Origin of the sequence: Bacteroides intestinalis DSM 17393 (assembly GCF_000172175.1) — a bacterium.
GTDB lineage: Bacteria > Bacteroidota > Bacteroidia > Bacteroidales > Bacteroidaceae > Bacteroides > Bacteroides intestinalis.
In genome coordinates this window covers 3111912-3227254 of record NZ_ABJL02000008.1, presented here as the reverse complement: position 1 = coordinate 3227254, position 115343 = coordinate 3111912, and the positions used below count along the sequence as shown (strand labels likewise).

The following is a 115343-nucleotide window of genomic DNA, read 5'->3' as shown; positions in this document are numbered from 1 at the left end:
ATATTTCTGCCTCTTTTGAGGCCTTTCTATATTTTTATTACAAAAAAACCACAAAATGTGATAGATTGAATGTTTTTATTATTACTTTTGCGACACTTATCAATAATGAAAGAAACAGAGAGTATGAACAAGTACTATCAACATACAGTCACATCCATGTGCATGACCATGACCCTTAGGGGTTAATGGATAGTATTTGTGTTTCTACGTGTTACACTATTTTTCAGCAGTTTTTCTTATTTAATTCAAGTCAATACAGGCATATACGTCCTGTTTCCGACACATTGTATCAACCTTATCAATAGTAATAAAGGATATGAAAGTAATAAAATTCGGCGGAACGTCCGTAGGTTCCGCGAACAGTATTTTGAGCGTAAAGAGAATTGTAGAAGCAGTAGAAGAACCGGTAATTGTGGTGGTTTCCGCACTGGGGGGCATCACAGACAAGCTGATAAACACGTCGAAAATGGCGGCTGCCGGTGATGCTGCTTACGAAAATGAGTTCCGCGAAATTGTTTACCGCCATGTGGAAATGATTAAAGAAGTGATTCCCGCAGGTGAGGGGCAAGTGGAACTGCAACGCCAGATTGGTGAACTGCTCAATGAACTGAAAGACATTTTTCAGGGTATTTATCTGATAAAGGATCTTTCACAAAAGACTTCCGATACGATTGTCAGCTATGGCGAGCGTTTATCGTCCATTATCGTTGCAGAGTTGACAGGAGCCAAATGGTTTGATTCACGCAAGTTTATCAAAACAGAAAAGAAGCACTCCAAGTATGTATTGGATACCGAGTTGACGAATGAACTGATTCGTGAAACATTCAGCACTTTGCCGAAGCGTGCGCTGGTACCGGGTTTTATCTCTACTGATAAGGCGACAGGAGATGTTACGAATCTGGGTCGTGGTGGTTCCGATTATACGGCTTCGGTTATTGCGGCCGCATTGGATGCCGACCAATTGGAAATCTGGACGGATGTGGATGGTTTCATGACTGCCGATCCGCGTGTGATTTCTACCGCTTATACCATTAACGAACTGAGTTATGTAGAGGCAACGGAGCTTTGTAACTTCGGTGCCAAGGTAGTATATCCGCCGACTATTTATCCGGTTTGCCACAAGAATATTCCTATTTTAATAAAGAATACATTCAATCCCGAAGGAAAAGGAACGATTATCAGACAGGAAGTATCTGATCCGCGTACGAAAGCGATTAAGGGTATTTCTTCTATCAATGATACCAGTCTGATTACTGTGCAGGGTCTGGGTATGGTAGGTGTGATTGGTGTGAACTATCGCATCTTTAAGGCACTGGCAAAGAATGGCATCAGTGTGTTCCTTGTATCTCAGGCATCTTCGGAGAACTCTACGTCTATCGGTGTGCGTAATGCGGATGCCGATCTGGCATGTGAAGTACTGAATGAAGAGTTTGCCAAAGAGATTGAAATGGGAGAGATCTCTCCTATACAGGCGGAGAAGAACCTGGCTACGGTAGCTATCGTAGGTGAAAATATGAAGCATACGCCGGGTATTGCCGGAAAGCTGTTCGGTACGTTGGGACGTAACGGTATCAATGTGATAGCTTGTGCTCAGGGTGCTTCGGAAACAAATATCTCATTTGTAGTGGATTCCAAATCATTGCGTAAATCATTGAATGTTATCCACGATTCATTCTTCCTGTCGGAATATCAGGTACTGAACCTCTTTATTTGCGGTATCGGTACGGTAGGCGGTAGCCTTGTGGAACAAATCCGTTGCCAACAGCAGAAGCTGATGATGGAGAATGGATTGAAGCTACATATTGTGGGTATCGCTGATGCCGACCGGGCTATGTTTAGCCGTGAAGGCTTCGATCTGACAGATTTTCGTGCAGAACTGGCAGAGAAGGGTAAACCGAGCACGCTGGAAACTTTGCGTGACGAGATTATCGGTATGAATATCTTCAACTCAGTATTTGTAGACTGTACGGCAAGTGCGGCAGTTGCTTCCTTGTACAAAGACTTGTTGTTACACAACGTTTCTGTAGTAGCTGCCAATAAAATTGCCGCTTCCTCGGAATATGAGAACTACCGTGAATTGAAACAGATTGCCCGTCAGCGTGGTGTGAAGTATCTCTTTGAAACGAATGTGGGTGCGGGACTTCCGATTATCAATACGATCAATGACCTTATCCATAGCGGTGACAAGATATTGAAGATTGAAGCTGTACTGAGTGGTACACTGAATTATATCTTTAATAAGATCAGTGCGGATATTCCTTTCAGCAAGACCATTAAGATGGCGCAGGAAGAACGTTACTCCGAACCGGACCCGCGTATCGACCTGAGTGGCAAGGACGTTATCCGTAAACTGGTGATCTTGGCACGTGAAGCCGGTTACAGACTGGAACAGTCGGATGTAGAAAAGAATTTGTTCGTGCCCGATGATTTCTTTGAAGGTTCACTGGATGATTTCTGGAAGAAAGTGCCGAGTCTGGATGCGGACTTTGAAGCCCGTCGCAAGGTACTGGAAGCTGAGAACAAGCACTGGCGTTTTGTTGCTAAACTAGAGAATGGCAAAGCATCAGTCGGCCTGCAGGAAGTGGGTGTAAATCATCCGTTCTATGGTCTGGAAGGTAGTAACAATATTATTCTGCTGACTACAGAACGTTATAAAGAATATCCGATGATGATACAAGGATACGGTGCCGGTGCCGGAGTGACGGCGGCAGGTGTATTTGCGGATATCATGAGTATTGCAAATGTTTAATAAAATGAAACATATAATCATATTAGGCGATGGAATGGCGGATTGGCCTGTGGAGTCATTGGGCGGTAAGACGCTGATGCAATATGCCAAGACGCCTTATATGGATAAACTGGCGAGCATGGGACGTACGGGACGGTTGAAAACTGTTGCCGATGGTTTCCATCCCGGTAGTGAGGTCGCGAATATGTCCGTTCTGGGCTATGACCTGCCGAAAGTTTATGAAGGACGAGGACCTCTGGAAGCTGCCAGCATCGGTGTAGATTTGAAACCGGGCGAGATGGCAATGCGTTGTAACATCATTTGCATTGAAGGCGATCATATTAAAAACCATTCTGCCGGACACATCACAACGGAAGAAGCCGATGTATTGGTGAAGTACTTGCAGGAACATCTGGGTAATGAGCGGGTGTGTTTCTATACAGGCGTGCAATATCGTCATTTATTGGTGATCAAAGGTGGAGATAAACGTATCGATTGTACGCCACCGCACGATGTGCCGTTGAAACCTTTCCGTCCGTTACTGGTGAAACCGATGCCGGGTACGGAGAATATAACAGTTCCCGAAGGCAGTGCAGAACTGACTCCGCGACAAACCGCTGATTTGATTAATGATCTTATCCTGCGTTCGCAGGAGCTTTTGGAAAATCATCCGTTGAATCAGAAGCGGATGGCGGAAGGGAAAGACCCGGCTAACAGTATTTGGCCTTGGAGTCCCGGATATCGTCCTAAGATGGAACGTTTGTCTGATAAGTTCCCACAAGTGAAACGGGGGGCAGTGATTTCTGCTGTAGATCTGATCAATGGTATCGGATATTATGCGGACTTGCGTCGCCTGACAGTGGAAGGTGCAACGGGCCTGTATGATACCAATTATGAAAATAAAGTGGTTGCCGCACTGGAAGCCTTGAAGACGGATGATTTCGTCTATCTACATATCGAGGCCAGCGATGAGGCCGGACATGAAGGGAATGTGGATTTAAAACTTCTGACGATCGAGAATCTGGATAGCCGTGCTGTAGGTCCTATATATGAAGCCGTGAAAGATTGGGAAGAACCGGTAGCTATTGCCGTATTGCCCGATCATCCTACTCCATGTGAGCTTCGCACACATACCAATGAACCGATCCCTTTCTTCATCTGGTATCCGGGTATCGAACCGGATAGTGTACAGACCTTTGATGAAGCGTCTGTTTGCGAAGGCTGTTACGGTTTGATGAAAGAAGACGAATTTATCAATGAATTTATGAGTCCCACCGCAAAGTAATGCGGATTTCATCAGAGCCTTGCGCAGCCTTTAATTTTTAATTCTTTAATTTTTAATTTAATATGAAATATTATTCTACCAATAAACAAGCTCCCGATGCCAGCCTGGAAGAAGCCGTAGTGAAGGGACTTGCTGCCGACAAAGGACTTTTCATGCCATATAGCATTAAACCTTTGCCACAAGATTTTTATGATAGTATTGATACTCTTTCTTTTCAGGAGATTGCCTATCGCGTAGCCGATGCTTTCTTTGGGGAAGATGTACCTGCCGAAACATTGAAACAAATCGTTTACGATACATTGAATTTTGATGTTCCTTTGGTGAAGGTGACGGAAGATATTTATTCACTCGAACTTTTCCATGGCCCGACGCTTGCTTTCAAAGATGTGGGCGGACGTTTCATGGCCCGTCTTTTAGGATACTTCATCAGAAAAGAAGGTAAGAAACAAGTCAATGTGTTGGTTGCTACCTCTGGTGATACGGGAAGTGCGGTAGCTAATGGTTTCCTCGGTGTGGAGGGTATTCATGTATATGTGCTTTATCCTAAAGGGAAAGTCAGCGAAATACAGGAGAAACAATTTACGACTCTCGGACAGAATATCACAGCCCTTGAGATAGACGGTACATTCGATGATTGCCAGGCGTTGGTGAAGTCTGCTTTTATGGATAAGGAACTGAATGAGCATCTGCAACTTACCAGTGCCAATTCCATTAATGTAGCACGCTTCTTACCGCAGGCTTTCTATTACTTCTATGCTTATGCTCAACTGAAGAAGTTAGGCAAAGCGAATGATGCCGTTATCTGTGTTCCGAGCGGTAACTTTGGAAATATCACTGCCGGATTGTTTGGTAAACGTATGGGATTGCCTGTGAAGCGTTTCATTGCTGCCAACAACCGTAACGATATCTTCTATCAATATTTGCAAACCGGAGTTTATACTCCACGTCCTTCTATCGCTACCATTGCTAATGCTATGGATGTGGGCGATCCGAGTAACTTCGCGCGTGTGCTCGATCTTTATGGAGGCAGTCATGCGGCCATTTCTGCTGAAATCAGTGGTACTACTTATACTAATGAACAGATTGCTGAAACGATGCGTGAGACGTGGAAGGAATGTCATTACCTGCTTGATCCGCATGGTGCCTGTGGTTTCCGTGCTCTGAAAGAAGGATTGAAACCAGGTGAAACTGGCGTTTTCCTGGAGACGGCACATCCGGCAAAATTCCTCGATACCGTGGAAGGTATTATCGGCGAAAGCGTAGAGATGCCTGCAAAACTGAAAGCTTTTATGCAAGGTGAAAAGCAAAGTCTGTCAATGACCAAGGAATTTGCTGATTTTAAAAGTTATCTGTTGTCGCTATAAGGAGCGGAATTTCTTTAAGCAGAAAGAAATAAAGACCCGAAAGCTTGACTTTGGTGTTTCAATATAGTATATTTGTAACCGTAATTTTAACTCAGATTCAAGTTTAAATTAGTATAAGAGGAGGGGCATTGCTTCTCCTCTCTTTTTTTAATCCCATCTGAAATGCCACATTTGATCTTCCCGAATGCCACATCTTAATGACTGAAATGCCACACTCTAATGGGGTAAATGCCACACTAATTATCCGTTAGAGTGTGGCATTTGTCTTATTCAACTGTGGGAAACACACCATCTACTTATGGCAAACGCATCATTTGTTTGCATGAAATATATGATGTGTTCGAGGGATTCAGACCATCCAAAAAATCAGCAGCTACTCAAGGATAATATTATAACATGAAAAAAGGCCTCTGCTAACTATGTTGGATTGTTTTTTTATACCTTTGTACCCATATTCATTAATATTGCGAACAAGGAATAAAAATAAAAGAGTGATAAAGTGGTAGGGTGATAAAGTAGCTGCACTATATATCACAGAGCGTTATCCCGCTATCACTTTATCACCCTACCACTTTATCACACTTTATTCATAACCTGTAAGAAAGGCATTTATTCAATTTCTGGTTCGCATTAACCATAAACAAGATAAAAACATGTTTGTATCGTCAATGTCGTCCGAAGAGTTATATGCTGAAGCAATGAAAGATTTTTCAATATTGCAGACCAAAATCGATTTATTTATGGATCGTTGTGGAAAGCGCTACAGGCAAGAACACTTTATCGGAAGATTTACTAAAAGAATGGTAGTCACGACAAAGCGGAATAATTCTTGGACCATTGCCTTTCTTGCTCTCAATGAAAGTTTTTCACTTCTTATTTACGCTCCGATAACCGGTCAGGAAACTTACGGATATATTGCATTGTCGAGCTATAGACATCCTCTTGTTATTGAGTATACTTCACATTTTATGCAGAGATACAGAGAGCGTTACCTTAGATATTATAATCTGGAAACTGGTAATTATAATACATTTGAGTATTTTAGCTTGAAAAATAATAATACTCTTTATGTCAGGCAACCTGATAATTCATATTATTTTATATCAGAGCAAGGTGTCATGATTGGCAGGCTGGTGTCAGAACGCATGGTAAGTCACAGGACTTATATCGGGGATGATAATCTGTCTCTCCGTAAAAGGATTATTCTTGATGAAGAATACAAAAACCTCTGTGCTGCAAACGCACTTCTCCGTTTACCTGATAATTTGAATTTGGAGACAGTACGTAATGTTGCCAGTCAATACAACTTGGGTGATGAGTTCACACAAAAATGGTATGCATGGCATGCTATGGAATTTGTTCAATAATAATTTGCTGCTTATTTACATCTCATTCCTTTTTGGGGATTACCTTCAGTTCCCCCATCTTTAGTCGGTTGTCCCATAGTACAACAACTTCTATCTTCTTGAGGCTATGTCGATAGAAAAGTGTATATCCCGGGTGAGGAATAATGTAGCGTATGTTCTCTATTTCTGTTGTTTGTCCGATGAACGGATTCATGCTGATGCGGTGTAATATGTTCTGTAATTGTACATAGAGCACTTCACCAACCTCATTATTCCCATTCTTTAGTTTTAGTATCTGGAATGCTTCCTTCAACTGTTTCTTGGCGACGAGCGACCATATTACTTGCTTAGCCATTCTGCTACCTCCTTGTTTATTGTTAAGTTATTCTGTCCTTCGCGGTTATCCAATTGGCAGCAGGCGGTTTCAACTTCCCGGCGCAGTTGATGAGAGAATACAAGCACTTGTTCTTTGCTCTTAGGTTCATCTTGCGTTTCGGTACGCAGTGTGTCTTTTTCTTCTTTACTTTTCATAGGGCTATCCTTTTTTGTTTTTCATAGAACATCCTAAAGATACGAATAGTTTTGGAATATCCATGCACGTTGAACAATTTTCTTTTCCCTGCGTTCTCTGCCTTGAAACCAAAATTGCGATATCCGAATGAAAGATAAGAAACTGGAGGCCAATTTAAGTTTGGTAGTCTCGCGAATATTTGCGGGATTGAATATGAATGCCCTGAAATTCCTGCTGCCCGTGTGGATAGGTGCATTGACGGGTGTCACGGTGCGTTGTACTTTTGCTGCTATAGCGTTCTGGGTGACAGGCTGGTTTGTGAAAGAAGCACCTATCACACGGCGGCAGCGTATCGGGTTACTTTGTCTGGGAGCATTCGGCATGTATGGTTTTATGTTCTGCTATTTGCTGGGTATCAGTAAGACGACGCCTGTCAGTAGTGCCATATTCAATTCCCTGCAACCTATCTGGGTATTTCTTATCTCCGTTCTCTTTCTGCACGAGCGGGCTACACTGATGAAAATTATCGGTATTTCCCTCGGTTTCGGTGGTGCATTGCTGTGTATATTGACTCAAGGCAGCGATGACTTGGCACATGATGCCTTTACAGGTAATATGTTGTGCCTGCTCAGTTCGGTGTTCTTTGCCATTTATCTGATTCTGAGTAAGAAATTGCTGGAAGAGATCGGCTTGGTGACCGTAATGAAATATGTGTTTGGGGGCGCGGCGCTGTCCGGTCTGGTGATATCTACTATCTTGGGCTGGGACGCGCCGTTGTTCACCGACGCAGCACATGGAACCTGGCACTGGATGCCGTGGATGATTTTGGCGTTCATCCTTATTTTTCCTACTTACCTTAGTTATTGGTTGATGCCCATCGGATTGAAATATCTGAAGACAACCGTAGTGGCCATGTATGGCTATCTGATACTGATTGTGACGACCGTCGTTTCTTATATCGTGGGGCAAGACCGCTTTACCTGGGAACAGGGGGTGGCTATCGGAATGATATGTCTGAGTGTGTACTTTGTGGAGGTAGCGGAGAGGAAAGGTAATTCATAATTACCAAGTATTCCCCTTCTGCGTGAATGGTGAATTCTGTTTCCGTGCTTTCGTTCAGTGTACCTTGCCACCAGTTAGTGAAGTCACTGAGAGGGTATACCAAGCCTTCACCTCGCAGGTTATGGGCACCAAAGTTTATGATCGAAATCTGTTGCCCTGGTTGGCTGGGGAAAGAACAGGTGTCATGGCAGGGAATGAAAATACCATAATCGGTCAGCATGCGGACATGAGCTCCGGTACGCATATAATCAATGAGCAGGCTGATATTTCCTAAAGTATGGTCTTCCCGTTTGCCTGTGGCTCCTACGATAGCGATGTTTTTTTTACCTTGTGATAAAAGGAAGTTTACGGCTTTAGTTTGGTCGTTGGTTTCCTGGTCGGAGATGTAATGAAGAATATGACTGTATTTCCGGCGGTTTTCTTCACTCAGGGAATCTCCGTCACCGATAATAACATCAGGTACGTTGCCGCGATCTATATAAGCATTTGCACCGCCATCACAGCAAATGATATAAGGAGCGTATGCCAGTATCTGCAAAGGTATAGGATGGGTCGGATAATCACCATTGGCTAAGATTACTGCTTCCGGTTCACCACAGAGAACACAAAGTTCCACTGAATTCTTATTATTATTTTCTTTCATCATTGTTTCTTTTATCACTTTACCACCTTATTACCTTATCACTCTACCACTCTTTCCATCATCCTCTTCCATTTGAGGTAGCCAAAGATAGCGATTATTGTATAAAGAGCATATAGTCCTGCTGTGAAATTGAGGTCTTTGTAAACATAGAGTCCTGCACTGACAATGTCCACCACAATCCATGCCCACCACTGTTCTACATATTTTCGTGCCAGCATCCACATGCCTACGATACTGAGGGCAGTGGTGAAAGAATCAAGCCAGGGTACATTACTGTTGGTGAAACGAATGAGTATCCAGGCAATGCCGACAAAAGTAACGGCGAATATAATGCCGAGGGGCAGGTAATATTTCATCGGCATACGGGTAATGGGAAGTTCCTGCTGCCCTTCTTTGATACGTAGATGAAGTTTTCGTCTTACAAAACTACCGTATTTCCACATCATCCAACCGTAGACGGCCGCCCCCAGATAATAGATATTTATGCCGAAGTCAGCATACAGTCCGGCATCGTAATAGACGAAAATGTAGATAGCAGGCATGATGATGCCCGCTATCCAAAGATAGATACTCGCCCGGTATTCTAACCAGAGGTAGACAAGACCAACGATGGTTCCGATAATTTCGAGAGTTTGTTCCATGCTTTAAAAACTCAAAGAAATATGTCCCAGTACATTGGTTCCGGCTTGTGCAGCATAGGTTGCATAGCTGTAACGTTCTTTTTCTCCTGCATCATTGAGGGAATATCCGCTACCTGCGAAACCATTATTTTCGTATGTTTCATTGAACAGGTTATATATCGTACAACCCACTGTGACTGACTTCATGCGAGGCAGTTTGAAGGTATATGCCAGGTTCAGATTGCTAACGAAGTAAGCATCCAATATTTGGTCATCACGTTTAGCATTGGTCATATACTGCTTGCTGACGTATTGGGATTGCAGGGATGCTTCAAATCCTCTATACGTATAACTGAAACGATTGTTCAGAATAAAGTCCGGTGAGAAAGAGATAGGAGTATTGCCACGATCTATTTTCCAGGCTTCGGTAGTAGGGTCCTCCCATTCGTACAGTGTTTCGGAGAAGTTCTCTACACGATTACGGCTAAAGGTGGCATTGATATCCCATTGGAAACCACAGTTCAGTTTCAATCCAGCCATGAGTTCTATACCCATGCGATAACTGTCGGGTACATTGGCTGCTACAGCTTCGCCAATTTCATTCTTTTCGCCTGTCAATACCAGTTGGTTTTTATAATCCATGTAATAGAGATTAGCGCCCAGATTTAACCATGAGTTGGCAAAGGTATATCCCAGTTCATAGTCGAATAAGCGTTCTGCTTTGGGATGTTCGGTTAACTTTCCGTCGGTATAGTTATTGCGCGTAGGTTCTTTATGGGCTACACTGAATGAACCATATAGACGGTTGTTAGTATTGATCTGCCAGAACAAACCGGCTTTCGGGTTGAAGAAGTCGAACTTATCTTCAATATGCAGGGTTTGAAGTGCGTTCGTATCATCGTTCCATTTGTCATTCCGGCCATGCATCTTGTAGGTGATGTGACGGTATTGCAGATCGGCGTATGCACTGACACCACCACCTAACTCATAGTTGGCTTTCAGATAGATATTTCCATCATTTTTAGTAGCGTTGTTGCGGTAGTAATCATTATCAGGATTCAGTTGCCCCAGATAGTTCTTCACCCACAGTACTTTACCGAAATGGTCGCCATCATAACGATTCAGACCGCCACCCAGTGAAGCGTTCAGCCGGTCATTGGTATAACTTACGGAGAAGATTCCTCCACCAAACCAGTTATCCATTGCTTTTTTACGAACAAGGTCGCTTTTGGTTACGTTTTCTCCACTTACTTCATAGGGTTTCATGCCATATTCTACCAATTTACGTCCAATCTTGTATTCCTGATAATATCCATCTCCTGTGGTATAGTGCAAGCCGGCATTCAGACGCCATTGCGGAGTAAAAGTGTGGTTGACTAACAAGTGATAGTTCTTTTGTACATAGTTATCTGTCTGGTCATCATAGAAGTGGAAAGTGCCACCATTTTTGATCAGTTGATCGGCTTCTTTGACACCATAATCGTAATCAATCTCCGGTTGATGTATCCCTCCGCTTTTATCTCCAATATACATGTATCCGCAAGAATTGAAACGGCGTCCGAATACTGCCATTTGATCTTTGCTGGCATAATTCCATGCATGATAAGTACGCTCTTTTCCGCCGAAAGTGATCAGTTTCACCGATGTGTTGTCATTATAATATCCACCCTGAGCATAGTAGGAATTTAAGCCAACGGATGCCCGGTCTATATAACCATCCGAACTGATATTGGATAACCGTACGTCAAAAGACCAATGTTCGTTGATAAGTCCGGTACCTACTTTCACTGTCTCTTTGTGAGTATTGAATGAGCCGTAAGATGCGTTGATTTCGGCATACGGTTTCAATGAAAAATCTCCTGTTTGCATATTGATACTACCACCGAATGCACCTGCACCATTGGTGGAAGTACCTGCGCCTCGTTGCACTTGTAAGTCTTTTACGGAAGAGGCAAAATCAGGCAGGTTTACCCAGAATACGGTGTGGCTTTCTGCATCATTGATAGGAATACCGTTGGCGGTGACATTGATTCGCGTGCCATCTGTGCCGCGTATGCGCAAGGTGGTATAACCGATACCGGCTCCTGCATCACTTGTTGTAATGGCAGAAGGTATCATGCTTAATAAATAGGGCAGGTCTTGCCCGAAATTCTGTTTTTTAAGTTGTTCTTTACTAACATTGGTAAACGCCACAGGTGTGGTTCCCGTGGCACGGGTAGAGATAACTTCTACTTCCTGCAGGTTTATCACCCGCAAGCTGTCTTTCTCATGCGTCTGCGCACAGACACTCAGCGTTGCCATCAACAGGCAGGCCGCCATTGCATGTTTTCTCATTACAATTTTAACTATTAAAGATTAATACAGAAAAGGGGAACTTTTCTTCTTTTCCCTCCGCCGGCACTACCCGGATCAGGTCAATGGGTATGATCTCAGCCCGTCATATTAGGGCACCCCTTAGTTGAAATCGGGGGCAAAATTAAGTGTTTTCGCTGAAACACGCAAATCGAGTGAACGATAACCGGAAATATTTGTTACTTTTGTAATCTCCTGTAATTATTGGGAGATAATGATTTTATTAACTTCAAACGAACAAATATTATGTTAGTGTTATTACAAACGGCAATTCCTGCCGATGGAACTGTAGTAGAAGAAGGCTTTAGTAAATTGCAAGTCTTTCTTCAACAATTAATAGACTGGGGTGTAGCTGCCGGTGGAAATATTATTGGGGCTATCCTAATTTTTGTCATTGGACGTTTCCTTATTTCTCTCATCAAGAAGATGGTTTCCAAACTGTTGGAAAAGCGTCATGTAGATGCCGGTATTCAGAGCTTTGTAAAGAGTTTGGTAAATATCCTTCTGACCATCTTGCTGATTATTGCTGTTATCGGTAAGCTGGGTGTAGAAACGACCTCCTTTGCTGCCTTGCTGGCATCTGCCGGTGTGGCTATTGGTATGGCTTTATCCGGTAATCTACAGAACTTTGCGGGTGGTTTGATTATTCTCTTGTTCCGCCCTTACAAGGTGGGGGACTGGATAGAGAGCCAGGGTGTATCAGGTACGGTACGTGAGATACAAATCTTCCATACGATTCTGACTACGGCTGATAATAAAGTGATTTATATACCGAACGGAGCCTTGAGCAGTGGTACAGTGACCAATTATAGTCGTGAAGATACCCGCCGTGTGGATTGGGTAATTGGCGTAGAATATGGTGAGAACTATGATAAGGTGGAAGAAACTGTTCGGCGGATTATTGCTGAAGATAAGCGTATCCTTGCTGACCCGGCACCTTTTGTAGCCCTTCATGCTTTGGATGCAAGCAGTGTAAATGTTGTTATCCGTGTTTGGGTAAAGAGTGGAGATTATTGGGGAGTTTACTTCGATATGAACAAGACCATTTATTCTGTATTCAATAAGGAAGGTATCGGTTTCCCTTTCCCACAACTGACGGTACATCAGGCGAAGGACTGATAGTGGTCTGGAACTGATTACTGTAAAAAATAGGGAGCATAACAGGTTGTTGTTATGCCCCCTTATTCTTTATAGTTAATTACTCGTGATAGTTTTTATTGTAAATCACATTTCATATACTCCGAGTTCTTCCTCTATGGCTTCGCATTCATCTTTCTCTATATGCAGTAAGCGATTGATTTCCTTTCGCTTTTCGAGATCAGTGAAATAACTTTCTACTACGGTATACAGATCGAACCCTTCGGTGGAACCTGCTGCCATGTCTAATGACTCTACCATTTTTTCTACTTCCCTGTGAATGCGTTCCTTGTTGATGAAATGCAACTCATTACTATGAATCAGATACTTTTCCATGATCGTTGGTCTTTAAAGTTCTATGGATATAACGTCTGTCGTGAACGGTTAGTTCATACAAAGGATGATAATTCATTCCGATACTGTGAAATTTCCTGATACATCTTCTTTGCTTTTATCGGGGGCAATAGAATATTTTCGCTGTAAAATGGTGTAAGCAATAAGTGTTCTCTTTCATAAATTAAAAGTAGATTTTATAACTGATATTCGGAATCATACCCGATCCGTCTTCTTTCTCTATCTTATGGGTCTTTTCGTTGTACTGGTAAAAGTGCATACCTGTGCGCATACCTACATTTAGCATTTTAATGGAAAACTCATGAGATATTTTCCTTTTGTTGATTCTATAACTGAAAGAAATATCACCATTGAGAGAAGGATCAAATTTCTTGCTGTAAGCTCTGGTTTCATCAAATTTGATATCATGTTCTATCAGGCTTTTCTCTTCGTCTACAGGAGTGTAGCGGTCGCCACCTTGGAAGAAGATACGTCCGTTAAGGCTTAGTACATTTTGTTTATTGCGTCCCACCATCCATTCTTTTCCGGCAAGTACGTTTAGGAGGTAGTTTTTGTCCAACCGTGTGTTGCGCCAGATATGGTCCCCGGCTTTGTATCTCGATTTAAAAAGAGAAGCCGTTATCATATAGTAGAAACCATTTTTCATGTATTGTTCTAATGTGATGTCTATACCGTAGTTCACTCCGGAACCTCTATTCTTTAATATTCTTTCCAGGTAGAAGCTCTGATGGTTGATGATAGAAAAGGAAGAATTCTCTTCAACGGGAATACGGAATAAATATTGATAATAGGGTTCCACTTTTAAGTGCATATATGAGTTGATATTCCAGTCGTATGTAAGCCCAAAGTGATGAGCCTTTGAAAAATTCAGATATCTGTTGGATTCAGTTTTTCCATTGACCTCTTGTTCCACAAAGTAGTAGTCAAGTCTTTCTCTTCGACTGTGCAGGCCGTATGCCAATGCTAGGGCATGTTTCGGATTGAAAGTCCATTTAAGGGCTGCTCTGGGTTCTACGGTCCAGTTCTTATTTAGAGTGAAGTATTGCGCAGTGATGCCCAGACTGGTGGTAAAATGATTACTTAGGTTGATGACAGAACTGCTGTATGCCGAGAGTACACAACTTTCTCCGTTCCCTTTTGAAATCTGTTCCATAGGTATATCTAAACCAAAATTAGGACTGATTTTGTAATCCAGATCGTATTTAAGTCCTGTGATTGTGATACCTGTCCGGTTGATGTGGTTGGAGTTGAACTTCTTGTTCAGATAAGAATTGAAAACGATATCCCATTTGGAATTCCGGATATCTCCTACATGGACCAGTTTATCGTCTTCTGTCATCTGATCAGCTTCTGTGTGATCTTTTGCATAAGTAGCGGCTAATGAAGAACGGATATAAGTATCCGCATTGATAAGATACTTGTGAGTAATTCCTCCTGCTGCTTTATCAAATGTTGTATTTCCGGATTGCCGGTCACTTTGTGTTTCCCATTCATCACGGTCGAGAATCTCCGGTTTATAGCGGTCAATCAGTCCGATCCCCCAGATAGAGAAAGTTCCGGCCTTCCGGGTAGGAAAATTCAGCTTAAATGATAAGTCCTGATATTTGAGGTTCATGTCATTTCCTGTGGCTAAGGAAGTAGTATAGAAGCGGTAATTAAGGATATAGGAACTTCCATTCTTCCTGCTTATCGGGCCTTCCGATGCCAGGTCAATACCCAGAATACCCAACTGAAATGTATGTTCGTACTTCTGATTGTTACCATTTCGTATTTGCATGTCGAAGATACCTGATAATGCGTTGCTGTATTCGGCAGGGAACGCACCGTTGTAGAAATCGGAGTTACCGATCACTTGTGTACTCAGGGCCGAAAGAAAACCTCCACCCAGTCCGGTAAGGTCAGCGAAGTGAGTAGGATTAGGAATTTCTACACCTTCCAGTCTCCATTGGGTAAACTGGGGTGAATTTCCTCTGATAGCTACAGCATTGGTTCCTACATCTCCTGCCACACCTGCAAATGCAGAACTCAGGCGTGCCGGATCATCAAAACCATTGGCAAACCTGCCTGCCTCTTCCATACTGATCATATGTCCGCCGATAATGGCCATTGCATTCAGGGGCTTATCTTTCTTTATCTCAGGTTGTATGACGACTTCCGCTAACGAATGAACATTCTCGTCCAATGGGATTTCCATATATACTTCCTTGGAAGAGGTTACAGGTATTTCATTGAAAATATTGGCATTATATCCTACATAGGAGGTTTGTATATTGCATCGTCCCACAGGAACATGGTCTATCCGAAATCTTCCCAGACTATCTGTTGTACTGCCCAAAGAACCGCTATTCATAATTCTTACAGTAGCAAACTCTATGGGGGCATTGGTTTTGGAATCCAGTACGATTCCTCTGACTGTTTGGGTAGGTCTCTCTGTTTTTTCCTTGGTGGATTTCTGTTGTTCGTTGTCGGATGGAGTGATAATGATATGGTAGCCTGTTATTTTGTACGAATACCGGGTTTCTTTCAGGATTTGTGATAATGCCTCGTCAATACTCTGGTTTTCTAATGACAGTGATATTTTCTTCTTTACATCTACGGTCGACAACTCATAGGCTATGCTGTATCCGGTTTGTAGTTCTATCTCGGCAAAAGCTTCTTTCAGTGATATGTTTTTATTTTGTATGGTGATTTGCTTTTTGTCATTCTGTGCTGTGGCATTAAATGATAGAAAGGCAAAAAATAAAAAAAGGAGTATCTTATTTATTTGTTTATTAATGGTTATTCGGTTCATTATTGTATATTTTTATAAGATAAGCTGCATTTCGGCAGAACTTGTTCATGCAAGCATGAAAGTTCTGCACTCAAATTGCATTATCTTTGTATGGTTGATACTTTATTTTAGTTCACTTTCAAATAGAGCATTAGCATTTCAGAACCGGGTTGAGGGTCTCAAGCTGCAATCCGGTTCTTTTTCTTCATAGGCAGTTTCTTTTTATTGTTTTTTGATTAGTTCTACTTTGTTTCCTTGCTTTTGATAACTGAAGCCAATCATCTCACTTAATACAGACAGTATTTCTTCCAGATTTTCATTTTTAAGGAATCGGACGGTATATTGTTTGGAGGCAGGAATGTTCATTGTATGATTGATAGTCACATCGTAACGTTTTTCAAGTGTTTGCAGGATCTCGGTGAAAGGTGCATCGGTAAATATCAGTTTACCCGTGATCCAGCCATCTGTATCGGTTGGGGAGACTTCAGTAATGTTGACGGCGGATGTTTTTTTATCGTATGTCAACTGTTCATTAGGCTTTAGTATCCGTGGGTCTTGGGTGGGAGGGATAACTTCAACTTTACCACTTGTCAGGGTAGTGGTTACCAGTTTGTCATCAGCGTAAGCCTTTACGTTGAATTTAGTTCCTAATACTTTAACTGAGAGTTGGGAGGTTTCTACAATAAACGGTTTACTTGTGTTCTTCCGAATAGAAAAATAAGCTTCGCCATCAAGGTGTACAAGGCGTTGCACTTTCGAGAACTCTTTCGGATATTTGACTACAGTTCCCGCATTCAGCCATATTTCAGAACTGTCCGGTAATAAGAAGTGTTTCTTGTCACCGTATGCAACTGATATTTCAATCCATTTATTTTGTGTGGAGGTATAATATAAATAGCCTCCTGCCATCATAAATAGTGGAATCAGAACGGCTGCAATACGTGTCAATTTTTGATAGAAAGGTCGGTGAACGATTTCTTTATAGCCAATTCTTTGATTTACTCTGTCTAGTACAAGTTCAGTGTCCGGATCGGTTTTTGCTTCCAGTTCATTCCAATATTCCAGTGAGGCTTTTTCTTTTTCCTCAATATCTTTATCTTTAATAATCCATTTCTGAACCCTTTCTTCTGTATCGGAAGAGAAACGTCCGGATAAGTATTTCCTAAGAATTCGAGTGATCATATTCTTGTTCATCTGGCTGTATTTTATAATATATACAGCTAACAGATGAAAAGCTCAGTAAGAAAATCGAGTTTTTTTATTTTAAGGAAGTAGGCTTTCTCTAATAACCGAGAAAAGGAACAAATAATCTGCACCTTACTAACTCCATATCTCCTCCATACCAACTCCACTATTTTGTTCCCCGTATAGGAGTGGAGCAAGTGCGGGCTTGATATGGATATGGAGAGCTTTTGACCAAAATGAGTTATCGGATTAATTCGTTTCCTAACTCTATTGTGCAGGATGCTTATACCAATCTTTATTAGTTTTTCCCTCAGACTTTACCCAATCGTTGAATTGGGGATAAGCTAAGTCGATTCTTACACTTTCATCGGGTGTAGGGAAATCCTTAATACTTGCCAAATTCAGGGCAAAGGGAAATTTAAGCCTGTTCATTACGTAGTAGAGGCCTTCATCAGTGCGTGAAGCATCGCTTCCTGTACCGAATAGACCGAAATCAGCCTTGTCTGTCGGAGGATATTTCACTAAATGTACTTCTCTTCCTCTGCCTTTGTCCGATTCTACAAAGATAAATGGATTATATGGAGGTACGACATTTGCTTCCACAAGATCGTTCAATTCAAAGCTTATTGTGATTGTTTTTTCAAGTACACCTTTGATGTTATCGAATAATAAGAAAGTAGGATGACTTTGTCCAGGCTCCTGATTAGCTCCCTGCATATATTGGGATTGTTCGGCTCCGTCTATTGTTATATTACTTACATCGCCGGATGAGACACTACTCAATTGGAAGCCAAATCCTGATTGGAGTGTGCCACCATTATGACGTGGAATGAATTGATTTTCTATCTTATATACTCTATTGTTACTCGTGTTTTTATACACTTTGCATGAATAGTCTATCATCACATCATTCATATCATAGTCACCCATTGATGGCCATAAGTCTTCAAAGGTTAGTGTACCATAGTATGTAGTGAAGTTCTCCGTGTTACTCGGTGGATTTCCTACATCCGGTATTGTAGGTGTATTGCTTTCGTCTATTGCTCCCTTCTCTTCTATTTGCAGATAGAAAGTGGCATCATTGTAACGAAGGTCGGTATTATCTTCGAATCCGATAGCTACAAGTTGGTCGGAGTTGGGATCCCTTAATGAAACGCTCCGTTGTTTTCCATCTGAATTTAGATGCGAAAGGGAGAATCTGTTATATTTTTCATCGACTCTGGGCTTGACATTTCCTGCCTCGAATCCCATTCCCTGCAACCACCATCCGATGGTTACTCCTGCGGGAAATTCATCATGGAATTTTTCTCCGTCCCAATACTTCAATAGTACTCTGTCACCACTAACTAATGCTCCTGTTTCACCCTTGTGAGCAATAGAGGTGGCACTGGGGAATGCAATGATTCTCTGCACTTCCGATACACTTTGGGGTTCCTGTCCGGTAGGGTAACTAAAGTAGCCGACACTATTGTACCAACCAGCGGAACTATTGATGAAACATAAATAAACTTTTGTAGCTTTTATGATTTTTATCTCAGAGCTAACGCCAGGAGCGAAGAATGCTTTTCCATAATCCCTTTGCTCCATAGCAGTTCCATTGTATTTGACGAATATCTCATTTATATTATACAATGTTTTTGCATCAGGTAGTACTCTGCCGGGTGTTAGATAAGTAGGAGTTCCGAGGGTACTCCAGTCACCCAAGGTTAGCCAGTCGTCAGGATATTGATGATTGTTAGGTGTTAAGGCTCGGGTAGTTGCTTTTGCAATATACTTCTCCTGATTGTACATGATAGAGTTATCAGTAACTTCTAACTGAATAGGAGAGAGCGTTCCGGCATACTCTGAGTATAGCCAGACCTCTGACAAAGCAGATTGAATTTGTATCTCTCCGGAAAATTTACCATCCTTATCTGTGGCGGCACGATAAATGGGAGAGATGTCTTTTTTGACAAGTTCCCCGTTTTCATTTTCTATTATCGGATTTTCGTCGTAGAGGTCGAATAAGACAACATAGTCTTTTCCTTTGAATCCATAGTCCACAGACAGGTTTATCTTCTGGTTTAAGTCAAAATCGAAGAACTGGTCTGCCGGAATTTTAACATACACATCATTTTTTTCTAAACAACTTGTCGCTAGTAATAGTGTCGAAGTTATGCAAGTAGCAATAAATAAAAATCTTTTCCCCATAAGATTATGAATATAATAATCTGCAATTATACGAAGAAAAATGATTCTTTGTTATTTTAGGTGAATATATTTTTTCTTTTACTTCTTTTTTAGGGGGTTGGAGCGAAAAAAGAGTGTATTATAACAGTGATAAGAAGAAGCATGAAATTGTTTTCCGTATTTCTTTCAAGGCGAGACTTAACTGGCTTTCTACATTTCTCTTGGTAGTATTCAGTTGTGTTGCTATCTCTTCATTGCTTAAGCCTTCGTTACGACTTAAAATATATATCTTCTTCCTTTGTTCCGGCATTTTTTCTACTGTGTCGTCTATCAGTAGTCCGAGTTCTTTGGCTATCAGGTCTTCTTCCGAAGTGGAACTGCATTCTTGCTTTTGGATATTATTTAGATAGGTATCTTCTACATATTTATGTTTCAGGAAGTTGATAGCAGAGTTTCTTGCTACTGTATGTAAGAAAGAATCAAATGATTTTGAAATATCAATAGAATGACGGTTTATCCAAAGATTCACAAATAAATCTTCTGTAAGCTCCTCGGCATCTGGACCCGACTTGATGTAGCCATATATAAAAGCTTTCGTCTTACCGTAATAAGTGATAAAAACTTCTTCGAAAGCCTTGTGGCTACCTTGCTGCAAAGCTTTCAGAGTTTTGGTATCAATCTCATTGCTCATTTATAGTCCAGTTTTATTTTTTGACGGGAGCAAAAGAAGTGATTATTTGTTTTATGCAGTTATTCTTTTGGATTAATTAACCATGTCTATTTTATTTTCTATTTTTCTTTCTTGGGTACGATCATTCCTGCAATGTTTTCATATAATTCCTATTTTAAAAACTTTTTCAGTGGACAATCTGTAGTTTTTAATCCTTTTGCAATGCTTCGGGCATTCATTTGTGCTCCTTTCAAAGAAGTGTGTGTATGATCCGTATTATAATAAACTGCAGTTTTCTCAGGTCCTGCTTTTTGGAGTTTATCAGCAGATAGTTTATTCAGGTCTATAAAGTAAGCACCGGTTGCTTCTGCCGCTTCACGTGTCCACTTGCCATAACTCTCGGTATTGCGCTCTATTTGTCCGTCTTTCCATTTATTGCGGGGTGTATGGCTTAAAACAATGGGAATCGCCCCCTTTTCCTGGGCATCCATAATAAATTTGCGGAGGTACCAGCCAAAGGTATAGACTACTTGGTATTTTCCAGTCTTCTCCATTAGGAAGACTTTACTTTCGTTTCCTGAGCCATGTAACTCACCGCGGGCTTTTCCTGTGTTGATATCTCCTCCGTCATTGTGTCCGAACTGGATTAATACGAAATCTCCCGGTTTAAGTGCATTATAAACCTTGTCCCAACGTCCTTCGTCCAAGAAAGTACGGGCGCTACGTCCTGCCATAGCACAATTCTCTACCGATATTTTTTTCGGATTAAAGATCTCGGCTATTACGCTTCCCCAGCCCCACATGCCATTTTTATTATCGTCTTTGTTTTTGACTGTACTGTCGCCAATGGTGAATACTACCGGACATCCTTCTTTTCGGCTGGAACCAGTGATCGTATCTTGTTCAATTGGTTTCAGATAGTTAGCCAGTTCCAGACCTGCGTATTCCCGAATACCTTCGGCAGCAGATTCAGCATTTACTTTTGCTCCGAAAGCACTGGTGTGAATGCGGTCTAAATAGAACATATATTTAACTTTCTCCTTGCCGAATTTCTCAAATTTACGGGCAGTGATATCATTCAGATCAATGAATGGAATCTTTTGTTCTTCGGCTATTTGCTTGGCCCATAGACCAAAAGTGTGATTGACACGTGTGATAACCGTACTATCCTTGTCTTCCCAAGCATTGCGGGGAGTCAGGGAGAATAGGATAGGATGGGCGCCTTTTGCTTTTACATCCTGTACGAAACGGCGCATATATTCTCCGTAAGAGTATACAGTTTCCTGTACTCCGGTTTCCTGAATAGTGACATTCAGGCTGTCTTTACCGATACCTGGTATGGAGGCACGTGCACGACCGCTATCATAAGGGCCGTTGTCGTTATGTCCCAGTTCAATAATAACCCAATCTTCTGCCCGGACGCCTTTAATAACATCCTGCCAGAGACGGTTATAAAAGGTACGACTGCTTGTTCCCCCCAGTGCATGATTTTCTACAGTGATTTTATTTGAATCGAAATGATCGCCGGCATAATATCCCCATCCCCATTGTCCATTGTTACCATTCCCTAAGGTTCCGGTACGCATAGTAGAGTTACCCACTAAAAATAAAACGGGATTATCTCCTTTTCTACTTGATCCTGCTACAGGTCTTGCTGTGTGGGCTTTATTTAAACTATCCAGTGTGTTGTCAATAACTTGGTTGACGTCTTTCATGGGTGCAGTAACCTTGTTCTGAGCTTGTGCAGACAATCCAAAGGCAAATGTCATACCTACTATCAAATAGCTGTAAAATGTGTGTTTATCCATTTTTCTATAACCTTAAATTCTTTGTTTGTGCAAAAGTAGGCGAAATATAGGTTTCTGTAAATGGAATATTATTCAGAATTACTGTCTTTTTGTACACTCAAGTGGGATTCTTTTAAAATAGAATCTCCAGTCTTATTGAAATTGAGTTGTGACGGAGCTTTTCTTGGAATCGATTGTCGGGTTGAAGAAATATCCACCATTTACATCTTTTTCAGGAGCAAATGAATATCCCATACTACATTGCAGGTAAGGCACCCATCGTTTCGCTGCCGCGAGCTGGTACCCGATATCTGCAAAGACCGGTATCAATGCTTTTTCATAAAAAATCAAACATTAAAGTGTTTTGCAATGTTATATTAATAAACTTCAATCGGCATGCTTACTACTTTCTTAAATACATTAGCTACAATAATCAGTGTGACAAGTCTTCTAATTGTCACCTATGGAGCATTAATCGGAATAATATCTTTTCTGATCAATGAGTTCAAAAGGTTCACGGGTAAGTATTCGACTACTAACATCCGAAAACTACGGGCAACTTTCGGAACTTATTTGTTGCTCGGACTTGAATTCTTAATCGCATCAGATATTTTAAAAACAGTATTGGAGCCAACTTTGAATGAACTGGCTATTTTAGGTGGTATAGTTGTTCTGAGAACTATTTTATCCGTTTTCCTGAATAGAGAAATCAAGGATCTGGAGGCTGAAAGCGAAAAAGATCAATGATGCTGTAGAAAGTGAAATTCTTTGTGTTAATTGTTAACATAAAGAATTTAAATAGTTAACAACTTCCTTCATTCTATTAAACCATGTTATAAATGTCTCCGTTTAGTCTTAGAAATTTGGAGATATCCTGAAAGTCCGTATCTTTGCAATGTGTTTTTCATAGTATTAGATTTAAGGTTAACAAAAGATTGGCTGTCTGGGATAGATAGCCTTTTTTTATGTTTACTTTATACTATCTCTATATAGTCTCCCATCATAACTTTTATATTTAGTGTCACTGTACATGCAAACTAACATATTGCTATAATCCCAAATTGCTTTATTGGCTTCCTTAGATAAATTGGTAGCTAAAATGCCGCTCCCCAATATACCCGGGTTACAAGGAATCGTATCTTTTCTGATTGAATTCATGATTAACTCAATACAGGTATATTCTTTGATGTTTTCTTCCTCCAGTCTATTCACTATATATTGGTTAATGTGTATTTTGTTATTTCCAGTCATAAAACCGTACCACAATAGGCATTTCATACCTGCTTGGGTTGCTTGTATTAATACATCCAGATAGGTTGTTCCCGATATTCCCTTTTTATCAATTTCATAAGGATCGATATGGAGGAAGGAAGCTTGGGAAAGTGAGGGTAGTAGTTTTATAATCCCTTCGAGTGAATCCGTATGACAGGTCTGGATATGTGATTCTAATTTCACTTGTTTGGCATAGGATTCTATATTTTCTAAAGCATCTTTTTCTATATCAAAGAATAGATATTGGGATGTTCGTTCTGCCAATGTATTCATAGCTAAAGCGGGAGAACCTAAATAATTTCCTTTTGCCATTTCTGTGCTTTCCAGCTTGTAATAAGGAGATTCTCTCAAAGGTTTTTCTTCACGGGCTTTCTTCAGGAAATAGTAAATGCCGTATTGCTGTTCCGGGGTATGCGCCATTTGATAAATGGCGGATGCTGAATTCGTTTCTATGTATATCTGCGGTTTTTCGATTTGAAGAACTTCACAAAGCACCAGATGCTTGAATACATCAGCTTGTTTCCCATAATGAGTGTAAGTTGCCATACTTTTATGATTTATGTTTATGGCGGCAATATTAAGCTATATAGAGTGAAAAAGCCTTGACCAAAGTCAAGACCTTTCGTTATACAGTTGTTTTTTTCTTATTCTGCTGAGGGTTTCGGGAGTTATGCCAAGAAACTGGGCTATTTCTTTGAATGAAAGCTTTTCTTGTAAACCGGGGCATCTTTTCATTAATGCATGATAACGTTGTTCCGGAGTATCGCAATAAAATCCCAATAGTCGTTGATATATTTCTGCAAACATAGTTTCGGCTATTTGCCTTCCTAATCGTTGGGTGTCCATGTCTGTTTCCCAGAATTGATTAAGTTTGCTTAACGGGAGGAGATAAACCTCACATTCGGTAGAAGCTTGTATCGTGACTGTGGAAACTGTCTGTTTCATGAAAGAAGGATAGTCACAAACAAAGTCATTTGCAAAGCTATAGCCTACTATCCATGTATTGCCATTTGCATCTGTATGAGACAAACGGAATATACCGGATACGACAAAGCCTATCTGATTGTTTTTCTCATTTTGCTGTACCAGATATTCGTTCTTTTTAATTTTCATCAGGAGCCCTTCTTCCAAGAATAATTTTTCAAGCCTTGAGGTATCCGGAGGACTATCTTTTACATTAAATTTGTCCATGATTATTATATTAGTACATACGACAAAGGTACGAAGATTACAGAATGAATGATATAGTTCTAAACTAAAATAAGTACTGAATAATATTATATATGCGAATCAGTAGTTGAAATTCATTCATGATGGAAAAGAGAGGAATAAAAGAGTGATAGTGTGATAGGGTGATAAAGTGGCTGCGCTATATCACAGAGCGTTATCCCGTTGTCACTTTATCACACTTTGTTCATAACTCGTCCAAAATGAACATAATTCAACTACTGATTTGCATTATTAATAGAAAAGTTCTGGATTCCGGAGGATTAATGTGTTTTTAATCCAATATTAATTCTGTTTCGGCTTACTTTTTAATGTCACCCTGTTTACTTTGCAGACAGGAAAAACAAATATGTCTAATACCTAATTAATAGTATTTTTAAATGAAACGAAATGCAATTTTATTAAGCTTGTTGACGACTTTGTTCTTGCTGCCGGGAAAGGCAGTGGGACAAAACACATCAAGCGATGGTAAATTGGTGTATAACTTCCCGTTTGCACCAAGTGAGGGTCTTGTGAATAGAACAGAAAAGGAGTATAGGAAAGAAATCTGTCTGAATGGCTATTGGGATTTCCAACCTGTGGCTTTGCCGGGTAGTTACGTGCAAGGTAAAGGAGTGGCACCGGAATTATCATTGCCCAAAGAAGGTGCATGGAGTAAAACCCGTATAAAGATTCCTTCTCCATGGAATATAAACTCTTTTGCTAACAGAAATGTAGAGGGACCTGATCATCGCAACTACCCGTCTTATCCGAAAGAATGGGAACAAGTGAAAATGGCGTGGATGAAAAAAACTGTAACTATTCCTAATGACTGGAATGGTCAGCAGATAAAATTATATTTTGAAGCTGTAGCCGGCTATACTGAGGTCTATATCAATAAGGAAAAAGTAGGAGAGAATTTTGATCTTTTTCTTCCATTCAGCATAGATATTACGAATAAGGTAGCTGCAGGTGAAACCGCTGAAGTATGGGTGGGAGTTCGTAGTCAATCTTTGTTTGAAAACAACTCTACAATTGGGCGTCGTATTGTTCCTGCCGGTTCTATGTGGGGATATCACATTGCCGGTATCTGGCAGGATGTATACTTGTTGGCATTGCCTAAAGTACATGTGGAAGATGTATATGTGAAGCCGTTGGTTTCAAAGAATATGCTTGAACTGGAAGTGACTGTACAGAATAATACGGAAAAAAAGACAGATCTGCAACTTCAAGGTAAGATTAATGAATGGGTAAACCTGGCTGGGACAGATGTTAATTCTGCTCCTGTACCTGCATGGGAACTTGGACAGGAAGCTTTGAAAGTGGCCCCTGTTAAAGTTAGCATCCCTGCCAATGCTTCAACAAAAGTTGTGTTGCAGGTTCCGGTATCCGGTGAGTTGAGTTACTGGACTCCTGAACAACCGAATCTTTATGCCGTATTGCTTTCATTGCAGGCTAAGAAAGAAATTCTTGATATGAAATATGAACGTTTCGGATGGCGTGAATGGACATTGCAAGGTACCACACAGTACCTGAATGGTAAACCTTATCAGTTGAGAGGTGATTCTTGGCACTTTATGGGTATTCCGCAAATGACACGCAGATATGCGTGGGCATGGTTTACTGCCATTAAAGGTATGAATGCTAATGCAGTTCGCCCTCATGCACAGATTTATCCTCGTTTCTACATGGATGTAGCTGATGAAATGGGTATCTGCGTATTGAATGAAACTGCTAACTGGGCGAGTGATGGTGGTCCGAAACTGGATTCTGAGCTCTTCTGGGAAGCATCAAAAGAACATTTGAAACGTTTTGTACTCAGAGACCGTAATCATGCTTCTGTCTTTGGTTGGAGTATCAGTAATGAAAATAAACCTGTGATTTTGCATGTTTACAACAGACCGGAATTGATGCCTCAGCAGAAGAAAGCTTGGGAAGATTGGAGAGACATTGTTCGTGCAAACGATCCGACCCGCCCATGGATTTCTGCCGATGGAGAAGATGATGGAGATGGCATCTTGCCGGTTACAGTAGGTCATTATGGTGACATGAACTCAATGAAACATTGGGTTGGAATAGGTAAACCTTGGGGAATCGGTGAACATAGTATGGCGTACTATGGTACGCCCGAGCAGGTTGCTAAGTATAATGGTGAAAGAGCCTATGAATCGCAGTTGGGACGTATGGAAGGATTAGCTAATGAGTGCTATCATCTCCTTGCTAACCAGCGTAATATGGGAGCTTCTTACAGTACCGTTTTCAATATGGCATGGTACTCTTTGAAACCGCTGCCACTGGGAAAGAAAGATATGACTACAGAACCGGATATCAATAAAGATGGTATTTTCTTTACTGATTATAAAGAAGGTGTGCCGGGTGTACAACCGGAGCGTGTAGGTCCTTATTGTACAACATTCAATCCGGGATATGATTCGAATCTACCTTTGTATGATCCATGGCCTATGTATGATGCTATGCGTGCAGCCAATGCACCGGGACACTCTGCTTGGTCTGCTTATGCTGATATTGACAAAAAACAATATGAAGCACCGACAGCTACTCCGGCTGAGAAATATAAAGAAGTGATTTTCATAGGCGGAGATGACAGTAAATTGAAAGGTATTCTGGATGCACAAGGCGTGAAATTTGCTGTAAAGATTACTGCACCTGCACGTATGCTCTATATTGTAGATGGTACTTACACTTTGTCTGCTGCTGAAAAGAAGAGTATGTTAGCTAATATTGCTAAGGGTGCTGATGTATGGATTTGGGGATTAACACCTCAGACATTGAATGTATACGATGAGATATTACCTCTTCCGGTAGCATTAGATAACCTTAAACGTTCTTCTTTCTTGCCGGTTCAGAAGTCATGGATACGTGGCTTGAATAATTCTGATTTCTATTTCTGCGAACTTCAGAGAGCTGATGCTTCAGAATATTCATTAACAGGTGCGCTGGTAGAAGAAGGAGATGTCTTGCTGAATGCTTGTAAAACAGATTGGAGAGCTTGGAATAAACGTCCGGAGGAAATCAAAACTGCCGGTACGGTGCGGAGTGAGTACGAATGTACAGCTGCTACTCCTGTGTTTGTGAAGTATCAGAAAGATGCCTCTTGTTTCTATATCAGTACCCTGAAAGAATTCACTAACTCTGAAAAGGGATACAATACACTGGGAGTGATTTTAAAGAATGCCGGTATTGATTGTAATGAGATTGAAGTAAAATCAAATGAAGTCTTCTTCTTGCGTGATAATCAATTGGTATTTCCTGTTGCAGCGAAGGAGAAGTTAGTGAAAAAAGCGGATGGATGGGCCTTGGATATCTATGTATTTAGTCCGCGCCCTTTGGATGACTTGCTGATTGAACCGAATATGCCGAAGCTGACTTTGGTTGTGAAAGCAAAGGAATGCCAGCTTGCTATTAATGATAAAGCATATGTAGCCGCTTCGCAAAATAGGCATGAGGCTACTTATAAAGAACTGCCCTTGCTGCAAGGTTGGAATAAGGTAAGCATAAAAATAGGAGAAAGAGATAAAAATGAATTCAGTGGTAACTTTAGATGTGATAATAGAAATGAATTCCTTTCTTCGTTGAAAGTGATGTTTGTCAATCCTGAAGTGAAATAGAGAGATAGATAAATAAAGGGATTGAGGAGAAGCGTAGTTTTCAAATAGGTTCTTTTTCGATAAGTTCAGTGTTAATCCAGTGTTGTGCGAGGTAATTCGCATAACACTGGATTGGTTCTAATTCTTTTTATTGAACTTATTACTCATTTTATGTTTTTTTATACCTTTGTCTAGTGTTCTTGAAATAGAAATATGAAAAACTATTGCAGATATATTTTATTTAGTTTCCTCCTGCTAGCAGGAGTGAATTTATTTGCCTCCGTCTATAATAGCGGACTTTATTTTAAATCTCATTCCGCCCCTAGTACTGAAAGAACTTCACTCATTCTAGATGAAAATAAGCCTTTTGAAGTAGAAAATGAATTTACCATTTCTTTTCAGATGTGGGTACGTAACAATGAACCCGACTTTGGGTCAATTTTGCATTTGTACACTAATACAAATCAATTAATTCGTTTTTCGTTTGTTGCGGGAGGAGAACGTTTGCATTATCCGGCATTAGTCTTCAATGAAGGAATGGTTACCATTGACAGTCCTATTGAAAGAGAAAAGTGGATTTCAGTTTCCTTGCGAATGGACATGAAGCATAATTCTATTGCAGTGAAGTATGCGGGAAAAGATACGACAATAATGGTTCCTCTGAATGGAACTCATCGGGTAAAAGCATTATTCGGACATGCGCCTGAATATCTGGCTGATGTAGCGCCAATAAATTTAAAGGATGTAAAAATAATGCAAGATGGTAAGCAAACCCGTGAGTGGAGGTTGTGGAAACATAATGATAATGTTTGCTTTGATGAAATAGCGAAATCTATAGCTCGTGTACGGTCCCCTTATTGGCTGATAGATGACCATATCAAGTGGAAACAGATTTATAAAGGAACACTCTCTGGAAGACTGGATGTTGCTTTTAATGCGCGTGATGCTTTGTTTTATTTGGTAAGGCCAGATAAAGTGGAAATACTAGATGAAACTGGAACCATGAAGAAAGAAATTAGTGTACAAGGAGGGTATCCTGCCATGGAGTTCACAGATCATCTAATTTTTGACACCTTGACTAACAGGTTGGTATCTTATTCGTTATCTCAAAAGCGTGTTTCTTTTTTCTCTTTTGATACAGATCGATGGAATTTGGTAGAGCGTAATAAGGAAGAGCCGAATTATTATAACCATGCTCGTACTTATAATCCGGCTGATTCTTCTTTCTATTTCTTCGGTGGCTATGGTTTTTATAGATACAGGAATGATTTGTTCAGGATGAGTCCGTTTACGGGCGAAATGGAAATGATCAACTATGACCCCTTGCTTAATCCTCGTTACTCTTCGGCGGTAGCTGTCGTTGGTGATGAACTCTATATATTGGGTGGGAGGGGAAATAAGTATGGCAAACAGGAGTTGAATTCTTATTTCTATACAGAATTGTGCGCGATTGATTTGAAAACAAGGAAATCACGTGTTGTTTGGAAGAAAAAGCAGGTAGAGGCCTCAATGTTGATGGCTTCATCTATGTATTTCGAACCCTCGGATAGTTCATTCTATGCGGTTTCCTTGAAAGATGGCGGTATTTTGTGGAAAGTATCCATGAAAGATACGACTTGGACAGCAGTATCTATTCCCATTCATAACAGAGTTATTCATCAAGATTGTGATTTTAGTTTCTACTCATCTCCTTCATGCAATAAGCTGTTTTTAGTAATGGATAAAATATTGACTGATCGTACACATGATGTGTCCATATATTCCATAAATACTCCGTTGATGAGCCAAGCGGATATAATGCAAGTGGTGGAAGATACTTCTGTTGCTATCCAGATGTGGTATTGGATAGTTGCTGGATTTTTGTCGTTGTTGGGTGTTGGAAGCTTTTTATATTACCGAATAGTTGAACATAAGAAAGAAGAACCGCTTTCTGTAGTTACTACGGATAGTGTAAAAGAAGAATTGGCAGCAAATGATAACAATGTAGAGAATGAAAATTTAGAATTGAAGGTAGAAGCTGGGGATGAAAGAATTCCTGTTCTTAGACCGATAGAAAACTATTTTGATCGTAGTCGTTCAGCAATTTCTTTACTTGGTACATTTAATGTGCGGGATAAGGATGGAAATGATATCACTTCTAATTTTACTCCCCGTCTGAAAAGTTTGTTAGTTTTGTTAATTCTTTATACAGAGAAAGATGAAAAAGGCATTCTGACTCGGAAAGTAACTGATATGCTTTGGTCTGATAAGGATGAGATCTCAGCTCGAAATAATAGAAATGTGACATTGCGTAAGTTGCGTGTTTTGTTAGAAGAGGTTGGTGATGTGGAAGTAGTGAGTGATGGTGGATTTCTGAAAATGCAGTGGAAAGAAAAGGTATTCTGCGATTATCGTACAGCGCTCCATTGCATAGAGTTATTTCAACGAAATGGTTCTCTGAAAGATGATGTATTTCTGAACCAAATATTGGAATTGTTGCTGTGTGGTCCGTTACTTTCTAATACGATTGTTGATTGGTTGGATGGATTTAAGGATGCCTATTCAAGCCTTTCTATTGATTTACTTAGAAATCTGTTGGATATTGAATATAAGAAAAATAACCATGAGATGGTGCTCCGTATTACTGATATTATGTTTTTGCATGATCCGTTGAATGAAGAAGCATTGTCTGCCAAGTGTTTAGTACTGTTTTCGGAGGGGAAGAAGGGGATTGCCAAGAGTGTATATGATCGTTTCTGTAAGGAGTATCGGGAGTCTTTAGGTGAAAATTACAAGGTTCCGCTTTCTAAATTATGTGAATAACTTTATTTTATTAAAAATTAAGCGTTTAATTGAAAAAATTAAGCGCTTTTTTAATATAATATTAAGACGAATTTCGAAGAATAATTAATCTGGAGCATATACTTTTGTGGGTAGGAATTTACTTAATAAAATGAACTGCTAATCTAAATGTTTATGCTTATGAAGAATACAAGTTAACCTTTTGTAAACCTACCTATATTAACTGAGGGTTTACTATTCATAAAAACAGATTAATTATGAAACAAATGAAAAACAATTCTAATTTGAAGAATGCATGGCTTTGCATGATGGCAATGCTGTTGTTTGCTGTTTTCCCGGTGTTTTCACAAAATACTACTATTAAGGGAAAAGTAGTTGATGAAATGGGAGAACCTGTTATTGGCGTCAATGTAACCGTAGTGGGTAATAAATCATTGGGAGCTATTAGTGATTTAGATGGAAACTTTACATTGTCAGTTCCTACTAATGCCACATTGTCAGTATCCTTTATAGGATATAAGAATCAAACGATAAAATTGAATGGCAGAACTTCACTGGAAATAGTGATGAAGGAAGACGCAGAACAATTAGATGAAGTAGTTGTAGTAGGTTATGGTACACAAAAGAAAGTGAACCTAACCGGAGCAGTATCAGCTATCACTAGTGAAGGTCTGATAGCTACAAAGAACCAGAACGCACAGAATATGTTGACTGGTAAGGTACCAGGTGTACGTGTGATTCAGAAAACTTCAGAGCCGGGTGAATTCAATAACCAGTTCGATATTCGTGGTTTCGGTACCCCGTTGATTGTAGTGGATGGTGTTCCCCGTGGTGACATGCAGCGTATGGATCCTAATGAAATTGAGTCTATTTCCGTATTGAAAGATGCTTCTGCTGCAATTTATGGTGTACGTGCTGCTAATGGTGTTGTTTTGATTACCACAAAGAGAGGTGAGAAGAACAAAACTAAGATTGATTACAACATGTATTATGGTTTCCAAAAACCAAGTGAAATATTGAAGCCAGTGGATGCTGTGGGGCGTATGACATTGTTTAATGATGTGCAGATGCGTGACTTGGTCAATCCAAGCCGGAAATATCCTCAGGAGGCTATTGATGAGTTCCTGACTGGTAAGAGAGTGTCCACAGATTGGTATGATGCTGTAATGGCTAATTCTGCTCCGCAACAGTCACACAATGTTTCCATTAGTGGAGGTAGCGATAAGATGGATTATTATGTTAGCTTCGCTTATATGGATCAGGGCGGTTTCTTTAAAGGAGATGCTTTGGACTACAATCGTTACAATGTACGTTCTAATCTGAATGCCCAGTTGACGAAGAATTTAAGAGTTTCTGTAAAATTGAGCGGTATGATTGATGACCGTGAAGGTAACTCTAAGGATTCGTGGGAAATATTCAAGAATTTATGGCGTTCTGCTCCAGATGATCCTTTGTATGCAAATAATACAGCACCTTATTATCAGAAGCCTCAGAGTTCTGATGATAATCCGTTGGCTTTAATTGATACGGATTTAACCGGTTTTAAGAAGAGAGGAAATAAGTTATTCCAATCCTCTTTTGAAGGAGAATATACAATTCCCAAAGTGCAAGGATTGAAGGTGAGAGGTATGTTCAGCTATGACACGAAGGAAAATGATGAAACGACTTGGAATAAGGAATATAACCTGTATACTTATAATGCTGCAGCAGATTCATATGTGGCGGCTTCTCGTCTTGGCCCTACTCAGTTGCGTCGTACTCACAATAGTAGCTGGAGTACTTTGTGGCAAGCTGCAATTAGTTATGATAACACATTCTCAGGCCATCATGTTTCTGGTTTGATGTTGTATGAAGAGGCTCATAATGTAGGAGATAATTTGTGGGCACAACGTAACTTCTCTATACCTTTACCTTATTTGTTCGCAGGTGATTCTAAAGAGCAAGTAGGTATGGCAAATGCAAATGGTTTGTCAGAATCGGCTTCGAAAGGTCTTATTGGTAAGTTCAATTACGATTATAAAGGACGTTATCTCGCTGAATTTTCTTTCCGTTATGATGGTTCCTCCAAATTCCCTTCAGATAATCGTTGGGGATTCTTCCCTGGCGCTTCTATCGGTTGGAGAATGTCAGAAGAGTCTTTTATTAAAGACAATCTGAAGTTTGTTTCTAATTTGAAGTTGCGTGCATCTTATGGTAAGATGGGTGATGATGGTGCTGCTGATTATCAATTCCTTTCCGGTTATGATTATCCGAACACTTCCGGTGGCTCTAACAACAATTATCCCACAGGTTATGTGTTTGGTGGTGCTTATACTAATGCACTTGGTTTCCGTGCAGTAGCTAATCCTAATATTACCTGGTATACAGTAAAGACTTTGAATATTGGACTTGATGCCGATTTATGGGATGGTCTGTTGGGGCTGACATTTGAAGTATTCCAACGTGACCGTGACGGGCTGCTTGCCAATCGTCTGGTTTCTTTACCGGGTACTTTTGGTTCTACAATGCCGCAGGAGAATCTTAACAGTGACCGTACAAAGGGTATTGAATTAGAATTACGTCATAATAATAGCATTGGAGATTTTCGATATAATGTAAGTGGACAAGTTTCACTAACTCGCGGTATGCGTCGTTATTATGAAACAGATCCGGCTGGTAACTCCTATGATTATTGGAGAAACAGAAATCTGAATCGTTACAATGATATTTGGTTTGGTTATGGTGCAGCGGGACGTTTCACTAGCTATGAACAGATTGCTAATTCTATCTATTCCGGTAATGCAACATTACCCGGTGACTATATTTATGAAGACTGGAATCAGGACGGTGTAATTGATGGTAGCGATATGCATCCAATTGCAACAACAACTAATCCAGGAAGCTCTTGGCAAGATAAAAGAAATTATCCGTTGATGAACTTTGGTCTGACTCTGGGCGCAAGTTGGAAAGGTTTCGACTTAAACCTTTTATTCCAGGGTTCTGCCATGTCTTATGTTGCTTATGGTGAACAACTTTCAATGCCGTTGGCCTTTGATGGTAATGCTTTGGATATGTTCCTCGACCGTTGGCATCCAGTGGATCCTGATCAACATCCTTTCGATCCTTCTTGTGAGTGGATACCGGGGTATTACTCTTTTGGTGGTGCAAAAGCAATGCCAAAAGATGATTCTGAATTTATGATTCAGAAAGGTGACTATCTACGTTTGAAATCAGCTGAAATAGGTTATACGTTCCCGAAGCAATGGCTTTCTTCAGTAGGGGTTAAGAATTTGAGAGTTTATTTCAATGCATATAACCTGTTTACTATCACTGGAGTGAGAGGTGTCGACCCTGAAAAGCCTACTGACTTATACGGATACATGTATCCTTTGAATAAAACGTTCAATTTTGGTGCAAACATTACATTTTAAGTAAGGGAGGAATCATATTATGAAAAAATGGAAAAATATATTGATGTGCGTAGCTTTGGGTGGCGCATTGGTAAGTTGTGTGGATTTGGATATTCCGCCTAAAAACATTATGACTAATGAAGACATCTATAATGAAGGTGGTATAACGGCTTACATGGCTGGTTTGTACAATCATCTGCCGATGGAAGACTTCAATATGGGTGATGATGGTGGCCGTGGAGGTTTCTTTAATTGGCTTTCTGATAAGACCACAATGGGATCTACAGGTGAATATGCCAATAATGTTTGTGGTAATAGCTGTGTCTACGGTGACAAGGGTTACTGGAAACCTGCTTATCAAATTATACGTCAGGCAAATGTGTTAATTCAAGACTTGCCTAATTATGTCGGTAAATTGCAAGGTGCTGAAGAGTGGATTGCAGAGGCGAAGTTCATCCGTGCATATACCTATTATGCCTTGGTGAAAAGATATGGTGGTGTACCTTTAGTTAAAGAACCACAACCTATTACAGATGATGGCTCAGCTTTGAATGTTGCACGTAATAGCCATGAAGAATCTATTGACTTTATTCTGGAAGATTTGGACTATGCCATGCAGTATATGACTGATAAGAAGACAAACGGTCGTGCCAATAAATATGTAGCAGCAGCGGTAAAAGCGCGTGTGGCTCTTTATGCCGGTTCGGTGGCACGCTATGGCAGTTTGTACAATTACACAGGCAAAAGTGGTGTGGTGCTGACGGGTGTACCTGCTTCTAAAGCGAATGATTACTTCAAGCAGGCCTATGAGGCAACCTTGGAAGTAGCAAAAGGTGGCTATCAGTTGAATAATGGGGCTGACAAACGTCAAGCATTCTATGAAGTGTTTGATAAGGCTACGACTAGTCCTGAATCAATATTCATTCGTGAATATGACATTAACAACTATGTTCATAGCTGGGACAAACTGATGTCTCCCGAACGTATGGTAGGCTTTAGTTATGGTGGTCGTTACTTTGTTCCTCTGGATTGGGTGGAGTTGTTTGACGGACTTCCTCTTGATTCTGAAACGGGACATCTGAAAACGACGGATGACGACGGTAATTTCATTGTTTATGATAGCGGACACGGTATCTTTGATAATGCAGAGCCCCGTTTGAAAGCAAGTATCATGATTCCGGGTGACACTTACAAAGGATATGAACTGGATATGCGTTGGGGATTGATTGATCCTTCAGTAGATCCTTCTCAGAAAATTAAGAAAGAAATTCCAGATGATGGTAAAACAACTACAGGATGGGATAAGATTGCTGAGTCGTTTAAGGTTAATGGTCAGAAAGTGGCTATACGTACAACCAGAAGACCTAATGACGGTGAAACGTACAAAATTGGTGGTGTGGATACGAAAATTGCAATTTGTGGTTTTGACGGACCTGCAACTTCTTCATCTAACATGTGTACAACAGGTATATACGGTGTAAAATGGTTGCAACGTAATCTGGCTAGCGGTGAAACTCAATTGCATAGAAGTACACAGCCTTGGATTGATATCCGTTATGCTGAAATCTTGTTGGCACGTGCTGAAGCTGCTATTGAACTGGCTCAGAACGGAGTTGCTTCTCATAATGGTGCAGATTTGTTGGAAGATGCCATGAAGTGTATCAATGATGTACGCGAAAGAGCTGGAGCCGAACTACTAACAAGTACGGCACAGTTGGCTGATATGACAGCTCCCACCAATGTAAGAGGTACAGGTAAGAACTCTATGATTTTTGCTCCTACTAAGGGACTTCAGATTGTACGCGTAGAGCGCTACAAGGAACTAGCTGTTGAGCATAAGCTTTATTGGGACCTTCGCCGTTGGTTTACGGCTCGTGAGCAAATCTATGAATTCCGTTGGAGAATGCTTGCACCGTATCTGTTTGCCAGTACGGCAGAGGTGGATCCGGACAGTGGAATTCCTCATGGTAAATATATTTTCGATACACGTGTAGCCGATAGTTACGGTGGTCAGCACAACTTTGATCAGAAATACTATTATGAGAAGATACCTGATACAGAACGTAAGGTAAATCCGTTGCTCGAGCAGAATGATATGTATTAATCAATTAAAATTGGAATGATTATGAAAAATATAGCAAATTTATTCTTGTTGTCCCTTTGGGTTGTGTGCTTCGGTGCGTGCGAGATGGATAACTATGATGCTCCTGATGCTGCTGTGATTGGACAAGTTTATGACCATAACGGTAAGCCATTACAGACAGCACTCGGGCAGGGTAATATGAAGATTCGTATAAAGGAAATCAGTTATGCAAATGGTGACCCGAATATAGTGGTGACTGAACAGAACCTGAATATGATGATGGATGGTTCATTCAAGAATACCCGCCTCTTCAAAGGTACATATGAGATGTGGCCGTTTGAAACCTGTGGCTATCCTTGTGAAGAAGAGCAGATGAAGGTTGTGGAACTGAAGAGTGGAAAAACCGCTGAGGTGGATTTCACTATCACTCCTTATCTTACATTGGAATGGGTGGATGCGCCTTATCAGGATGCAGACGGATTCCTTTGGGCTTCTTTCAAATTTACGCGTAATGCGAAAGAAGGTTATGACATGCCCGATGTGGAAAAGGCGCAGATGATAATTGGTACTACTGTGAGCTGTGCTGCTGACGGACGCTATACAGATAATACGGTGGCCATTACTAACATTCAGGAAGGTGACGTCATTAAGTTGAAGTCTAAAGCAAAGATTGAGTTTGATCAAAAACTGTTCGTGCGTATTAGTGCCAACTGTAAAGACAAATATCAAAAGTCTTGTTATACGGATGTGAAGACTATTGACGCAAAGGGTTTCGGAAGATAATATAGGTAGGTTAGGTAAGGAGGATGTTTGCTTTGAAAGAGGCAAGGGTCCTCCTTCTTTTATTTATTGCTTGTGTTTTGCCACCTCATTGGCAAAACTTTGCCAAGCCTGTGGCAAGTCTTTGCCAATGAGGTGGCACTACTTTGACTATATACTGGCAAAACCAGCAGGATTAATTACTTTTTAATGTCTGATTAATCTTTTATTAGACTCTCTGTTAATGTAGTCCGATTACATTTGCATAACTTATTTTATTAAACAGTATCATGAAGAAACTTTATACAGCCTTTTGGATTGCAGCATGCTCGTTGGCGTCATTGCCCGGCCATACACAATCCCAATGGCAAAATGATTTCTCCAATCAAGGAGAAATATTGAAAACAGTAGGCAGGGGAGAATGTAGTATTGCCGACGGAGTGTTCCGTTCGAAAGGTTCGTATGCTTGCTTTGGAAATCCGGAATGGAAGAACTACAGCATGTCTTTCAAGGCACGCGCCCCGAAGGGGGCGGAACAAGTCCAAATATGGGCCGGATTCCGTGCATACAACCGTTTTGATCGTTATGTTGCCGGTATCAAAGGCGGATTGCAGGACGATGTATACTTAATGCGTACCGGTTACATGGGAACCGACGAATTTATGGGTGTCCGTCCACTGGGATTCCATCCGGTGCCTGGCGAATGGTATAGTATGAAAGTGGAGGTGTGTGGCAATCGCATTCGCGTCTTTGTGAACGGGGAGAAGGAACCGTATATCGACGTTGTGGACAAAAATGCCAATCTGGTTCCTTCGGGTGAAGTGACACTGGGCGGCGGATGGATTGAGACAGAATTTGATGACTTGATTGTAACTCTCTTGCCCGATAACTATCTGAAGAATGTGAAAGCCGCGGAATATCGTATGGCGGCAACTTCACAGCAGAAGGAAGCTAAGCGTCGCCGGGAGAGAGCAAACTATAAGGCTGTCATGGTGAACGATATAAAGCCGGATCGTACCGAGATTTCACTGGATGGAGATTGGCTCTTCATGCCAGAGTACCAGTTGGACGACAAAGCCAAAGCGGTATCTGCAACAACCGATGATGAGGACTGGCACGTCATGCAGGTTCCCAACTTCTGGAATCCCATTCGCATCTGGCTGCACGGCGAAACGATGCCTACTCCAAACGGACCGAATCCCAAAGGCGTTTCCGATACCTACTATCAGCAAGAAACCGATCGTTGCGAAGGATATACATTCGACTACCGTAAAACCGGTACGGCTTGGTATCGCCAATGGCTGGAATTGCCGACCGACATCAAGGGAAAACAGCTGACCCTATCGTTTGATGCCGTTTCCAAAATGGCGGAAGTCTATGTCAACGGGCAGTTGGCAGGATCCAACGTGGGGATGTTCGGTGATTTCCAAGTGGATGCTACCGACTTCCTGCATCCGGGACGCAATGTCGTGGTGGTGAAGGTGACGCGCGACATCAGCGGAGCGGCAGCACAGACCAGTGATGCCATGGAGAACTACTACTCGTCCGTACGCAAAGACGGCTTCCTCTATCTGAACGGTCGTAAGTTCTGGATGCGCGGAGGAAACCATATTCCCTTTGCCATTTGTCCCAACGACTCCATCCTGGCAGATAAATTCATGCAGTTGATGAAGGCCGGCAACGTGCAGTCTACTCGTACACATACCACTCCCTGGAATGAATTGTGGGTTTCGGCGGCAGACCGTAACGGCATTGCCATTAGTTTCGAGGGCACTTGGTCGTGGCTGATGATTCACTCCACCCCGATACCGGACAAGAACGTACTGGACCTTTGGAGCAGTGAATGGCTACGCGTGATGAAGAAATACTGGAACCATCCTTCCGTATTTTTCTGGACTGTGAATAACGAAATGAAGTTCTACGACCTAGACGCCGACATGGAGCGTTCGAAAGAGAAGTTCCGCATCGTATCAGATGTTGTGAAGGGCATGCGGGAGCTCGACCCCACACGTCCGGTATGCTTTGACTCCAACTATCTGCACAGCAAAGCACTGAGACGTTTTGGACAGGACTTCCTAAATACGGTGGATGATGGAGATATTGATGACAACCATGCTTACTATAACTGGTATGATTTCTCGCTGTTCCGCTTCTTTAACGGTGAATTCCAGAAGCAATTCAAGTCTCCGGGACGTCCTTTAATCAGCCAGGAAATGAGTACGGGGTATCCCAATGCAGAGACCGGTCATCCAACCCGTTCCTATCAGCTGATTCATCAGAATCCCTATTCATTAATTGGTTATGAGGCATACGACTGGGCAGACCCTATGCATTTCCTGAAAGTCCAATCCTTCATTACGGGCGAGTTGGCCGAGACGCTGCGTCGCACCAACGAACAGGTATCGGGCATCATGCACTTTGCCTATATGACTTGGTTCCGCCAATGCTACAACTATAAGAACATACAGCCTTATCCCACTTATTACGCCATGCAACGTGCCATGCAGCCGGTGTTGGTCAGTGCTGAATTGTGGGGGCGTAACTTGTATGCCGGAGAAAAACTCCATACCCGCATCTATGTGGTGAATGACAGTGAAGACGGACGCGATTTGCTCCCGATGGCACTGAACTGGAGTATTGTGGATGAAAAAGGAAAGATTCTGGCATCAGGTACGGAGCAATTTCCGGCTGTGGAGTATTATGGCCGTAAATATATCGAGCCTGCCATTGTGATGCCGTCTGTCTTGCCGTCTGATAAAATGAATGTTAAGTTGAAACTGGTATTGGTAGAGAACGGACAGACATTGTCGCAGAATGAATATGACCTGATACTGGCGAATAAGAGATGGAATATTGCTAAAGTATCCGAGAACAAAAAGATTGTTTTGTTGGATAAAGATAATACGAGCGCTGTTCTCGACTTTCTGCAAGTGAAGTATCAGAAAGCATCTTCAGTGAAAGAGCTGGTGCAAATCAAGAGGAAGGCCGACCTTTGCATCATTTCCGGCCTGAAGGAGTGCACAGATGATGAAAAAACACTGCTCCGTACTTATCAGCAGAAGGGCGGTAAGTTACTGTTGCTGAACAGCAAGGAGATAGCAAAGAAGGTTTATCCGGAACACATCACTGGCTGGATTATACCAACGGAAGGCGACATCGTAGTCATGGAACGTGACGATGCACCGGTATTCGATGGTATCGGTGTACTCGACCTGCGCTACTTCAATAACAACAAGCGTGAAATTCCGTTGGCTTGCCATGCTACCTTGAAAGCAAACCGTAATGAGAATGTGACTGAACTGGCCGGACAGATGAAAATTCATGCCTACATTGATGGTGGCAAGCCGGAAGACCGTATTCAGAAAATAGAAAGTATGCGTGGACTGACTTTACTTCAGATAAAGGATGGAAAAGGAACAGCCACCGTTTCAACATTGTGCACGGAAAAAGCTGATACTGACCCGATAGCAGGAAAGCTTTTAGTGAATATGATTAACACTTTAGTGAATGATTAATTGTAAAAAGACATGAAGAAAATAACAAAATATATATTGCTTATTGCAGCCGTTTTATTTATAGGATGTTCGGATAGTAATGACGACACATATCCCCCAAAGAAACCGGATACTGAAGAACCGGAGCTGGAACCCGAAAAACCGGGTGAAGATGATATACCGGAACATAACGCCATCCTGGGCTCTTTATGTGGCTTTGAAGGCGATTTGCGCAAAGGAAAGAATTATAAAGGCGAAGACAGGCCGACTACTTATTACAATGTCCCCCTGTTTGAGGCGGTACCCGAAGGCTCGGAAGATGGCTGGTGGGATAATCTGGTAGAGGAAATCGCATATAGTGGATTGGATTATATTGCTGCCAACTGCCGTGGCTTGCAGCCTTCTTATCCTAAAAAGTATGTAGACCATGGTGACCCTACCCACATAAAGCAACTGATAGAAGCCATGGAACGCCGTGGTGTGGCCGACAAGTTTAAGGTAGCCATTTTCGATGACTGCCCTGCCTCGTGGGAAGCTGCGCGTAACGAAGATTTAGGGCGCGGTTATGCCGGTTACAGTGCCGATAATCCGGGACAGCGCAAACCCTATCCGTTGAAAGATATTGCGGTTGATACCAAAGAGTTCCAGGATTCCATTTATCAGTATATCTGGGATTACAATATCCGTCTGGCTTTTCAGAATATTCCGGAGAAGTATATCTTTAAATACAACGGACGTCCGGTAGTCTATTTCTGGGGTTGTAGCTTTGTCGGAGATGTGCCCGGCAAACTGTCATATATCCTGAAACGTGTGCGCGAAGATTGTATTAAAGAGTTCGGCATGGACCCGTTGTTAATCATCGACCAGGACTGGGGTAAGCGCGACAATACGCTGACTGCCGCAACAGAAGTTGTCGGTGGCATAAACAACTGGTTCAATATGGATAATCCCTATACTGTGCGCACCTTCAAGGACCTGACGATTGGGGTGGGTATTCCCGGTTTCCTTGTAAACGATAAGAAAGGAAACAAGATGTTTGTCGATGCAGACCATGGACGGTTATTGCAAAAGGCTCTGACTTACTCTGTGAAGAACCGTGCCAATCTGATATTCCTGGAAGGATTTACCGATGTGCTGGAAAATGCAGCTTATTGGAGAAGTACAGATGAAGTCTATTACGACTATCCCAACCAACGCCTGAATATTTTGCGGAAATGGAGCAGCAACCCCTATCCGAAAGAGTTCAAGGTCGAGGCTGAGGCGTGCGACTACTTTGAAGATAAATCTTCGGGAAACAGTGGCGGGCAATACCGCAAAGGAGATTTGGACATAAAGAAGTGTAACGATGTCTACGAAGGCTGGTGTGTGACGGCTACGGAATCCGGCGAATGGCTGAAATGGGTGGAACTTCCTTTCAGTGCGGGCAATTCGGTTGTCAAGTTACGTTATAGTGCCCTGTCTGCCGTGAAGATTCGTTTTGACATTGATAAGAAAGAAGGCAGTGTAGTCGAATTGCCGGCTACCGGCGGAACCTGGAAAGAGATAGATGCAGCTACGGTAAACTTTGAAAAGAAAGGTTGGCGCGAAGTGGTGCTGAATATTATTTCGGGTGATGCAGACTTGAATTACTTTACAATTGTTGCGGAATAAAAACAAGAATATATGATGAAGAAATTTTTTGTAACCTTTTGTTTGAGTGCTGTAGCCCTGGTGGCTACAGCACAAAATGAGCCCTACAGAAACCCGAACCTGTCACCCTCGGAGCGGGCATGGGACTTGCTGAAGCGTATGACTTTGGAAGAGAAAATCAGTCAGATGAAGAACGGCTCACCGGCTATCGAACGCCTCGGAATACCGGCGTATGACTGGTGGAATGAAGCACTGCACGGAGTGGCACGTGCCGGAAAGGCCACCGTCTTTCCGCAGGCCATAGGTCTTGCCGCCACCTTCGACAATCAGGCTGTTTATGAAACCTTCGACATTGTATCCGATGAAGCCCGTGCCAAATACCATGACTTCCAGCGTAAAGGCGAGCGGGGTGGTTACAAAGGATTGACTTTCTGGACTCCGAACATCAATATCTACCGTGACCCGCGATGGGGACGCGGTATGGAAACATACGGGGAAGACCCTTATCTGACCTCTCTCATGGGACTGGCCGTGGTAAAAGGCCTGCAAGGCAACGGTGCCGGAAAATATGATAAAGCCCATGCCTGTGCCAAGCATTACGCCGTACATAGCGGTCCGGAATGGAACAGGCATAGTTTCGACTCCAAGAATATCTCTCAACGCGATTTGTGGGAAACCTATCTGCCCGCCTTCAAAACCTTGGTGACGGAAGGAAAAGTAAAAGAGGTGATGTGTGCCTACAACCGCTTTGAAGGTGAGCCTTGCTGCTCCAACAAGCAACTCTTGATTCGTATCCTGCGCGAAGACTGGGGATATGATGACATTGTTGTTTCCGACTGTGGGGCCATCGGAGATTTCTACTACCCCAATCACCACGAAACCCATCCGTCGGCTGAGGCAGCTTCTGCCGATGCCGTGGTTTCAGGAACAGATTTGGAATGTGGCGGCAGTTATTCTTCCTTGAATGAAGCCGTAAAGAAAGGACTGATTACGGAAGATAAGATAAACGAATCCGTCTTTCGCTTGCTGCGTGCCCGCTTCCAATTGGGCATGTTCGATGACGATACACTCGTGTCCTGGTCCGAGATTCCATACTCGGTTGTAGAATCGAAGGAACACGTGGACAAGGCTTTGGAGATGGCACGTAAGAGCATGGTATTGCTGACTAATAAGAACAATTCCTTGCCATTGAGCAAATCCATCCGTAAGGTGGCGGTGCTGGGACCCAATGCCAATGACTCTGTAATGCTTTGGGCAAACTATAACGGTTTCCCCACCAAGTCCGTTACCATTCTTGAAGGTATCAGGAGCAAACTCCCGGAAGGTGCCGTGTACTATGAGAAAGGTTGCGATTTTGTAAGCACCCAAACCCTGTTCAGCGATTTCGACTGCTGCTCGTACAATGGTAAGAAAGGTGTCAAAGCTACTTTCTGGAATAATAAGAAGTTGGAAGGCGCTCCCGCGGCTACCGGTCACTTCAGCGAACCGCTCAACTTCGGCAATGGTGGCAATACGGTGTTTATGCCTGGCGTGAACTTAACCGATTTCTCGGCACGCTTTGAATCGGTATTTACCCCGAAAGAATCGGGAGAAGTATCTTTCATCGTTTCCGCCGATGACGGTGCCCGTTTATACATTGATGGAAAAGAAGTTATCTCCGACTGGAAAGACGGATTCTCAAAAGATAAGGAATATAGTCTGAATGCTGTGAAAGGCAAGAGTTATAAGGTTGTATTGGAGTTCTACCAGGCCAGTGGAGAAGCTGTCCTGAAGTTCGATATAGGTACTAAGAAAGAGATAGATTATAATAAGGTGGCTGCCAAAGCCGCCGAAGCCGATGCAATCATCTTTGTAGGCGGACTTTCATCCGCATTGGAAGGTGAGGAGATGCCTGTGGATCTTCCCGGTTTCAAGAAAGGCGACCGCACTAACATCGACCTGCCCCGCGTACAGGAAGAAATGCTGAAAGCTCTGAAGAAGACCGGCAAACCGGTTATCTTCGTTGTATGTTCGGGCAGCACGTTGGCATTGCCCTGGGAAGCCGAAAATCTGGATGCAATGCTCGAAGCATGGTATCCCGGTCAGCAGGGAGGCACAGCCGTGGCCGATGTCCTGTTTGGCGACTATAACCCTGCCGGACGCTTGCCGCTTACTTTCTATGCTTCGGACAGTGACCTTCCCGATTTTGAAGACTACAACATGAGCAACCGCACCTACCGTTACTTCAAAGGCAAACCGTTGTTCCCCTTCGGATACGGATTGAGCTATACAACCTTTGACTACGGCAAGGCCAAGGTGGACAAGAAGAGCATCAAGACCGGTGATAGCATGACTCTGACCATACCATTGAAGAATACCGGAAAGATGGACGGCGATGAAGTGGTGCAAGTCTATCTGCGCAATCCTGCTGATAAAGAAGGCCCGATAAAGATGTTGAGAGCTTTCCGCAGAGTTTCTTTGAAAGCCGGTCAGGCGGAGAATATTCAGATTGAATTGCCTGCCTCCACATTCGAGTGCTTTAATCCGGCCACCAACCGGATGGAAATCCTCCCCGGAAACTACGAACTGCTTTATGGCGGAACTTCGGACGGGAAGTCTTTACAGAAGGTGGCGGTCACGTTGAAGAAGTAAAAAGAGAAAAATAATCAGTAACCTGTTGGCGGAATTAATTTATAACCCTACAGAAATGAACTAAAGATTGTCGATGAACTTTTTATTAATTTGCTGATAATCAATAAATAACATTTATCGACTGTTTACTTCAAAATGTAAAAGCATTTACCACCGTATGTAACGGCTTTTACCCCTTATTGTAACGACCTTTACCGCGGCATGTAACGGTCTTTACCACGGTATGTAAATGGAGTTATCGTGTGGCGTGAACAAAGTTACCATTTGGGGTAAACGGAATTTTCATGAAAGGGAAAAACAACTGTGTACTTATAAAGGTTGAAGTAAGATAACCCATAACGGTACAGAGTTAAACAGATTATTATTTTTTAGACATAAGAACAAAAGAACAAATAAGAAAACATAAGCCGTACTATACTCTGAATATGTTCTTTTGTCTAAAAATAATTCTTTTGTCATTTCATTCATAACCCTCCAGTAATGCTTTAATTCCGTCAACAGATTCAGTAAGTGTTTCTAATCATTGATTAATGATGAACACCTATTAAACCTTTAATACCAATATCCATGAAAAAGTATTCTCCTTTGGCTTTCCTTTTTTCCCTGCTCTTCGCCGTTTCGGCTTATGCGGGTGAGGGAAGATACACGCTTCCATTGACGGGAGGCGGCTGGTCGCTGTGGCTCGACAAAGAAGCAAGTTGGCAGAACGACCGCCTTTACCTTCCCCACGAGATAACAGACCTGTCATTGCTGCCTGTGAATACACCCACAGGCGGCTGGCAAGCTCTGAACGATAACCTCGATGCCGTATCCGTAGAAGTACCCGGCACGGTAGAGGAGTATCTCACCACTTCGGACAATCCCCGTCCGGAAGATTTCAAAGGAGTAAGCTGGTGGTATCGCAAGATTACGATACCTGCCGACCAGGCGAATAAACGCCACCTTATTTACTTCGAATCCGTCAGGATGCGCGCCGAGGTGTACCTCGACGGCAAGCTCGTGGCTTACGACCTAATTGGTGAGACTCCTTTCCACGTGGACATCACCAAGGAGGCAAAACCTGGAACGGAGCAACTGCTTGCCGTACGCGTCACTAACCCCGGCGGTAACTTCCACTGGCAGGACTTCGACATACAGAAGTGGGGAGAATACAACATCCCTCCTGCCAGAAGCTTCAGCGGCATCATCGGCCGTGTCAAACTGGAAAGTGTGAACCCCGTATTCATTTCCGATATTTATATGCAGAATACCCCGGAGCCGACCAAGGTGAACGCCATCATATCCTTTACCAACGAAACCCCATCAAGTGTGAAGCAAGATGTGGAGCTGACGGTAAGCGAGAAGAACCGTCCGGATAAAGTCGTGTTCCGCCAACTGCTGAAGCACGTCTCTTTTCCTCCGGGAAAGCGTGAAATGATGATTCCGGTAAGCGTGTCCGATGCCAAACTGTGGGACCTCGATACGCCCGAACTCTACACCTGCAACATTCAGATAAAGAAAGGCAAGAATACCCTCGACCGAGATAAGAAGAACTTCGGCTTCCGCTGGTTCTCTGCGGAAGGTGTCGGCACGGACGCAGTGCTGCGCCTGAACGGTCGCCGCGTGATGCTGAGAAGCGCCATCAGTTGGGGCTACTTCCCGGTTACGGGACTGATAGCCACACCCGAAATGGCCGAGAAGCAAGTCCTCACCGCCAAGAAGCTGGGTTTGAATATGCTGAACTTCCACCGTTGCATCGGCAGTCCCGTGGTGCTGGAAAAGACCGACGAGCTGGGGTTACTTTATTATGAGGAACCGGGTTCGTTCCATTCCGCCAATCACGACCCGTTTATCCGTACCATCGTGAACGAGAAACTGAAACGCATGGTACACCGCGACCGCAGCCATCCGAGTCTTATCATCTTTAATCTGATTAATGAGTTTGGCGGTCCGTTGTCACGTGATAAGGAGCTTGTTGCCAAGCGAATGAATGACATGCGCGAGGCTCATGCCGTGGACCCCGGTAGAATTATGACCTTCACCTCCGGCTGGGCGGGAAGCGAAGATAGGGAAGAAGATTCCAAATCGCACATGTTGCCGTTCGATACGACGCTGTACCGGAAAGGCTGGTTCGACAACCACCGTGCCGGAGGTCCCGAAACCTACGTGGAGAGTTACTACAAAGGCCCTAAAGATAACATCATGTACACCACCAACCGCAAGGAAATCTACGTGCGCGGTGAGGAAGGAGCTATTTCCACGCCTCCCCGCATCCAGATGATATACAATCAGATTTCAAACAGCGGCAAAACCGGTTGGGACGGCCTTTTCTGGAAGAGCCAGTACAAGGCTTTCACCGACTACTTCCAACGGAAAGGGCTTGCGCCCCACTTCGGTACGCTCGATTCTCTGACGCGGGTGATGGGCAACGTCTCATTCGAGCATCAGGGCAGACGCATCGAAGGCATGAGAATGCAGAACCTGGGCGATGCCTACATGGTGAACGGCTGGGAGGCCATGCCTTACGACAATCATTCCGGCATTGTGGACATCTATCGTAATCCCAAAGGAGATGCCTCCATCCTGGCATACTATAACCAGCCTCTGTATATGGCCGTTGCATCGCGCAACCAGGTGGTGCGGCTTCCGGGAAGCGCAGCGGTGGACTTCTATATCGTGAACGAGAAAGACCTGAAAGGCAATCATACTCTTGAAATCCAGATGATTGCTCCCGACGGAAAGGTGGTTTATACCAGAGAGGAGAAAGTAAACCTCAAGGGAGGTGAAACCTTCGGACAGCTGTTGCTGGAGAATGTGGAGATTCCCGTCAACGCACAGGAAGGTACCTACCGCATAGAAGCTGCCATCAAGGCGGACAACCGGCAGATATGCGCCCGTGGGCATGATGAGGTGGTTGCCGTCGGCTGGCAAGCATCCGATTTGTCCGGCAACGGGGCCTATTATGGAGATGGCGATGACAAAGTGGCCGCTTTCTATAAAAAAGAAACGGGCAAGGAACTTCCCGCTTTCAGTTCCGGACAGGGCAAACTGGACTGGCTGGTTGTCAACCGTCCGTTGCTGGACGAACCGGGGGTTATTCCTCCCGCCTATTTCAAGGACAAGGGTGGCAACTCAACCCTGAAAGTGACCTGGTACAGCGAGGGAGACATGAATATTGTGGCCTCCGTGAAGCCGGATATGGATATTAATCGTACATTTGTAGATGGTGCGCAACCCGATGCCTCCGTTCCTGCCAATCAGCCTTTCTCTGTGGTATGGGAAGGGGAACTCTATCCGTCCGAGTCCGGCCAGTATCTGCTTGGGGTTGAAACGAACCGTGGTGTACGCATGTACGTCAACGGTCAGCAGCTGATTGACGAATATTACAATGAATCCCCCATCAAGCAGGATAGACCGGTGATAATGGAAGCCGGCAAACCGGTAAAAGTGCGGCTGGTATATCGCCAGACCCGTCAGTCGGGCAAGATACAGCTGAAATGGTCGCAGCCGAGTGCAACCGCCATTGCTCCGGAGAAACTGTTCGATCGGGTTAAGAATGACGGAACAACATTAATCCTCCTCGGCGCTACCGAAACCTGGATGCAGGCCGTGGCAGACTATACCCATATTGCCTATAACGGTTATTATAACGTAGGGAAAGACTGGATTGGCGGAATCCATTTCGTGAAAAAGCATCCTTTGTTCGACGGCCTTCCGGTGGATGTTGCCTTGAACTGGCCCTACCAGTCGGTGGTGCGGAACGGTGACCGCAGATTCGGTTTCCGTGTGCAGGGAGAAGACTTGGTGGTAGGCTCCTACCGGAGTACTCCGTTCGAGTTGGGCACCGCCGTAGGCGTCATTCCCTGCGGCAAGGGCAAAATCATCTTCTCTGCACTGGACATTGCAGATAATCTGAACGACCTCTCCGGGCCTGCAGAAGTAGCCAGGAAAATATTATGTAACTATATCAAATACTCTTCTCATGAAAACATTTTCTAAGTTAGGAACGGCGGCCATGATGGTCCTCTTGACGGTGCTTCCTGCAAATGTGGCCTGTGTGCGGGCGCAAAAGCAGCAAGTGATTCAACAAAGTATCAAAACCCTTTATCCCACAAAAGACTGGGCCATATCCGACTTTGTCGTGACTGCCCCTGAGTTCGGTGCCAAAGCCGTGCCGGGATTTGACAACCGGGCTGCCTTCCAGGCGGCTATCGACGCAGCCTACAAGAATGGCGGCGGTGTGGTCTATATACCCGCCGGAAACTACGAGTTCCGTAGCACGCAGGTCGGCGTCAAGAACGTCAGGGTTCGTCGGGGGCGTTCGGAGGAAAACAAGAAATTCCACTTCGAGTTCGTTCTCCGCCTCCATCCCGGTGTGCAGCTTCGTGGCGACTGGGCCGACCCCGCTTCCAACGACGGGAAAGTGCTCGGAACCATCCTTGAGGTGCGTGTGGGCAAGGATGCGCCTAATCACGACGGAAGCGTGGAAAGCTGGTGGAACGACGGACAGGCGGGCAATGCGCTGCGCACTACCTATACCAGCATTGCCGACCGGTTCATAGAAATGAACGCGGGTACCGGAGTTACGAATCTCTCCATCTGGTATCCCGAACAGGACATCAAGGATGTGAAACCCTATCCGTGGACGCTCTTCCAGACTCAGGGAGATTGCGCCACGATAGAGCACGTCACCCTTGTGAATGCTTACAACGGTTTCAACTCCGCACCGAGCGAACTGCATTATGTGCTGGACAGTTACATGACCGCTCTCAACAAAGGCATCGAAGTGCACGTATGTACCGACATCGGCCGTATCGAGAATGTCCGCATCAGCCCCGAATACTGGGCCAAGTCCGGCCTTCCGGGTGCACCCTCCCTTGCCGACGTGACGGCCTACACCAAGGCGAACGGCACGGGATACCAAATGCACCGTTCGGACTGGGAATATGTGTCCGATCTGCTTGTATCGGGCTATAAGACAGGCGTATGGATAGGACGCGAACCCGGCTTTGCCGATGCGCCGAACGCCCAGTTGTACGAGGTGCACGTGGACGGTTGCGGAAACGGATTGTACGTTGAGGACGTCAACCCCTACGGCATACTTATATCCAACTCTTCCTTTGCCGCCGGTGAGGGCGACAATGCCGTGTACTTCTACAAGGATTTCAGCACCTCCGTGCAATTCAACGGAGTGGACTTCAACGGGCCTATCGTAAGCGACGGCCGCGACGGAGTCATTTCGTTTGAAAGCTGCACATTCAATGAATATCCCGACTATGCCCTGAAGATAAACAGCGGTAATGTACTGCTGTCGCAATGCGACTTCAAGAAGAGCACCGGACATGTGTACCTGGGTGCGGATACGTATACGCTGAAGTCGGTTAATTCGGGCTATAAGTCCAAATTGCAGATTGACAACCACAGCACTGCTGCCGACGTGGAGGTTATCACCGGAAAGAAATACACTTTCGCCCCGATTCCTAAAAACATAAAGACCAATATCGCCGTGCATCCGAAACCTGCATCGGACAATGTGCTGAAAGCAGACTTGGCAAGGGCAACGGGTTACAATAACAATCGCCCCACCCGGGATGTATCGGCCGAGTTGCAGTCCGCACTCGATGCCGTGAAAGCTGCCGGTGGAGGTACGCTATACTTGCCTGCCGGAAGATATCTGGTGGACCAACCCATCAAAGTTCCTGCGGGAGTGGAACTGAGAGGTTCTTGGGATGTGCAGCATCACACACAAAGCGGCGGTACGGCCCTGTTTACCAATTATGACGGTGGTGCGACAGGCGAAAGCGGAGCTTCGCTCATACAGCTCGAGGCCGGTGCCGGTATCAGGGGCATCACGCTGGCCCAGCTCAACATCGCTTCCGATGGTTTCACGGCTGCAAATCCGCGAAAGACTCCGTTCATGATACAGGGACAGGGGCCGAAGGTGTACATCATCAACGTAACCATAGCGGTGGGCGACAAAGGTATAGACCTGGCTTCGTATGACACCAGCGGACATTATGTAGATTATCTGGGTGGCGTGCCCCTGAGGGCAGGCATCTGGGTGGGCGGCGGAGCCGAAGGCGGGTTCATCCGCAACATGCAGCTCAATCCCCACTACGGTTCAAGACTTCCGGAAGGCGGACAGGGTTATCCGAGAGTATCCATGATGCGTTTTGTACAGTCTAATTGCAGTGCGCTTAAATTTGCGGACGTCAAGAACCAGACTATCTTCAATAACTTTGTTTATGGTTCGGTATATGGAATACATTTCCTGAAAGATGCCATCACGGGCAAGTATCCGGGCAAGATGACCGTAATAGGACATGGCTCCGACGGATGTACTTATTCTCTGTTTGTGGAAGATGCGGACAAGGATACCAAGATAGTTGCCATCAACTCGGAACTGGTCAATACGCAGATTCCGAACGAGCCGGTTCGGTCGTACGTCCTCATGGGGGATAAGGTGAACACGGACAAGGTGCATCCCAATGCCAAACTGGTGTTGTACAACAGTGCATTCTGGGGCAGTCCTGTGTTTGGGGCGATAATAAACAATGGTATCGTATCGTTCCAGCAGGCCAACTTCACACGTTCCGGTCAGGGCGTGGATGTAAGAGGTGGCAAAGCGCATGTGTACACTTCTTATTTTGCCCAACGAATGGGAAGGGCGGCTACCGGAGATGATGGGTATGCAAAGCTCGGCGAACAGGGTAAATCAATAGAACTGACTAACAATTATTATGTCTCCGGATTCCGGTTCAGCAAGGCGGGGACGGGACTGATTTACGGTTCTGATAAGAAGTAAATAAAGAAGATAAGTATTGTTTATTATAATATCGATGGTGATATAATATACCACTTATATATTAGGATAGACATTCCATCCATTAGGTATTAATAACTACTGACCTATATTGGTAACTCGGACGGCTTATGCCGACAAGTTTACAGATATAGGTCAGCTGTTGTAAATGCTTAATGCGAATGGTGATGATGCTACATACAAAATGATAAAAAAACATATCTTTTCCAGGAATGGTGATAATATGCGTAAAATATTAGTCCGTTTTATTATTCATTCCTTTCTTTTTCGAATAATTTCTTACCGTTTTGATTTCCCGAATTATCTTTTCATAGCTCTTACCAATTATCGGTACGGAAAGGAGCCAACGGCAGACCGTAGATATTGAATACACTTGCCGTCGTATAATTCTTGTAAGCATAGCGCACGGCTATCGGGTGCGGCACTTTGTCACTCGATACCGCTAGGCGGGTGGTACTAGTTTCTATTTCTGCAAAAGCCGGATAGAAAACCTTGTCTTCACCGGCTATCTCGAATCCTTCGAGCGAAGTCCACATGGGGCAAAGTCCCCGTTGCGCGTTCTCTACATTAATATATATCTTGTTTCCCGATATTTCCATTGATTTATAGATGGGAGTTGCATAGCCGAATCCCTTGCGTCCGTACGTTTGCGCCAGTGCCCAAAGTGCCAGGCGGTTACCTACGGTCTCTTTGTCCATGGGATGGATGAAGACGGGATGGCCTATGTCCAGGGTAGTCACCATGCCGCTGTTTGGAATATCCTTCATGTTCTGCAACTGCACTTCGCGCATGCGGGCGGCGGAAGTCCCGTCGGCACCTTCGTAATTGAAAGGAGCTATCTCCACGAAATAGAACGGAAACTCACCTCGGTTCCATTTGCTGCGCAGGTCTTTGACGAAGGCAGGCATCAGGTCTTTGTATAAATCGGCATTGTCACGGTTGCTTTCTCCCTGATACCAGAGGAAGCCCTTGATGGCAAAGTTGAGGAAAGGGGCAATCTTGGCGTTGTAGAGCACACAGGGAGTATTGGTGAGGTTCTTTATCTTTTCGTCGTTGTCGAGAATGGAGAGGTCGATGCTCTTGAACGGGGATATGGCTTCCCGGCTCATCCATGCCTCCACTTTGGAACCGCCGAGGGTGGAGATAATGATGCCGACCGGAACGTCCAGCACTTCCTGGATGTACCGGGCGAAGTAGTAAGCCGCCGCACTGGTATGTGACACGTTTTCCGGAGTGTTCTCCAGCCATTCTCCCAGGCAATCCTCCTGCGGGGTCTTGCTGGACTGGCGTATCCATCTTCCGTCTTTGGAGTCTGTATTATAAATGCGGATGGGAGTGGATGCTTTGGCTTTGGCTATGATGTCGTTGGTGCCTTGCGCCGGTTGACGGTCGAAGCCGCCCATGGGCATTTCCATGTTCGACTGTCCGGAGCAGAACCATACTTCACCTATCAGTATATTCCTTAGGGTGAGCGGTTCGCCGTCATTGAAGGTTATTTCGTAGGGACCTCCGGCGGGGGGAGTGGCGACGCTTAGTTCCCATTTACCTTGATTGTCGGCTGTCGCCTTATACGTTTTGTTGTTCCAGGAGGTCTTAACGATCAGGGTGGCTTTGGGTTGCGCCTGTCCCCAGAGTTTGACGTCGGTTTGCTGTTGCAGCACCATGTTGTCGGCAAGCACGGCGGGGAGTTTTACTTTGGCTTCTGCGGAGATTGAGAAAAGCAGGAGTGCTATCAGAAGAAGCGGAAAGTGCAATGATGAATTTTCATTCATACAGTTTAAGGATAATTTTTTCATGATGTTTTTATTAGTAGTTAAATTAGAGAGCTATAAACTACATGCAAAAGTAAGTCCGGGGTGTTACCTTTCGCTTAATTTTGTCTTAATTGCATCCAATATCTGGTTTAATAAACTTTAAAAAGTGGTTTTTAAGATGATTTTAATATGTAATTAATTGTAGATGGGGTAATAATTTAAGTGCATGGGACTTACTTTGCCATCATAAAATTATAATCTAATAATTATGAATGATAGTGCGTTCTTAAAATTTACTTTACTAAATATTTTTCTTTTGTTCTTTGGGATAGCGATTACAAAAGCTCAAAAAGTAATATTTCCCCGTGACTTTTCACCGACTGAAGGGCTGATTACTCCACAAGAAAAACCTTATCGTGATGAAGTCTGCCTGAACGGATATTGGGAATTGCAATGTGTGCCTGTTCCTTCTTCCTGGAAAGGCGGTACGGGGATAGCCCCAGAACTACCCGCCCCCCAAGCTGACAAATGGGAAACGGTGAAGATAAAAATACCTTCCGCCATCAATGTGAACGACTGGGGAAGAGGCAGCAACGTAGGCGAAGGTACACGAAATCCCTACACGCCCAGCTCCGTTTACTACCCAAGCTATCCGGACAATTGGAAGCACACCCGTATGGGCTGGCTGCGTAAGAACTTCCGCGTGCCTGCCGGCTGGAACGGGAAACGCCTCTTGCTTCATTTTGAAGCCGTTGCCGGAGACTGCGTGGTGCTTGTGAATGGCAAAGAAGTCTGCCATAACTTCGATTCGCACCTTCCTTTCAATGCCGATATTTCCGATTACGTAAACCGTGATGCCGACAATGAACTGCTGGTCGGTGTACGCCACACCAAGTTGTTCGATAAATCGCACCCTGTATATACGAAGATGGGTGCCATTTACCCCACAGGTTCCAACACCGATGATTTGATTGGCATCTGGCAGGATGTCTATCTGTTCGGAGTGCCCGAAGTGCGGATAACAGATGTATTCGTGCAGCCCTGGGTAGACCGGAATAAACTGGTTTTGGAGATTGCCCTGACCAATCTCTCTTCCAAGAATAAGAAGATTGCCCTGAACGGCGTAGTCAAGGAATGGGTGAACCATGCCGGCAAAGACGTGCTGACCGCTCCCGAAATAAACTGGAGTCTGGGCGAGACCGCTCTCACCATCCCCTCCGAACCGATAACCCTCCGCGCAGGCGAAAGCAAGACCGTCACCGTGCGCCAGAAGGTGGACAATAACTTGAAATACTGGACTCCGGATACCCCCAACCTATATACCTTATTACTAAGCCTCGGCGACAAGAAGCAGACGTACGACTGTAAAGCCACCCGCTTCGGCTGGCGCCAGCTCAAGCTGGTGGGCGATGAGTTTCAGTTGAACGGCAAGAAGATACAGTGCTTCGGAGATATTCAGCATCCCTTCAGTGCCTATATCTGTTCGCGGCGTTTTGCGTATGCGTGGTATCAGATGATAAAGGACTTCGGAGGCAATGCCGTCCGTCCACATGCACAGCCCTGGCCGCGGGTGTACTACGACCTGGCAGACGAAATGGGTCTGATGGTATTGGATGAAACCGCCTTGTTCGGCAGCTCCATCCGCCTGAACTTTGAAGAAGACCTCACCTGGCAGCGTTCGCACGAGCATCTGAAAAGACTGATTCTGCGCGACCGGAACCATCCTTCCGTCATCGGTTGGAGTGCCGGAAATGAAACCTTCGCCATCGCCTTGCTCAACAAGCCGACGAAAGAAGTGGCCGCCGTTTGGGATGACAAGTTAGTGGAACTGACGTTGAGTGCCAAAAAAATCGATTCCACCCGTGACTTTATCACATTGGACGGCGACCGCGATATGGACGGACGCCTGCCCGTGTGGAGCAAGCACTTCTCGCATGGCCTGAAACTGGAAGACCTGCCCAAGGACCTGAATAAACCCCTGATTGTCGGCGAGTCGGGCGCCACCTACTACGGACGCCCCATCCAGCTCTACCCCTTTATCGGCGAACGGGCTTTCTTGTCTTACGAAGGCCGCAGCGAAGCCTTGGCAATAGATGTATATCAGAATGTGAAGCAGATGGCCCTTCCATACCTTTCTTATTACTCACCTTCGGAAGTCTGCTGGTTCGGACTGGAACACATGAACCTGGGCTACCATGACTTCAACCGCCTGCCAGACATGACGGACGGCGTCTTTGCCGGAAAACTCTACGAAGAAGGCAAGCCGGGCTATCAGTATGAGCGCGTGCCGCCCTACGTCACCACTTTCAATCCGGGGCTCGACCCACAACTTCCTCTATACAAACCGTTGCCTATGTTCAAAGCCTTGCAGGCTGCATTGAAAGGCGGCACATGGGCACCTTACAAAGAAGTGAAGCATCCGGCAAAGCCCGAAATGCCCCTGCCGCTCTACAAGGCTGCCTATATGCTTGGCACCGTCCGGCCGGAACTGCTTGATTTCCTTGCGAAAGTTGGTGTATCCCTGATCGATACTCCCCAAAAAGCCAATCTCTGGATTATTGATATCGAAAACGTGACGGCGGAAGACTTGCAGAAGCTTCAGCCCGTGCTGAAGAAATGGCAGAAAAAGGGCGGTATGCTGCTTGCCTTGAGTTCCGGCAGTAAGTTGAGTGATGCCTTCTGTAAATGGTTGCCGGAAGATGTGAAGCTGACAGACCGTCGTGCATCCGCCCTCGAAACCAATAAGAATACCGCTTGGGGAAGCTACTTTGAACTCCCCGACCTCTATTTCGGTGAAATGGACGGCGACCGCTATATCCTGAAACATGGCATGACCGGAGAACTGATAGAAAAAGGAAACACCGTGTTCAGTGCCTCACGTACGGACTGGACTTTGTTCAACAACACGCCCGAACACTGGAAGTGTGCACAGGTGGTTCTGTACGAAGCCTTGAAGAAACCGGAAGGAGCGGCCCTCGCCACATACGCTTTCGGAAATGTAAATATGGTTCTTTCCGTTATCGACTATCGCTTGTGGACGAAGGAAACAAGTGCTTTCTGGAAATCCCTGTTCAAGGTAATGGGTATTGAGGTGGACAAAGCGGATACGCAGAACGGGAATACAAAGAAAAAGGAGCATGATTTACTGATGGATGGCCCCACAGATTGATTAAAGAGATAGGTAGAACGTTTTTTTAATAACAGATATATTAAAGTGAATTATGAAGAATAAGTTATTCGTTACTTTGGGCATCCTCGGCATGAGCATGTTGACTTATGCCAGCCCCAAACATTCTCAGGAAACTTCTTATCCAAGTTACAAAGGATTGATTATGGCAGGATACCAAGGTTGGTTTCGCGGCCCGCAGGATGGAACCAATCAAGGCTATGGCCATTATGGGGCCGGAAAGCTATTTGATGAGAAACATTGCACTATTGATGCATGGCCCGATGTGAGTGAATATGAAAAGACCTATGAGACGTCTTTCCGGCATGCCGATGGAAGAAAGGCACGTGTATTCAGTTCAGCGGACAAGTCTACTGTCGACCTGCACTTCAAGTGGATGAAGGAGTATGGGGTAGATGGAGTATTTGTGCAACGCTTTTTTAGCTACACCCGTGGAGACCAGCAAAACTCGGTACCGAACCGTATTTTAGCGAATGCCTTGGAAGCTGCTTCAAAGTATGACCGCGCCATAGCTGTCATGTATGATTTGTCCGGGTTGAAAAAGTCAGGTGAAGACTGTTCCCTGATTATGGAAGACTGGAAAAGGCTGGTAGACAATCAGAAGGTAACGAATCAGGCGGGGAAAAAGACTTATCTGCATCATAATGGAAAGCCCGTGGTAGCTATATGGGGAGTTGGTTTTCCCGACCGCCCTTATAATATCAGGAACATCGGTTTAGACCGTTTGATTAACTTCTTGCAGAATGATCCTGTTTATGGTGGTTGCACGGTGATGTTGGGTGTTCCTACTTTCTGGCGTACTCTGGAGGCTGATTGTATCAATGACCCCTATCTGCATACAGTGATTAAGAAAGCGGATATAGTTCTGCCATGGACTGTCCAGCGTTTTTCTCCTTTGTTGCATAACGACATGGACCGCTTCCGTGACTTGGTGATTGAAGATATCCGTTGGTGTAAGGAGAATGGCGTAGATTATGTTCCTGCCGTAACTCCCGGATTCAGTTGGCACAATCTTAGCAAACTGGAATTCCCGGATGACGTGAAGCCTGTTGGCAGTATTCCCCGTCAGGGAGGACGCTTCTATTGGCAACAGCTTTCTACTGCAATGTTGGCGGGCGCCGAGATGATTTATGTAGCCATGTTTGATGAAGTGGATGAGGGAACCGCCATCTTTAAATGTACGGGAGACCATCCGGTTAGTGATGTGGCCAAGTTTATTGATATGGACGGGCAGCCTTCCGACCATTATCTGTGGCTGACAGGCGAGGCTGCCCGCATGCTCAGGAAAGAGATTCCACTGACGTTTAAGATGCCCGTAAGAAAATAACTAATGAAACGATCTTGCTTTATAATAGTCCTGGTTGTATCTTTCTTGCTTTGGGCGGGCGGGGTACAGGCACGAATAACATTACCGTCCTTTTTCTCGGATGGGATGGTGTTGCAGCAACAAAGTTCAGTTGCCATTTGGGGAAACAGTGACCGGAAACAGCAGAAGGTTACTATAAGGACTTCGTGGAATAACAAAAAATACACAGTAACGACTGATGAATCGGGTAGCTGGAAAGTAAAAGTGGAAACATCGGCATATGGCGGTCCCTACCACATTGAGGTGAGTGACGGCGAGACGGTACAAATTAATGATATATTGATTGGTGAGGTCTGGCTCTGTTCCGGTCAGTCTAATATGGATATGCGTGTAGGCGGTCGTTACAGTGATCCGGTGATAGGCTCGTTGGATGTGATTGTGACTTCAGGAAATCCCGGAATACGTATGTTTACAGTAGGAAGCAAAATGACCTCAGAACCGTTGACTGATTGTAAAGGTGGGTGGCAGGAAGCTTCATCGGAGACAGTTCCCGAGTTTTCGGCTGCGGGATACTTTTTTGCACGTAAACTAAATCAGGTGTTGGGTATTCCCGTAGGCATTATCCATGCCAGTTATGGAGGCTCACGGGTGGAAGCCTGGATGAGTAAAGAAGGTGTGGCGCCTTACAAAGACTTGCCGGATGTGCATAATGCTTCTATTCTTTATAATGGAATGTTGAGTCCTGTGGTCGGATATGGCATTCGGGGATGTTTATGGTATCAGGGGGAAGCAAATGTGGACGCACCTGATTTATATACGCAGTTGTTTCCCTCATTGGTGAGCGACTGGCGCAAACAATGGGGAATAGGGGAATTCCCCTTCTACTATGCCCAGATTGCTCCGTTCAATTATAATAAAGGAGAGGGGAAAGGCAAGAATTCGGCTTACCTGCGTGAAGCACAAGTGAAATGCCTTCATCTTATTCCTTCTTCGGGTATGGTTGTGCTGACGGATGTTGGCGATGACCGCACTATCCACCCTATGGAGAAAGAAACGGTGGGCAATCGGTTTGCTTATCTGGCCTTGGGGCGTACTTATGGTAAGAAGGGCTTTCCGGTAACAGGGCCGTTGTATAAATCTATGCAGACGGAGGGCAACAAGATTATCTTGTCGTTTGATGAAATGGGCAAAGGGCTGACTACTTATCGGCAACCCTTGAATGGTTTTGAAGTAGCCGGCGAGGATAGAGTATTTCATCCCGCCCATGCACGTTTTGGTAAAGATGCGCAAACGGTTATTGTCTCAAGCCCGGAAGTGGAACAACCTGTCGCGGTGCGTTATGCTTTTAAGGATTATATAAAGGGTTGCCTTTATAATATGTCCGGTCTTCCGGCATCTTCATTCAGAACAGATAACTGGTAATAAGGGAATATCATGAAAAACAAAAGAGATTTATTTAAAATAGCTTGTGCCGTTCTGTTCCTTTGGGTAGGAGTAGCCGGGAAAAGCTGGGCACAAGAGACAAAGAAGAACTATTGGAACCTACGTACCCAATTGATGCCTCTACGCTTGCCGCCTCCGCCCTCCGGCTATAAACCGGAGTATCTGGACCTGAATAGAGACGGGAAACCGGATGCTATTAAGTCTGTCACCCACAACGATATACCCATCTTGTGGCTGGATGATGACGGCAATATGAAAGAAGGGGACCTGGAAGGTGATATGGTGAATGATTGCCTGTTGATTGACCGCAACAAAGATGGCATTTATGGAGGTCAGGGCGACTTGATTATCGACTGGGTGGATACGGATGGAGACGGGAAGGCGGACATGCAGATTGTTGTAGAGTATCCGAAAGAACGTACGGGAGAAGTATGGCCCAACGGGCATTACATGATTATGCTCGATTTAGATCATGATAATGTTTTCAATTATATTAATTGGAATAACTTTACTCTTCAATGTTGGGATCGTAGCGGTTTGTCCGATTTCTATGAGGACTATAGTGGTCAGTCTGCTTTCATGAAGATACATACTTCTACGTATGATATGAAGGATTTGCGCTTGAATTGGGAGAACCCTTTCCTGTTCTATGATCCGGATAAGGATAATAGGACAGAAATGGCTATCCGTTTATTAGATTCTCCGAAAATTCATGATCCGAATGCCTCCTCTAATAGTTATGTGAACCGTCAGGTAGAAGGACGCGTAGACTGGGTTTCGCTTGCTGTAGACATTGATAATGATAATACTACCGGTAATGAGTTTGACTTTGATTTCACGATTGGTTTCCAGGGAGAAGGATTCGATTATATGGATCAGGTTCACCCCATTAAAAACCTGCGTGGAATGCCGGAGGCTGATAAGTTCTTTATGGATCCTCGCTATCGCCAGTTGACGGAACTGATTTATCCCGACCACGACAGTGCACAGGAACTCATCTTCCAGCGTGGCAAATGGAACCGTATAAACTTTGTATATGATGAAGATGACGATTGCAGCCGTTGGGAACGTGTAGAGTTTTATGATCCTAAGGATCCGTTTAAAGTAGGATGGAATAAAGGGGGAATAGATAATAATAAACAGAGTGATGCCGCTGGTGACCGAGGTGAGTGGGACATGGATAATTCGGGTAATGCTCAACTCTATATCAGTCATTTTGACGGTCGCCTGCACTTGTATGGGGCGGAAACAGGTGTTTGGCGTATCGACCAGAATGCGGAATACTTCCAGGGATGGGATCGTATGTGGATGGACTTCCGTGACCCGAAGCGCTTTGCTACTGTACTTTATAGTGACCGTGACAACAATGGTTTCTTCGATCATATTGAATATGACCTCGATGGTGATACAAAGATGGAGACCGTGATTGACTTTAAAGAACTGGGTATTGACGACACCTGTGAGGTGATTGATATTTCAAAATTTACCTATAATGATTATGTAGCGTTAGGTAAACGGATGTCGGAAGGTATCTGGAAGAATGCCGGACAAGCCATTCAGGTGGCACGCCAATATGGAGTAGAGCCTCTTTGGTATGCTAAATGGATGCAAGCCTCCACTACTCGCGAGAAATATAACCGTGGTTACTGGTTGCAATTCTATTTATATAAGGATTTGGAGAATCTGTTTGTCCGGCAGGGAGATGAGGCGAAACTTCGTTTGTTGAATCAGGCTTATTATTCCGGCGATTGGTCAATTATAGCCAAGAAAGGTAACGAAGGTTTTTATTTCTTCTCTGATGAAGACGTTGCTGCTATTCGCTCATCGGCAAAAACACAGTGGGGAAAGAAAATCATAGCCGATTTGGAACAGAAAGTGAAAGAAAGACGTAAGCATTCGCTGGAAGTACCTAAAGAAGAAGGAGGACATTTTCATGATTACTTCTGTCCCGTACATAATCTGCAATTTACTTTCCGTTGGGATAAGCCTTTGGCACAATATTGCTCGGCTTGCGATAAAGAGTGGATTGGAAACAATCGTTATGACTGGGCGTGGATTTATGAAGTACACATGCTGAACAGAGATTATATGTATCAGTGTATGTACCTTTATCTGGCCACCGGAAAACGACAATATGCTGATTATATCCGTACCATGTTATTGGATTATGCAGGTAAGTATGCCGGTTGGTTCGAGCATAACTCCGGCAGGAAAGCTACGGATCAACATAGTGGAAAAGCATTTGCTCAGAGTCTGGATGAAGCTAACTGGGCTACTAAAGTGGCAATGGCCTATATGGCTATTAAACCTGTTTTGTCGAAAGAGGAGGTCAAAGCGATAGAAGAAGGATATCTGCAACCTGCTGCTACTTTATTGTTGCATCGTCCGGCCGGAGCTAACTGGCAGATGTGGCATAATAGTGGATTGGCTGCCTTAGGCATTGCTTTGGAAAATGATTCTATTGTCGATGTAGCAATCAATAAGGATAAGTATGGCTACCATTACCTGATTGGAAAACATAAAAATAGCGACGGCTGGATAAACGAGGGGTCTCCCCATTATCATTATTATCCGTTGGAAGCCTTGCTGTTCACGGCTAATGCAGTAAAATGCCGGGGGATAAAACTGTTTGATAAGGATTTGCACGATATGTTTGTGGAACCGGTAAAGGGTACATATCCAGATTTATCTTTCCCTGCACATAGTGATGGATGGTATGGGGCTAATCTTCTGTCTCAATCAGCTTTGTATGAAGTAGGAAATGCCCGGTATAACGATCCTTTCCTGAAACGTGTACTGGAACTGACTTATGCTCAGAAAAAGAGACTGGATCCCGAAGCTTTGCTAAGTAACCAGTTGATAAAAGCATCCGAAGAGAGTCTGTTACAGAAGAGTTATTCATTTGATACTTCCGGTTTCTGCTTATTACGTAGTGATACACGCACCGTTGTATTGAAATTTGGTGGAGAAGGTATCGGACACGGTCATCCGGATAAACTTTCCATTACGATTCATGATGGTAAGAATGAGCTGGTATCTGACTTCGGAACTTCCGGTTATGGAGTTCCGGATTATTTGAAATGGTATAAGCGTACTCTTTCGCACAATACGGTGACTGTGGATGCTAAGGATCAGAAAAGGAGTGTGGGTAAACTTTTGAAGTTCAATCCCCGTTCTGACGGAGGATATGCTGAGGCAGAAACCACTACAGCTTATCCCGGAGTCAGGATGAAACGGAGCCTGGACTTAAAAGGTACACATTTGCAAGATGTATATACTTGTACATCCGATTCTTCTCATTTATACGAATATGTCATCCTGTTCAATGAGAAACCGCTTATGGATGGACAGCCGACAGCAACTACATTGACAGGCAGCGAGGTACATGAACGGATTCATAATATTTTCTCCTATCCTCATAAATCTGGTTTTACTTGCCGCACTTCTTCTGCTTCCGTACAATTCGATATTCCTGAGGGAGAAGTGATGGAAGTGGTATTGGGCGAGGCTTCGGGGATACCGGCCAATCCAACCGTTAAAGATGGACCGGGTGCGGGAGATGTAGCAGTAAAGCCTTGTTATCCACTGATTATCCGCATGAAAGGGAAGGCTATGAAGGTTGAAGCTAATTGGAATCTTACACGTATCAAGTAACGACTGATTGTTAACATATAAATATTTGCTTTTATAACAAAAACATATAATTTTATGAAGAATAAACTCTGCATGCTGTTGTTGGCCTCAGGAATCGGATTGTTTTCCTGTGCAGAACAGGATCTCCCAAAGGAGTATACCGATAGCGTGAATGTATTTATAGGGACTGGTGGACATGGTCACACTTTCCCTGGTGCAACTTTACCCCATGGAATGGTACAGTTGAGTCCGGATACCCGTCTCTTAGGCTGGGATGCTTGTTCCGGCTATTATTACGACGATACTTCTATCATGGGCTTTACCCATACCCATCTTAGTGGAACGGGTATTGGAGATTATGGCGATATACTCTTTATGCCTGTAGTCGGTGAGAAACCTTTGATTGCCGGGACAGCAGAAAACCCGGATGAAGGCTATCGTTCTCGTTTCTCGCATGAACAAGAGAGTGCCCGGCCGGGATATTATCAAGTACTGTTGCAGGATGATTCTATCAATGTGGAACTGACCGCTACTTTGCGTGCAGGCCTGCATCGGTATACTTACCCTAAGGCAAGTGATGCTCGTCTGATTGTGGATATGGAACCTACCATTCATGGTCATCAGCATCCTGTTACTCAGATTCGTGTGGTAAATGATTCTACCATAGCAGGAATGAAATATACTGTTGGCTGGGCTAAGCATCACTATGTATATTTCTATGCAGTGTTTTCCAGTCCGTTTGATTATAAATTGTATTCGGGAACTGAGTATCAATCGGATAGTACATCGGTAACAGTCAATACCGCTAAGGCAGTGATGAGTTTTAGAAATCTCCCTGCTGACGGACGCGTATTGGCAAAGGTAGGTATCTCAAGTGTGGACGAAGAGGGTGCTAGATTGAATGTAGAGGCTGAAATCCCCAATTGGGACTTTGAAGGTGTCATGAAACAGGCAAATACTGTCTGGAATGAAGCCCTTGGAAAGATTGATATCGAAACTTCAGATAATGATAGCCGTACTGTATTTTACACTTCACTGTATCATGCATTCATACAGCCGAGCCTGGCATCCGATGTAGACGGACGTTACCGTACAATGGGACATGAGATTAAGCAGGATGCTTCTTATACAAATTATACGGTGTTCTCTCTTTGGGATACTTTCCGTGCAGCTCATCCTCTCTATACCATTGTTACACCGGAGCAGAATCAGGCTTTCATTCGTTCCCTGCTTCGTAAGTATGATGAAGGTGGCATCTTGCCTAAATGGGAACTGGCTTCTAATGAAACCGGTACTATGATCGGTTACCATGCCGTTTCTGTCATTGCTGATGCTATGATGAAGAAACAATGCGATTTTGATGTAAAGAAGGCACTGGAAGCGTGCATACGTTCATCGGTATATGATACTACGGGTGTTACGCCGATGATGGAACGCCAGATTCTGAATGGGAAACTGATGCCTGTATCCATTAAATATAAGAATGAACTGGGATATATTCCTTGCGATAAGGTAGGTGGTTCTGTTTCACAAGGACTGGAATTTGCTTATAATGACTGGTTGATAGCCCAGATGATGAAGGAGCATAACCGTAAAGACCTTTATGATAAATATATGGAGCTTTCCAGGAACTATCGGAACTATTTCGATCCGGAAACTAAACTGATGCGGGGACGTCTGAGTGATGGCAGTTGGATTACTCCTTTTGATCCGGTATCCGTGCAGCGTCCCAGTAATTACGTAGAGGGAAATGCATGGCAATGGGCATGGTTTGTGCCGCAGGACGTAGAAGGACTGATGGAACTGGTTGGAGGACAGAAATATTTCGAAGCACATCTGGATACGTTGTTTACTACAAGTTCCGAACTGACGGGTGATCCGAATGCCGCTGCCGATGTTACCGGAATGATTGGCCAGTATGCACATGGCAATGAGCCAAGTCATCATATTCCATACCTTTATAATTATGCCGGTGCACCTCGCAAGACACAGGCTTTAGTAGACCATATTCTTCGTACACTCTACCATAATGATCCTAACGGGCTTTCCGGAAACGAGGATGTTGGACAAATGTCTGCTTGGTATGCATTGAGTGCTATGGGATTCTATTCGTTCTGTCCGGGCCGTCCGGTTTATGAAATTGGTCGTCCGATATTCGATAAAGTGACTATTCATTTGAGTAATGGGAAAGATTTTGTAATCCAAGCGAAGAATAATAGTGTGGAAAATAAGTATATTCGCTCCATGAAGTTGAATGGTGAAGATTTGGCGGAACCGAGATTCTCTCATTTCGACTTGATGAAGGGTGGAGAACTAATATTTGAAATGGAAAACTAAAAAGATGCTATGAAAAGAAGAATCGCTTTATGTATTGCTGTATCGCTTTGTGCGGGTGTGTATGCGGGTAATAATCCCGGTATATATAAGAAAGGCTGGATTGATTTTAACAAGAACGGTGTGAAGGATATCTACGAAGATCCTTCGGCACCGATAGAGGCAAGAGTACAAGACCTGCTGTCGCAGATGACCTTGGAGGAGAAAACTTGTCAGATGGCTACCTTGTACGGGTCCGGCCGTGTACTGAAAGATTCTCTTCCTACTGAGAAGTGGAAAGATGAAATCTGGAAGGACGGTATAGCCAATATAGATGAACAGGCCAATGGTTTGGGACGTTTCGGTTCTTCTTTATCATATCCTTATGTGAATAGTGTAGAAAATCGGCAGACCATTCAGCGATGGTTTGTGGAACAGACCCGTCTGGGAATACCTGTCGATTTTACCAATGAAGGAATTCGCGGGCTTTGCCATGACCGGGCCACCATGTTCCCTGCCCAGTGCGGACAGGGGGCTACCTGGAATAAGGAACTGATCAGTGAAATAGCACAGGTCACCGCTGAAGAGGCAAAGGCATTAGGTTATACTAATATTTATTCTCCTATTCTGGATATTGCACAAGATCCGCGTTGGGGACGTGTAGTAGAATGTTATGGAGAAGATCCTTTTCTGGTGGGAGAGCTTGGAAAGCGAATGATTAAAGGACTTCAGCAAGAAGGGTTGGTTGCCACTCCCAAACACTTTGCAGTATATAGTATCCCTGTCGGTGGGCGTGATGCTGGTACCCGTACCGATCCACACGTAGCGCCGCGCGAGATGCGGACTCTTTATATCGAACCTTTCCGCAAGGCTTTCTGCGAAGCCGGAGCATTGGGAGTTATGAGTTCGTATAATGACTATGATGGTGAACCGATTACCGGAAGCTATCATTTCCTTACTGAAATACTTCGTCACGAATGGGGCTTCAAAGGTTATGTAGTGTCTGACAGTGAAGCGGTAGAATTTCTTTATTCCAAGCATCAGGTGGCTGTAGATGCTGTAGATGGAGCTGCCCAGGTAGTAAATGCGGGACTGAATGTGCGTACTAACTTTACTTTGCCCGAGAACTTCATTCGTCCGCTTCGGCAGGCTATTAGTGAAGGAAAGGTTTCCATGCAGACTATTGATAGCCGTGTAGCAGATGTATTGCGGGTAAAGTTTGGGATGGGGTTGTTTGATAATCCTTATAAGGGAGATGCCAAACATCCTGAAAAGGTGGTGCATAGCAAGGAACATCAGGCAGTATCCATGAGAGCGGCTTTAGAATCTATCGTTTTATTGAAGAATGAGAATAATATCCTGCCACTCTCTAAAGATTTGAAGAAAATAGCAGTGATTGGTCCTAATGCGAATGAAGTGCAGAACTTGATTTGTCGTTATGGTCCGGCTAATGCTCCGATAAAGACGGTATATCAGGGAATAAAAGAGTATTTGCCTGATGCAGAGGTTCGCTATGCAAAAGGAACAGACATTATTGATAAATATTTTCCGGAGAGTGAGCTTTACGAAGTACCATTGGATCAGGAAGAACAGGCTATGATGGATGAGGCTGTAACCTTGGCAGAGGAATCGGACGTAGCCATCATGGTACTGGGAGGAAATGAGAAGACGGTGCGTGAGGAATATTCCCGTACCAATCTGGATTTGTGCGGACGACAGGAAAAACTGTTACAAGCTGTATACGCAACGGGCAAACCTGTGATCTTGTTATTGGTAGACGGACGTGTCGCCACCATCAACTGGGCTGAGCGTTATATTCCGGGTATTGTACATGCTTGGTTCCCGGGAGAATTTATGGGAGATGCTGTGGCACAAGTACTTTTCGGTGATTACAATCCGGGGGGTAAATTGGCGGTAACCTTTCCCCGTTCGGTAGGGCAGATACCTTTTGCTTTTCCTTTTAAACCAGGTTCTGATTCAAAAGGTTTTGTACGTGTTACCGGCACGCTTTATCCCTTCGGATATGGTTTGAGTTATACTACTTTTGCTTATAGTGATTTAAAGATAGAGAATCCGGTCATTGGTGTACAAGGTAGTGTGAAGCTGAGTTGTAAAGTGAAGAATACAGGAAAAGTAGCCGGAGATGAAGTCGTTCAGCTTTATCTGCATGACGAGATGAGTTCTGTGACTACATATGTAAAAGTATTGCGTGGCTTCGAACGTATCCATCTGGAACCGGGTGAAGAAAAAGTGATTGATTTCGTACTTACCCCGCAAGAGTTGGGATTGTGGAATAAGGATAATCACTTCGTAGTAGAGCCGGGTACGTTTGCTGTAATGGTGGGAAGCTCTTCACAAGATATTAGGTTGCAAGGGAAGTTTGAAGTGAAATAATTGCTACCTTTGCTATGCGATATGAACCATAGTCTTTAATCACAATGAAATGGCAACTTTGTAAATAGCTTCGTTTAGTATGATAGGGCAATAGTTAAGTTTGTTGCCCAACTTAATTGTGACCGTTTCCGTCACAAGATATTAAAATACTAAACATACAAAAAGAAGTAATTACAATGAATACGAAAACATTTCCACGTACCAATGATTATCAGACTATTTATCTGAATACCATTATCAATAATCCGAATATTATAGTTGGTGATTATACCATATACAATGATTTTGTAAATGACCCGACCCAATTTGAGAAGAATAATGTTCTCTATCATTATCCTATCAATCAAGACCGCTTGATTATCGGAAAATTCTGTTCCATTGCCTGTGGGGCAAAGTTTCTTTTTAACAGTGCCAACCATGCATTGAGATCCTTGTCCAACTACACATTCCCCTTATTCTTTGAAGAATGGGGATTGAATAAGAAAAATGTAGCCTCAGCATGGGATAATAAAGGGGATATCATTATAGGTAATGACGTCTGGATAGGTTATGAAGCTGTTATTATGGCAGGAGTGCATATAGGAGATGGAGCCGTCATCGCAGCCCGGGCAGTGGTAACTAAAGATGTTCCTCCCTACACCATAGTAGGAGGAACACCTGCCAGGAAAATACGGATGCGATTTGAGGAAGAGACAATCGCTAAGCTGCAACAGATACAATGGTGGAACTGGCCTGTTGAGAAAATACGTCGATCCTTACCCTATATCATGGAGGGAACGGTTGACAGACTTATCTAATTCTTCTTTTTGTATCAGAATCATATCTCCATCTTTCACCTTATGTTTTTGGGGTGGTTTGTTGCCTGAAATGATAATTATACCATCTTCGAACATACGTTTCACCTGATTGGCAGAGAGTGAGAAGCATCTTCTGATTAATGATGATAATTTGAGATCAAACTCAAACTCGCACTTGATGTGGATTTTGATAACCTCATTGGATAGATTCAGCAAATCTTCAAATGAGGTATCAGGAACGACTACATATTCTACGCTACCATAATCCAGTCTCAGGCTATTCTTTTTCTCCATTTCTGTAGAAAAAGCATACTTCCAGGCCGTATCTTTATCATTCATTGAAAAGCTATGGAATAATGTCTTGTCAATCAAATCCGGTTTACTACGTGATAACAAAGTGAGGTTACAGGTGTTGTCGCACTTCACGCATCTGTAAATCAACCATACATCTATATTTTTCTTTTGAGCATTCATCCTGAACTTGTCGCTACAATAAAATCGGTTACTATCGCAGTGACTGCACTTCTTAATTAATAAAGGGGGATTCTTCGCCTTTACTTCCCATGTAATTGTTGTCTCCATAAATAAGCTATTATCTTTCTTTGCGGGTTAAGCTATTTTTTGGCAAAGTTGGATATTAGCTATTTGCATAATTCACAAGATGTCACAAGACGCAGTGAAATATTCTTTGTTTACTTGTCAAGTTTGTCCATCATTTGGGTTATTTTCTCTTTCAGTTTATCCAGAAATTGTGTCCTACTCTTCTTCCTGTTCCTGATTTCAAGAAATATCCGGTAGAAATCACCAATCTCAATATCAAAAAGAGCTTCACAGCAGAAAGCAATGTCTTTCAGGTTCGTGTTACCATTATTAAAGCACTTTCCGGCATATAGTGCATAAATGAATTCTACTAATGAAACTTTACTTTCAGTCCATTGTAATAGTTTACTTTCTATGATGGAGGTGAACTTAAGATGCAGTTTTTCCGATAATGCATCAATCTCTGTGGAGAGATAATGGGTGAGTTGCTTATTTGCTAAGATCTCTGCTACGCTGGAATCATGCAAAGTGGAAAAAGAAGTATCTCTGTCCAACGAGTGACAGTGAACATCCGCAAGGATATCATAATGCTTTCTCATGAAATACAGATGATCTGAGTCGGTTTTACCGGATTGATAATAGTTATAGAAATTCTTGTCTGAAGAGACGTTCTTCAGACTTTCGTATTCTTCCTTCAAATATTTATATTGAGCTGACGGTGATTTCCCAATCCGGTTCTTTTCAATCTGATACAGACGGATATAAAATATCAGTAGACCGGATATTTGTGGTTTCCGGACTTTAAAGAAAAGAATTTCCTCCTCGGAATTGATAAACTGATAATCCGCAACGGTTGCTTTTAGTCGGGCGAGTGAAGTCTGTATGAAGCCGACTATTTGCTTTATCTTATCAAGGATATCAATATCTTGTTGCTCAATTCTTTTGATTTCTACTTCTATATCTTGCTTAATGTTCTTTACGAAATTCTCCATTCGCATTCAGCGCATCCATAACTTTCAGGCGGTTGCTGCGAAACCTGCTAAAAGTCTGAATTGCAAATTACAATTGCCTTGCAGAGACAATGTAGTTAATACTAAAAATGATAAAATGAAAAACCTGTCCGAGTAGGATTACTCAAACGAAAGAAATTAGCCTGTGGTTTGTGAGGCTAATATTAAGCAATAACAAATTTAAGAATTGTGCCCAAAATATCTGCTTTAAGAATTCGGAACAAATATAGTTCTTTTTTCGTAAATCCCCTAAATCTATGGTCAAAATGTAGATTTGGAGGGATATTCTAACAGATAGCTTGTTTTGTCTATTTTTTGGGGTGCTTCAGCGGTAATCGTGGAAACAACTTCCTGAACCGTACCAAATGCGTCGTAATATTGCTTCCGGCTATAATAAACGTCACAGCCATGATGATCAATACAATTCCGCAACACAATCTCGGTGTCAGGCTTTCCCCGAAGATCGTTACTCCGAAGAATACAGCCGTGACAGGTTCCAAAGCTCCAAGGATAGCCGTAGGAGTAGAACCTATGTATTGCACGGCTTGCGTCGTACAGAGAAAGGATATAGCTGTAGGGAAGATAGCCAATGCAATCAGATTCCCCCATAAATACCATTTATCGACAACGTGCAGGCTTTGCCCGAAGTCTACACGAACTAAAAAAAGCGACAGGCCGAAAAGCAATACATAAAAAGTAACTTTAAGTGTTGCCACGTCTTTTAATATCGGCCGGTTTACCCCCACAATATAGATAGCGTAGGAGAGGGCTGATGCCATGACTAACCCAACGCCAACCAGACTGAGGGTTGTACCGTCACCTCCTTTATAAAGTAACCCTATACCGCTTAAAGCCAGAAAGATACATAGGACTGTTTGTAATGTGACTTTCTCTTTGAAGGCGACAGCCATAATCAGTGCTACCAAAATCGGATAGACAAACAGTATCGTTGAGGCAATACCGGCTTCCATATAGTTATAGCTTTGAAATAGGGTAAGAGAAGATATGGCGACCAACCATCCCAGTATGACTAATGGCAATATTTCTTTCCGTTTCAGACTAAAACTTCTGCCTCTCGCTTTGAGCATAATCCCCAAGATGGGAATGGCGAACAGATATCTGAAGAAAAGAACGGAATCCGGATTCATACCTTCCCTATATAGCGGAAGGGTAAAGAGGGGATTCATACCATAAGTGGCGGCAGCAACGGCTCCCAATATATATCCTTTGACTTTTGTATTCATAAACACTAAATTATTTCTTAGTTTTGGCTTTCTTTTTTAGGGGGAGCAAAGGTAAATCTTTTCTTTATATATTATTATTACAGATCTCTTAATTTTTGCTTTTTCTTTCCTTGCCTAGCTGTATGTCTGAATTTTAACTGGTTATATTTCAAATGTTTCAAAGAACGAACATAGATTTTAATGGAGCGGAAATGAAGTGCCGTGATCTATCAGAACTATGTATTGAACCCCGAACTGGCATCTTACATATAATTGTTGTAATCTGGTAGAACTCTCCTTTTTCCATAATGAATGATTAGGGAATATTTTGTGATTATATCCGACACCTATGATACCATTCTTATCAATTTCACTCTAACTCTGTTGCGTGAATATTGATGGTCTGTAGCATATCCGAAACATCAGCCGGAGTGATTCCCTGGCATTCTATCCTTAATACCTTTTCCCAATCTTCAAAGTCTACATTCCGTTTATGAATCTGAGGATATTGTGTAAACAGTATCCCAATTCTTGTTATGTCTTACTCCTTGGTGATGGAGGTTCGGAAAATAAAAATACTATCACTTAGTTTAATTTAGTCTACTTAATTTGTCTGAAAGTACCTGGTTACGGAGGTAAAGGTAAATCGAAATATCCTTCAATAAAGAGTTATTAGACAAACTTCATGTTGCTTATGACGAAATGAGTCTTGACTACGACGAACTTAAAACAATAGGGCCCCCTATACTGTGAAAAGCTATAGGGGAGAAATGTATAAGCATATTCATGCCCTATGATTTTTTTATAAGAAGTTGTCCGAAATTGCTATCTTTTCAATCATTCCTTCAACTTCATCGGCCGAATTCATTATATATCCGTCAAACGCCGCTTGCATGGCAGGTTCGCTAAAAACTTCCTTTATCCCTGTCAAAAACTTGCTTTACATTAAAGTAAAAGTTACCTTTGCCGTAGAGAAAACTATAACCGAAACTTCTGATTGTAAAACCATACCTTCTGATTGTATAACCGAAAGTTCTGATTATAAAACCGTAACTTCTGACTAAAGTTTGCAGTATAAGTAAAGCAACTTTTCTCCCAATGTAAAGCAGCTTTTCTTTTAATGGCGAACAACTTTTTTATTAATGTCTGATAAACAAAAGATATGGCATACTATGTAATGGAAGAAATGCCCGACATTCACAAGACGGGCGAGCGCGTTCTCTATCCACGCTTTGCAATGATAGACCAGGTTTCAACAGAACAACTGGCACGCAACCTGTCGGAAAGCAGCGGCTTCAATGTGGGTGATATAATAGGAATTGTGAAGCAACTTGCCATCGAAATGTCGCATCAGATGGCAGAGGGACGCTCCGTTAAACTGGATGACATCGGAACTTTCACTCCGGCTTTGATGCTGCGCACAGGCAAGGAGCGGGAAGAAGCGGGAGAAAAAGCGAAGCATCGCAATGCACAGAGCATCGTGGTAGGCAAAGTCAATTTCCGTGTAGATATGAGTTTGGTGTATCGCATCAACGGTCGCTGCCTGTTGGAGCGGGCGCCTTGGAAAACCCGTCGTTCTTCGCAAAAGTATGCTCCGGAGCAGCGTTTGGCACTGGCGGTAAAGTATCTGGAGTCACATTCTTTTCTTACTGTCAGCGAATATCAGCAATTGACCGGGTTGTTGCGCACCACTGCTACGAATGAACTGAAAGAATGGGCGGCCCTCCCGGATTCCGGCATTGATACTGCCGGACGTGGAGCACACAGGGTTTATGTGAAGAAGGGGTGAAAAGAATACACGAAATTTGTTGTAAATCAAAATATTATTTATCTTTGCACCATGACAAAGACATTTAAATCGGATTTGGTTTAATAAACAATCTGTGTTTTTGATACAGATTGTCCTTTCGTTTACTCTCGGATAACTCCTTTCGAGAGTAGTTTTCTATTATTATAATTCAAGTTTAATCTGCGTACAATGATGAAGGCATTGTTATGCTTTCCGTGTATGCAAAATACATTAAGAAAATGAGTAACGAAAATAAAACAATTCACGATTTCGAACTTCAATTAATCTGTGACTTCTTCTCCAATATGGAACGCCAAGGGCCCGGAAGTCCTGACGTAACACTGAAAGCGCTGAGCTTTATAGATAGCCTTACCGACAAGTCCCTTATCGCCGACATCGGTTGCGGAACAGGAGGACAGACAATGGTATTGGCCGGGCATATTACCGGACAGATTACCGGACTTGACCTTTTTCCCGACTTTATTGATATCTTCAATCACAATGCAAAGCAATCAGGTTTGCAGGACAGAGTGAAAGGCATTGTCGGTTCTATGGATAACCTTCCTTTTCAGAGTGAGGAATTAGACCTGATCTGGTCGGAAGGAGCCATTTATAATATTGGTTTTGAACGGGGATTGAATGAGTGGCGTAGATATTTGAAGCCGGGAGGATATATTGCCGTTTCTGAAAGTTCGTGGTTTACTGACGAGCGTCCTGCGGAAATCAATGACTTCTGGGTGAATGCGTATCCTGAAATAGATACGATTCCCAATCAGATAGCCAAGATACACAAAGCTGGTTATCTTCCCGTCGCTACATTTATTTTGCCGGAGAATTGCTGGACAGAGCATTACTTTGCTGCAAAGATTGAAGCTCAGAAAATCTTCCTTCATAAATATGCGGGAAATAAGATTGCTGAAGAATTCAGTTCGCTTCAGTTTGATGAAGAAGAACTGTACAGCAAGTATAAAGCATTCTACGGTTATACATTTTTCATCGCAAAAAAGATAGAGCTATGATTCATTCGTACACCGTACATGCTACGAGGTTGTTTCAGAAAACGGTCTGTTTCAGTGTGAACTGACGGGGAATATGATGTATGGAAAATCAGACTTTGAACTCCCTTGTACCGGTGATTGGGTACTTTTTCAACCATTCGACGAACATAAAGGGATTATAGTGGATATGCTGCCTCGTGAACGGACGCTATATCGCAAGAAAAACGGAACGGTTTCCGACAAACAGGCCATTGCCTCGTATGTCGACAAGGCATTTATCGTGCAAAGTCTTGATGATAATTTCAATGTTCGCAGAGCCGAGCGTTTCATGGTTCAGATGCAGGAAGAGAATATCAATCCTGTATTGGTATTTAACAAGGCTGATTTAGGGTTTGATAGGCAGAAAGTCGAAGAACAGATCAGGCACATTGCCCGTCAGATACCGGTGTTTTTTACAAGTATCCATCAACCTCAGACGATTCTCCAATTGCAGGAGTCTATATCGGCCGGCGAAACGGTTGTGTTTGTCGGTTCTTCGGGGGTAGGGAAAAGTTCTCTGGTGAATGCGCTTTGTGGGGAATCGGTATTGTTAACGTCTGATATCAGCCTGTCCACGGGAAAAGGAAGACATACTTCCACTCGTCGGGAGATGGTATTGATGGACGGTTCAGGGGTATTAATCGATACTCCGGGTGTCCGGGAATTTGGTTTGGCCATTGATGATACCGATTCTCTTGCAGAGGTGTTGGAGATTTCCGATTATGCTGTATCGTGTCGTTTCAAGGATTGCAAGCACATCAGCGAACCCGGATGTGCCGTTTTAGAAGCGGTAAGTAGTGGTATATTGGACCGTAAGGTTTATGAGAGTTATCAGAAACTTCGACGGGAAGTGTGGCATTTCTCCACTTCCGAACATGAAAAGCGTAAAAGGGATAGATCCTTTTCAAAACTCGTGGAGGAGGTGAAGAAACTTAAATCGGATCGCTAATTTCTATTTAGGCAGTGCAGTATTCTTTTAGTAGAATAGCTGCATTGTTTTATATGTCCAATTATGATTTGAATTATCTGTAAATATCAATCGAGTGTCTGAATACCCCCTCCGTTTACAAACAGCGTTTGTCCGCTAACCCATTGCGAGACGGGTGCGGCAAAATAGAGTACTGCTCCGGTAATGTCACTCACCTCGCCCAGACGTTTTATGGGAGTATGTTCCAGCATCTTTGCTTCTATTTCGGGAGTCAGCACTGTAGATAAGGCATGGGTTCTGGTAGCTCCGGGACCTACGTTGTTGATACGTACTCCCATCGGACCGAAGTCGAATGCAAGATTACCTGCCATGTGGTTCAGGGCTGCTTTGGAAGAGGCATAAGCACTCATATTCGGACTTTTATTAATACTGCCCATCGATGTGATATTGATGATGCTTCCATAACCCGATTCAGCCATGTGAGGTACAACAAGCTGGCATAAACGCCATGCACTGAATAGATTGAGGTTGAATACCCTCTTGAAGTAAGCAATGTCTATCTGGAAGGGATTCTCCCGTCCGCCACCTCCTCCACCGGCATTGTTGACCAGGATATTGACCGTTTCATACTCTGCGACAGCTTTATCAACCAGGTTTACTAAGTCTGCGTCATTAAGCACATTGCAGGCTACAGCAATCGCTTTACCTCCATTCTTAACGATTTCATTTGCAACAGCCTGGGCTTTTTCAAGTACCAGATCACTTACCACTATGGAAGCTCCGAAGTGCGCGAGTGTTTCGCAACTTCCTTTTCCAATGCCATCTCCACCACCGGTCACTATGGCTACTTTTCCGCTTAGATCAAAAAGAGAATCTATATTCATTGTTATGCTTTTATATTATACAAGAACATGAGAGCATGAAAACAGTTCGACTGGGAATATTTGATTTATGAATAATAAACACGGAAATGATTTATTTCCGTTTCTTGGAAAAGCCGCACGCATTACCTTTGGGGCGAGTGGAAATTCTCATACCTTTGCACTTGTTTTTAGAAAAGAAGAATCACGATGATCAATAAATATGAAGAACGTCTGGGAACCGAGCGTATGTTACCACTGGTTTTCAAAATGGCGCTTCCGGCAGTAGCAGCACAATTCGTCAATTTGCTTTATAGCATTGTCGACCGTATCTATATCGGACATATACCGGGTATTGGGACGGATGCATTGGCAGGCGTAGGGGTAACAATTTCTCTCGTGGTATTGATTTCTTCTTTTTCAGCAATTGTAGGTGGAGGTGGTGCGCCACTGGCTGCCATAGCCCTCGGGCAAGGTGACCGCCAGCGTGCCGGAAAGATATTGGGGAATGGTTTTACCTTGCTGATTCTATTTACTTTAATTACTTCCTTCATTGCCTATACCTTCATGGAGCCTATCCTGCTCTTTACAGGCGCTTCGGAACATACATTGGGCTATGCGGTCGATTACCTTTCCATTTATTTGCTGGGAACTGTTTTTGTGGAGATTTCCACCGGGCTGAATTCCTTTATCAATGCGCAGGGGCGTCCTGCCATTGCCATGTGCTCTGTCTTAATCGGAGCTTTATTAAATATCATTCTTGATCCTATATTTATCTTCTGGTTTGATATGGGGGTGAAAGGTGCTGCTTTGGCTACGGTGATTTCTCAGGCTTGCAGTGCCGCATGGGTACTGTCTTTCCTGTTCTCCCGGAAGGCTTCTCTGCCTTTGGAGAGGCGCTATATGAAGTTAAACCGAGGGATTGTTATTGCGATGCTGGGGCTGGGAGTATCTCCGTTCATTATGGCCAGTACAGAGAGTTTGGTGGGCTTTGTGCTGAATAGTAGCTTGAAAGATTTTGGAGATATTTACGTTAGTGCGTTGACGATATTACAGACTTCGATGCAGTTTGCCAGTGTACCGCTGACGGGGTTTGCGCAAGGCTTTATTCCGGTTGTAAGTTACAATTATGGCCATGATGATAAGCAGCGTGTGAAGGACTGTTTCCGTATTGCACTGATCACCATGTTCTCTTTTAATCTGATTCTGATGCTACTTATGATCTTGTTCCCTTCAACGATTGCATCTGCTTTTACAAGTGATGAAAGGTTGATAGGAACGATTCGTTGGACTATGCCTGTCTTTCTAGGTGGTATGACCATATTCGGCTTGCAACGTGCCTGTCAGAATATGTTTGTTGCATTGGGGCAGGCTAAGATATCCATTTTTATCGCTTTGCTCCGCAAGGCCATTCTGTTGATTCCGTTAGCACTGATACTGCCGCATTATATGGGAGTGATCGGAGTATATGCAGCTGAGGCTATATCTGATGCTACGGCTGCAATTTGCTGTACGCTGTTGTTCTTTTGGCAGTTTCCTAAGATATTGGGGAAGATGAAATAAATGATAATATATTATCACTTCAATGTATTGATTTCAAATAGGGATGATTATGCCAAAAACTTATTTTTCCAATGGGTTAACGGATCATGGAAACTTTCGCTGGCTTATGACCTTTTGCTAAGTAACGGTTTTAATGGTTACCATACCACGACTATTAATGGAAAAGGAGAGCTTGCACTTGCTGACGTCATTACGTTGGCAGCTGAAATAGGGCTATCAGAACAATATGCAACTCAGACTATAGAAGAATTGACTGAGAAATGTGCTGCAAGAAAGATGGTAAAATTCAGGTTGAGATAATTACCGGCTTGATGAATATCATTTAGTTTATAACTTGACCGGTTTTAGTCATATGGCAAAGAAAAAAAATCATATAGACTTCTGTCATGAATTGAAAGCAAAGAATTTAAAAGTTACTGTCTTGGGAATATACAAGGATTACAACTCTAAAATTGCTGTAAGATGCGACAAATGTGGTTGTGAATGGTCACCAAGGGCAGGAAGTCTATTGCACGGTCATGGCTGTCCCAAGTGTGCCGGAGTCAAACTGAAATCTCATTCAGAGTTTGTGAAAGACTTAAAATCCCAGAGAGATGACGTTATCATAACTGGTCGGTATGCGAAGGCACTCGAAAAAACTAAATTCAGATTCTTGAAATGTGGACATGAGTGTGATATCACTCCTGCACATGTTCTTAGTGGCAGGGGATGTCCGGAATGTGGACGATCCCAGAAAGGAGCGTCTCAGCGTTTGACAATGGAGATATTTTTGGAACGTCTCCATAAAATCGATCCGAATCTTGTAGCCAGCGAAGGTGCAACGTATATAAACAATCATACACTGATGCCGCTTCAATCACTCATTTGCTCATATTCTGGGCGAATCTAAAGTCATGTCAAGAGAAAAAACGGTGATAGGGGTTGAATTAGACATATATGTGCCTGATTTAGAAGTAGCCGTAGAACCCGGTTAGTGGCACTGGCATAAAAATATAGTAGCGAAAGACTGGGAAAAGCATCTATTGTGCAAAGATAAAGGTATCAAACTCATAACTATATACGACCACTATGATGATGCAACAGTTCCTTTCGATAATTGCTTGGTGACACATTGCGATCTTGTTTCTCGCCGTAATACAGATAAACTGATTGAAATAACAAAAAAGATCCTCTCCGAATTCGGATTAAATTCGGACCTTGGTACAAGTGAGTGAGAAAAAAATGACTTTGTTGAAAGATTAAATTTATTACAGCCCAATATTATCCCTCTGGCAGAATATATCAATATTGATACTTCTATAAGAATAAAATGTAAAGTATGCGGCTATATATGGTCTACCCAACCCTATCATCTTGTAGCGAAACATAATAGAACCGGCTGTCCAAAATGTGCCAATAAAGCACGGAGGACCCATGATGATTTTGTTAAGGAAATCGCAAAGCTATTACCTACAATTAAAATTATAGGAACCTATGTAAGTAGGCATAAACCTATAGTGGTACAATGTAGTGCATGTGGTAAGACTTGGCAGGCATATCCGGGAAATTTATTGCGGAGAAGTGGCTGTAAAAGTTGCAAATTGAAGAATACGATACAACAAAGAAGCAGGAAAATAAGATGTATCACTACAGGAGAGATTTTTAATACATTTAGAGAAGCTGCTGAAAAATATAGTATAAGCTCGGCAATCTGTTTGTGTTGTAAAAATGATCCTAAACATAAGCATGCTGGAGGGCTAGAATGGGAGTATATTATATTTTCTGATACTCTTTGAAGCTGAAGTAATCGTTTTTCATCTGGTGAGGCTTTATTATTGGATATAATGGTTACTCTTTTGCGTTGATTTTAGGTCACGAAAGCGTGTCTTTCTGTGACCTTTTTTAGATCTTGGGTCATGGACGCTATACAAAGAAAAAACTCTTACAATATATTGGTATTGTGGGAGTTTTCTTTTCGTTGTCTGGTTTTGTCCAGCTTTTCAGTGATCCGCCTGGGATTCTCCTAAGAGAGTTACCACGCTGATATTTAAAACTTTATATTTTTAGCTTCAAGCATATCCCATGATTTAACCCACTAATTTGCTACGTGCTTTTGCGGTAGTTTGCTCATGGAGAATACTGGGGTAAAGATAGTTATACTTCTCGATTTTACAATATTTCTTTTACTCATTTAACTTCTTCGAGACCATGCTTCTGTATAAAGCTCCTCAATATCTTGAATATTTAACTTATGAATATTTATAAACTCTTGGATCTTAATATCCTCAATCTCATTTATGTTATAAGATTTAAACTCTTTAATAAAAGATCTTATTGCGTTTTTGAAAATTTTCATTTTTCCTTTTCGCATTATATCTACTTTATGTGTAAAGTCTGGAAAATCCAGTGTAAGCTGCCCCCTAAAACCAAGCGATTCTACCCCCTTAAAACATTCAACAATGCCCCCTTAAAAAGTCTTGACCGATGGGGTTATTATTATTTTAGTTTATTTCCCTCTGTATGCAGCCATTTTACGGACACTTTCTCCTGTCAGCTCAATCCGGTGCGCCGTATGTATAATACGATCCATAATGGCATCTGCTACTGTAGGGTCTCCGATTGCATCATACCAATTGTCCGTTGGCAGTTGCGAGGTGATGATGATGGACTTGCGCCCATGTCGGTCCTCTATTATATCGAGCAGGATGGGGCGTTCCTTGGCATCAAGGTTCACAAGGAAGAGGTCATCCAATATGAGCAGCGTGCTCCGTTCGATTCTCTTGAGTTCCGATTCCAGTGTGCCTTTTACTTTTGCCACCTTAAGCGTACCCATAAGTTTCGGAGCATTCGCATAATATGTCCGTATGCCCTTCTTGCAGGCTTCATACCCCATTGCTGTGGCAAGGAAGCTCTTCCCGGTACCGGATGACCCTGTGATGAAGAGGTTCTGTCCCTTGCGGATGAACTCCAGCGATGCAAGCCGCTCCATCTGATTGCGGTCAAGGCCACGCGGGATTGCATAGTCTATCTGCTCGAGGCAGGCCTTGTAGCGGAACGCCGCCCCGCGTATAAGGCGTTGGATGGCTGCATTGGCACGGTAGTCCCATTCCCTGGCAAGTAACATGTGCAGGAAAGAGTCGATTGTCATTGTTTCTGCCATAGTGGAGGTCAGGCTTTCAGTGAAGGCGGCGGCCATGCCGTGCAGCTTCATACGGTTCATCAGTTCGATTGTCAACGTGTTGCGGTCTTTTTCGACAGCTATCGGTGCGGTAAGATTATTTGTTTCCATTGTTGTCTCTATTTAAATGTTTTAATTGTGCGAAGTAGGCTGCTCCGCGGATGTTTTTGTGGATAGATGTTACGGGGACCTCATCGTCGATGTCGTCTTTTGACAGGAAGTCTGCATCATCCCCGCGTTCAAGGATCCGCCTTATCTCCTGATATCCGTATAGGCGCAGTTGCGTGGCGCATGCGCTTGCCGCCACCAACCGTTCCAGCCCGAAGGTCTTCTCCAACGCCATGATGCCTCTGCATGAACGGAACGCCGCGGGAGGATACTTCTTGAGTTCCGCCACCTTGCGCAGATACAGCCGCAGGACGTTATCTGTCTGGCCGGCCCGTTCGTAAATCTGTTCCAGATCCTTTTCATAACTTCCATGACGTCCGGGCAGTCCGTGGGCATCCTTGGTCGTATAGGAGTATGGCGTGTCATCGCGCTGGTGTGTGGTCACCAGACGCAGGCCATGATATATTTCCAGCGTGTCCGCATCATAGACAATCTCGACACGTTTGCCTATATACTCTTTCGGTACGCTGTAATGGTGAAGCCTGAAGGTGACATAGCCGTTACGCATTACTGTTGCGGAGCGTCGCTCTTTCATCTGATGGCGTATGGCGGGAAGCGGGCGGAGGCAGTCGGACTCAATCTGCTCGAACTGTTCCCGTCTGGACTGGGGACGCCCGCTCATCCTGCGTCCGTTGAAGGCCGAGAGCGATTCGGATATGGCCGCATTCAGAGACTCCAGCGAGTGGAATACAAGACCCTCGATGTCAGCGTAGACGGATCGGTAAAGCAGCTTCACGGCATTCTCCACCAAGGCCTTGTCCTTTGGATGACGTACCCGTGTGGGGTATACGGTACATCCGTAGTGTTCGGCAAATGCCGCAAACTCCTCGTTGATTACCGGCTCGTTACGGTCGCTGCGGGTTACCGCCGATTTGAGGTTGTCTGGTACGATCGCCATCGGAACCCCGCCGTAAAAATGAAGCGCGTTCTCACACGCCTTAATCAAGTCCTGCCTTGACTGGGACCAGACCGCCTCACAATAGGTATAGTGGCTGCACGGAAGTATGGCCACGAACACTTCAACGCTGCGACATTCACCGCTTTCACTGTCAACGACTTCCAGTTTGTCACCGGCGAAGTCGATATACATCTGGTCTCCGGCATAATGCTCGACATGGCCTACGACATGTGTCACCATACGGTAACGCATGAGATAGTTGCCGAAACTGGCATGTCTGTATCCGTCAGGATGGGTCTCGCGGTACTCTTCGTACAGGGTTTTCACTGTTACGCCTCGGCGGCTAAGCCGGGCAGCATACTCAGGAAGGAGTGCCTCAAGCTCAAGCTGGCGTTGTGACGGTTCCCTGTTACGGCCAACACCTTCAGAGAACATTTCCTGGATGCGAGCGGAAGGCATGGCGGCCAACTCCTTTATCGGTATACCACACTCTTGAAACAGGCGCACATATCTGCGCACCGTGTTGCGGGAAAGCTCAAAGCTCCTGCTTATCTGCTTTATCCCCATCCCCAATGCGTAACATTGGAGGATGTTTGCTATCTTTGTTGTCATAGTAGAAATGATTTTATCCCACCGGTCAAGACGGGAATCAAATCTACGAAAAATCCCCTGCCGGGCATTGCTAAGCAGGGGTATTTTTATATTGGAATCAAGGGGGTAGGATTATTTTAGCACAAGGGGGCAGAATCGCTTGGTTTTAGGGGGCAGCTTACACTGGATTTTCCAATGCACGTCTATCTGGGCGAAAAGCCGAAAGAGGAAAAGGACAAGCGCAAAGAGGATGAGCTTGTAGCGGTGGCCAAAGAGGTATTCAGCCGGAGGCGCTTTGTTACTTATGTGGAGCTTGCGGAAGAAATCCAGTCGATACTGGAAGTGAAGGAACGTACGGCGAAAAGCTACATCAGGTTCATGCGTGAGAAAGAAATCATTCTGAAATCATCCGATAACCAGAGCTATTATGTTATCGGGAACTTTTAAGGAGGAAAGCGTATGTTAGTAGATAAAACGGAATTTGAAGCATGGATGGAACGTATCATGGGTGAGCTGTACCGCATCTCACGGAAGCTGGACAAGGCGGAAACGAGGGAAAAGCACCTGAACTACCTGAACGGAGAGCGTCTGTACGACAATCAGGAAGTATGCCTGTTGTTGCGCATCAGCAAACGCACGCTGCAACGATACCGGAATAACGGGGTGTTGAAGTTCTATTCGATATATCACAAGACATATTACAAGGAGTCGGACTTGCACGAGTTCATCCGCAACAACTTCGACGAGAACGAGATAAAACGGCAGGCACGTGAGGACAAACTGTCCGAGAGCTATCCGCTGCCGAAAGAATAAGTCCATGTTTTTGCTTTGTACCGGTGAAACTACTGCCGTGAGGCAGGAAATCCCAAACTGCGTATTGGTGTTTGTCATGGCAATGACTTCATACAGTTGTGAAACAGGATGAAGTTTCTTTTCTTGTTCGAATGGTGATACTTCAAAGGACAGCGGTCCGGAGGGGTATCATTTTTTATGTATGCACTTAAAAATATTCCAGTTTTGTGGCGTAAAAACTGGGCGTTTTTTTACCTTTGCAAAAACTGTCATTTATGAAATTAGGAATATTACACTTTACAGATTCTCACATAAAAAGTGCCACTGATTGGATTTTGAGTGAGTTTTCATCTCTTGTTGCTTCCGTCAAAACGATATATGAAGAATGTGATCGCATATATATAGTGTTTACAGGTGATGTTGTTTACTCTGGTAGTGAAGAAGAATATATTTTGGCTTCAAAGTTTTTGAATTCAATAAGAAGTTTACTTAAAACATTGTATAAAGATAAGGTCTATGAACAAATAATTTTTACTCCCGGAAATCATGATTGCAATTTCAATATGGATAGACAGGCGAGAAAAAATGCTATAAAAAATATGAATTATGATTATATTGGTGATGATAATAGTGTTATAGAACAATGTCTTATCGTGCAAGAACCTTTTTGGAATTTTGAAAGCTCGATTAATGGACAAGAAACCAAACCATGTATTTACAAGGAATATATAGATGATATACAAAAAGAGGTTGTTATTTTTCATTCTTTTAATACAGCTTGGATGTCTTCTATTAATGAAAATGTTGGTAGTCTTTTCTATCCTATAAAAAATATAGAAGAGACTATTAATACAAAAGCAACGATAAATATATCAGTTTTTCATCATCATTCATCTTGGTTAAATCCTAATACAGAAGAAAATAATAAGCATGAATTTTCCGAACTGATCAATAGCTTTTCTGATGTAGTTATTTATGGACATGAACATGAAAGGCAAGGAATGATTCATACGGACTTAAACACACATAAGGAGTGCTATATTTTTGCAGGAGAGGCATTACAAATGAATCAAGCAAAAAAAGTTCATTCAGGTTTTCAAGTGTTCATCATAAACACAGAAAATAGGATTGGATTTAATTATCCATTTCATTGGAATGGAACTATCTACTCACAACAGGAGGAACAAAAGTTTTCATTAAAAGAAATAGGACATAACAATCTTGATTTTCATTCAAATCAGGCCTTCTTGTCTTCTTTGAATGATATGAAACTGCCTTTATTTTTCAATGATGATAAAAAAATCAAATTGAAAGATATATTTATATATCCTGACATTGAGAAAACCAATGATTTAAAGAAAGAATTATATGAGAATTATGTTGACAGTTCTATTTTTATAGGGAGTTCAAATTACAAAGTAGTATTGCTTGAAGGAGAAAATCAATCTGGTAAATCCAGCTTGATTAATATGATGTATCTTGACTCTATTTTACATCAAAAATTCCCATTGTTGATTAATGGGAAATGCTTTAAGAAGATGGAAATAGATAAACCTTTAGAAAAAGCCTTTATAGAACAATATGAAAATAAATCATTTGAAGAATATAGTCAATATTCTAACGAATGTAAGATATTGTTTATAGATAATCTTAATTCGGCAGAGTTGAATAATAAATCAATCTTAGAATTATTAAAAAAGCTCGAGAATCGTTTTTCGAGAATTATCATTACAACTTCTTCTATATATAATATTATTTCTGTTTTAGAATCTACCACTAAAGATGTTTTTTGTGGTAAGATACTACCCCTTGGTCACAAGAAAAGAAATAAATTAATAGAAAATTATCATCGTTTAAATGAGGAAAATCCATATAGTATTACAGAACAGATTTTTTTAGAAAAAACAAAAGATTCATATGAACAAGTTCAAACTTTTTTGGGAGATAAATTAATACCTTCCTATCCTATATTTGTATTATCCATTCTTCAATCAATGAATTTAGTAAAACCTAACAATTATGAACAAACTTCATATGGATATTGCTATCAGTCTTTAATACATTTCGCTTTAGCGGCAAAGGCTAAAATCAAAAATGAAGATATTGATACTTATATAAATTATTTGTCAGAATTAGCATTTTCTTTGTTTGATAAAAAGAAAAAATCGTTGTCTGATATTGAATTTCAAGAGTTTCATAAAAATTATTCAGCTAATTATATAGCACCTTCTTTTACCGAAGTGAGGGATAAACTATTAGGATCCGGTCTTCTTGTCTATGATGAAGATGAATGGTTTCATTTTGGCTATAATTATATTTTCTATTTTCTTGTTGCCCAAAAGATTGCAACAATATTAACAGAAGAAAAAGGAAGGAAAATAATACAATATTTATGTAAAAATATACAGGTTGATAAATATGCTAATATTCTGATTTTTGTTGCACATCATTCAAAAGATTCATTTTTAATAGATGAAACAATATTAGCATCAATGATTCCATTTGATGATATTGAGCCTATAACCCTTGAAAGGAATGGTTCATTTAATGAATTAATAAAAGATATTATTCAGGAATTTAAAGATGATATTATCCGATCTAATACAGATCCCATACAGGAACGTGAGAAAAGCTTAGAAAGTAGGGATAAGTTAGAATTGCAGATGAAAGATAATACTTACGAAGAAGATTATCAAAATATGCCTTCTGAAATTATATCTTTCTATCAAGCTGTTAGATCATTGGAAATTGTAGGACAAATTATTAAAAATAGGAAAGGTTCTATTTCAAAACAAAAGTTACATGAAATGATAAAGGAGTTGTATCTAACTGCTTTTAGAACTATAGGTTTTTTGGGGAAAATAGTCAAAAGCACTAAAGAAGAATTGACTATTTCTATTCAGAGTAAAGTTGAAAAGGCTGATTCTAAATCAGAAATTGCTGAAAGAATAAATTTATTCTTTCAATTAATGTCTTTTAATTTTTGCTTGGGTATTTTCTCAAAGGTGATCAATTCAGTAGGGAATAGAGATCTTAAACCTATTTTTGATGATGTAGCAAATGAATTGAATACTCCTGCTGCGAAACTAATATCATTTTCAATAAAGACGTGCTATGGGAAATTATCAATACCCGAGTTAAGATTATTATATAAAGAGTTTGAGAATAATCCTGTGGCATTAAGAATACTAAAAGCACGTGTTAAATCATATTTGTACAATAATTATGTAAAATATGATGAAAGACAAAGAATAGCAAGTACTTTAAAAATGTCATTAATACAACCTCGTGGTAATAATCTTATTAGCAGGACATAACTATTGAAGAAAGACGGTAATGATAAAGGAAATTCGACAAAGAATTGAAAATTTTGAGTCTGATTATGTTTTTACATATCAAGATTTAAATTTGTCTCCAGAACGGAGTGAAAGAGTTATCAAAATCTTAAATCGCTTAGTAGCTGAAGGTATTATTGCCAAAATCTCAAAAGGACGCTTCTATAAACCTAAAAAAAGTGTTTTTGGAATGCTAAAGCCTAAGTTAGAAGAAGTTGTAAAAGACTTTCTTGAGAAGGATGGAGAAGTTATTGGTTATATGACTGGATACTTAGCTTTTAATCGATTAGGATTGACTACACAAGTGCCGAATATCATCCAAATTGGCACAAATGTACGTAAAAACAAAACGGTAAGAGGAATGTTCACGATTAGTTTCGTGATTCAGTCTAATCCCATAACAAAGGAAAATATACCTTTATTGCAGCTATTGGATGCCATTAAGTTTATAAAAGAGATACCGGATACAACTACCAGCCAATCATGTAAGTGTATAATGACTATTATTCAGAATTTGAATAAAAAAGATAGGGATGAGCTACTTATACTTGCAAAAAAATATCCTCCAATGGTGCGTGCTTTACTTGGAGCGATGGTTGAGAACATATACGGTACAAACAAAGCATTGCCATTATGGAATACACTAAATCCTCTTACTTTATACAATGTAAAGATAGATAAGCAAGTATTACCCGAAGTGAGAAAATGGAGAATTCAGTAATTATAATTGGAAAGAATAATATATAGCGACCTTATGAATAAAGAACAATTTACATTCTATATAGATGAAAGCTGTCATTTAGAACATGATCATTTTCCTGTCATGTGTATTGGTTATATAAAGGTGCCAAAGGAGCAGACTGAAGAAATGAAACAATGCATAAAAGCGATTAAGCGAGGGCATAATATTTTACATGAGATAAAATGGAATACAATCAGTAACACCCATATTGATATGTATAAAGAACTTATAGATTACTTTTTTGACTCAAACATGGAGTTCAGATGTATTCTTGTTAAGTACAAAGACCGTTTAGACAATTTGTCTTTCAACAACGGCGAGCATGATAATTTTTACTATAAAATGATTTATTACTTGCTTGTCAATCCATACACTAATCCTTCTGCAATGAATAATTACCGTGTATTTTTGGATATAAAAGATACGAAAGGACGTGCAAAACTTAATAAAATCCAAGAGGTCTTCTCTAATAAGTTTCATGGTAAATCGCCTTTTCTTTCTTTTCAGCATATACGTTCCCATGAATCACAATTTATACAGTTAGCAGATTTTTTCATAGGTGCAGTAACTTATAAAGCGAGAGGTCTTCACTTGAAGAAAGATGGCAGCTTGGCAAAAAAAGAACTGATCAACTATATTGAAATGAAATCTGGTTATGTTTTGGATGAAGGTACAGAACCGGGAGAAATCAAATTTAATATTTTTGATCACCAACCTCGTAAGCGCAATGACAGTAGCAGATGAATTAGGAGCTTTAAAACCGTATTTTGCAGACGGGGTTGCAGAAACGGAACAAGAAAAAATGGATGAACTTCATGCCATTTTTCATCGGGATTTTTTTGAGAATACCGTAATTATTGATGGTACTCCTTTAAAAGTGAAACCGTATTTGTATAAAAATAGCAAAAAAGACAATCTTCCTGTTGATTTTGAGCAATACTATGAGAAGTTTGTTCACGTAATTACTCGTACTATTAAAGGTGGAAAGTATAAAACTTCCAGAAAAATAAGAGAATTTCGTGAAGAAAGAGCTAATAGGGTACATTGGATAAGACCTATTTTAGAGAATAAAGAAGATAAGCGTATTACTTATTTTCGGTATATTGAAGATGACGGAACTCTCCGTGACTATTATTGGTATAGAGGTAAACAATATATTGTTATAGTTGAATACATACAACCGGATTACGCATTAATTACAGGATTTTGTGTTGATTGCGATAATCAACCTTATTACCAAAACAAATATATAAACAGGGAAAAATAAGGGCATAAAAAAACCGCATTTACGGTAATGCGGGCAACCAAGTCCTTCGTTCTTCGAGCGATGACACTGCAAATATAGATACTTCTTTTGTTTTAAACAAGGATTTGAGTATATATAAGGAATAATATATGTTTTTTTAACTTCAGGGAAATCGACATTTTACCGCCGTAAATTTTACGGCGGTAAAATGTCGGTTGTCTGTATAGTATAAAACCCCACTCCGCTGTTTCATGGGAAGCCGGCGGAGTGGGGTTGTTTTTATGGCTTCGGTTACAGGAGCTATAACTTCAGCTTGGGTTTGGGCTTTTCGGGCCGGTCAGGATCGGGATCGTCCTTGTTGCCGGACTTGGGGACGCCTCCGATGACGAGCTTGCCGCCGGGCGCTCCCATTGCCTCTTTGATGCTGATGCTTTTGGGCATTCCGCTTAGTTTGGGCGGAGTGCGCTGCCTGTCGGCGAGGAAGTCGGGCATCCGGTGGACATAAGGCTCGGCAGGGGGCGTGTCCTGTGTGGGGACACTGCCCGGTGAGGAACTGCCGGGCGGAGCATCGGCGACGGGTATGCCGGCGGCGGGGGCGTTATCCTGTCCGTCGGGCGTTACCGGTTGGGAGGGCACGACTTCGATTACTCCGTCGGTGCTTTTTTCCTGCGCATCCACTGATTTGAGGGAGAGCAGGATCTTGCGGTCGAGAGCGGCAAGGTCGGCCTTGAGCTGCTTCAGCTCGTCCTCCTTTTTCCAGACTTCCCCGACGACCTGTTCCAGGACGGGGAGTTCCTTCTCAATGGCTTCGTTGTCCCTCGTGTATTTCTCTATCAGGCGGGGGATGCTGTCGAAGGCGTTGATGAAGTTCTGGCAGGCGGTTTTCGGATCGACCGCCAAGCGGCCGTTGTTATAGTTGTAGAGGAAGTTGCCTTCACCTCGCACGAAGAAACGGTTCTCGCAGAAGTCCAGACCGTCCTTGACGGTGGTGTCGGTCTTGACAACGATGTCGAAGCCATAGAGCGAGCCGATGACTTTCGGCTGGCCGTGCGTGCGTTCCCTGTCCTCTATCTCGTGGAGCTTGGCGGCAATCACTTTCGGATCATCGCCTGCCACGCCGTCAATCTTCAAGGGGTTGAGCCTGTTGCCCTCCTTGTCGTACTGCATACGGCTCTCGATGGCGGCCTTGTCCTTCCTGACACGGGCGATGATGTCATCGTTGCTTGCCCGGTTCGCCAGGAAAGTTTCCAGTTTGATGCGTGATTCCCCCTTGCCACGCTGGAAGGCCTTGCGCTCCCCTTCCATGCCGGCAATCCGCTTCTCCAACCGTGCCTTGTCGAGCAGGTCGGTATTTCCGGAAAGCACCGCTACGTACTCTGAGAAAGGTATGCCTCCCTTCTCGTCCATGCCTCCCTCGTCGATGGTACGGCAACCCATGTTGTTCTGCTTGAGCTGGGTGATGAAAAGCTGCTTGTTGTAAAGCAGGTTGAACTTGTAGCTGTCAAGCGACTTCTCCACGGCGTAGATTATCACGTCCACCTTGTTGTCCGCATAGAGTTTGGCCACCTCGTTGCCCTTTCGGATGCCCCGGCCGTCCCGCTGCTGCAAGTCCGAAGGCCGCCACGGTGCGTCGAGATGATGGATGGCTACACACCGCTTCTGGGCGTTGACTCCCGTGCCCAGCATTTCAGTAGAGCCGAAGAGAACACGTATCTTTCCCTCGTTCATCGCCTCGATCATCGCCTTGCGCTTCTTCTCGGTCTTGGCTTCCTGAATGAAACGTATCTGGTCTTCGGGGATGCCGTGATCCTCCACCAGCTTGCGCTTGATCTCGCTGTACGGATTCCACTGGTCGGGCTTGTAGGTTCCCAAGTCCGAGAAAACGAACTGAGTGCCTTTATGCCCGGCGTATTTATTGTAATACTTCGCAATCATATCGGCGCAATGGGTGGCCTTGTTGTCCTTGTCGTCGCCGTAGGAGAGCGGATCGATGAGCCGCATGTCGAGCGACATCTTCCGGGCGTAGTCGGTGGCGATGAGCATCTTCGCCTTCTCTTCCCTCTCGTTCAGTGGCGGGCGGCCCAGTACGGTGGCATTGCCGGTCTTGGCGAACTCGATGAGCTTCTGTATGAACTCCCTCTGGTCGGGCGTCGGGGGTATGTTGTGCAGTATCTCGTTCTTCTCCGGACGGTCGATGCCGATGTCGGCTGCGGTACGGAAGTCGGTGATCTCGGAATAGAACGAAGCGAGTTCCGGAACCTTGATGAAGTAGCGGAAACGCTCTTTCTGCACCACCTCGTTGGTGACGGAGAACTCGTAATCGACGGACTTCCGGGCAAACACCGCCGCCCATGCGTCAAAGGAGTTGATCCCCTGACGCTCCAATTCCCGGGGGCGCAGGTACTTGAAGAGCAGGTACAGCTCGGTCAGCGAGTTGGAAATGGTGGTTCCCGACAGGAAGGTGGCTCCCAGATCCTTGCCGGTGCGCTGCTGGATGGTGCGCAGGGCGAAGAGCATGTTGAGCGCACGCTGGCTGCCCTCGCTGTTGCCCAGACCTGCCACACGGTCGTGCCGGGTGGTGAACATCAGGTTCTTGAACCGGTGGCTCTCATCGACAAAGAGGTGGTCGATGCCCATGCGCTTGAAGTCCGCCACATCGTCCTTGCGGGTTTCGATCTCGTGGAGCAGCTCTTTCAGCCTGACCTCAAGGTTCATCTTGCGTTTCTCCATGCCCTTGATCTGTGCGTTGCTCACTTCCGCACCCTGCTGGTAGAGGACTTCGAGGTTCTCTTCCACACTGTCCAGTTCCTGTTGCAGGATGTCACGCTGGATTTCGGGGGACTGCGGTATCATGCCGAACTGCTCGTGCGAGAGGATGATGGCGTCCCAGTCGTTGTTCTTCATCCGGTGGAAAATCTCGACACGGCGCTCCGGCGTGAAGTCCTCCTTGCCGGGATAGAGGACTTTGGCGTTCGGGTAGGCGGTGGCGAAGGTCTGTGCGATCTCGTGGATGTTCGCCTTCAGGCCGGTGATAAGGGGCTTGTTCGCCAGTCCCAGACGCTTCATCTCGTAGGCGGCACAGCACATGATGAGCGTCTTGCCGCCACCCACCTCGTGATCGGCGATCCCCCCTCCGTTCTGCTTGAGCATCCAGATGCAGTCCTTCTGGCTGGGATACAGGTCGGGAATGCCCAGCCCCTTGAGGTCAAGACCGGGAAAGCTCTGGTGCGATCCGTCGTACTTGGGACGGACGAAGCAGTTGAACTTGCGGTTGTACATGTCCGCCATTTTCCGCTTGAACTCCGGCGACTGTTCCATGAGCCAGTCGGAGAAGCCGTTACGGATCTCGTCAATCTTGCTGTTGGCAAGCAGGGTAACCTCCGGATCACGTATCTTCATTTCCTTGCCCGTCTTGTCCAATACGGTCTTGGTGATGTTGGGCGTGGTGTTGTGGATGGCATGGCGCATAAGGGCGATGCCGTTGAAGATGCGGCTTTCCGAACGCACCGAATATTGGTTCATGATGCGTGGGGAGGTCATGTCGGCCCTGATGCTGTATTCGTCACTGCTGGCGGTATAACGGACGGACACGTCCGTGTCGAACAGCCATGAGGCGTAGCGGCTGTACACTCCCGCCGGTATCCAACGCTCGCCGAAATTGAAATCCAGATCCTCGAAAGGTATGGGCGCGGGAAGCGACTGCCGCAGGGCTTCGAGGGAAATACGTGCCTCGCCGTTGTCGGGATGCGACTGCAAATATTCCTCGATGTGTTCGGCCTTGGCCATGACGTTGCCGGAAATGAAACGGTCGGCAATCTCGTAGTTCTTCGAGAGGGGATTGTAAAATATCCGTCCACGCAGTTCCTCCAACAAGTCAGATTGCGATTTGTCGGTCAGGGACTCCATGTACGCCATGTCCACGTTGCCGTACTTGTTGAGCGAGGCGGTGAGCGCCTCGTGCACGTCATCGGTATGGGTGATCTCGTTGATGTTGTACGAAACGGGATGGTCGAAGATGTCGGCCTTGACCGCCCGGCCGTCGATGTAACGTTCCAGCGACAATATCTCACGGTTGCCCGCATCCATGCGGAACAGGTCGATGTTCTTCCTGTCGTTCAGATTGCCGAACTGACGGATGAAGTCATCGTAAAGAGTGTTGAGCATGGTGCGCAACGCCGGATTTGCGGCATGGGCGGCCGCCTCGTTCTCGTACAGGTGATGGTAGGTGTCACGTATCTCGATGTAGAGCGACGCACGGCGTCGCTGGCGTTCGGGCAGATCCAACGGGTTGAATACCGGTGCAGCCCCGCCAATGGCGGAGAGGTAGCCTATCTGCCCGTCATCGTCCACAAGGGAGCCGTTGCGGTGGTGTCCCTGCAGGCCGGCCGGATAAGGACGGGGCTTCATGCGTTCCTGCCGTGCGGCCTCTTCCTCCTGCCGGCGGCGTTCCTGTTCCTGCCGTTCCCGCTCCTGCCGCTCTTTCTCTTGGGGAGTCGGTTCGGCCGGGGCGGGATGTTGCTCCAACGGTGGCATATCGAAAAGGGACAACTGCCCGGAGTCCTTCTTCGTGCTCCTTGTTTTCCTTTTCCTGACCTGTGAACGCTCCTCTTGTGTGAAGCCGAAAAGGTCGTACAGGGACATGACCGGCTCCGGCGTGGTCTTTGCGGCGGTTGGCCGGGCATCCGTTGAGGGCTGCTCCGGCGTGGAAGTCCGACGCTCCACCTGTATCGTCTGTCGATCCGTAGAAGTGGAATGTCCGTTCATGTTACCGGACCGGTTGATTTCCCGCACCTGTGCGATGCGTTGCTGCATGGTTTCCGCCGGACGGCTCACCAGATTGCGGAACTCCTGCACGGGTGAATGGCGGAGATACAAGTCCAGATCGAGCTGTTCCGAGAGGTTGCGGTCAAGGAAATACTTCATGTCGGCGGCGATGGCTTCCATACCCCCGTCATGCAGGTAGATGCGTGCCGGCTTGCCGTAGGGATCGGTACCGACATGGCCACGTGTATGCACGATGGCGGCGGTATGCTCGAAATACTCGTTCTGCGTCGTCCCGTCGGTCTGCGTGCCGACTTCCACGAAAGACCGTTCGAGTGACGTATATTCCCTTTGGGAAAGCGTGTCCTTCTGCAAGATGATCAGGTCGCTGCCCACCTCCGTACCGGCATAGTCGGTAAAGAGGTTGTTGGGCAGGCGGACAGCCGATAACAGCCGGGATCGGTTCATCAGGTATTGCCTTACTGGATAGGCCATAGCGGAGTTCATCACCCCCTGTGAGGTGATGAAGGCGAGGACTCCTCCCTCACGGACGGCATCCAGCCCTTTGGCGAAGAAATAGTTGTGCAGGCTGTTCAGCGCAAAACGCCTGGCCGTGCCGTTGTCGAAGGAGGGATCGAAAACACGTATGTCACCGAAGGGGATGTTGCTGCTCACCACGTCGAAATAGCCGTTACGGTGCGGGGGCAACTCCTCGAAGCCCTTGATATTGACCTGCGCTTCGGGATGGAGCCGGGCAAGGATGCGGCCGGTAAGCAAATCCTTTTCATAGGCAACAATTTCGGGAGTGTTGCCGGATGCGGAGTGGCATTGCGATCGGAAGGCCGAGACAAAATTGCCGGTTCCCGATGAAGGATCGAGAAAACGGCCGGGCGACACTCCGTGTTCGCCCAAAGAAGAGGCAATGGCATTGACAATCGCCGGCGGCGTGTAGAAAGCGGTAAAGGTGGATGCCTTCACGCTTTCCACCAGCCTCCTGTACTCACGCTCGTCAGCTGCTCCGTCACGCAGGACGTTGTGAAGTTCCGTAATCAGGGGGAACAGTTCACGGTCGGCCTGTGTCCAGCGGAGTATGTCGGTGAGTTTCCCGAAAGGGGAAAGAACCGCCTTGATACCTCCGAACCCGGAGTAGGCGGCGAGTATGCCCGCTTCCTCCGGTGTGGCGGTGCGCTGTTCCTTCTCCAAACGGAACATCAGCCGGATTGCCTCTATATTGTCCCTGAGATGCGCCTTTTTATTATAAGCCATTCTCTTCCAACCAGATTACAACCGTACCTGTCAGCTCGTCATAGAGCTGCCCGAACTCCGGGCTGAACATGAAATCATCCGAGAGCGTATAGCCGGCGAAGACCTTCCGGCATTCGGGAAGCAGCTGCAAGGCCACGCTGCGTGCGCTGCCTTCGGGGACTTCGGCGGCGAACTCGTTCCAGAGGACGGTAACCAGCGTGTCCAGAGGAGAGAAATGCAACCCCTGAAAAAGCAGGGCGTTCGCCTGTTGTGCCGCATCGTCGTAGGTCAGGCCGGAACGGACGGCTGCGCTGAAGGCTTCGGCGGCCTGCTCGCTGCGGGTGGCGACAAAAGACTCGTCATCCGCCAAATCCGGATGCGACTCACGCAGGAAGGACAACAGGGTAAGACGGTAGTAAGATAATTCATCCGGTTCTTCCGCTACGGATACCGGCACATTGGATTTATTCTGATTCATATAATTATCGGATTATTAAGTGATACAATTCGGACGGGTTATTTCTTCCTGCCGCTTTTCTTTTCCTGCGGTTTCCTGTCCGGGAAGGAGTAACCTATGGTAAAGTCAGGATTAAGCACCAATGCGGCATCGAAGCTCTTGCCCTCACGGCTCTTGAAGCCTTTGACAAGAGGAGTGCGGCCTTTGGTCGCCAGCTCGATGATCTGTCCGTCGGTCAGTATCTTACCTCCCTTGTTACGGAACAGGGTGAAGCTGCAATCGACATCGGCGCATTTGGCAACCTTGTCGAAGAACAGGATGCGGCTCTTCCTGCACTTGGGACAGGTGCATTGCTCCCCCGAAGGAGCGACATTGAGGGTGGCGGCCAGCAGTTCGGTAACGATCTGTGCGGTATAGACCTCTATGTTCCGGCGGAAAGAGAGGGCATCGGCCTCTCCGGTTTCTATTTTGGCGAGGGTGTTCTCCCACGCCGCTGTCATTTCGACGTCGGCAATCTTTTTGTCCTTTACCGTATCGTAAACCGCCAGTCCTTTTTCGGTAGGCACAAGGTTCTTCTTGTCCCGGCGTATATAGTCACGGGCAAACAATGTTTCGATGACAGCTGCACGAGTGGCCGGAGTGCCGATACCGATCTCACGGATTCCGGCACGCAGTTGTTCGTCGCTGATCTCTTTGCCGCAATGCTCCATGGCGGAGAGCAGTGAACTCTCGGTATGCAGTGGTTGGGGCTTGGTCTGTTTCTCCACTGTTTCGGAGGCGAGCAGTGGCAGGGTTTCACCCGTTTGCAGTCCTGGCAACGTGGTTTCCTCCGCCTCCTCTTCCGGCTCGCCACGCACGGCACGCCAACCGGCGGACTTGATGACCGCACCCTTGAGAGTGAATATCTCACCGCCTGCGGACAAGGCAACTTCGGTCATTTCCTTGACGCAACATGGCAAGAAGGCTTCGAGCAGGCGTGCGGCAACCATTTCGTAGATAGCCTGCTCGTCCTGCGACAGACCTTCGGGCAGGTTCTCGGTGATGAGAAGCGCATGGTGGTCGGTGACTTTGGCATCATCTACCGGACGGCGGTTGAGCGGTGCGTCCGGCAAGACGGATGCGGTGGCGGTGAAGCGTGGATATTGCCGCAGGAGCATTATGCGCGAGGGGATCTCGTCGAAAACATCCTCGGATATATAACGGCTGCCGGTACGTGGATAGCTTAGCACTTTCTTCTCGTACAGGCTTTGCGCAAGCGTGAGCGTCTTGTCTGCGGAGAGGTCCAGTTTGCTGTTGGCCTCTTTCTGCAAGGCGGTCAGGTCATAGAGCAACGGCGGCTCTTGAACGGCCTCCCTGCGTTCTACGGAAGTGACGGCAAGCATACAGCCGTCCTTAATCTCACGAAGCCTGGCAGTGGCCGAATCAAGGTCATCGAAGCGGTTCTGTGACAGTGCAGAGAAGTCGATGCCGTCCTTGGCCGCCGAAACCTTTATCCGGAAATATGTCCGTGGCTCGAACTGCCTGTTCTCCCGGTAGCGTGAGCAGATCATCGCCAATGTGGGGGTCTGCACCCGTCCCAGGGAGAACACGCCCTGTCCGGCGGCAAGGCTGAGTGCCTGAGAACTGTTGATGCCCACGAGCCAGTCCGCCTCGCTGCGGGCTTTGGCGGAGAGGTAAAGGTTGTCGTAAAGACTTCCCTCCCTAAGGTTTTGCAACCCCTCACGGATGGCCTTGTCGGTGAGCGAGGAGATCCACAGACGGGCAAAGGGCTTGGTACAACCGAGATAGTTGTACACGTAACGGAAAATCAACTCGCCCTCACGACCTGCGTCGGTGGCGACGATGATGGACTCGCACCTGTCGAACAGGTCCCGGATCACTCCCAATTGCCTGACGACTCCGGGATCGTCCTTGTAAGCCTTACCCTCTCGCACCTGGCGGGGAACAAGCCTGAACTCTTGTGGCAATATGGGCAGGTGTTCCCGACGGAAACCGGAGAGACCGTAACTTTCGGGCATGGCAAGACCGACCAGATGCCCGAATGCCCATGCCACGGCATATCCGCCCCCCATTAGATACCCCTCTTTCCGTTGGTGTGCGCCCACTACGGACGCTATGGCCTGCGCCACGCTGGGCTTTTCTGCAATGATAACTTTCATATATAATGTATTATTTATGTGAATGGTTAAATGGATACTCCTTTCTTATCGGTTTTCTGTACCGGGCGGTTCCGGCTGACGGTGTTTTCCGGCTTCGTGCCCTCCTGACGGACGGCCGCCTGTTGCGACTGTCCCTGCTTTTTGCTCTTGTCCGGATTCCATTTGAAGAAATCGAACTTTGCCCGCTCGTGGTTGACACGGACGAAAGCACTGAATAAGTTTCCCTCGTTGTCAGTCATGTCCTTGATATGGACTGTCTTGCCGGCGGCTAACTTCTCCCGTACCTCGGGTGTCAGCCCGACGCCTTTGAGTACCTGTGGTATGACCAGTTCACGGCTTCGCATTTGTGTCTCTGATTGCGCCTGTTTGCGGTTCAGTCCCCTGAAGTCATAAGTGAAGCCGCCCTTGCAGACGTTATACTGGAGGCGTGCGTCGTAATATCCCTGTTTCTTTTCGGACCACATGTTCTCAACCAGCACGGACTCGCCCCGTGCCAGCCTTGTGGTCTGGTCGTCGGAGAGTCGTACCCGGTTCACTTCCTGCGGTATGGTGATTTCACTGACCGGAACATGGTGCAGGCGGTTGGTTTTGGGATTGAGCGAGAGCAGACACGGCTCACGCACTCCTCCGGCAAGTTCCAGCTCAACGACGCAGCCGGCATTGTTGCTCCTGGAAAGATTCTCTTTCACTTCGGGAGAAAGCTCCGTACCCATGTACGGCCGGTCCAGTTCGGGATACCGCTTGCAGCACTCCACGTTCAGGACCGGTTTGCCGCCGGCTGATTCCACCAGACGGATGCAGGCCGGCGTTTCGAAGTCGATACCCTCGAAGGAGATCCTGATGTCGAGGACGGCGGACTCGTGGCCGTTCAGCAGGCGTTGCATGCCCGTTTCGCCCAACGATTCGGGGGTTACGCCCATGCGTGCGAGCTGCTGCCAATCCACCTCGTCCACTCCCCAACGGGTGGTCTGTTGCGGGGTGTCGCCTGTGATGCTCTGCTCCTGTGCCGGCTGCCGGATGTCAATGGCGTAATTGGAAAGAAGCTGTCCGTTCTCTTCCGGGAATTTGAATATCTCCACCAGGTCCTTGGCTGCGGATAACATTTCCACCGGCAGGTGGTAGAAGCGGAAGTCCGACGGTCGATCATACTGGCGGTTCATGTTGGAGAAGAACGTCCCGATCACGGACTCGTTGCGGTCGATGTGCAGAAAAGTCTCGGAGGGCTTTGCCTGTGCCAGCGGTTTGGTGCGGAGTGAACCGTCAGGCTCAATACCCTGAACGATGTGCGGCGTGTTACCGTCGGAGGCGTTGGTGACTACCAATGCCTCGTTCTTGAAATCTTTGAGATTGTCCATAAATCAATCGGATTAAATAGTGAAACAATAAAGTTACTTGTGGTACGAAGGTAGGCTTAAGCTGTTGTTGGACGAGAGGGAACGTGACGATCGGATACAAGTGGCTACCGGTTGGCATGAAATGTCTCCTGTTTCCTATTCTGTGTGATTCGTTTTATACATCGCAGGCAACATCAAGACGTTGCCGAAGAATCATTCATCGGATATTTTAGATGATCCGAACGGCGGGCCGAAAAAAACGTTCCCGTTTTTGAGTACATGACAGAGAATACGGTGGAGTAGGAGGATTATCAAGAAAAGTATCCCATGGGTATCGGCCAGCTTTTTTTTGATATTGTGACTTTTCCGGGAGTCATGAAATATTTTCCTTTGAGATAAAACTAAGAACAGTTAATAGAATAAATGCTTAAACAACAGCAAATATATCCTTGCCGTATTTATCAAGGTAATACCATACTATTATTTTGAGGAGAGGCTTGTTGAAGAAAGATTTCCCGTGTCAGTTTTGTTTGTGTAGTATTCTTTTTGTGCATGTTTAATCATTGACCAATGGAGGATTCTTGTTGATTTTCTATTTTTTATTGTAGAACATTGTTACAAATAACATGTATTTTGTTTGCTGTTTTGTTTCTTTCATGCGAATTTTGCGTCTTTTTTATGTAAATAGTTAATTCATATAGTAATTTATAATACAGTTATGGCAACAGTAAAAACAGTATTAGTAAAGGGGCGGTGTAATAGTCGCGGGGCCTATCCATTGGCTGTGCAGGTCCTTCATAAACGGAAAAAGAAAGTTTTTTATACAGGATACAGCATTACCCCCTGTGAGTTTGATTCTTTTAGCGGACGAGTACTCTTTAATGGTGTATATACCATGGAAACTGTCCGACGCATGAACCGTACATGCCGGAAAATTTGTAAAATCTTGGATAAAGCCATAGGCATATTGGAAAGGGAGGGTAATGAATATACGACATGTGATATATCCAGAGTCTATGAAACCCTGACTGGCAAAGTGGGTTTTTACAGCTATTTCCGTGAGAGAATCCGTGTGCTTTTCGACACCGGGCATGAAGGGACGGCAAAAGCGTATGAGGCGACCCTGCATTCCATGCAAAAACATTTGTGTAAGACTGATTTTCCATTTGCACATCTTTCTTCCCGCCTTGTCATTAAGTATCGTGATACTCTCCTGGAGGCCGGTGTGGGCAAGAATACGATAGGGTTTTATTTACATAATATGAAAGCGGTGTACAGGCGTGGATGTCTTGAATTGAATCTGGTATTTCCTTCACCTTTTTGCAATATCAGAATCCGGTCTGAAAAGACCGTCAAACAAAGTCTTCCTATGAAGCAGGTGAAGTCTCTTGCCAACCTGTCACTTTCAGTCGGAACACCGGAATGCTTGGCCAGAGATGTTTTTATGTTCAGTATCTATACTCGCGGAATGTCATTCGTAGATATTGCTTTTCTAAAAAAGAGCGATATTTTTCCCGGGGTAATCCGCTATAGAAGGCAGAAGACCGGTCAGTTGCTTGAAATAGGTATTAACCGGCAGATACAGAATTTGCTGGAAAGGTATGGAGATACTTCCGGTGACTATCTTTTCCCTCTGGTTGATGAATCTGAAACTCCTTATTCGGGGTATAAAAAAGCTTATAACAGGATGAGGTATGCGCTGAAAAAGGTTTCCTGGAATATCGGTATGAGCATTCCTTTGCGCTTGCATGCCGCGCGTCACTGTTGGGCAATGATGGCTCGTGAGAACGGTGCTCCGCTTCATACTATCAGTGAATGTTTGGGACATTCCTCGGAGAAAGTGACCAGAATCTATCTGAAAGAACTTGACCGGTCGGTACTGGACGAAGTGAATAATCACATAGCAGATAAAATATGTTAATTTTATAATTATAATACATTATTTAATCATGAATATAATACATTTGTAAATACACTCTATTTACTCTCCATGACAGAGAGTGAAAAATCACTTGTTTGTCATTTTTTATCATACGGAAAAGCGACATAACAACATTAATATTAATTGTGTGCAAAAATAGATAACTCTCAATTAAACACAATTATCTAAAGAGTTCTTCTTTTTATCTTTTTCGCTCAATTACACTCTACCGGAGAGCTTTCCTGGAGTTTTATCCCTATTTTTCAGTAATTTTCTCCATTCTCCGGGAGTGTATCCGAAGTTTCTTTTACAGTACCTACAAAATTGGGGGTGTGAAGAAAAATGCAACTCTTCAGCTATATTCCCTATCGGTATATCCTCATCAGCCAGTTTATATTTAATTATATTATTTATTTGTTTCTGTAACCAGTTACCCGCAGGTTCTCTGAACTCTTTTAAAAATTTCCTTTTAAAAGAAGAAAGGGGAGTTCCACATAGTCCGGCAAGTTCCTTTACTGTCCTGGCATTTCTATAATTATTGAATATCTTTTTTTTAAAATCATAGTCATTTCCCAATATGGGATGGAAAAAGGCGGCTTGTTCCGTTTTTGTATAATAAAACCGTATGCTCCAGAAGAGCTCTTTAAGCTTCGTTTCATGAAAATGAACGCAATTGGCTCCGTCTTCCAAATAACTTATTAAAAGCTTGAGAAACAAATGCAACCTGTCTCTGATTTCAAGAGGATATATTTTATCACCGGGGGAATCCAGGCTGTTAAGTTGTGCGAATGAAATCTTTTCACAACTTTGCACGGCATTATCAAATTGTGCAATAACAATACTCCCTTTCCCTCGTGAGTGGATCTTAAATCTACTCCCCCTACCGAAACAAATCATATTACCAGCCAAAAGCTTCATTTTTTTTCCGTTGCAAGACATTTCCAGTTCTCCTTCTATTACAAATAAAATGGAATCAGTCTCATTTATCTCCTCATCCATTTCTATATCACAAAATTTGTGATATAGAAATCCTTCCCGGATGCATTTTGTGTAATTGTAACAGGAAGTATGTTCTTTTAAATATAATATTCCCATTGTTTCTGTTATTTAGTAAAAAATATAAGGTTATATTATTGTATATCTACGGATTATTCTTTTTATATATATTATTTTCCAATTTATATTCGTACAAAATGCATTTTAATGCCTGTATATGCATTTCTCTCTCTATTTTCCACTCTCTGTCATGGAGAGTGGAAAAATATATTTTTTAATGATTAATGTTTTAACTCGTTTTGCTATATGTAAGTATGTTGAATAAATTATATTTTATGGAATTGAAGAAGTTTTTTGTTTTGGTCCTGCTCTTGGGAAGTGTCTGTCCGGCTTTCTGTGGTGGTGACACCTTGCATTGCCGGTTCTATTTCCCCGTCGGCAGTGCCATTCCGGATCTTTCCTACCGGGACAATGGCCCTCGTCTGGACTCCTTTCTTTCGAGCATCCGCTCCCTGCAGGAACGTGCCGTACTGCGCCGTGTACGCTTGCGTTCCGGCGCTTCCCCTGAAGGGAATTCCATGTTGAACAGACGCCTGTCCGATGAACGGCTCGTGTCTCTGCGTGCCGTCATGCGGGAACGTCTTTCCGTCCCCGATTCGGTGCTTGTCTGCCTCTCCTCGGGAGAAGACTGGGAGGGCCTCTCCGTCCTTGTCGGGGAGTCTGACATGCCCTGCCGTGACGAGGTCCTCCGTATTCTTCGTGATACTCCCGTGTGGGTGGTTCGGGGCGGTAAAGTGGTTGATTCCCGCAAGCGACAGCTGATGAATCTGCGTGGCGGGAGCGTGTGGCGTTATATGGCCGAACATTTTTTTCCCGAACTCCGTAACTGTACCGTGGTCGAATGTGAGTTTGGACCCGTAATTTCCGGAAATGACCGGGAAATCGCCGTTTATCAGAAAGAGGCGGAAGCACGGGATACGGTCATCCTTCGTGACACTGTCGAAAGAACCGTTGTTATTCGTGACACGGTACAGGTGCCCGCTTCCGTTGGCAATGCCCTCAAGCCTTTTTACATGGGTCTGAAAACCAATCTGCTCTACGATGCCCTTCTTGTTCCGAATCTTGGTGTGGAGTTTTACCTCGGCAGAGGCTGGTCGTTCGGCGGCAACTGGATGTATGCCTGGTGGAAGAGCGACAGGCACCATAACTACTGGCGGATATACGGGGGTGAATTGGCCCTCCGTAAATACTTCGGGCGCCGTGCCGCAGAGAAACCGCTTGCCGGGCATCACCTCGGACTTTACGGCCAGCTGTTCACCTACGACTTCGAGGTCGGGGGGACGGGTTACATGGGCGGCAGGCCGGGTGGTACGCTTTGGGAGAAGATGAACTATGCCGTGGGACTGGAATACGGCTACTCGCTACCCGTCGCCCGTCGCCTGAACCTGGATTTCGTCATCGGCGTGGGCTACTGGGGTGGTGAATACCATAAATACGACCCCGTTGACGGTTGCTATGTCTGGAAAGAGACCCTGCAGCGTCACTGGTTCGGTCCCACGAAAGCGGAGGTTTCGCTCGTGTGGCTTTTGGGAAGAGGCAACCATAACGAGAAAGGAGGCAAGCAATGAACAAGATGAATCTAATCTTACAGGCTGTCACTATATTTGCAAGTCTGTTATTAATATCCTGCGAACATAAGGATTTGTGCTACGACCATTCCCATACCTATAGAGTACAGGTGGTTTTCGACTGGCGTAACACTCCCGGCGCGAGCCCTGAAACCATGCGCCTTTATCTGTTCCCTGTCGATGGGGGTACCTCCCAGGCCTACGAGTTCACCGATTACCGGGGAGGTTACATTAACGTGCCTGCGGGAGGTTATAGGGCGTTGTGTGTCAACTCGGACACGGAGTCCGTGCTTTACCGGAACACCGACTCGTTCGACGGCCTTGAGGCCTATGCCCCCGAAGGTGTCCTGAACGTGGGGGGCTCTCCGGCTCCCCGTGCGGAAGGCACCTCGGGAGAGCGTATCGCCGGGTCTCCGGACCGTCTTTACAGCGACCGTCTTTACGACCTTGTGATTGAACCCTCCAAAGAGAGCCAAACGGTAACCCTCTATCCCGCACTCTCGGTATGCCGTTACCGGGTTACGATTACGAATGTGTCCAATCTAAAATATATTTCTCCTGACGGTGTCTCCGGTGCTCTTACCGGTATGTCCGGAGGAATGCTTGTCGGTCGCAACGAACTTACGTCCGATCCCGTGACCGTACCTTTCGGGGTTGTTTCCGACGGTACCTCCACCCTGACGGCCGACTTTCTGGTTTTCGGGCAGACCGGTCCGGAAGATTCTGTACACAAGTTGGTCATCTACGTGATCATGTCTGACGGAAGTAGGAATTACTACACGTTTGACGTGACCCGGCAGGTTGACGGTGCCCCCGATCCCCGTGATGTCCATATCATGCTGGACGGCCTTCCCCTGCCCAAGCCCATTGTTAACGGCGGAGGCTTTCATCCCACGGTTGACGAGTGGCAGAACGTTGACGTGGATGTTCCCATGTGATTTGCGGACCGTGCTCTCCATGCCTCACGATACGGAGGTAAAGAATGAATAGTTTATCTGTTTAATATATTTTTAATTTTAATGTTTTACTGTATGAAAAAGAATCTTTTATTCGCAGCTATGGCTGTAACAGCGTTGGCCTCTTGTTCCAACGATGATGTCGTTGACGTGAACAATGGCGGCGGCATTTCCTTCCGTGCTTCTTTGGACAGGGCCGTTACCCGTACCAATGTAACAAGCCTGCAGAATCTGGCGGCATTCAATGTGACCGCCATCGGTGATGGCAAGAATTATTTCACGGACCTGGGTGTCAGTTCTGCTGATAACGGTGTAAACTGGACAACCGCTTCCACTTACTACTGGCCGGGTTATGAGCTTGCCTTCTTCGCCTATGCTCCCCAAGCTCCCGCCGGCACAGTGAGTATAGACAATGCGTCAAAGAAGATAACCGGTTTCTCTCCCGCACAGGCCGTTGCAGATCAAAAGGATCTTGTGATCTCTTACAATACGGGAACTAAGGCTGTCAACGAGGGTCCCGGTGTTGCCATGAACTTCAAGCACGCCCTCTCCCAGATCGAGGTCAAGGCCAAATGTTCCAATGACAAGATAAAGATTGAGATCATGGGCGTTAAACTGGTGAATGCCGCCGCAAAGGCCGAGTTTGCCTTTCCGGAAACAGAAACCAAGTCCAGCTATGTCCTGCAGCAAAGCCAATGGTCTAACTGGAGTGAAAAAGACGATCCTACAAAGGCCTACATGATCAAGGGAGGGGCGCCCGTCATCCTGACAGCTGATGCCCAACGCATCATGTTCGGTGACGACAACTTCATGCTTATTCCACAGCAGCTAACGGCATGGGACGGTACTACTGCAACTACTGGTGCTTACCTGTCCGTGCTCTGTCGCATATACAGCCTGGACGGCGCCAATGAAACACTGCTTTACCCGCAACCGGCAGCAGGTGATGCCAAGGACGGCAAATACGCATTCTCTGCCGTAGGTATCAACACCAACTGGGAACCTGGTAAGAAATATACCTACACGCTGAACTTCTGCGGCAACGGCGGTGGTACTGGTGAGATTGATCCGAACCCCACTGATCCGACGAATCCCATCGATCCGACCATTGATCCGGATCCGGTACCCGGTGGTAACGGTGGTGATCCTGTTCTGGGCAACCCCATCAAGTTTACTGTAACTGTTGACGAGTGGACCGACCAGCCAGTAGATGTCGCGATGTAAAATCTAAAGTATTTTGTTTCATTTTTGATTGTAATTTAACAATCAGCCTGGACGGGATTGGACTTGCATTACCCCGCGAGGGACAGGGCCGGATTTTACTATCTTCGCCCTGTCTGTTCCTTTCCAGGCACTTTTTACCAGAGGTATTCCGGACATTTTCTTTCAAGGGGTATCCATGTCGGAAATCCTTTTTTAACGTTTGTATGATTTTTATTACCGGTACGATTAATTCATTAAAGTAACAGATATGAAATTTTCCCGTTTTACATCATTTCCCGGCAGGTACGCCTTTTGGCGTCATCTGTTTTCGGCGCTTGTTTCGGGCAGTATTTGCCTTTTCTCTTGTGAGGATGACATGGATCGTCCTTCACTTTCCCCGCATGTATCTTTCACCTCCGAGATCAGCTCCTCCTGGACTCCGTCAACCCGTTCCACTACCGATGCTGATGTTCCGCAAGGTACTGTCATCGCCCTGCAGGGAGGCAGCACTCCTCTTTACCTGCACACGCTTTACACAGACAGCATTGCTTCACCCTCTTCGGACGATCGTCCGGACACGGCAGCTCTTACCCGTGCCACTCCCATCAAGAATGACAATATGTACAACAGTTTCGGTGTCTCCGCTTACTCCTACACCGGTTCGTGGAGCGAAAGCAGAACCCCCGACTACTTCTATAATGCCACTGCCAGCAAGTCCGGCAGTGACTATGTCCTTTCCTCCGCCTATTATTGGCCCGGGGCTTCATACAAAATGAGGTTCTTCGCATACGCTCCGAAAGACAACGGGCATTATGTGCTTTCCGGCAGCGCATATGCCGGTTCTCCTGTCATCAGTGTGACCGTTCCGGTCGATGTCAATGAGCAGGAAGACCTTCTCGTGGCAAAGACGGATGAACTGGACGGGAACACCAACGCTGCCGTGCCGCTCACCTTCAGGCATGCCCTGACCGCCATCAGGTTCGTGTGCGGAGCTGACATGCAGGGAGGTACCGTAAAGAGCGTCAGTTTGAAAAATGTATATTCCAGTGGGGCCTACAACATGGGAACGCAGACATGGAGCGGTGTAGGTACTCCCGCCACTTTCCCGCAGACATTGGACAGATCCATTACGGGAATCCCGGACGAACCCCTTACTGTCGATGCGCAGACCTTCATGATGGTTCCGCAGACCCTTCCCGACGGCGCGCAACTTGAAGTCGTATTCACTGATAACTCCAGCATGGACCACACGCTGACTGCCGATCTCAAAGGCACGGTCTGGCCTGTTGGCAAGACCGTCACTTATAAGATTTCCAGCAGTTCCATAAACTGGACCTACACACTTGCCGTTACCTCCCCGGCCGACTTTACCTATGAAGGCGGTACGCAGCAATACAATGTGACCAGTTACCGGCAGAACACCAAAGGGGTTAAAGAGGCTGTCGCATGGACCGCACAATATTCAGAAGATGGCGGGGCATCATGGAGCAATACCAGACCCGGCTGGCTGGATGCGTTTACCGTATCCGGAAATGGTGGAGATACTCCACAATCATACAATGCAACTGTCATCGCACAGACTGGCGTAGAGGCTAATCCTCAACATACGGCTGCTCTACAGAATGCTTCGGTCAAAGGTACTGAAACTGTCCCATATAATCTTGCCAACCAGACTAATGGTGGCACAGTGGATGAAAACACCGCCAACTGCTACGTTGTCGGTGCTCCGGGATATTACTCTTTCCCTCTGGTATATGGAAATGCCATCAAAGGTGGTACGACCAATACGTCCGCATATACCTCTACGGCTCCGTCCAGAACCACTATTCTGAGTCATTTCATCAACCATGCTGGTAACGCGATCACTGACCCCTATATACGCAACAACGCTGACTGCACGCCTGCTAAAGCAGAACTGGTATGGCAGGACGCACCGAATTTGGTTACCGATATAAAATACAACAATACGGGCAACGGCAATATATCTTTCACGGTGGACAAGAATACCATCCGACAGGGTAATGCCATCATTGCCATCAAGGATGCCGGCGACAATGTCCTGTGGTCCTGGCATATCTGGGTTACCGATGAAGATATCAATAATGCCATTGAAATTACCAATTTCCAGGGTAAGAAGTATAAATTGATGTCTGTCAATCTCGGCTGGTGCGATGGAAGTACCACGAATTATGCAGAGCGTAGTTGCAAGGTCAAATTCACAGCCGGAGGAGAGAGTCAGACAATAACCGTCAAACAAGCCTCGAATTCAATCACAACAGATGGCAATCATCCTTATTATCAATGGGGACGCAAGGATCCTTTCCTACCTTCGAACGGATTGGCCAATACCAATAAAATCTGGTACGACAAAGACGGCAATGCTCACACGGAAAGTCCTAAAACGGAGAACTTTTCTACCGGCGCCACTTGTATCATGAATTATATTCTCAAACCGGATGTGATGCAGAGTCAATATTATGGCGATAATACATATGCAAATCTATGGAGTGCCGATAACAATGTTTATACTGCCAATGACGAAAATGTCATAAAAACGATTTATGATCCCTCTCCTGTGGGCTTCAAACTTCCTCCCGGTAATGTTTTCACTGGATTCACAACAACCGGAGGCAGTACAAGTACGTCTTCTGAAATCAACGGAACGTGGAGCAGCAGTTCCTTGAAGGGATGGAATTTCTACACTGATTCTTCAAAGAGTAAAACCATCTTCTTCCCTGCGTCGGGGTATCGCTACCGTTCCAATGGCATGGTGAGCAACGTTAGTAGCGACGGCTTCTATTGGTCGGCGGTTCCGTCCAGCCCGACCAAGGGTCGCTACCTGTACTTCTACTCGTTGCAAGTGATCCCTTTGAGCACCTCCAACTATCGGGCTGTCGGGTTTGGGTTGCGTTCTTCCCAAGAATAGGGAGCGTAGCGACCGTATCCGTTTCATTGGATTATTTTCCCTACGGCTTTAAGGCCGTAGGGATAGTACCGGCGAAGCCGGTCGATTTTTATAGATATTAAAATTAAATAATTATGACCAGCAAGGATTTTATAGAAGCTGAAGCAGGTAATAACGGAAGTATCATTCTTTATCGTGAGGGGCTTTTCTGGAAAGCTTATGAAAAGTCTGCTTACGCTGTCTGTACGCAGATCAAGCCTTTGAAGGCTATAAAAAGAAGGTTAAAGTCACTCGGTGGCGGTGAGATAGTTTCAGTGGGATTTCCATGTAAGCATGAACAAAAGTATATAGGTTCTTTGGAGCATATGGAGACTATGCCTGACCGTCTTGTGTTGCGAACGCTAAAACCTATAGACGGACAGAGGTTTGAAGAATGGAAACAGGAACTTTCATCGGAGCATTCAGTTGTAGGGAGGAGAGATGCGTGTGTGCAGAATCTGTCACGGAGTAATATTCCGCATGGAGAGTTAATCATGCGAATCCGGATGTTCAATCTGGCGGAAAGTACTCCGATGGATTGTATGTTATTTGTAAATGAGTTGAAAAAGATGCTCTAATATACAATGAATGAGAAGTGGCAGTTTATGATAATTTGCCTGTGTATAAGGCTGCATATGACTTGTTAAGGAGTGTGTATGAGAAGACGGGAAAGATTCCCCGTGATGTGAAATATACACTGGTGGAGGTGTTGAAAAAGGATCTGACCGAGATTATGGTAATGATATACAGGGCTAATGCTACGACTGGAAAACTTCCGTATATTGAACGGGCAAGAGATCTGGTTGTAGGAGTCAAGGTCCGTTTAAGACTGTTGCAAGATATGCGGCATATCAGTGTGAAGCAGTATGCGGCGTTTGCCCAACAGGTGGAGTTGCTGTCGAAGCAATTGTCGGCTTGGCATGATTATGCACGGAGACAGGACGCAAAGAGTCAAGAAAAAATATAAACAAGAAAAGATATAAATAAAAAGGATTCCTTTGCCTACACAAAACAGGATAAGGCCAGCATTTCGTATAGCCAAGACTTGCGAGAGAGTGCCAGATAAATTCAGTAACCCACTGTCCGTGTAAAAACGGTCATGGCGGATAGATGTATCCGAAGCCATGTTGCGGGCAGTAATGGACAGTTTTATATCGGGGTTCCGAAAGGTCCTCCGATATATAAATAAGTGGTTATATTTCCCTGCGTCGGGGTATCGCAACTATTCCAATGGCGGGGCGAACAACGTTAGCAGCTACGGCTACTGTTGGTCGGCGGTTCCGAACAACCAGAACAACGGTCGCAACCTGAACTTCAACTCGTCGAACGTGAACCCGTTGAACAACAACAATCGGGCGTACGGGTTTGGGGTGCGTTCTTCCCAAGAATTTATCCTTGTACGAGGCAGGGAATCCTTTGAATGTAAATTACAGAAATGGCTGAATGTTATAAGAGACAGGATTTGCTTACGGATCTTTTTCATGCCTATTACGAGGCGAGGAAGAAGAAAAGAGAAATACTGCGAGCCAGCTTGCGTTTGAGATTGATCTGGAACATAATCTTATGGAGTTGTATGAACAGATAAGGGATAGGAACTACACTCCTTCACCTGGGGTATGTTTCGTGGTTAACAGGCCAGTGAAGCGAGAAATTTTTGCCTCGGATTTCAGGGACAGGGTAGTGCATCATCTGTTGTATAATTATATTTCTCCTATGTTTGAGGGCAGAATGATTTTTGACAGTTATTCATGTCGCCGAGGAAAGGGGACAAGTCAGGGAATAGCACGCCTGGAACACCACATACGCAGTTGTACGCAAAATTATCGTTATAGTGCCTATATATTAAAACTGGACTTAAGGGGGTATTTCATGAGTATCAGGAAGGATCGTCTGTACGATCTTATCTGCAAGGGACTGGAACGATATAGAAGAAGCCGGAAACAAAAAGAATGCCCGGATATGGAACTGATAGATTTCCTGCTAAGACAGATTATATTCAGAAATCCCCAGCGGGATTGCCGGATACGGGGTAGCGCGGAAGATTGGGAAGGACTTCCACCCACGAAAAGTTTGTTCAATTCTCCGGAAGGTGTGGGACTTCCCATAGGAGATTTGACATCCCAGCTGTTCAGTAACATCTATTTGGGGGAGTTGGATGGATATGTGAAGCGTGTTTTACGCTGTAAACATTACGGGCGTTATGTGGATGATTTTTTTATTGTCCATCCAAGCAAACGCTATCTAAAGGAACTGATTCCATGGATACGGGAATTCTTGAAGGAAGAATTGGAGTTGGAGTTGCATCCGGATAAAATCGAATTGCAGCATTACAGTCGTGGTGTGGCTTTTCTGGGAGCGTATGTGAGACCGTACAGGAAATATCCGTCAAAACGTACCGCAGGATTTTTTCGGGAAGCGGTACACAGGCTGGAAAAAGAGAGTTCCAAAGGAAAACCCGCTCCGGAAAGACTGCGAAAGATGTTGGCTGTGCTAAACTCCTACCAGGGGCATTTGAAGCATTTCAGATCATACGCTCTGCTGGATAGGTTCTTGCGTAATTCACCTTTGAAAGAATATTTCTATTTTACGGGAGGTTATAGAAAAGCCGGTATTAGGAGTCGTTTTCTGATCCCTATAAAAGATACGTACGGGAGAGGAAAAGAACCCGAAACTTTTCCTGAAACCGGGGGGCGGATTATGGATAATAGCGTAATCGTGAAGATAGCGGGGGCAGGAATAGTAAATAAGCACCAGTATATGTATGAAATGTATGCCTATGAAACTGAAAGTACGAATATTTGAGGGAAAATCTCCCGAACTTTATCTGGCCGTAGGGCACTTTGTACTTAGTCCTGCATATCTGCGGGAGAATAACAACTACCCTTATAAATCCTCCCGGATGTTTACCTGGCATGTTCTCTACCATGAAGACCAGGTAGTGGCTTTCATGCCTGTTGAGAGAAAACTCGATGGTGGTTATAAAATTGATAATTATTATGCCACTCCCGATAGGGAGAGGGGGAACCAGTTGCTGAAGCTGTTGAAAAGCGTGATCAAGGAGTCGGGCGATGAGACTTCCCCTTTGCGGGCGACCGTTCAGAAACGGGATGCCGGAATTTTCAAATACATGAATTTCATCACGATCCGGGAAACCAAGTTATATGTTATGATGGAATTGGTACGTATGGGTTCCGACAGTGGGCAACAGGATGGCTGAAAGAGAATGGGAGGAACTCGGATGAATGTATATCAGGCGTTGCGGGAGAGGATCAGAAGAATCTTCGGCGAGTATGATTATGTGTGCCTTTCTTTTTCGGGGGGGGTAAGGACAGCGGTGTGCTGCTGAATGCCTGTGTGGAGCATATCAGGCAATATGGAGGTCGGATGGGAGTATTCCATATGGATTACGAAGTGCAGTATTCCCTGACCACGGAGTATGTGGATGAGATGCTGTCTTCGAACCGGGATATTCTGGATGTTTACCGCTGTTGCGTGCCTTTCAAGGTCGGTTCGGCTGCATCCATGTACCAGAGATTCTGGCGGCCCTGGGACCCTTGTGTCCGTTGGGTCAGGGAGATGCCTGTGGAATACCTGGGTACGGAAGCATTTGATTTTTATACTCCGCAGATGTGGGATTACGAGTTCCAGGAATATTTTTCCTTTTGGCTCCGCAAGCAACTTGGAGTGCAAAAAGTGGCATGTCTGGTTGGAATACGTACCCAGGAAAGCTTTAACCGTTGGAGAACGATCTATCGTAGCACTCCGGGCCCTTCAGCCGACTGGATATGTCCTGTCGATGAGGGCATAGACAACGTGTATCCGTTGTATGACTGGCATACTACGGATATATGGACTGCCAATGGCCGTTTCCGTTGGAAATACAACAGGTTGTATGACCTCTATTATCAGGCGGGTGTTCCTCTGAACAGCCAGCGTGTTGCGAGCCCGTTCATTTCCCAGGCCATCCCGTCGCTGCATCTGTACAGGGTGATCGAGCCGGAGATGTGGGGCAAGATGCTGGGACGTGTGAACGGTGTTAATTTTGCCGGGGGTTACGGTAACTCTGTAGCGATGGGATGGCGGGGTGTCAGGCTGCCTGAGGGAATGACCTGGAAAAAATATCTTTTTTTCCTTCTGGACACCCTTCCTGAGGATGCCAGGAACAACTATCTGGATAAACTGGAGGTAAGCGTGCGGTTCTGGCGGGAGAAGGGCGGCTGTCTGGCAAAAGAAACGATCATGAAACTCAAGAGGTTGAATATCCCTTTCGAACTTGGCGGGACATCGGGATACAGGATGCACAAGCTCCCGGTCAGGATGGAATACCTTGATGACATAGACCTGCCTGAATTCCGTGAATTGCCCTCGTACAAGCGGATGTGCATCTGTATCCTGAAAAACGACCACTGTTGCAAGTACATGGGCTTTTCACCAAATAAACAGGAACAGGAAAGAAGACGGAAGATGATGGATGAATATAGATCTTATTTTAATGAATGAAAAGATGGACAATGAATTTACCAGTCCCGTGTATGGCGTCAAGGCTGTACCGGTGGAAAGGATCAGGGCGAATTCCTATAATCCCAACGTGACGGCCCCTCCTGAGATGCGGCTTTTGGAACTCTCGATTTGGGAGGATGGGTACACGATGCCGTGCGTGTGTTATTACATTGAGAAAGAGGATGTGTACGAGCTTGTGGACGGCTATCACAGGTATAAGGTCATGATGACCTCGCCCAGAATATACAAGCGGGAGAACGGACTGTTACCCGTTACCGTCATCCGTAAGGATCTGGCCGAGCGTATGGCCTCTACCATCCGCCATAACCGTGCCCGTGGAATGCATAAGATCGAGCTTATGACACGGCTTGTCGGGGAACTTACGAGGTCGGGCATGTCGGATTCGTGGATACGCAGGAACCTGGGTATGGACAAGGATGAGTTGCTGCGCCTGAAGCAGATATCGGGACTGGCGGAGCTTTTTGCGGATAAGGAATTCCGTAAGGCCGTAGAATAGGATATTTGGCATAAAACCGAAAATTCGTATGCTCGGAGTATTCGGGAAGTAAGAAAAAATGTAAAAATATTATAAAATGTGCAAGATGGAGATAACAGATCTGATCAAGGGAATGGAAAGTGCAAATGTGTCGGATATTTACATTTTTCTTCACGAGGACGGCCCTGTGGCTTTTGACGCCTCTGCCGCCCATCTTCTGTGTTACTTTCCTGAAATGGAGATGGAAAGTGTGTTTTGTAGTGACAGCAAACGTCACAGAATTATACAGGGATTTGCATTGGAACCGGTGCTGGAACGACTGGCGCAATACCCGTGTCTGGTTGATGACGATTGTATCAGAATAATGTGTGTGCTGTGAATGATAAGGCACGGTATGAAGTAAACGGGTATGGGCGGGAATGGCGGAGCCTGATCTTCTGGAACTGTTCAGAAAGCATGCGCAGGATGGGCAGAAAGAGATGGTCAGCCTGTTTTGCAATGATGTGAGAAGACTCTCCCGGACGAAGAAGATAAAGAGGCTGCTCGTGTTGGGAAGGTACGCAGGGAACTCTGAACTTTGCGGGCATGTGCTCCGTGTGCTGGAGATGCTGCCGGAACTCCCCGGCATGGCTTGTCCTGCATACAGGGGCGTTCTGGTATTGCTCTTCCTTTCACGGGACAGGGATGTTTTGTGCAGGTTGCGGGAGAATGTCGTCCTGCCATGCCGCAAGAGGGGACGTACGGAGGAAATGCTTTGGCTTTGTGAGATTTTGTATGCTATAGGCCCATCTGTTTCCCTGTATGATATTTACAGGGAGGTTTGTCTGTACTTCTATCTGGAACGGAGGAAACAACTCCGGGGATATTCCACTTGTGTCAGTGAACTGGACTTTCAGTTCGCAGAAAGGCGGTTGAGGATATTGTCCGTCGCCGTATTTCGTCTGAAAGTTATTTTTTACAGCCCCGGCGTGTATTCCGTCGGTACACTCTCCCTGCTGTGCCGTATGAGTTATTCGGCCTTCAGGAACAGGTTTCTGTCTGTTTACGGGTTGCCCCCGGGACGTTGGCTAAGGAATCGGCGAATAAAACGCATATGTCTGGATATAAAATATAATCATGGACTTTCACTGGGAGAAATATCGGAGAGGAACGGATTTTCATCAGCAAGCCGTCTGTGTGAATTCTGTAAAAGAAACATGGGATGCACTCCGGGGAGGCTGAAGCAGGCACTGGCTCACCGGTGGCGGAGCAAATAAAAATTCATCAGGCTTGATGTAGAGCTTATTTCAAATAAAAAGCGTAACGGCTATCAGTGCTCGTTTCGCTATCTTGCCGGTGTTTAATTAAAATCCCGAACAGCATGGAACTGTTTACTTTTATCCCTTATTTCCTGTTACTGGAGCGAGAAGAGAGTGACAGGAATACACTGGCAAACGCCAACACCGAGTTCATCCGTGAGGTCTATGAGCTGCAACGTGTGGAAAAGGATGTTACGCTCGTCTTTTTCCAGCTGCAATATCTAAGTTGCAAACTGGTCATTCTGCGTGAGCATTACCGCACAGCACAAAAAGAGCACTTGCCCTGCTATGCCTATATCATTGGTACGCTGGAGTACCTGAAAGGTCTGCTGGACAGATGCAGGTTCATTCATAAGTGCGGTTCCGCCATCGCTCCGGCATGTCTGCCGACTACAGAGGGTGATCCCCCGGTCTGCTGGACGGCAGAGGTCATCTGCCTGATGGAACTGCTGTATGCCTGCCACGAGCTGAAGATGTTCAACGGCGGTGAGGTGACACTCGGGCGTGTGGTGGAATACGTCTGCCATGTGCTGGGGGTGAACGTGAAGAATGCCTCGAGCTACTACGCGCGGATGCGGCGGCGTAAGGCGGGAGACAGAACCTACTTCATCGACCGCCTGCGTGAAGTTCTGCTCAAACGGATGGAAGACGATGACGAGGGGCACAGGAGACGCAATCGATGAAATGCGGACCCTTTCACACACGGTTCTCCACGTGTGTGAAGGCCTTGCATTTACGGTTATTTGTTCAGTTCCAGAAGATGTCTGAGGTTGGGATCTGCGGCGATGCGCTCCAGCTCGTCGGCCACGATCCGTCTGACATCCTCCTTGATCCGGTTGTAGTTTTCCTGTACCATTTCCTTCATGTGATTCACCCCTTCACCGTCCACGAAGCCGGTGATAACGGGTATCTTCTGATATGCCTTTTCCTCTTCGGCTATTTTCTTGGCATCGACGACAATCTCGCAGTGGAAGATTTTCTGTTCAATCCTCTCCCCGAAGTTGTCGGCTACGGAGCCGACGAACATTCCCTGTGTCAGTCCGCTGATCTTGCTGGGTGGAATGAGACTGTCCATTTGGGTGGATATGGAGGTGGAAACGTC

The 115343-nt window shown here is 44.6% G+C and carries 74 protein-coding genes, 3 pseudogenes and 1 riboswitch (1 of these 78 only partly in view); of the genes and pseudogenes, 50 read left to right on the top strand and 27 right to left on the bottom strand.

Features of this window, described 5'->3' with window-relative positions; translation table 11 throughout:
- Positions 1-316: 316 nt before the first annotated feature.
- The 4 genes from thrA (at position 317) to BACINT_RS22275 (ending at position 6744) form a co-directional block, all read left to right on the top strand.
- Positions 317-2749, top strand: a complete 2433-nt coding sequence (gene thrA / locus BACINT_RS22290; protein WP_007667497.1) for a bifunctional aspartate kinase/homoserine dehydrogenase I — start codon at positions 317-319, stop codon at positions 2747-2749.
- A 4-nt stretch (positions 2750-2753) separates the two neighbouring features.
- Entirely contained in the window at positions 2754-4013 is a 1260-nt protein-coding gene (locus BACINT_RS22285) for a cofactor-independent phosphoglycerate mutase (RefSeq protein WP_021968047.1), read from the top strand.
- 62 nt (positions 4014-4075) lie between these two features.
- Positions 4076-5377, top strand: a complete 1302-nt coding sequence (gene thrC / locus BACINT_RS22280; protein ID WP_007667488.1) for a threonine synthase — start codon at positions 4076-4078, stop codon at positions 5375-5377.
- Between the two features lie 698 nt (positions 5378-6075).
- Positions 6076-6744, top strand: a complete 669-nt coding sequence (locus BACINT_RS22275; protein ID WP_225663166.1) for a hypothetical protein — start codon at positions 6076-6078, stop codon at positions 6742-6744.
- Positions 6745-6766: 22 nt separating this feature from the next.
- On the opposite strand, the gene BACINT_RS22270 is transcribed toward BACINT_RS22275, so the two are convergent.
- Positions 6767-7078, bottom strand: coding sequence for a type II toxin-antitoxin system RelE/ParE family toxin (locus BACINT_RS22270; protein ID WP_007667484.1), 312 nt, complete (start codon positions 7076-7078; stop codon positions 6767-6769).
- Positions 7063-7254 (bottom strand): hypothetical protein, encoded by a 192-nt coding sequence (locus BACINT_RS22265; protein WP_007667482.1) that lies wholly within the window; start codon positions 7252-7254, stop codon positions 7063-7065. The genes BACINT_RS22270 and BACINT_RS22265 overlap by 16 nt, the downstream gene beginning before the upstream one ends.
- 127 nt (positions 7255-7381) lie before the next feature.
- On the opposite strand from BACINT_RS22265, the gene BACINT_RS22260 reads away from it, so the two are divergent.
- Complete coding sequence (locus tag BACINT_RS22260; RefSeq protein ID WP_007667481.1) at positions 7382-8296, top strand: DMT family transporter; 915 nt, start codon at positions 7382-7384, stop codon at positions 8294-8296.
- On the opposite strand, the gene BACINT_RS22255 is transcribed toward BACINT_RS22260, so the two are convergent.
- Genes BACINT_RS22255 through BACINT_RS22245 form a run of 3 tightly spaced genes read right to left on the bottom strand, consistent with a single transcriptional unit; the run spans position 8232 to position 11893 of the window.
- The gene (locus BACINT_RS22255; protein WP_044155166.1) at positions 8232-8939 is read right to left on the bottom strand and encodes a thiamine diphosphokinase; all 708 of its coding nucleotides are present in this window, start codon (positions 8937-8939) and stop codon (positions 8232-8234) included. The two genes, BACINT_RS22260 and BACINT_RS22255, sit on opposite strands and share 65 nt — an antisense overlap.
- Positions 8940-8977: 38 nt before the next feature.
- Positions 8978-9580, bottom strand: coding sequence for a nicotinamide riboside transporter PnuC (gene pnuC / locus BACINT_RS22250; protein ID WP_007667477.1), 603 nt, complete (start codon positions 9578-9580; stop codon positions 8978-8980).
- A gap of 3 nt (positions 9581-9583) precedes the next feature.
- Positions 9584-11893, bottom strand: coding sequence for a TonB-dependent receptor (locus tag BACINT_RS22245; RefSeq protein WP_007667475.1), 2310 nt, complete (start codon positions 11891-11893; stop codon positions 9584-9586).
- 34 nt (positions 11894-11927) lie between these two features.
- Positions 11928-12024: riboswitch (TPP riboswitch) on the bottom strand.
- Between the two features lie 133 nt (positions 12025-12157).
- Here BACINT_RS22245 and BACINT_RS22240 point away from each other — a divergent pair.
- Complete coding sequence (locus BACINT_RS22240) at positions 12158-13030, top strand: mechanosensitive ion channel family protein (protein WP_007667473.1); 873 nt, start codon at positions 12158-12160, stop codon at positions 13028-13030.
- A 105-nt stretch (positions 13031-13135) separates the two neighbouring features.
- Here the strand turns inward: BACINT_RS22240 and BACINT_RS22235 are convergent, their stop codons facing one another.
- From BACINT_RS22235 to BACINT_RS22210, 6 genes are all read right to left on the bottom strand, one after another.
- Positions 13136-13384 (bottom strand): hypothetical protein, encoded by a 249-nt coding sequence (locus BACINT_RS22235; protein ID WP_007667471.1) that lies wholly within the window; start codon positions 13382-13384, stop codon positions 13136-13138.
- Between the two features lie 181 nt (positions 13385-13565).
- Positions 13566-16193 (bottom strand): secretin and TonB N-terminal domain-containing protein, encoded by a 2628-nt coding sequence (locus BACINT_RS22230; protein ID WP_007667469.1) that lies wholly within the window; start codon positions 16191-16193, stop codon positions 13566-13568.
- Positions 16194-16394: 201 nt separating this feature from the next.
- Positions 16395-17366 (bottom strand): FecR family protein, encoded by a 972-nt coding sequence (locus BACINT_RS22225; protein WP_007667468.1) that lies wholly within the window; start codon positions 17364-17366, stop codon positions 16395-16397.
- A 258-nt stretch (positions 17367-17624) separates the two neighbouring features.
- Positions 17625-19466, bottom strand: a complete 1842-nt coding sequence (locus tag BACINT_RS22220; protein ID WP_232288782.1) for an LruC domain-containing protein — start codon at positions 19464-19466, stop codon at positions 17625-17627.
- Positions 19467-19665: 199 nt separating this feature from the next.
- Complete coding sequence (locus BACINT_RS22215; protein WP_007667466.1) at positions 19666-20217, bottom strand: RNA polymerase sigma-70 factor; 552 nt, start codon at positions 20215-20217, stop codon at positions 19666-19668.
- Between the two features lie 149 nt (positions 20218-20366).
- The gene (locus BACINT_RS22210; protein WP_007667465.1) at positions 20367-22004 is read right to left on the bottom strand and encodes a rhamnogalacturonan acetylesterase; all 1638 of its coding nucleotides are present in this window, start codon (positions 22002-22004) and stop codon (positions 20367-20369) included.
- A 375-nt stretch (positions 22005-22379) separates the two neighbouring features.
- Here BACINT_RS22210 and BACINT_RS22200 point away from each other — a divergent pair, with 375 nt between their 5' ends.
- Positions 22380-22730: a DUF1622 domain-containing protein gene (locus BACINT_RS22200; RefSeq protein WP_007667463.1), complete on the top strand. Its 351-nt coding sequence runs from the start codon at positions 22380-22382 to the stop codon at positions 22728-22730.
- Positions 22731-22952: 222 nt separating this feature from the next.
- Here the strand turns inward: BACINT_RS22200 and BACINT_RS22195 are convergent, their stop codons facing one another.
- Together BACINT_RS22195 and BACINT_RS22190 are read right to left on the bottom strand one after the other, a co-directional pair.
- Complete coding sequence (locus BACINT_RS22195) at positions 22953-23801, bottom strand: 23S rRNA (adenine(2030)-N(6))-methyltransferase RlmJ (RefSeq protein WP_007667462.1); 849 nt, start codon at positions 23799-23801, stop codon at positions 22953-22955.
- A gap of 66 nt (positions 23802-23867) precedes the next feature.
- On the bottom strand, positions 23868-24446 hold the full coding sequence (locus tag BACINT_RS22190) for a Crp/Fnr family transcriptional regulator (RefSeq protein ID WP_007667461.1): 579 nt from the start codon (positions 24444-24446) through the stop codon (positions 23868-23870).
- Between the two features lie 416 nt (positions 24447-24862).
- Here BACINT_RS22190 and BACINT_RS22185 point away from each other — a divergent pair, with 416 nt between their 5' ends.
- The 10 genes from BACINT_RS22185 to BACINT_RS22140 all read left to right on the top strand — a co-directional run bounded on the left by BACINT_RS22185 (position 24863) and on the right by BACINT_RS22140 (position 51619).
- A complete protein-coding gene (locus tag BACINT_RS22185; protein WP_007667459.1) occupies positions 24863-28090 on the top strand; it encodes a glycoside hydrolase family 2 protein in 3228 nt (1075 codons plus the stop codon).
- A 192-nt stretch (positions 28091-28282) separates the two neighbouring features.
- A complete protein-coding gene (locus BACINT_RS22180; protein ID WP_007667457.1) occupies positions 28283-30871 on the top strand; it encodes a PQQ-binding-like beta-propeller repeat protein in 2589 nt (862 codons plus the stop codon).
- 236 nt (positions 30872-31107) lie between these two features.
- Entirely contained in the window at positions 31108-34260 is a 3153-nt protein-coding gene (locus BACINT_RS22175; RefSeq protein WP_007667455.1) for a SusC/RagA family TonB-linked outer membrane protein, read from the top strand.
- Between the two features lie 19 nt (positions 34261-34279).
- Positions 34280-36343, top strand: a complete 2064-nt coding sequence (locus BACINT_RS22170; RefSeq protein WP_007667452.1) for a RagB/SusD family nutrient uptake outer membrane protein — start codon at positions 34280-34282, stop codon at positions 36341-36343.
- Positions 36344-36364: 21 nt separating this feature from the next.
- On the top strand, positions 36365-37105 hold the full coding sequence (locus tag BACINT_RS22165) for a DUF3823 domain-containing protein (RefSeq protein WP_021968427.1): 741 nt from the start codon (positions 36365-36367) through the stop codon (positions 37103-37105).
- Between the two features lie 266 nt (positions 37106-37371).
- Positions 37372-40596, top strand: a complete 3225-nt coding sequence (locus BACINT_RS22160) for a glycoside hydrolase family 2 TIM barrel-domain containing protein (RefSeq protein ID WP_007667448.1) — start codon at positions 37372-37374, stop codon at positions 40594-40596.
- Positions 40597-40608: 12 nt separating this feature from the next.
- The gene (locus BACINT_RS22155) at positions 40609-42225 is read left to right on the top strand and encodes a DUF5010 domain-containing protein (protein WP_007667446.1); all 1617 of its coding nucleotides are present in this window, start codon (positions 40609-40611) and stop codon (positions 42223-42225) included.
- A 15-nt stretch (positions 42226-42240) separates the two neighbouring features.
- Positions 42241-44835 (top strand): xylan 1,4-beta-xylosidase, encoded by a 2595-nt coding sequence (gene xyl3A, locus BACINT_RS22150; RefSeq protein WP_021968425.1) that lies wholly within the window; start codon positions 42241-42243, stop codon positions 44833-44835.
- A gap of 567 nt (positions 44836-45402) precedes the next feature.
- On the top strand, positions 45403-48813 hold the full coding sequence (locus tag BACINT_RS22145; RefSeq protein ID WP_007667441.1) for a PA14 domain-containing protein: 3411 nt from the start codon (positions 45403-45405) through the stop codon (positions 48811-48813).
- Positions 48797-51619, top strand: a complete 2823-nt coding sequence (locus tag BACINT_RS22140) for a glycosyl hydrolase family 28-related protein (protein ID WP_007667440.1) — start codon at positions 48797-48799, stop codon at positions 51617-51619. The genes BACINT_RS22145 and BACINT_RS22140 overlap by 17 nt, the downstream gene beginning before the upstream one ends.
- 335 nt (positions 51620-51954) lie before the next feature.
- On the opposite strand, the gene BACINT_RS22135 is transcribed toward BACINT_RS22140, so the two are convergent.
- Positions 51955-53433 (bottom strand): sialate O-acetylesterase, encoded by a 1479-nt coding sequence (locus BACINT_RS22135; RefSeq protein WP_044155165.1) that lies wholly within the window; start codon positions 53431-53433, stop codon positions 51955-51957.
- A gap of 274 nt (positions 53434-53707) precedes the next feature.
- Between BACINT_RS22135 and BACINT_RS22130 the strand changes: the two genes are divergently transcribed.
- From BACINT_RS22130 to BACINT_RS22100, 7 genes are all read left to right on the top strand, one after another.
- Positions 53708-56560 (top strand): glycoside hydrolase family 2 protein, encoded by a 2853-nt coding sequence (locus BACINT_RS22130; RefSeq protein ID WP_232288781.1) that lies wholly within the window; start codon positions 53708-53710, stop codon positions 56558-56560.
- 52 nt (positions 56561-56612) lie between these two features.
- A complete protein-coding gene (locus BACINT_RS22125; RefSeq protein WP_007667433.1) occupies positions 56613-57905 on the top strand; it encodes a glycoside hydrolase family 71/99-like protein in 1293 nt (430 codons plus the stop codon).
- A gap of 3 nt (positions 57906-57908) precedes the next feature.
- Positions 57909-59306, top strand: a complete 1398-nt coding sequence (locus BACINT_RS22120; RefSeq protein WP_007667431.1) for a sialate O-acetylesterase — start codon at positions 57909-57911, stop codon at positions 59304-59306.
- A 12-nt stretch (positions 59307-59318) separates the two neighbouring features.
- The gene (locus BACINT_RS22115; protein ID WP_007667430.1) at positions 59319-62981 is read left to right on the top strand and encodes a heparinase II/III domain-containing protein; all 3663 of its coding nucleotides are present in this window, start codon (positions 59319-59321) and stop codon (positions 62979-62981) included.
- Between the two features lie 54 nt (positions 62982-63035).
- A complete protein-coding gene (locus BACINT_RS22110) occupies positions 63036-65297 on the top strand; it encodes a GH92 family glycosyl hydrolase (protein ID WP_007667427.1) in 2262 nt (753 codons plus the stop codon).
- Positions 65298-65306: 9 nt separating this feature from the next.
- Positions 65307-67667 carry a glycoside hydrolase family 3 N-terminal domain-containing protein gene (locus BACINT_RS22105; protein ID WP_007667425.1) on the top strand — a complete coding sequence of 787 codons (2361 nt, stop codon included), beginning with the start codon at positions 65307-65309 and terminating at the stop codon, positions 67665-67667.
- A 176-nt stretch (positions 67668-67843) separates the two neighbouring features.
- Positions 67844-68464, top strand: a complete 621-nt coding sequence (locus BACINT_RS22100; RefSeq protein ID WP_007667423.1) for a CatB-related O-acetyltransferase — start codon at positions 67844-67846, stop codon at positions 68462-68464.
- Here BACINT_RS22100 and BACINT_RS22095 read toward each other — a convergent pair.
- From BACINT_RS22095 to BACINT_RS22085, 3 genes are all read right to left on the bottom strand, one after another.
- The gene (locus BACINT_RS22095; RefSeq protein ID WP_007667422.1) at positions 68423-69046 is read right to left on the bottom strand and encodes a DUF1062 domain-containing protein; all 624 of its coding nucleotides are present in this window, start codon (positions 69044-69046) and stop codon (positions 68423-68425) included. The two genes, BACINT_RS22100 and BACINT_RS22095, sit on opposite strands and share 42 nt — an antisense overlap.
- Positions 69047-69156: 110 nt before the next feature.
- Positions 69157-69996 carry an RteC domain-containing protein gene (locus BACINT_RS22090; protein ID WP_021967517.1) on the bottom strand — a complete coding sequence of 280 codons (840 nt, stop codon included), beginning with the start codon at positions 69994-69996 and terminating at the stop codon, positions 69157-69159.
- A gap of 326 nt (positions 69997-70322) precedes the next feature.
- Complete coding sequence (locus tag BACINT_RS22085; RefSeq protein WP_007667415.1) at positions 70323-71258, bottom strand: DMT family transporter; 936 nt, start codon at positions 71256-71258, stop codon at positions 70323-70325.
- Positions 71259-72399: 1141 nt separating this feature from the next.
- On the opposite strand from BACINT_RS22085, the gene BACINT_RS22080 reads away from it, so the two are divergent.
- From BACINT_RS22080 to rsgA, 3 genes and pseudogenes are all read left to right on the top strand, one after another.
- A complete protein-coding gene (locus BACINT_RS22080) occupies positions 72400-73026 on the top strand; it encodes an HU family DNA-binding protein (RefSeq protein ID WP_007667409.1) in 627 nt (208 codons plus the stop codon).
- Between the two features lie 206 nt (positions 73027-73232).
- A complete protein-coding gene (locus BACINT_RS22075; protein ID WP_007667408.1) occupies positions 73233-74045 on the top strand; it encodes a class I SAM-dependent methyltransferase in 813 nt (270 codons plus the stop codon).
- Position 74046: 1 nt separating this feature from the next.
- Positions 74047-75012: pseudogene (gene rsgA / locus BACINT_RS22070) on the top strand (ribosome small subunit-dependent GTPase A); the annotation flags it as partial.
- An 86-nt stretch (positions 75013-75098) separates the two neighbouring features.
- Here rsgA and BACINT_RS22065 read toward each other — a convergent pair.
- A complete protein-coding gene (locus BACINT_RS22065) occupies positions 75099-75875 on the bottom strand; it encodes a glucose 1-dehydrogenase (protein WP_007667406.1) in 777 nt (258 codons plus the stop codon).
- A gap of 186 nt (positions 75876-76061) precedes the next feature.
- Between BACINT_RS22065 and BACINT_RS22060 the strand changes: the two genes are divergently transcribed.
- The 3 genes from BACINT_RS22060 to BACINT_RS24890 are packed head-to-tail and all read left to right on the top strand — an operon-like array spanning position 76062 to position 78303.
- The gene (locus BACINT_RS22060) at positions 76062-77414 is read left to right on the top strand and encodes an MATE family efflux transporter (protein WP_007667405.1); all 1353 of its coding nucleotides are present in this window, start codon (positions 76062-76064) and stop codon (positions 77412-77414) included.
- A complete protein-coding gene (locus tag BACINT_RS22055; protein ID WP_007667404.1) occupies positions 77415-77714 on the top strand; it encodes a HipA domain-containing protein in 300 nt (99 codons plus the stop codon).
- 52 nt (positions 77715-77766) lie between these two features.
- The gene (locus BACINT_RS24890; RefSeq protein ID WP_007667403.1) at positions 77767-78303 is read left to right on the top strand and encodes a zinc-ribbon domain-containing protein; all 537 of its coding nucleotides are present in this window, start codon (positions 77767-77769) and stop codon (positions 78301-78303) included.
- Between the two features lie 1596 nt (positions 78304-79899).
- Here the strand turns inward: BACINT_RS24890 and istB are convergent.
- Both istB and istA read right to left on the bottom strand, forming a co-directional pair.
- Positions 79900-80682, bottom strand: coding sequence for an IS21-like element helper ATPase IstB (gene istB / locus BACINT_RS22045; RefSeq protein WP_005824105.1), 783 nt, complete (start codon positions 80680-80682; stop codon positions 79900-79902).
- The gene (gene istA, locus BACINT_RS22040) at positions 80669-82249 is read right to left on the bottom strand and encodes an IS21 family transposase (protein WP_007663077.1); all 1581 of its coding nucleotides are present in this window, start codon (positions 82247-82249) and stop codon (positions 80669-80671) included. Before istA ends, istB begins: the two co-directional genes overlap by 14 nt.
- A 174-nt stretch (positions 82250-82423) precedes the next feature.
- On the opposite strand from istA, the pseudogene BACINT_RS22035 reads away from it, so the two are divergent.
- The 6 genes and pseudogenes from BACINT_RS22035 to BACINT_RS22010 form a co-directional block, all read left to right on the top strand.
- Positions 82424-82675 (top strand): annotated as a pseudogene (locus BACINT_RS22035) (bifunctional DNA primase/helicase); the annotation flags it as partial.
- Between the two features lie 12 nt (positions 82676-82687).
- Complete coding sequence (locus BACINT_RS22030) at positions 82688-83041, top strand: helix-turn-helix domain-containing protein (protein WP_005643639.1); 354 nt, start codon at positions 82688-82690, stop codon at positions 83039-83041.
- A gap of 254 nt (positions 83042-83295) precedes the next feature.
- Positions 83296-86337 carry an STAND family AAA ATPase gene (locus tag BACINT_RS22025; RefSeq protein ID WP_007485359.1) on the top strand — a complete coding sequence of 1014 codons (3042 nt, stop codon included), beginning with the start codon at positions 83296-83298 and terminating at the stop codon, positions 86335-86337.
- A 19-nt stretch (positions 86338-86356) separates the two neighbouring features.
- Entirely contained in the window at positions 86357-87076 is a 720-nt protein-coding gene (locus tag BACINT_RS22020; protein ID WP_007485360.1) for a DUF6088 family protein, read from the top strand.
- A 33-nt stretch (positions 87077-87109) separates the two neighbouring features.
- Positions 87110-87841 carry a DUF3800 domain-containing protein gene (locus tag BACINT_RS22015; protein WP_007485361.1) on the top strand — a complete coding sequence of 244 codons (732 nt, stop codon included), beginning with the start codon at positions 87110-87112 and terminating at the stop codon, positions 87839-87841.
- A complete protein-coding gene (locus BACINT_RS22010) occupies positions 87825-88364 on the top strand; it encodes a hypothetical protein (RefSeq protein WP_007485363.1) in 540 nt (179 codons plus the stop codon). The genes BACINT_RS22015 and BACINT_RS22010 overlap by 17 nt, the downstream gene beginning before the upstream one ends.
- Before the next feature lie 279 nt (positions 88365-88643).
- Here BACINT_RS22010 and BACINT_RS22005 read toward each other — a convergent pair whose 3' ends face one another.
- From BACINT_RS22005 to BACINT_RS21990, 4 genes are read right to left on the bottom strand one after another with little or no spacing between them, the layout of a single operon-like run.
- Complete coding sequence (locus BACINT_RS22005; RefSeq protein WP_007485365.1) at positions 88644-94370, bottom strand: N-6 DNA methylase; 5727 nt, start codon at positions 94368-94370, stop codon at positions 88644-88646.
- Positions 94360-94827 carry a DUF1896 domain-containing protein gene (locus tag BACINT_RS22000; protein ID WP_007485366.1) on the bottom strand — a complete coding sequence of 156 codons (468 nt, stop codon included), beginning with the start codon at positions 94825-94827 and terminating at the stop codon, positions 94360-94362. The genes BACINT_RS22005 and BACINT_RS22000 overlap by 11 nt, the downstream gene beginning before the upstream one ends.
- A gap of 38 nt (positions 94828-94865) precedes the next feature.
- Positions 94866-96965 carry a type IA DNA topoisomerase gene (locus BACINT_RS21995; RefSeq protein ID WP_007485367.1) on the bottom strand — a complete coding sequence of 700 codons (2100 nt, stop codon included), beginning with the start codon at positions 96963-96965 and terminating at the stop codon, positions 94866-94868.
- A gap of 26 nt (positions 96966-96991) precedes the next feature.
- Positions 96992-98320 (bottom strand): DUF3945 domain-containing protein, encoded by a 1329-nt coding sequence (locus tag BACINT_RS21990; protein ID WP_007485368.1) that lies wholly within the window; start codon positions 98318-98320, stop codon positions 96992-96994.
- 697 nt (positions 98321-99017) lie between these two features.
- Between BACINT_RS21990 and BACINT_RS21985 the strand changes: the two genes are divergently transcribed.
- A complete protein-coding gene (locus BACINT_RS21985) occupies positions 99018-100220 on the top strand; it encodes a site-specific integrase (RefSeq protein WP_007485369.1) in 1203 nt (400 codons plus the stop codon).
- Between the two features lie 219 nt (positions 100221-100439).
- Here the strand turns inward: BACINT_RS21985 and BACINT_RS21980 are convergent, their stop codons facing one another.
- Positions 100440-101315, bottom strand: coding sequence for an AraC family transcriptional regulator (locus BACINT_RS21980; RefSeq protein ID WP_007487760.1), 876 nt, complete (start codon positions 101313-101315; stop codon positions 100440-100442).
- A gap of 236 nt (positions 101316-101551) precedes the next feature.
- On the opposite strand from BACINT_RS21980, the gene BACINT_RS21975 reads away from it, so the two are divergent.
- The 6 genes from BACINT_RS21975 (at position 101552) to BACINT_RS21950 (ending at position 108914) form a co-directional block, all read left to right on the top strand.
- Entirely contained in the window at positions 101552-102844 is a 1293-nt protein-coding gene (locus tag BACINT_RS21975) for a DUF3575 domain-containing protein (RefSeq protein ID WP_007485370.1), read from the top strand.
- A complete protein-coding gene (locus BACINT_RS21970; protein WP_007485372.1) occupies positions 102841-103782 on the top strand; it encodes a DUF5119 domain-containing protein in 942 nt (313 codons plus the stop codon). The genes BACINT_RS21975 and BACINT_RS21970 overlap by 4 nt, the downstream gene beginning before the upstream one ends.
- Before the next feature lie 93 nt (positions 103783-103875).
- Positions 103876-105024, top strand: a complete 1149-nt coding sequence (locus tag BACINT_RS21965; protein ID WP_007485374.1) for a fimbrillin family protein — start codon at positions 103876-103878, stop codon at positions 105022-105024.
- 247 nt (positions 105025-105271) lie between these two features.
- Entirely contained in the window at positions 105272-107929 is a 2658-nt protein-coding gene (locus BACINT_RS21960) for a fimbrillin family protein (protein WP_044155163.1), read from the top strand.
- A gap of 113 nt (positions 107930-108042) precedes the next feature.
- Positions 108043-108525, top strand: a complete 483-nt coding sequence (locus BACINT_RS21955) for a hypothetical protein (protein WP_005818128.1) — start codon at positions 108043-108045, stop codon at positions 108523-108525.
- A gap of 17 nt (positions 108526-108542) precedes the next feature.
- Positions 108543-108914: a four helix bundle protein gene (locus BACINT_RS21950; RefSeq protein WP_005818131.1), complete on the top strand. Its 372-nt coding sequence runs from the start codon at positions 108543-108545 to the stop codon at positions 108912-108914.
- A gap of 294 nt (positions 108915-109208) precedes the next feature.
- Here the strand turns inward: BACINT_RS21950 and BACINT_RS24285 are convergent, their stop codons facing one another.
- On the bottom strand, positions 109209-109430 hold the full coding sequence (locus BACINT_RS24285; RefSeq protein ID WP_128832539.1) for a hypothetical protein: 222 nt from the start codon (positions 109428-109430) through the stop codon (positions 109209-109211).
- 230 nt (positions 109431-109660) lie between these two features.
- Here BACINT_RS24285 and BACINT_RS21945 point away from each other — a divergent pair, with 230 nt between their 5' ends.
- From BACINT_RS21945 to BACINT_RS21915, 7 genes and pseudogenes are all read left to right on the top strand, one after another.
- On the top strand, positions 109661-110749 hold the full coding sequence (locus BACINT_RS21945; RefSeq protein WP_007485378.1) for an RNA-directed DNA polymerase: 1089 nt from the start codon (positions 109661-109663) through the stop codon (positions 110747-110749).
- Positions 110724-111164, top strand: a complete 441-nt coding sequence (locus tag BACINT_RS21940; protein ID WP_007667393.1) for a hypothetical protein — start codon at positions 110724-110726, stop codon at positions 111162-111164. Before BACINT_RS21945 ends, BACINT_RS21940 begins: the two co-directional genes overlap by 26 nt.
- A 6-nt stretch (positions 111165-111170) precedes the next feature.
- Positions 111171-112447 (top strand): annotated as a pseudogene (locus BACINT_RS21935) (DUF3440 domain-containing protein).
- 4 nt (positions 112448-112451) lie between these two features.
- The gene (locus BACINT_RS21930) at positions 112452-112964 is read left to right on the top strand and encodes an IbrB-like domain-containing protein (RefSeq protein ID WP_005800221.1); all 513 of its coding nucleotides are present in this window, start codon (positions 112452-112454) and stop codon (positions 112962-112964) included.
- Positions 112965-113040: 76 nt separating this feature from the next.
- Positions 113041-113322, top strand: a complete 282-nt coding sequence (locus BACINT_RS21925) for a hypothetical protein (RefSeq protein WP_005800220.1) — start codon at positions 113041-113043, stop codon at positions 113320-113322.
- 40 nt (positions 113323-113362) lie between these two features.
- Positions 113363-114199, top strand: a complete 837-nt coding sequence (locus BACINT_RS21920) for a helix-turn-helix transcriptional regulator (protein ID WP_007485382.1) — start codon at positions 113363-113365, stop codon at positions 114197-114199.
- A 104-nt stretch (positions 114200-114303) separates the two neighbouring features.
- The gene (locus BACINT_RS21915; RefSeq protein ID WP_007485383.1) at positions 114304-114924 is read left to right on the top strand and encodes an RteC domain-containing protein; all 621 of its coding nucleotides are present in this window, start codon (positions 114304-114306) and stop codon (positions 114922-114924) included.
- A 56-nt stretch (positions 114925-114980) separates the two neighbouring features.
- On the opposite strand, the gene mobC is transcribed toward BACINT_RS21915, so the two are convergent.
- Positions 114981-115343, bottom strand: the 3' end of a protein-coding gene (gene mobC / locus BACINT_RS21910) for a conjugal transfer protein MobC (protein ID WP_162303114.1). It continues 1650 nt past the right edge of the window; only the last 363 of its 2013 coding nucleotides appear in the window; its start codon lies off the right edge, out of view; its stop codon occupies positions 114981-114983.

Excerpts from the sequence above, each read along its gene's own strand:
- pnuC (WP_007667477.1), bottom strand. The coding sequence starts at position 9,580 with ATGGAACAAACTCTCGAAATTATCGGAACCATCGTTGGTCTTGTCTAC.
- BACINT_RS22175 (WP_007667455.1), top strand. The coding sequence starts at position 31,108 with ATGAAACAAATGAAAAACAATTCTAATTTGAAGAATGCATGGCTTTGC.
- BACINT_RS22020 (WP_007485360.1), top strand. The coding sequence starts at position 86,357 with ATGATAAAGGAAATTCGACAAAGAATTGAAAATTTTGAGTCTGATTAT.
- BACINT_RS22260 (WP_007667481.1), top strand. The coding sequence starts at position 7,382 with ATGAAAGATAAGAAACTGGAGGCCAATTTAAGTTTGGTAGTCTCGCGA.
- BACINT_RS22190 (WP_007667461.1), bottom strand. The coding sequence starts at position 24,446 with ATGGACAAATTTAATGTAAAAGATAGTCCTCCGGATACCTCAAGGCTT.
- BACINT_RS22265 (WP_007667482.1), bottom strand. The coding sequence starts at position 7,254 with ATGAAAAGTAAAGAAGAAAAAGACACACTGCGTACCGAAACGCAAGAT.
- BACINT_RS22225 (WP_007667468.1), bottom strand. The coding sequence starts at position 17,366 with ATGAACAAGAATATGATCACTCGAATTCTTAGGAAATACTTATCCGGA.
- BACINT_RS22285 (WP_021968047.1), top strand. The coding sequence starts at position 2,754 with ATGAAACATATAATCATATTAGGCGATGGAATGGCGGATTGGCCTGTG.
- BACINT_RS22270 (WP_007667484.1), bottom strand. The coding sequence starts at position 7,078 with ATGGCTAAGCAAGTAATATGGTCGCTCGTCGCCAAGAAACAGTTGAAG.
- BACINT_RS22105 (WP_007667425.1), top strand. The coding sequence starts at position 65,307 with ATGAAAAGAAGAATCGCTTTATGTATTGCTGTATCGCTTTGTGCGGGT.
- BACINT_RS21995 (WP_007485367.1), bottom strand. The coding sequence starts at position 96,965 with ATGAAAGTTATCATTGCAGAAAAGCCCAGCGTGGCGCAGGCCATAGCG.
- BACINT_RS22075 (WP_007667408.1), top strand. The coding sequence starts at position 73,233 with ATGCTTTCCGTGTATGCAAAATACATTAAGAAAATGAGTAACGAAAAT.
- BACINT_RS22255 (WP_044155166.1), bottom strand. The coding sequence starts at position 8,939 with ATGAAAGAAAATAATAATAAGAATTCAGTGGAACTTTGTGTTCTCTGT.
- BACINT_RS22155 (WP_007667446.1), top strand. The coding sequence starts at position 40,609 with ATGAAGAAAATAACAAAATATATATTGCTTATTGCAGCCGTTTTATTT.
- thrC (WP_007667488.1), top strand. The coding sequence starts at position 4,076 with ATGAAATATTATTCTACCAATAAACAAGCTCCCGATGCCAGCCTGGAA.
- BACINT_RS21960 (WP_044155163.1), top strand. The coding sequence starts at position 105,272 with ATGAAATTTTCCCGTTTTACATCATTTCCCGGCAGGTACGCCTTTTGG.
- BACINT_RS22240 (WP_007667473.1), top strand. The coding sequence starts at position 12,158 with ATGTTAGTGTTATTACAAACGGCAATTCCTGCCGATGGAACTGTAGTA.
- BACINT_RS22085 (WP_007667415.1), bottom strand. The coding sequence starts at position 71,258 with ATGAATACAAAAGTCAAAGGATATATATTGGGAGCCGTTGCTGCCGCC.
- BACINT_RS22125 (WP_007667433.1), top strand. The coding sequence starts at position 56,613 with ATGAAGAATAAGTTATTCGTTACTTTGGGCATCCTCGGCATGAGCATG.
- BACINT_RS22185 (WP_007667459.1), top strand. The coding sequence starts at position 24,863 with ATGAAACGAAATGCAATTTTATTAAGCTTGTTGACGACTTTGTTCTTG.
- BACINT_RS22165 (WP_021968427.1), top strand. The coding sequence starts at position 36,365 with ATGAAAAATATAGCAAATTTATTCTTGTTGTCCCTTTGGGTTGTGTGC.
- BACINT_RS22120 (WP_007667431.1), top strand. The coding sequence starts at position 57,909 with ATGAAACGATCTTGCTTTATAATAGTCCTGGTTGTATCTTTCTTGCTT.
- BACINT_RS21945 (WP_007485378.1), top strand. The coding sequence starts at position 109,661 with ATGTTTGAGGGCAGAATGATTTTTGACAGTTATTCATGTCGCCGAGGA.
- BACINT_RS21990 (WP_007485368.1), bottom strand. The coding sequence starts at position 98,320 with ATGGACAATCTCAAAGATTTCAAGAACGAGGCATTGGTAGTCACCAAC.
- BACINT_RS22195 (WP_007667462.1), bottom strand. The coding sequence starts at position 23,801 with ATGGCAACTTACACTCATTATGGGAAACAAGCTGATGTATTCAAGCAT.
- BACINT_RS21925 (WP_005800220.1), top strand. The coding sequence starts at position 113,041 with ATGTGCAAGATGGAGATAACAGATCTGATCAAGGGAATGGAAAGTGCA.
- BACINT_RS21980 (WP_007487760.1), bottom strand. The coding sequence starts at position 101,315 with ATGGGAATATTATATTTAAAAGAACATACTTCCTGTTACAATTACACA.
- BACINT_RS22115 (WP_007667430.1), top strand. The coding sequence starts at position 59,319 with ATGAAAAACAAAAGAGATTTATTTAAAATAGCTTGTGCCGTTCTGTTC.
- BACINT_RS22000 (WP_007485366.1), bottom strand. The coding sequence starts at position 94,827 with ATGAATCAGAATAAATCCAATGTGCCGGTATCCGTAGCGGAAGAACCG.
- BACINT_RS21930 (WP_005800221.1), top strand. The coding sequence starts at position 112,452 with ATGGACAATGAATTTACCAGTCCCGTGTATGGCGTCAAGGCTGTACCG.
- istA (WP_007663077.1), bottom strand. The coding sequence starts at position 82,249 with ATGACAACAAAGATAGCAAACATCCTCCAATGTTACGCATTGGGGATG.
- BACINT_RS22275 (WP_225663166.1), top strand. The coding sequence starts at position 6,076 with ATGAAAGATTTTTCAATATTGCAGACCAAAATCGATTTATTTATGGAT.
- BACINT_RS22230 (WP_007667469.1), bottom strand. The coding sequence starts at position 16,193 with ATGAACCGAATAACCATTAATAAACAAATAAATAAGATACTCCTTTTT.
- BACINT_RS24285 (WP_128832539.1), bottom strand. The coding sequence starts at position 109,430 with ATGAAAAAGATCCGTAAGCAAATCCTGTCTCTTATAACATTCAGCCAT.
- BACINT_RS22080 (WP_007667409.1), top strand. The coding sequence starts at position 72,400 with ATGGCATACTATGTAATGGAAGAAATGCCCGACATTCACAAGACGGGC.
- BACINT_RS21965 (WP_007485374.1), top strand. The coding sequence starts at position 103,876 with ATGAAAAAGAATCTTTTATTCGCAGCTATGGCTGTAACAGCGTTGGCC.
- BACINT_RS22015 (WP_007485361.1), top strand. The coding sequence starts at position 87,110 with ATGAATAAAGAACAATTTACATTCTATATAGATGAAAGCTGTCATTTA.
- BACINT_RS21975 (WP_007485370.1), top strand. The coding sequence starts at position 101,552 with ATGGAATTGAAGAAGTTTTTTGTTTTGGTCCTGCTCTTGGGAAGTGTC.
- BACINT_RS22100 (WP_007667423.1), top strand. The coding sequence starts at position 67,844 with ATGAATACGAAAACATTTCCACGTACCAATGATTATCAGACTATTTAT.
- BACINT_RS22160 (WP_007667448.1), top strand. The coding sequence starts at position 37,372 with ATGAAGAAACTTTATACAGCCTTTTGGATTGCAGCATGCTCGTTGGCG.
- BACINT_RS24890 (WP_007667403.1), top strand. The coding sequence starts at position 77,767 with ATGGCAAAGAAAAAAAATCATATAGACTTCTGTCATGAATTGAAAGCA.
- BACINT_RS22030 (WP_005643639.1), top strand. The coding sequence starts at position 82,688 with ATGTTAGTAGATAAAACGGAATTTGAAGCATGGATGGAACGTATCATG.
- BACINT_RS22170 (WP_007667452.1), top strand. The coding sequence starts at position 34,280 with ATGAAAAAATGGAAAAATATATTGATGTGCGTAGCTTTGGGTGGCGCA.
- BACINT_RS22245 (WP_007667475.1), bottom strand. The coding sequence starts at position 11,893 with ATGAGAAAACATGCAATGGCGGCCTGCCTGTTGATGGCAACGCTGAGT.
- BACINT_RS22025 (WP_007485359.1), top strand. The coding sequence starts at position 83,296 with ATGAAATTAGGAATATTACACTTTACAGATTCTCACATAAAAAGTGCC.
- BACINT_RS22055 (WP_007667404.1), top strand. The coding sequence starts at position 77,415 with ATGATAATATATTATCACTTCAATGTATTGATTTCAAATAGGGATGAT.
- BACINT_RS22005 (WP_007485365.1), bottom strand. The coding sequence starts at position 94,370 with ATGGCTTATAATAAAAAGGCGCATCTCAGGGACAATATAGAGGCAATC.
- BACINT_RS22095 (WP_007667422.1), bottom strand. The coding sequence starts at position 69,046 with ATGGAGACAACAATTACATGGGAAGTAAAGGCGAAGAATCCCCCTTTA.
- BACINT_RS21915 (WP_007485383.1), top strand. The coding sequence starts at position 114,304 with ATGGAACTGTTTACTTTTATCCCTTATTTCCTGTTACTGGAGCGAGAA.
- BACINT_RS22200 (WP_007667463.1), top strand. The coding sequence starts at position 22,380 with ATGCTTACTACTTTCTTAAATACATTAGCTACAATAATCAGTGTGACA.
- BACINT_RS21920 (WP_007485382.1), top strand. The coding sequence starts at position 113,363 with ATGGCGGAGCCTGATCTTCTGGAACTGTTCAGAAAGCATGCGCAGGAT.
- BACINT_RS22235 (WP_007667471.1), bottom strand. The coding sequence starts at position 13,384 with ATGGAAAAGTATCTGATTCATAGTAATGAGTTGCATTTCATCAACAAG.
- BACINT_RS22060 (WP_007667405.1), top strand. The coding sequence starts at position 76,062 with ATGATCAATAAATATGAAGAACGTCTGGGAACCGAGCGTATGTTACCA.
- thrA (WP_007667497.1), top strand. The coding sequence starts at position 317 with ATGAAAGTAATAAAATTCGGCGGAACGTCCGTAGGTTCCGCGAACAGT.
- BACINT_RS22090 (WP_021967517.1), bottom strand. The coding sequence starts at position 69,996 with ATGGAGAATTTCGTAAAGAACATTAAGCAAGATATAGAAGTAGAAATC.
- xyl3A (WP_021968425.1), top strand. The coding sequence starts at position 42,241 with ATGAAGAAATTTTTTGTAACCTTTTGTTTGAGTGCTGTAGCCCTGGTG.
- BACINT_RS22110 (WP_007667427.1), top strand. The coding sequence starts at position 63,036 with ATGAAGAATAAACTCTGCATGCTGTTGTTGGCCTCAGGAATCGGATTG.
- BACINT_RS22010 (WP_007485363.1), top strand. The coding sequence starts at position 87,825 with ATGACAGTAGCAGATGAATTAGGAGCTTTAAAACCGTATTTTGCAGAC.
- BACINT_RS22145 (WP_007667441.1), top strand. The coding sequence starts at position 45,403 with ATGAAAAAGTATTCTCCTTTGGCTTTCCTTTTTTCCCTGCTCTTCGCC.
- BACINT_RS22210 (WP_007667465.1), bottom strand. The coding sequence starts at position 22,004 with ATGGATAAACACACATTTTACAGCTATTTGATAGTAGGTATGACATTT.
- BACINT_RS21955 (WP_005818128.1), top strand. The coding sequence starts at position 108,043 with ATGACCAGCAAGGATTTTATAGAAGCTGAAGCAGGTAATAACGGAAGT.
- istB (WP_005824105.1), bottom strand. The coding sequence starts at position 80,682 with ATGGAAACAAATAATCTTACCGCACCGATAGCTGTCGAAAAAGACCGC.
- BACINT_RS21940 (WP_007667393.1), top strand. The coding sequence starts at position 110,724 with ATGAAACTGAAAGTACGAATATTTGAGGGAAAATCTCCCGAACTTTAT.
- BACINT_RS22140 (WP_007667440.1), top strand. The coding sequence starts at position 48,797 with ATGAAAACATTTTCTAAGTTAGGAACGGCGGCCATGATGGTCCTCTTG.
- BACINT_RS21970 (WP_007485372.1), top strand. The coding sequence starts at position 102,841 with ATGAACAAGATGAATCTAATCTTACAGGCTGTCACTATATTTGCAAGT.
- BACINT_RS21985 (WP_007485369.1), top strand. The coding sequence starts at position 99,018 with ATGGCAACAGTAAAAACAGTATTAGTAAAGGGGCGGTGTAATAGTCGC.
- BACINT_RS22215 (WP_007667466.1), bottom strand. The coding sequence starts at position 20,217 with ATGAGCAATGAGATTGATACCAAAACTCTGAAAGCTTTGCAGCAAGGT.
- BACINT_RS22180 (WP_007667457.1), top strand. The coding sequence starts at position 28,283 with ATGAAAAACTATTGCAGATATATTTTATTTAGTTTCCTCCTGCTAGCA.
- BACINT_RS22065 (WP_007667406.1), bottom strand. The coding sequence starts at position 75,875 with ATGAATATAGATTCTCTTTTTGATCTAAGCGGAAAAGTAGCCATAGTG.
- BACINT_RS22135 (WP_044155165.1), bottom strand. The coding sequence starts at position 53,433 with ATGAAAAAATTATCCTTAAACTGTATGAATGAAAATTCATCATTGCAC.